This window comes from Actinomadura sp. NPDC000600 (assembly GCF_040492135.1).
Taxonomy (GTDB): Bacteria; Actinomycetota; Actinomycetes; order Streptosporangiales; family Streptosporangiaceae; genus Spirillospora.
The window spans coordinates 1-112,668 of sequence record NZ_JBEUPD010000007.1 but is presented as its reverse complement, the minus strand read 5'-3'; the positions used below and the strand labels follow the sequence as shown (position 1 = coordinate 112,668).

Annotated in this window: 108 protein-coding genes and 2 pseudogenes (1 of these 110 only partly in view); 51 read left to right on the top strand and 59 right to left on the bottom strand. The window is 71.0% G+C overall.

The genetic code is table 11. From position 1 onward, the window contains the following. Positions 1–818, bottom strand: partial view of a helix-turn-helix domain-containing protein gene (locus ABWI07_RS12885; RefSeq protein WP_353818641.1) — the 5' portion only. Its footprint begins 22 nt before the window's first position; 818 of the gene's 840 nt are visible here — the first part of the coding sequence; it begins with the start codon at positions 816–818; its stop codon lies beyond the left edge, outside the window. Positions 819–970: 152 nt separating this feature from the next. Between ABWI07_RS12885 and ABWI07_RS12880 the strand changes: the two genes are divergently transcribed. After that, a complete protein-coding gene (locus ABWI07_RS12880; RefSeq protein WP_353818640.1) occupies positions 971–1,168 on the top strand; it encodes a hypothetical protein in 198 nt (65 codons plus the stop codon). 301 nt (positions 1,169–1,469) lie between these two features. Beyond that, entirely contained in the window at positions 1,470–1,856 is a 387-nt protein-coding gene (locus ABWI07_RS12875; protein ID WP_149263393.1) for a hypothetical protein, read from the top strand. 86 nt (positions 1,857–1,942) lie between these two features. Here ABWI07_RS12875 and ABWI07_RS12870 read toward each other — a convergent pair whose 3' ends face one another. Together ABWI07_RS12870 and ABWI07_RS12865 are read right to left on the bottom strand one after the other, a co-directional pair. After that, complete coding sequence (locus ABWI07_RS12870) at positions 1,943–2,203, bottom strand: DUF6406 domain-containing protein (RefSeq protein ID WP_353818639.1); 261 nt, start codon at positions 2,201–2,203, stop codon at positions 1,943–1,945. A gap of 159 nt (positions 2,204–2,362) precedes the next feature. Next, the gene (locus ABWI07_RS12865) at positions 2,363–3,013 is read right to left on the bottom strand and encodes a TetR/AcrR family transcriptional regulator C-terminal domain-containing protein (protein WP_149263391.1); all 651 of its coding nucleotides are present in this window, start codon (positions 3,011–3,013) and stop codon (positions 2,363–2,365) included. A 73-nt stretch (positions 3,014–3,086) separates the two neighbouring features. Here ABWI07_RS12865 and ABWI07_RS12860 point away from each other — a divergent pair, with 73 nt between their 5' ends. Together ABWI07_RS12860 and ABWI07_RS12855 are read left to right on the top strand one after the other, a co-directional pair. Beyond that, a complete protein-coding gene (locus tag ABWI07_RS12860) occupies positions 3,087–4,475 on the top strand; it encodes an FAD-dependent oxidoreductase (RefSeq protein ID WP_353818638.1) in 1,389 nt (462 codons plus the stop codon). Positions 4,476–4,577: 102 nt separating this feature from the next. Continuing rightward, the gene (locus ABWI07_RS12855) at positions 4,578–5,813 is read left to right on the top strand and encodes an MFS transporter (protein WP_353818637.1); all 1,236 of its coding nucleotides are present in this window, start codon (positions 4,578–4,580) and stop codon (positions 5,811–5,813) included. Here the strand turns inward: ABWI07_RS12855 and ABWI07_RS12850 are convergent. Beyond that, positions 5,810–6,766 carry a helix-turn-helix transcriptional regulator gene (locus tag ABWI07_RS12850; RefSeq protein WP_353818636.1) on the bottom strand — a complete coding sequence of 319 codons (957 nt, stop codon included), beginning with the start codon at positions 6,764–6,766 and terminating at the stop codon, positions 5,810–5,812. The two genes, ABWI07_RS12855 and ABWI07_RS12850, sit on opposite strands and share 4 nt — an antisense overlap. 63 nt (positions 6,767–6,829) lie before the next feature. Between ABWI07_RS12850 and ABWI07_RS12845 the strand changes: the two genes are divergently transcribed. Continuing rightward, positions 6,830–7,978, top strand: coding sequence for an epoxide hydrolase family protein (locus tag ABWI07_RS12845; RefSeq protein WP_353818635.1), 1,149 nt, complete (start codon positions 6,830–6,832; stop codon positions 7,976–7,978). Between the two features lies 1 nt (position 7,979). After that, a complete protein-coding gene (locus ABWI07_RS12840; RefSeq protein WP_353818634.1) occupies positions 7,980–9,086 on the top strand; it encodes a winged helix DNA-binding domain-containing protein in 1,107 nt (368 codons plus the stop codon). A 34-nt stretch (positions 9,087–9,120) separates the two neighbouring features. On the opposite strand, the gene ABWI07_RS12835 is transcribed toward ABWI07_RS12840, so the two are convergent. After that, the gene (locus ABWI07_RS12835) at positions 9,121–9,582 is read right to left on the bottom strand and encodes a pyridoxamine 5'-phosphate oxidase family protein (RefSeq protein WP_353818633.1); all 462 of its coding nucleotides are present in this window, start codon (positions 9,580–9,582) and stop codon (positions 9,121–9,123) included. A gap of 326 nt (positions 9,583–9,908) precedes the next feature. Between ABWI07_RS12835 and ABWI07_RS12830 the strand changes: the two genes are divergently transcribed. Together ABWI07_RS12830 and ABWI07_RS12825 are read left to right on the top strand one after the other, a co-directional pair. Next, the gene (locus ABWI07_RS12830; RefSeq protein ID WP_200842297.1) at positions 9,909–11,084 is read left to right on the top strand and encodes a glycosyltransferase family 4 protein; all 1,176 of its coding nucleotides are present in this window, start codon (positions 9,909–9,911) and stop codon (positions 11,082–11,084) included. Next, the gene (locus ABWI07_RS12825) at positions 11,063–12,337 is read left to right on the top strand and encodes an MFS transporter (RefSeq protein WP_149263380.1); all 1,275 of its coding nucleotides are present in this window, start codon (positions 11,063–11,065) and stop codon (positions 12,335–12,337) included. Before ABWI07_RS12830 ends, ABWI07_RS12825 begins: the two co-directional genes overlap by 22 nt. Here ABWI07_RS12825 and ABWI07_RS12820 read toward each other — a convergent pair. Beyond that, positions 12,330–13,796, bottom strand: a complete 1,467-nt coding sequence (locus tag ABWI07_RS12820; protein WP_149263379.1) for an MFS transporter — start codon at positions 13,794–13,796, stop codon at positions 12,330–12,332. The two genes, ABWI07_RS12825 and ABWI07_RS12820, sit on opposite strands and share 8 nt — an antisense overlap. A 224-nt stretch (positions 13,797–14,020) precedes the next feature. Between ABWI07_RS12820 and sigJ the strand changes: the two genes are divergently transcribed. After that, complete coding sequence (gene sigJ / locus ABWI07_RS12815; protein WP_149263378.1) at positions 14,021–14,947, top strand: RNA polymerase sigma factor SigJ; 927 nt, start codon at positions 14,021–14,023, stop codon at positions 14,945–14,947. Between the two features lie 47 nt (positions 14,948–14,994). Here sigJ and ABWI07_RS12810 read toward each other — a convergent pair whose 3' ends face one another. After that, positions 14,995–15,486 (bottom strand): carboxymuconolactone decarboxylase family protein, encoded by a 492-nt coding sequence (locus ABWI07_RS12810; protein WP_353818632.1) that lies wholly within the window; start codon positions 15,484–15,486, stop codon positions 14,995–14,997. A 25-nt stretch (positions 15,487–15,511) separates the two neighbouring features. Next, the gene (locus tag ABWI07_RS12805) at positions 15,512–16,591 is read right to left on the bottom strand and encodes an NAD(P)H-dependent amine dehydrogenase family protein (protein WP_149263376.1); all 1,080 of its coding nucleotides are present in this window, start codon (positions 16,589–16,591) and stop codon (positions 15,512–15,514) included. Between the two features lie 131 nt (positions 16,592–16,722). On the opposite strand from ABWI07_RS12805, the gene ABWI07_RS12800 reads away from it, so the two are divergent. Further along, a complete protein-coding gene (locus ABWI07_RS12800; protein ID WP_149263375.1) occupies positions 16,723–18,342 on the top strand; it encodes a GMC oxidoreductase in 1,620 nt (539 codons plus the stop codon). A 58-nt stretch (positions 18,343–18,400) separates the two neighbouring features. Here ABWI07_RS12800 and ABWI07_RS12795 read toward each other — a convergent pair whose 3' ends face one another. The 11 genes and pseudogenes from ABWI07_RS12795 to ABWI07_RS12745 all read right to left on the bottom strand — a co-directional run bounded on the left by ABWI07_RS12795 (position 18,401) and on the right by ABWI07_RS12745 (position 28,898). After that, on the bottom strand, positions 18,401–19,744 hold the full coding sequence (locus ABWI07_RS12795; RefSeq protein WP_353818631.1) for an alpha/beta hydrolase: 1,344 nt from the start codon (positions 19,742–19,744) through the stop codon (positions 18,401–18,403). Positions 19,745–19,978: 234 nt separating this feature from the next. Continuing rightward, a complete protein-coding gene (locus ABWI07_RS12790; protein ID WP_149263373.1) occupies positions 19,979–20,482 on the bottom strand; it encodes a hypothetical protein in 504 nt (167 codons plus the stop codon). A gap of 1,283 nt (positions 20,483–21,765) precedes the next feature. Then, positions 21,766–22,392: pseudogene (locus tag ABWI07_RS12785) on the bottom strand (DEAD/DEAH box helicase family protein). A gap of 183 nt (positions 22,393–22,575) precedes the next feature. Continuing rightward, the gene (locus tag ABWI07_RS12780; protein ID WP_149263371.1) at positions 22,576–22,923 is read right to left on the bottom strand and encodes a helix-turn-helix domain-containing protein; all 348 of its coding nucleotides are present in this window, start codon (positions 22,921–22,923) and stop codon (positions 22,576–22,578) included. Between the two features lie 2 nt (positions 22,924–22,925). Then, on the bottom strand, positions 22,926–23,288 hold the full coding sequence (locus tag ABWI07_RS12775) for a type II toxin-antitoxin system RelE/ParE family toxin (RefSeq protein WP_235037266.1): 363 nt from the start codon (positions 23,286–23,288) through the stop codon (positions 22,926–22,928). Positions 23,289–23,529: 241 nt separating this feature from the next. Further along, a complete protein-coding gene (locus ABWI07_RS12770) occupies positions 23,530–24,090 on the bottom strand; it encodes a 3'-5' exonuclease (RefSeq protein ID WP_353818630.1) in 561 nt (186 codons plus the stop codon). A gap of 183 nt (positions 24,091–24,273) precedes the next feature. Beyond that, the gene (locus tag ABWI07_RS12765; protein ID WP_149263368.1) at positions 24,274–24,873 is read right to left on the bottom strand and encodes a short chain dehydrogenase; all 600 of its coding nucleotides are present in this window, start codon (positions 24,871–24,873) and stop codon (positions 24,274–24,276) included. 93 nt (positions 24,874–24,966) lie between these two features. Beyond that, positions 24,967–25,962 (bottom strand): winged helix DNA-binding domain-containing protein, encoded by a 996-nt coding sequence (locus ABWI07_RS12760; RefSeq protein WP_353818629.1) that lies wholly within the window; start codon positions 25,960–25,962, stop codon positions 24,967–24,969. 287 nt (positions 25,963–26,249) lie between these two features. Next, positions 26,250–27,509, bottom strand: a complete 1,260-nt coding sequence (locus ABWI07_RS12755; protein ID WP_353818628.1) for a sialidase family protein — start codon at positions 27,507–27,509, stop codon at positions 26,250–26,252. A gap of 385 nt (positions 27,510–27,894) precedes the next feature. After that, entirely contained in the window at positions 27,895–28,089 is a 195-nt protein-coding gene (locus ABWI07_RS12750; RefSeq protein ID WP_353818627.1) for a DUF397 domain-containing protein, read from the bottom strand. Continuing rightward, entirely contained in the window at positions 28,086–28,898 is an 813-nt protein-coding gene (locus tag ABWI07_RS12745; protein ID WP_353818626.1) for a helix-turn-helix domain-containing protein, read from the bottom strand. The genes ABWI07_RS12750 and ABWI07_RS12745 overlap by 4 nt, the downstream gene beginning before the upstream one ends. Positions 28,899–29,043: 145 nt before the next feature. Here ABWI07_RS12745 and ABWI07_RS12740 point away from each other — a divergent pair, with 145 nt between their 5' ends. Then, a complete protein-coding gene (locus ABWI07_RS12740; RefSeq protein ID WP_160161250.1) occupies positions 29,044–29,415 on the top strand; it encodes an ATP-binding protein in 372 nt (123 codons plus the stop codon). A gap of 31 nt (positions 29,416–29,446) precedes the next feature. Here the strand turns inward: ABWI07_RS12740 and ABWI07_RS12735 are convergent, their stop codons facing one another. After that, positions 29,447–29,971: a hypothetical protein gene (locus ABWI07_RS12735; RefSeq protein WP_353818625.1), complete on the bottom strand. Its 525-nt coding sequence runs from the start codon at positions 29,969–29,971 to the stop codon at positions 29,447–29,449. 311 nt (positions 29,972–30,282) lie between these two features. Between ABWI07_RS12735 and ABWI07_RS12730 the strand changes: the two are divergent. The 5 genes and pseudogenes from ABWI07_RS12730 (at position 30,283) to ABWI07_RS12710 (ending at position 37,238) form a co-directional block, all read left to right on the top strand. Next, a pseudogene (locus ABWI07_RS12730) lies at positions 30,283–31,918 on the top strand (ABC-F family ATP-binding cassette domain-containing protein). Positions 31,919–32,112: 194 nt separating this feature from the next. Further along, positions 32,113–33,522 (top strand): M20/M25/M40 family metallo-hydrolase, encoded by a 1,410-nt coding sequence (locus ABWI07_RS12725; RefSeq protein WP_353818624.1) that lies wholly within the window; start codon positions 32,113–32,115, stop codon positions 33,520–33,522. Further along, a complete protein-coding gene (locus ABWI07_RS12720) occupies positions 33,519–35,315 on the top strand; it encodes a PLP-dependent aminotransferase family protein (protein WP_353818623.1) in 1,797 nt (598 codons plus the stop codon). The genes ABWI07_RS12725 and ABWI07_RS12720 overlap by 4 nt, the downstream gene beginning before the upstream one ends. 132 nt (positions 35,316–35,447) lie before the next feature. Continuing rightward, a complete protein-coding gene (locus tag ABWI07_RS12715) occupies positions 35,448–36,059 on the top strand; it encodes a DNA-binding transcriptional response regulator (RefSeq protein WP_160160974.1) in 612 nt (203 codons plus the stop codon). A gap of 42 nt (positions 36,060–36,101) precedes the next feature. Then, on the top strand, positions 36,102–37,238 hold the full coding sequence (locus ABWI07_RS12710) for an ADP-ribosyltransferase family protein (protein ID WP_353818622.1): 1,137 nt from the start codon (positions 36,102–36,104) through the stop codon (positions 37,236–37,238). A gap of 68 nt (positions 37,239–37,306) precedes the next feature. On the opposite strand, the gene ABWI07_RS12705 is transcribed toward ABWI07_RS12710, so the two are convergent. From ABWI07_RS12705 to ABWI07_RS12690, 4 genes are all read right to left on the bottom strand, one after another. Then, positions 37,307–38,686, bottom strand: coding sequence for a WD40 repeat domain-containing protein (locus ABWI07_RS12705; protein ID WP_353818621.1), 1,380 nt, complete (start codon positions 38,684–38,686; stop codon positions 37,307–37,309). Positions 38,687–38,897: 211 nt separating this feature from the next. Further along, on the bottom strand, positions 38,898–39,374 hold the full coding sequence (locus ABWI07_RS12700; RefSeq protein WP_353818620.1) for a hypothetical protein: 477 nt from the start codon (positions 39,372–39,374) through the stop codon (positions 38,898–38,900). Continuing rightward, positions 39,371–39,880, bottom strand: coding sequence for an RNA polymerase sigma factor (locus tag ABWI07_RS12695; RefSeq protein ID WP_353818619.1), 510 nt, complete (start codon positions 39,878–39,880; stop codon positions 39,371–39,373). Before ABWI07_RS12695 ends, ABWI07_RS12700 begins: the two co-directional genes overlap by 4 nt. A 19-nt stretch (positions 39,881–39,899) precedes the next feature. Beyond that, positions 39,900–40,826, bottom strand: a complete 927-nt coding sequence (locus ABWI07_RS12690) for an alpha/beta fold hydrolase (protein WP_353818618.1) — start codon at positions 40,824–40,826, stop codon at positions 39,900–39,902. 421 nt (positions 40,827–41,247) lie between these two features. Between ABWI07_RS12690 and ABWI07_RS12685 the strand changes: the two genes are divergently transcribed. Further along, positions 41,248–42,459 carry a serine/threonine-protein kinase gene (locus tag ABWI07_RS12685; protein ID WP_353818617.1) on the top strand — a complete coding sequence of 404 codons (1,212 nt, stop codon included), beginning with the start codon at positions 41,248–41,250 and terminating at the stop codon, positions 42,457–42,459. Between the two features lie 69 nt (positions 42,460–42,528). Here ABWI07_RS12685 and ABWI07_RS12680 read toward each other — a convergent pair whose 3' ends face one another. From ABWI07_RS12680 to ABWI07_RS12665, 4 genes are all read right to left on the bottom strand, one after another. Further along, positions 42,529–44,085, bottom strand: a complete 1,557-nt coding sequence (locus tag ABWI07_RS12680) for an Ig-like domain repeat protein (protein WP_353818616.1) — start codon at positions 44,083–44,085, stop codon at positions 42,529–42,531. A 262-nt stretch (positions 44,086–44,347) separates the two neighbouring features. Continuing rightward, the gene (locus ABWI07_RS12675) at positions 44,348–45,907 is read right to left on the bottom strand and encodes an Ig-like domain repeat protein (RefSeq protein ID WP_353818615.1); all 1,560 of its coding nucleotides are present in this window, start codon (positions 45,905–45,907) and stop codon (positions 44,348–44,350) included. A 367-nt stretch (positions 45,908–46,274) separates the two neighbouring features. After that, on the bottom strand, positions 46,275–47,822 hold the full coding sequence (locus tag ABWI07_RS12670) for an Ig-like domain repeat protein (RefSeq protein ID WP_353818614.1): 1,548 nt from the start codon (positions 47,820–47,822) through the stop codon (positions 46,275–46,277). 157 nt (positions 47,823–47,979) lie between these two features. After that, positions 47,980–49,419 carry an Ig-like domain repeat protein gene (locus ABWI07_RS12665; protein WP_353818613.1) on the bottom strand — a complete coding sequence of 480 codons (1,440 nt, stop codon included), beginning with the start codon at positions 49,417–49,419 and terminating at the stop codon, positions 47,980–47,982. A 637-nt stretch (positions 49,420–50,056) separates the two neighbouring features. Here ABWI07_RS12665 and ABWI07_RS12660 point away from each other — a divergent pair. The 6 genes from ABWI07_RS12660 to ABWI07_RS12635 all read left to right on the top strand — a co-directional run bounded on the left by ABWI07_RS12660 (position 50,057) and on the right by ABWI07_RS12635 (position 55,391). After that, entirely contained in the window at positions 50,057–50,428 is a 372-nt protein-coding gene (locus ABWI07_RS12660) for a glyoxalase superfamily protein (protein ID WP_149260780.1), read from the top strand. A gap of 45 nt (positions 50,429–50,473) precedes the next feature. Next, entirely contained in the window at positions 50,474–51,478 is a 1,005-nt protein-coding gene (locus tag ABWI07_RS12655) for a metallophosphoesterase family protein (RefSeq protein WP_353818612.1), read from the top strand. A gap of 284 nt (positions 51,479–51,762) precedes the next feature. Next, positions 51,763–52,857 carry a ribosome small subunit-dependent GTPase A gene (gene rsgA, locus ABWI07_RS12650; protein WP_353818611.1) on the top strand — a complete coding sequence of 365 codons (1,095 nt, stop codon included), beginning with the start codon at positions 51,763–51,765 and terminating at the stop codon, positions 52,855–52,857. 98 nt (positions 52,858–52,955) lie between these two features. Then, positions 52,956–53,465: a GNAT family N-acetyltransferase gene (locus tag ABWI07_RS12645; RefSeq protein WP_353818756.1), complete on the top strand. Its 510-nt coding sequence runs from the start codon at positions 52,956–52,958 to the stop codon at positions 53,463–53,465. 97 nt (positions 53,466–53,562) lie between these two features. After that, positions 53,563–54,216 carry a response regulator transcription factor gene (locus ABWI07_RS12640; RefSeq protein WP_149260783.1) on the top strand — a complete coding sequence of 218 codons (654 nt, stop codon included), beginning with the start codon at positions 53,563–53,565 and terminating at the stop codon, positions 54,214–54,216. After that, the gene (locus ABWI07_RS12635) at positions 54,216–55,391 is read left to right on the top strand and encodes a sensor histidine kinase (protein ID WP_353818610.1); all 1,176 of its coding nucleotides are present in this window, start codon (positions 54,216–54,218) and stop codon (positions 55,389–55,391) included. The genes ABWI07_RS12640 and ABWI07_RS12635 overlap by 1 nt, the downstream gene beginning before the upstream one ends. A 3-nt stretch (positions 55,392–55,394) precedes the next feature. Here the strand turns inward: ABWI07_RS12635 and ABWI07_RS12630 are convergent, their stop codons facing one another. The 3 genes from ABWI07_RS12630 to ABWI07_RS12620 form a co-directional block, all read right to left on the bottom strand. Next, positions 55,395–57,683 carry an ABC transporter permease gene (locus ABWI07_RS12630; RefSeq protein ID WP_353818609.1) on the bottom strand — a complete coding sequence of 763 codons (2,289 nt, stop codon included), beginning with the start codon at positions 57,681–57,683 and terminating at the stop codon, positions 55,395–55,397. Next, positions 57,680–58,408, bottom strand: a complete 729-nt coding sequence (locus ABWI07_RS12625) for an ABC transporter ATP-binding protein (protein ID WP_149260785.1) — start codon at positions 58,406–58,408, stop codon at positions 57,680–57,682. Before ABWI07_RS12625 ends, ABWI07_RS12630 begins: the two co-directional genes overlap by 4 nt. A gap of 78 nt (positions 58,409–58,486) precedes the next feature. Then, complete coding sequence (locus tag ABWI07_RS12620; protein ID WP_149260786.1) at positions 58,487–59,629, bottom strand: acyl-CoA dehydrogenase family protein; 1,143 nt, start codon at positions 59,627–59,629, stop codon at positions 58,487–58,489. Positions 59,630–59,724: 95 nt separating this feature from the next. On the opposite strand from ABWI07_RS12620, the gene ABWI07_RS12615 reads away from it, so the two are divergent. Beyond that, positions 59,725–60,537 (top strand): MerR family transcriptional regulator, encoded by an 813-nt coding sequence (locus tag ABWI07_RS12615; RefSeq protein ID WP_353818608.1) that lies wholly within the window; start codon positions 59,725–59,727, stop codon positions 60,535–60,537. A 78-nt stretch (positions 60,538–60,615) separates the two neighbouring features. On the opposite strand, the gene ABWI07_RS12610 is transcribed toward ABWI07_RS12615, so the two are convergent. The 7 genes from ABWI07_RS12610 to fdxA all read right to left on the bottom strand — a co-directional run bounded on the left by ABWI07_RS12610 (position 60,616) and on the right by fdxA (position 66,044). Beyond that, positions 60,616–62,112 (bottom strand): polyamine aminopropyltransferase, encoded by a 1,497-nt coding sequence (locus ABWI07_RS12610; protein WP_235036967.1) that lies wholly within the window; start codon positions 62,110–62,112, stop codon positions 60,616–60,618. Between the two features lie 131 nt (positions 62,113–62,243). Then, positions 62,244–62,684: a DUF350 domain-containing protein gene (locus ABWI07_RS12605; protein ID WP_149260788.1), complete on the bottom strand. Its 441-nt coding sequence runs from the start codon at positions 62,682–62,684 to the stop codon at positions 62,244–62,246. Between the two features lie 43 nt (positions 62,685–62,727). Further along, positions 62,728–63,180 carry a DUF4247 domain-containing protein gene (locus ABWI07_RS12600; protein ID WP_353818607.1) on the bottom strand — a complete coding sequence of 151 codons (453 nt, stop codon included), beginning with the start codon at positions 63,178–63,180 and terminating at the stop codon, positions 62,728–62,730. Then, the gene (locus ABWI07_RS12595) at positions 63,170–63,682 is read right to left on the bottom strand and encodes a DUF2617 family protein (protein ID WP_149260789.1); all 513 of its coding nucleotides are present in this window, start codon (positions 63,680–63,682) and stop codon (positions 63,170–63,172) included. Before ABWI07_RS12595 ends, ABWI07_RS12600 begins: the two co-directional genes overlap by 11 nt. Positions 63,683–63,684: 2 nt before the next feature. Continuing rightward, on the bottom strand, positions 63,685–64,305 hold the full coding sequence (locus ABWI07_RS12590; protein WP_149260790.1) for a DUF4178 domain-containing protein: 621 nt from the start codon (positions 64,303–64,305) through the stop codon (positions 63,685–63,687). A 206-nt stretch (positions 64,306–64,511) separates the two neighbouring features. Beyond that, a complete protein-coding gene (gene dapC / locus ABWI07_RS12585) occupies positions 64,512–65,597 on the bottom strand; it encodes a succinyldiaminopimelate transaminase (RefSeq protein WP_353818606.1) in 1,086 nt (361 codons plus the stop codon). 120 nt (positions 65,598–65,717) lie between these two features. Beyond that, positions 65,718–66,044, bottom strand: a complete 327-nt coding sequence (gene fdxA / locus ABWI07_RS12580) for a ferredoxin (protein WP_149260792.1) — start codon at positions 66,042–66,044, stop codon at positions 65,718–65,720. 112 nt (positions 66,045–66,156) lie between these two features. Between fdxA and ABWI07_RS12575 the strand changes: the two genes are divergently transcribed. Beyond that, positions 66,157–66,423, top strand: coding sequence for a putative acetyltransferase (locus ABWI07_RS12575; protein ID WP_149260793.1), 267 nt, complete (start codon positions 66,157–66,159; stop codon positions 66,421–66,423). Here the strand turns inward: ABWI07_RS12575 and ABWI07_RS12570 are convergent. From ABWI07_RS12570 to ABWI07_RS12560, 3 genes are all read right to left on the bottom strand, one after another. Beyond that, entirely contained in the window at positions 66,420–67,328 is a 909-nt protein-coding gene (locus ABWI07_RS12570; protein WP_353818605.1) for a polysaccharide deacetylase family protein, read from the bottom strand. The two genes, ABWI07_RS12575 and ABWI07_RS12570, sit on opposite strands and share 4 nt — an antisense overlap. Positions 67,329–67,534: 206 nt before the next feature. Then, positions 67,535–68,407: a crotonase/enoyl-CoA hydratase family protein gene (locus ABWI07_RS12565; protein WP_353818604.1), complete on the bottom strand. Its 873-nt coding sequence runs from the start codon at positions 68,405–68,407 to the stop codon at positions 67,535–67,537. An 82-nt stretch (positions 68,408–68,489) separates the two neighbouring features. Beyond that, entirely contained in the window at positions 68,490–68,825 is a 336-nt protein-coding gene (locus ABWI07_RS12560; protein ID WP_149260795.1) for a hypothetical protein, read from the bottom strand. A gap of 45 nt (positions 68,826–68,870) precedes the next feature. Between ABWI07_RS12560 and ABWI07_RS12555 the strand changes: the two genes are divergently transcribed. Both ABWI07_RS12555 and ABWI07_RS12550 read left to right on the top strand, forming a co-directional pair. Further along, entirely contained in the window at positions 68,871–69,677 is an 807-nt protein-coding gene (locus ABWI07_RS12555) for a class I SAM-dependent methyltransferase (protein ID WP_235036969.1), read from the top strand. Between the two features lie 22 nt (positions 69,678–69,699). Continuing rightward, a complete protein-coding gene (locus ABWI07_RS12550) occupies positions 69,700–70,368 on the top strand; it encodes a hypothetical protein (RefSeq protein WP_353818603.1) in 669 nt (222 codons plus the stop codon). 18 nt (positions 70,369–70,386) lie between these two features. Here ABWI07_RS12550 and ABWI07_RS12545 read toward each other — a convergent pair whose 3' ends face one another. Next, positions 70,387–72,294 carry a glycohydrolase toxin TNT-related protein gene (locus tag ABWI07_RS12545; protein ID WP_353818602.1) on the bottom strand — a complete coding sequence of 636 codons (1,908 nt, stop codon included), beginning with the start codon at positions 72,292–72,294 and terminating at the stop codon, positions 70,387–70,389. A gap of 125 nt (positions 72,295–72,419) precedes the next feature. Here ABWI07_RS12545 and ABWI07_RS12540 point away from each other — a divergent pair, with 125 nt between their 5' ends. Then, the gene (locus ABWI07_RS12540; protein WP_353818601.1) at positions 72,420–73,586 is read left to right on the top strand and encodes an alpha/beta hydrolase family protein; all 1,167 of its coding nucleotides are present in this window, start codon (positions 72,420–72,422) and stop codon (positions 73,584–73,586) included. On the opposite strand, the gene ABWI07_RS12535 is transcribed toward ABWI07_RS12540, so the two are convergent. Next, positions 73,570–74,526, bottom strand: coding sequence for a zinc-binding dehydrogenase (locus tag ABWI07_RS12535; protein WP_149260799.1), 957 nt, complete (start codon positions 74,524–74,526; stop codon positions 73,570–73,572). The two genes, ABWI07_RS12540 and ABWI07_RS12535, sit on opposite strands and share 17 nt — an antisense overlap. A gap of 156 nt (positions 74,527–74,682) precedes the next feature. Between ABWI07_RS12535 and ABWI07_RS12530 the strand changes: the two genes are divergently transcribed. From ABWI07_RS12530 to ABWI07_RS12520, 3 genes are read left to right on the top strand one after another with little or no spacing between them, the layout of a single operon-like run. Next, positions 74,683–75,270 carry a hypothetical protein gene (locus tag ABWI07_RS12530; RefSeq protein ID WP_149260800.1) on the top strand — a complete coding sequence of 196 codons (588 nt, stop codon included), beginning with the start codon at positions 74,683–74,685 and terminating at the stop codon, positions 75,268–75,270. 20 nt (positions 75,271–75,290) lie between these two features. Further along, positions 75,291–76,058 carry a hypothetical protein gene (locus tag ABWI07_RS12525; RefSeq protein WP_353818600.1) on the top strand — a complete coding sequence of 256 codons (768 nt, stop codon included), beginning with the start codon at positions 75,291–75,293 and terminating at the stop codon, positions 76,056–76,058. Positions 76,059–76,080: 22 nt separating this feature from the next. Then, positions 76,081–76,257, top strand: coding sequence for a hypothetical protein (locus ABWI07_RS12520; RefSeq protein WP_353818599.1), 177 nt, complete (start codon positions 76,081–76,083; stop codon positions 76,255–76,257). Positions 76,258–76,596: 339 nt separating this feature from the next. Here the strand turns inward: ABWI07_RS12520 and ABWI07_RS12515 are convergent, their stop codons facing one another. Further along, entirely contained in the window at positions 76,597–76,977 is a 381-nt protein-coding gene (locus tag ABWI07_RS12515) for an ATP-binding protein (protein WP_149260807.1), read from the bottom strand. 138 nt (positions 76,978–77,115) lie between these two features. On the opposite strand from ABWI07_RS12515, the gene ABWI07_RS12510 reads away from it, so the two are divergent. Then, complete coding sequence (locus ABWI07_RS12510; RefSeq protein ID WP_353818598.1) at positions 77,116–77,904, top strand: helix-turn-helix domain-containing protein; 789 nt, start codon at positions 77,116–77,118, stop codon at positions 77,902–77,904. Then, the gene (locus tag ABWI07_RS12505) at positions 77,889–78,077 is read left to right on the top strand and encodes a DUF397 domain-containing protein (RefSeq protein ID WP_353818597.1); all 189 of its coding nucleotides are present in this window, start codon (positions 77,889–77,891) and stop codon (positions 78,075–78,077) included. The genes ABWI07_RS12510 and ABWI07_RS12505 overlap by 16 nt, the downstream gene beginning before the upstream one ends. Positions 78,078–78,133: 56 nt before the next feature. On the opposite strand, the gene ABWI07_RS12500 is transcribed toward ABWI07_RS12505, so the two are convergent. Beyond that, on the bottom strand, positions 78,134–78,517 hold the full coding sequence (locus tag ABWI07_RS12500) for an ACT domain-containing protein (protein WP_353818596.1): 384 nt from the start codon (positions 78,515–78,517) through the stop codon (positions 78,134–78,136). 37 nt (positions 78,518–78,554) lie between these two features. Further along, positions 78,555–78,977, bottom strand: a complete 423-nt coding sequence (locus ABWI07_RS12495) for a winged helix-turn-helix transcriptional regulator (protein WP_353818595.1) — start codon at positions 78,975–78,977, stop codon at positions 78,555–78,557. Between the two features lie 89 nt (positions 78,978–79,066). On the opposite strand from ABWI07_RS12495, the gene ABWI07_RS12490 reads away from it, so the two are divergent. Continuing rightward, positions 79,067–79,894: an NAD(P)H-binding protein gene (locus ABWI07_RS12490; RefSeq protein ID WP_353818594.1), complete on the top strand. Its 828-nt coding sequence runs from the start codon at positions 79,067–79,069 to the stop codon at positions 79,892–79,894. A gap of 236 nt (positions 79,895–80,130) precedes the next feature. Here ABWI07_RS12490 and ABWI07_RS12485 read toward each other — a convergent pair whose 3' ends face one another. The 3 genes from ABWI07_RS12485 to ABWI07_RS12475 are packed head-to-tail and all read right to left on the bottom strand — an operon-like array spanning position 80,131 to position 81,649. Then, the gene (locus ABWI07_RS12485) at positions 80,131–80,439 is read right to left on the bottom strand and encodes a PIN domain-containing protein (RefSeq protein ID WP_353818593.1); all 309 of its coding nucleotides are present in this window, start codon (positions 80,437–80,439) and stop codon (positions 80,131–80,133) included. Further along, entirely contained in the window at positions 80,408–81,298 is an 891-nt protein-coding gene (locus ABWI07_RS12480; RefSeq protein WP_353818592.1) for an ImmA/IrrE family metallo-endopeptidase, read from the bottom strand. Before ABWI07_RS12480 ends, ABWI07_RS12485 begins: the two co-directional genes overlap by 32 nt. A gap of 18 nt (positions 81,299–81,316) precedes the next feature. Beyond that, positions 81,317–81,649 carry a helix-turn-helix domain-containing protein gene (locus ABWI07_RS12475; RefSeq protein WP_353818591.1) on the bottom strand — a complete coding sequence of 111 codons (333 nt, stop codon included), beginning with the start codon at positions 81,647–81,649 and terminating at the stop codon, positions 81,317–81,319. 179 nt (positions 81,650–81,828) lie between these two features. Here ABWI07_RS12475 and ABWI07_RS12470 point away from each other — a divergent pair, with 179 nt between their 5' ends. After that, a complete protein-coding gene (locus tag ABWI07_RS12470; RefSeq protein ID WP_353818590.1) occupies positions 81,829–85,878 on the top strand; it encodes a hypothetical protein in 4,050 nt (1,349 codons plus the stop codon). A gap of 5 nt (positions 85,879–85,883) precedes the next feature. Here the strand turns inward: ABWI07_RS12470 and ABWI07_RS12465 are convergent, their stop codons facing one another. Next, on the bottom strand, positions 85,884–87,137 hold the full coding sequence (locus ABWI07_RS12465; RefSeq protein ID WP_353818589.1) for a serine hydrolase domain-containing protein: 1,254 nt from the start codon (positions 87,135–87,137) through the stop codon (positions 85,884–85,886). Between the two features lie 200 nt (positions 87,138–87,337). Here ABWI07_RS12465 and ABWI07_RS12460 point away from each other — a divergent pair, with 200 nt between their 5' ends. Further along, entirely contained in the window at positions 87,338–88,528 is a 1,191-nt protein-coding gene (locus ABWI07_RS12460) for a sensor histidine kinase (RefSeq protein ID WP_149260815.1), read from the top strand. Positions 88,529–88,554: 26 nt separating this feature from the next. Here the strand turns inward: ABWI07_RS12460 and ABWI07_RS12455 are convergent, their stop codons facing one another. Then, positions 88,555–88,755, bottom strand: coding sequence for a TetR-like C-terminal domain-containing protein (locus tag ABWI07_RS12455; protein WP_353818755.1), 201 nt, complete (start codon positions 88,753–88,755; stop codon positions 88,555–88,557). Next, a complete protein-coding gene (locus ABWI07_RS12450) occupies positions 88,724–89,014 on the bottom strand; it encodes a TetR/AcrR family transcriptional regulator (RefSeq protein WP_353818588.1) in 291 nt (96 codons plus the stop codon). The genes ABWI07_RS12455 and ABWI07_RS12450 overlap by 32 nt, the downstream gene beginning before the upstream one ends. Here ABWI07_RS12450 and ABWI07_RS12445 point away from each other — a divergent pair. Then, positions 88,991–89,149, top strand: coding sequence for an LbetaH domain-containing protein (locus tag ABWI07_RS12445; protein ID WP_353818587.1), 159 nt, complete (start codon positions 88,991–88,993; stop codon positions 89,147–89,149). The genes ABWI07_RS12450 and ABWI07_RS12445 overlap by 24 nt on opposite strands. A gap of 42 nt (positions 89,150–89,191) precedes the next feature. On the opposite strand, the gene ABWI07_RS12440 is transcribed toward ABWI07_RS12445, so the two are convergent. After that, positions 89,192–89,350, bottom strand: a complete 159-nt coding sequence (locus tag ABWI07_RS12440) for a hypothetical protein (RefSeq protein ID WP_353818586.1) — start codon at positions 89,348–89,350, stop codon at positions 89,192–89,194. 401 nt (positions 89,351–89,751) lie between these two features. On the opposite strand from ABWI07_RS12440, the gene ABWI07_RS12435 reads away from it, so the two are divergent. The 3 genes from ABWI07_RS12435 to ABWI07_RS12425 all read left to right on the top strand — a co-directional run bounded on the left by ABWI07_RS12435 (position 89,752) and on the right by ABWI07_RS12425 (position 92,636). After that, positions 89,752–90,153: a VOC family protein gene (locus ABWI07_RS12435; RefSeq protein WP_353818585.1), complete on the top strand. Its 402-nt coding sequence runs from the start codon at positions 89,752–89,754 to the stop codon at positions 90,151–90,153. A gap of 228 nt (positions 90,154–90,381) precedes the next feature. Continuing rightward, positions 90,382–91,818 (top strand): hypothetical protein, encoded by a 1,437-nt coding sequence (locus tag ABWI07_RS12430; protein WP_149260816.1) that lies wholly within the window; start codon positions 90,382–90,384, stop codon positions 91,816–91,818. An 80-nt stretch (positions 91,819–91,898) separates the two neighbouring features. Then, positions 91,899–92,636, top strand: a complete 738-nt coding sequence (locus tag ABWI07_RS12425) for a translation initiation factor IF-2 (RefSeq protein WP_149260817.1) — start codon at positions 91,899–91,901, stop codon at positions 92,634–92,636. A gap of 12 nt (positions 92,637–92,648) precedes the next feature. Here the strand turns inward: ABWI07_RS12425 and ABWI07_RS12420 are convergent, their stop codons facing one another. Then, the gene (locus ABWI07_RS12420) at positions 92,649–93,251 is read right to left on the bottom strand and encodes a hypothetical protein (protein WP_149260818.1); all 603 of its coding nucleotides are present in this window, start codon (positions 93,249–93,251) and stop codon (positions 92,649–92,651) included. A gap of 185 nt (positions 93,252–93,436) precedes the next feature. On the opposite strand from ABWI07_RS12420, the gene ABWI07_RS12415 reads away from it, so the two are divergent. Next, positions 93,437–94,261, top strand: coding sequence for an IclR family transcriptional regulator (locus ABWI07_RS12415; protein ID WP_353818584.1), 825 nt, complete (start codon positions 93,437–93,439; stop codon positions 94,259–94,261). Here ABWI07_RS12415 and ABWI07_RS12410 read toward each other — a convergent pair. Then, entirely contained in the window at positions 94,249–94,599 is a 351-nt protein-coding gene (locus ABWI07_RS12410; RefSeq protein ID WP_353818583.1) for an MmcQ/YjbR family DNA-binding protein, read from the bottom strand. The genes ABWI07_RS12415 and ABWI07_RS12410 overlap by 13 nt on opposite strands. Positions 94,600–94,683: 84 nt before the next feature. Between ABWI07_RS12410 and ABWI07_RS12405 the strand changes: the two genes are divergently transcribed. From ABWI07_RS12405 to ABWI07_RS12380, 6 genes are all read left to right on the top strand, one after another. After that, positions 94,684–95,019 carry a CU044_2847 family protein gene (locus ABWI07_RS12405; RefSeq protein WP_149260821.1) on the top strand — a complete coding sequence of 112 codons (336 nt, stop codon included), beginning with the start codon at positions 94,684–94,686 and terminating at the stop codon, positions 95,017–95,019. 7 nt (positions 95,020–95,026) lie between these two features. Beyond that, complete coding sequence (locus tag ABWI07_RS12400; protein ID WP_149260822.1) at positions 95,027–96,697, top strand: VMAP-C domain-containing protein; 1,671 nt, start codon at positions 95,027–95,029, stop codon at positions 96,695–96,697. Then, positions 96,698–97,690, top strand: coding sequence for an AAA family ATPase (locus ABWI07_RS12395; RefSeq protein ID WP_353818582.1), 993 nt, complete (start codon positions 96,698–96,700; stop codon positions 97,688–97,690). Between the two features lie 16 nt (positions 97,691–97,706). Continuing rightward, positions 97,707–102,437, top strand: coding sequence for an SAV_2336 N-terminal domain-related protein (locus ABWI07_RS12390; RefSeq protein ID WP_353818581.1), 4,731 nt, complete (start codon positions 97,707–97,709; stop codon positions 102,435–102,437). 39 nt (positions 102,438–102,476) lie between these two features. Beyond that, the gene (locus ABWI07_RS12385; protein WP_149260824.1) at positions 102,477–103,052 is read left to right on the top strand and encodes a TetR/AcrR family transcriptional regulator; all 576 of its coding nucleotides are present in this window, start codon (positions 102,477–102,479) and stop codon (positions 103,050–103,052) included. A 73-nt stretch (positions 103,053–103,125) separates the two neighbouring features. Next, positions 103,126–104,340 (top strand): Cmx/CmrA family chloramphenicol efflux MFS transporter, encoded by a 1,215-nt coding sequence (locus ABWI07_RS12380; RefSeq protein ID WP_353818580.1) that lies wholly within the window; start codon positions 103,126–103,128, stop codon positions 104,338–104,340. A gap of 49 nt (positions 104,341–104,389) precedes the next feature. Here the strand turns inward: ABWI07_RS12380 and ABWI07_RS12375 are convergent, their stop codons facing one another. The 4 genes from ABWI07_RS12375 to ABWI07_RS12360 all read right to left on the bottom strand — a co-directional run bounded on the left by ABWI07_RS12375 (position 104,390) and on the right by ABWI07_RS12360 (position 109,064). Then, complete coding sequence (locus ABWI07_RS12375) at positions 104,390–105,568, bottom strand: hypothetical protein (RefSeq protein WP_353818579.1); 1,179 nt, start codon at positions 105,566–105,568, stop codon at positions 104,390–104,392. A 210-nt stretch (positions 105,569–105,778) separates the two neighbouring features. Beyond that, positions 105,779–107,845, bottom strand: coding sequence for a M6 family metalloprotease domain-containing protein (locus tag ABWI07_RS12370; RefSeq protein ID WP_235036974.1), 2,067 nt, complete (start codon positions 107,843–107,845; stop codon positions 105,779–105,781). A 184-nt stretch (positions 107,846–108,029) separates the two neighbouring features. Next, positions 108,030–108,512, bottom strand: coding sequence for a ribonuclease E activity regulator RraA (gene rraA / locus ABWI07_RS12365; RefSeq protein ID WP_353818578.1), 483 nt, complete (start codon positions 108,510–108,512; stop codon positions 108,030–108,032). Between the two features lie 96 nt (positions 108,513–108,608). Next, entirely contained in the window at positions 108,609–109,064 is a 456-nt protein-coding gene (locus ABWI07_RS12360; protein ID WP_149260828.1) for an Lrp/AsnC family transcriptional regulator, read from the bottom strand. Positions 109,065–109,271: 207 nt separating this feature from the next. Here ABWI07_RS12360 and rocD point away from each other — a divergent pair, with 207 nt between their 5' ends. From rocD to ABWI07_RS12340, 4 genes are all read left to right on the top strand, one after another. Beyond that, the gene (gene rocD / locus ABWI07_RS12355) at positions 109,272–110,438 is read left to right on the top strand and encodes an ornithine--oxo-acid transaminase (RefSeq protein WP_200842053.1); all 1,167 of its coding nucleotides are present in this window, start codon (positions 109,272–109,274) and stop codon (positions 110,436–110,438) included. A 181-nt stretch (positions 110,439–110,619) separates the two neighbouring features. Then, positions 110,620–111,588 carry an LCP family protein gene (locus ABWI07_RS12350; RefSeq protein WP_353818577.1) on the top strand — a complete coding sequence of 323 codons (969 nt, stop codon included), beginning with the start codon at positions 110,620–110,622 and terminating at the stop codon, positions 111,586–111,588. A gap of 98 nt (positions 111,589–111,686) precedes the next feature. Beyond that, positions 111,687–112,331 (top strand): PadR family transcriptional regulator, encoded by a 645-nt coding sequence (locus ABWI07_RS12345; protein ID WP_149260831.1) that lies wholly within the window; start codon positions 111,687–111,689, stop codon positions 112,329–112,331. Continuing rightward, the coding region (locus tag ABWI07_RS12340) for an MFS transporter (protein ID WP_353818575.1) at positions 112,331–112,668 on the top strand (338 nt) is incomplete at its 3' end. The genes ABWI07_RS12345 and ABWI07_RS12340, both read left to right, overlap by 1 nt.

Below are 112,668 nucleotides of genomic sequence, written 5' to 3'. Positions count from 1 at the left end.
TGGCGCATGAACTCGATGGACTCCGCCTGGTTCAGAGCTTCACCCATCATCCTGTTGAAATATACCCCGGCCATGAAGACGTCATCTGGGTCACCGATCAGGTGACCGATGTTCCCAGATTCGATGTAGAGGAGTTCTGGCTCCTTTGCGAACGTCAGCAATATCAGACCCCCCGACAATGCTTCGGGCGTGACCTGCTCGAACGGCATCACCAGCACTTGGACGTGCATCAACCGGGACATGCTGATGAGGTGGTCGATCTGGCTGACCATCACCTCGCCTCCTCCGACCGGCCGACGGAGTACGGACTCGTCCAGGATGAATGCCGTCATCGCAGGCCTCTCCCGAGTGAAGAGTCCCTGCCGTTCTAGACGGCTCGCAACACGAGCTTCCAAGGTGTCTTGGGGTTCGCTCGGGTCCATCATGGCGCGGGCATACTCCTCCGTCTGGAGAAGGCCCGGCACGATCTGAGCCGCAAAACACCTCACGCCGATGGCCTTGGGCTCATACTCCAGGTACGCCTTGAAACCGGGACGCAGCACGCGGTGGCGGCCGGCGCGGCGGATGGCGGTGTAGAGGCGGTGGAAGTGGCCGTCGTCCTGGTCTGAACCGTCGGTCTTGAAGTAGGTGTCCAGGTCAAGGGCCGTCTGCTCGGAGACGGCCTTGTCCGCCTTCTCCATCTGGCAGATCCATTGCGGGGTGCAGCCGAGGGCGCTTGCGAGCTGGTTCTGGGACAGCTTCGCGCGCTGGCGCATCCTGCGCAACTCTTCACCGAAGTGGACGCGCAGCGCGTCGGGGTGCTGCTGGTCGCTGGCCATGGCGGGGGCCTCCGGCACTCGGTTGACGGGGGCGTCGGGGGGTGGACGTCCACTTGAAACAGCTTCGTAGCCGACAGTAATCGATCGGCTGCATTCTGTCCCACGAATCGAACGCAGACCACGAGTTCGGCCGCGAAGGGGCAGGTCAACCAATGAAAGACATGAGAACGGCCGGGATCGAACGAGACTTCCCCGCCTGGATGGTGTGGATATCCCAGCAGGGCGAGTACTGGGGCGCGGTCCGACGCGATCCGAAGCTCACCATGCCCGCAACCGTCATAGCCGACTCCGAGGACGAACTACGCGCAGCACTAGCGGCCCAACCGTCCAGCGGGGAGCTGAGCCGATGAACCCGGCAGCCGGCCTGACGACTTGGATCCCCGGCTTGCAAGTCTGGTACGGGATCTACACCCGCTCATGGTGGGCCTTCGTCCCCGGCCTCCCAGACCGACTGATCGAAGCCCCGTCCCCGGACCTCCTGGCCCAGAGCCTGACTTCACTGGCCATGCGAACCGCGAACCACCGACTCACACCAACCCGGTGAGAGCGAGGCAGTTCCCTCTGGCACCCAGCCGTAGATCGCGAGCTTGCGTGCCATCACCGCGCACAGAGACCTTCGTGCGCTCCAGGAAGGGCATTAGGTTTACGTTCATGGTCAGAGACACGCCGCCGGAAGCCGCCATGCGGTACGTGATCCTCGTCGAGGAAGTGATTCCCATCGGGAGCGACGACCACCACTGGCAGCTCGTCAAGACGATCCCCGTGGAGGGCGACCGCACCGTCGCCGACGCACGGGCACAGGCTCTGGCCATGGAACACGTCCCCGAGTCGATCTACATACCTCGCGGCGCAACCCCCGGTCGGAGCGTGTTCAGGCTCTCCGACGGGTCGTGGCTGGTGGAGGTGAGCACCCCCGCTTCTTCCAGCCCAAAACTTGCCCGGATCACCACAGCCGAGCAGGTGCACGTCCAGCAATACCTCCCACCGCCCGACGACACTCCCCCGCCCCGCAAGCGCCGCCTGCTCCGCCGCGGCTGACCGTCGAGATTTCGCAGTCAGAAACACCTGAGCGCGTCGAGCCGCCCCCGGAACGGCTGATCGCCACCGTGCGTCACCCGAAGACGCTACTCAATCCTGGAAAAAACGGCGCCCAATTTGCCCGTTCCAATCTCTTCAATGCGCTCGACCCTCCAAGTTCGCTCGCCGACGGGGAAGGTGTCGCCAAGGCGTAGGGTGAACTCTTTTTCTCCGCCATCCTTGACGAAAAGAATCACCTCTGACGGGACAACATCTCCTCCTAGATTCACGTCGACCAAGCCCATCTTCACCCCCTCATCCAAGTGAGCCTGGGTTCCTTCCTGAAGGGCAACATTCTTGCGCACCATGATTACTCCAATGTCGTATAGCGTGGCCGTGCTTCGCGTTTGAATTCTTGGCCGGGGCTGGGCTTCCGGTGCTTGCCGAGTCCCCGGGACATCGTGATCGTCCAGTGGTCGGCCGCCCGGGGCGAGAGTCAGGGCCGCCGTTAGCCGCCCGGGTGCCGGTCAGTCGATGCGGTATTGGGTGGTGATGCCTGCGATCAGTAGTTCCAGGCCCTCTGCGAAGTGGCGGTCGTAGTCCGTGAAGATCTCGGGGCCCGCGGCGGCGGAGAGGGGGAAGTCGGCCATCATTCGGGCGCGTTCCTCGACGTCGAAGCCCTCGCGGCGCTCGTCGGGGAGGGGTTCGACGCCCTGCTCCTCGATGACGAAGCCGATCGTGTACAGGTACGTCGTCAACGTCGCACGGACCGCCTGGGCGAGGGTGAAGCCGGCGGCGGTGAAGAGGCGCAGGTTGTCCTCCATCTGCTCGGCGTGCTCGATGCCCGTGAAGCGTGAGCCGCTGAAGACCTTCGCGCCGTCGCGGTAAGCGCGCAGTGCCTCGCGAAAGCCGTGGTTGGACTTGCGCAGCCGCTCCTGCCAGGTGTCGTCGGGATGGAGGGGGGTCCCGGCGACCATCCGGCGGTACATCTCGGTGGCCATTTCGTCGAGCAGGGCCTGCTTGTCTTTGAAGTGCCAGTACAGGGCGGGTGCCTGGACGCCCAGCTCGCGGCCGATGGCGCTCAGCGTCAGGCCTTCCAGGCCCACCTCGTTCAGGAGGTTCAGGGCGGCGTCCGCGACCCGCTTGCGGTCGAGGGGCGCACGCCGTCTGGTGGTCACGCTTGACAGTTTAACGCCGTTAAGGCCATCCTCGCATCCAACCGAACTTAACGACATTAAGGAGCGTGGGCACATGGCCGCACAGGTGGACGTACTGGTGGTGGGCGCGGGTCCCAGCGGGCTGGCTCTCGGCGTCGACCTCGCCCGGCGCGGGGTGGACGCGCTCGTCGTCGAGCAGGGCGACGGACTGTTCCCCGGCTCGCGCGGCAAGGGGCTCCAGCCGCGCACCATGGAGGTCTTCGACGACCTCGGCGTCCTCGACGCGATCCGCGCGGCCGGCGGCGTCCACCCGGTCGGGATGATCTGGCAGGACGGACGGCGCATGGGCGAGCACCAGATGTTCGACCCGGCGGAGCCGACCGAGGACGCGCCGTACACCGAACCCTGGATGGTGCCGCAGTGGCGCACGCAGGAGATCCTGCTCGCGCGGCTGCGGGAGCTGGGCGGACGGGCCGCCTTCCGCCGGGAGGCGGTCGGCCTCGTACAGGACGAGGAAGGCGTGACCGTGCGCTTCGCCGACGGTCCAGAACTGAGGGCCAGGTACGTGGTCGCCGCCGACGGGGGGCGCTCGGCGGTGCGCCGGGCGCTCGGCATCGGCATGACGGGCGAGACGGTCGATCCGGGCCCGATGCTGGTGGCAGACGTCCGCATCCCCGACCTGGACCGCGACAACTGGCACATGTTCCCGGGAGAGGACGGGAGCTTCATGGCGGTCTGCCCCCTCGCGGGCACGGAGGACTTCCAACTCGTGGCGCGGCTCCCGGAAGGCACCGCGGTGGACCTCTCCCTCGACGGCGTGCGCAAGGTCGTCGCCACCCGCTCGCACCTCGCCCCCGAGGACGTGACCGAGGTGCGGTGGGCCTCGGACTTCCGCCCGCGGGCTGCTCTGGCGGACCGCCTCCGCCAGGGGCGGGTCTTCCTCATCGGGGACGCGGCGCACGTCCACTCGCCGGCCGGCGGCCAGGGCCTCAACACCAGCGTGCAGGACGCCTACAACCTGGGCTGGAAGCTGGGCGCGGTGCTGCGGGGCGACGCGCCCGCCGCACTCCTCGACACCTACGAGGAGGAGCGGCGCCCGATCGCCGCCGCCATGCTCGGGCTGTCGACGAGCGTTCACCGCGGCGAGACCCGCCGAGGCGAGGCGACCCGCCAGCTCAACCTCGGCTACCGGACCTCCTCGCTCACCAAGGAGACCCGCAAGGCCCCGGGACCGGTGCGGGCGGGCGACCGCGCCCCGGACGGAACGGTGAAGGGGACACGGCTGTTCGACGCGTTCCGAGGGCCGCACTGGACCCTGCTGACGGTGGACACGGACCTCGACACGTACACGGCGCAGGTGTACGGCGCGGGCGTCTTCCTGATCCGCCCGGACGGCTACGTGGGCTGGGCGGGAGAGACCACGGATGGGCTGGCAGAGTACGCGGATCGAGTGGGGGCCAAAGACGCCTACCGGACTCTTTAGCCTTCTCCACCGTTCACGAACCCGGCCCGACCCGTCGTCGCGGGGACGTCGAGGTCCGATTCCTGCCAGCGTGGTCGTGCCCGCGCTTCCTACCGTCGGGGCGTGGAAACTGATCTTGCCGGTGCCGGTCGGCGCCGCGACCTGCCCGGTCCCGTCGTCTGGTTCATGTCGCTCGCGGCCGGGCTCGGGACGGCGACGATCTATCCGTTGCAGCCGGCGATCGCCGATGTGGCGGATTCGCTGCACGCATCGCTCGGCGCGGTCGGGGTGGCGCTCGCGTGCGGGCCGATGGGCTACCTGGTCGGGCTCGGCCTGCTCGTCCCGCTGGTCGACCGGTTCCCTCCGAGGCGGGTGCTGTCGGCGCAGGTCGGCGTCCTGGCGGCTGCCCTGTTCATGAGCGCCGTCGTCAGCGATGTGCGGGTGCTGGGCGCGTCGACCAGCGTGACCGGGGCGTGTTCGGCGGTCGGCGCCGCCCTCAGTTCGATGGTCGGACGGCTGGCGTCCCCGCATCGGCGGGCGGCGACGCTGGGAATCCTGACGGCCGGGATCTCGGCGGGTATCCTCGCCGGCCGCATCGTCGGCGGCTGGCTCGCCGAGGTGATCGGCTGGCGGGGCATGCTCATGGCGTTCGCCGCGGCCTGCGCGGCCGTCGCGGTGGGCCTGCTGCTGGTGGTCCCGACCGCCCGGGGAGGGGTCGAGCGGGGATATCTCGCCACGTTGAAGTCGATTCCGGGCCTGTTCGTCCGATACACGGCGCTGCGGTCGGCCGCGACCCGCGGTGCCCTGTGGTTCTTCGCGTTCTGCGCGGTTTGGGCCGGGCTCGCCGTGGCACTGTCGGAGCCCCCGTACTCGTACTCGGCGGAGCGCATCGGCCTGTACGCGTTCGCTGGCCTCCTCGGCATCCCCGCCACCCGGGTCGCGGGCCTGTTCACCGATCGCGTCGGCGCGCGGCGCGTCATCCTCTCGGGCCTGGCCGTCGCCGGGGCCGCGGCGGCGGTCGTCGGGGTCGCCCTCCCGAGCGCCCCGGCGACCTTGCTCTGCCTGGCGCTGTTCGACGCGGGACTGTTCGCCGCACAGGTCGCGAACCAGAGCACCGTCCTCGCGATCGATCCCGCGGCGCCCGCACGGTTCAACAGCGCCTACATGCTCGTCTACTTCGTCGGCGGAAGCCTGGGGACGGCGTTCGGCGCCACCGCCGTCGAACGGTTCGGCTGGCCTGCGACGACGGGGTTCGCGGCGGCCGCGGTCGTCATCGCCGCGGCGATCACGCTGGCGGCGCGCGGCCGCTCCGTCCCGTCCACTTCCACAGGGCGCGTTCAGGACGCTGTTGAGAGTTAGAGGTGGTCGACGGCGTTCTGGCAGCGAGTGGCTTGGGCGCGGAGGGCGGTCGCCAGTTCGGGTGGGCCCGCGGTCAGGGTGAAGTCGGCGTCCACGGAGGTGATCATCCATACGAGGGCGGACGGGGTGTCGGCGCCCACGTGGAGGAGGCAACTGCGGGAGTCGACGGCCTCGATGACGCCCATGCCCGGCCACACGCGGTCGGCGACCGCGCCGGCGGGTTCGTGCAGGGTGACCGTCGCCTGGCAGGCCCACGACCTGACCGACAGCCGACGCGCCAGGTAGGTGGCCACGTCGCCGTCCGGAGGGGCGCGGGGCGGGAAGCGGGGGCCTGCCGGGAGGCGCGGGCTCATGCGGTCCACGCGGAACGTGCGCCAGTCGTCGCGGTCGGGGTCCCAGGCCACGAGGTACCAGTGGCGTCCGAAGTTGACCACGGTGTGCGGCTCGACCTGGCGGACGGTGTCTCCGCGCGGGCCCGCGTAGCCGAACCGCAGCCGCTCGTGCCGGCGGCAGGCGTCGGCGATGGTCATCAGCGTGTCGGCGTCCACCTCGGGAGCGCGGGCGCCGACCCGGACGGTGGCCCGGGCCAGTGTCGCCACCCGGTGGCGCAGGCGGGACGGAAGCACCTGTTCGAGTTTGGCGAGCGCCCGCAGAGACGCCTCCTCGATCCCGGCGACGGATCCTCCGGCCGCCGTCCGCAGCCCGAGCGCCACCGCGACCGCCTCGTCGTCGTCCAGCAGCAGGGGCGGCAGTGACGCGCCCGCCCCCAGCCGGTACCCGGCCATGCCGCGGCTGGCGTGGACGGGGTAGCCGAGTTCCCGCAACCGGTCCACATCCCTGCGGACGGTCCGGGTGGTGACCGCCAGCCTTTCGGCGAGTTCGGCACCGGACCAGTCCCCGCCGGTCTGGAGCAGCGACAGCAGCCTGAGCAGCCGCGCGGATGTGTCCAGCATGAGTCTAAATATGCCAGTTACTTAGGAACGAACTCGCCCTAACCTGCTTCTAGCGTCGTCCGCATGAATTCCGAACAGGACATTCGTCCCTTCACCCTTGATATCCCGCAGGATCGGATCGACGACCTGAACGCGCGGCTCGCGGCCGCCCGCTGGCCGGACGAGCTTCCCGGAGTGGGCTGGGACCACGGCGTCCCCGTCTCCTACCTCAAGGACCTCGCCGAGTACTGGCGCACCGGCTACGACTGGCGCGCGCACGAGGCCGCGTTGAACGAGTACCCGCATCACGTCACCGAGATCGAGGGGCAGCGGGTGCACTTCCTGCACGTCCGGTCGCCTGAGGCGGACGCGCTGCCGCTCGTGCTCGTCCACGGCTGGCCCGCGACGTTCACCGAGTTCCTGGACGTGATCGGGCCGCTCACCGATCCGCGGGCCTTCGGGGGCGACCCGGCCGACGCGTTCCATCTGGTCGTCCCGTCGCTGCCGGGGTTCGCGTTCTCCGGCCCGACGCGCAGGCCCGGCGACGGTGACACCGCACGCTACGCCGAGGTCGTGGCCGGGCTGATGGACCGGCTCGGGTACGAGCGGTACGGCGCGCACGGCGGCGACGTCGGCTCCTTCGTCTCGCCCCAGCTCGGACGCATGGCCCCCGAGCGCGTCGTCGGAGTCCACATGAACGGCCCGATGACGTTTCCGTCCTGGGACGGCAACGACGACGGCTTCGACGAGGCCGACAAGGAGCGGCTCGCCGTCCTGACCGACCCGTCCGGTGAGCGGTTCGGGTACGCGGCGATCCAGTCGACGCGGCCGCAGACGCTGGCGTTCGGTCTGCACGACTCGCCGGTGGGGCTGCTCGCCTGGATCACCGACCAGTTCCAGCAGTGGAGCGACCCGGCCAAGCGGCTTCCGGAGGACGCGGTCGGCAGGGACGCCCTGCTCACCAACATCACGATCTACTGGCTGACCGACACGCTGGCGTCGTCCATCCGGCTGTACAAGGAGGCGTCGCAGTGGGGTGCCCCGGCTGAGAGCTCGACCGTCCCCACCGGATGTGCGATCTTCCCGGGTGACCTCACGATCCGGGCGCTCGCCGAGCGGCAGCACAGGATCGTGCACTGGGCCGAGTACGACCGCGGCGGCCACTTCGCGGCGATGGAGGCGCCGGACCTCCTGACCGGCGACATCCGCGCGTTCTTCCGGAAGGTGCGCTGACATGGGCGCTCGCGAGGCCCTGTCCGCGCGAGCGCTCAACCGCGCGCTCCTCGGACGCCAGTTGCTGCTCCGCCGAGCGGACCTCCCGGTGGTTCTCGCCGTCGAACGGCTGCTCGGCCTCAACGCGCAGGACCCGAACCTGCCGTACCTCGCGCTGTGGAACCGCCTGGAGGGCTTCACGATCGATGACCTGACGGCAGCGATCGAGAACCGCGAGCTGGTGCGCTCGACGCTGATGCGTGCGACGCAGCACCTGCTGTCGGTGCCGGACTTCCGGCTGATCCGTCCGCAGCTGGCGCCGCTGCTGCGGCGGGTGCAGCGCACCGCGTTCGGCCGCCGCGTCGCCGGCGCCGACCTCGACGCGCTCGTCACCGAGGCCCGCGACCTGCTCGCCGACGGCCGGACGCTCACCCGCCCCGAGCTCGGGCGGCTCCTCGCCCGCCGGTGGCCGGACGCCGACCCCGCCGCCCTCGGATGGTCGGTGCAGTACCTCGAACCCGTGGTGCATCCCGCGCCGAGCGGCACGTGGAACGTTCGCGGCGCGACGCCGTTCGCCCGCGCCGACTGGACGGGCGTCCACCGGGAACCGACGCTCCAGGACGCGTGCCTGCTGGTCAGGCGTTATCTGGCGGCATTCGGACCCGCGTCCGCGGCCGACGCCCGGACCTGGTCGGGTCTCGGCGGGCTCCGCGAGGTGTTCGACCGTCTGCGTCCCGAGTTGTGCGTGTTCGCCGACGCGTCCGGCAAGGAACTCTTCGACCTGCCGGACGCCCCACGCCCCGACGAGGACGTCCCGGCGCCGGTGCGCCTCCTGCCCGAGTTCGACGCGACCCTGCTCGCCCACGCCGACCGCACCAGGATCATGACCGCCGACGTCCGGCGCCGTGTCTGCGACGGCGCCGCCGTGGCCGCCACCGTCCTGGTCGACGGCACGGTCACCGGAACCTGGACGGCGAAGCGCACTCCCGACACCGTCACCCTGGCCGTACGCGCCTTCCGGCCGCTTTCGTCGGCAGGCCGCTCAGCGATCGAGGCAGAAGCCGAACGCCTGCTCGCCTTCACCCACCCAGGCACCCGTTACGACATCCAACTGACGCCTTACCAGTGACCGTTGACGCGGGGGCTCAGCCCCTGGCTCACGGTCACTCCAGCCACGTCCCGTCGCGCATGATGACTCTGCCGCGCAGTTCCGGCTCGCCGCGCCAAGCGCGCACGGTCTTCGGCACCACGCGCACATACAGAAAGGGTTCCTCCTCCGCCCGCGGGTCCCACCCGAACTTGGCGGCGAAGGCCTCCGCCGCGTCTTCGGGCACATTCCGGTCCGGAAAGCACTCGGCCTCGCCCTGGAGAAGCACGACGTCGAAGGTGTCCGGCAGCGCCAGGCGCACGCGCGGCTCCTCGCGGACGTTCCGGGCAGTCGCGGAAGCGGCCCCGGTGCACATCCACACCGCTCGCCCGTCCCACGAGAACCACAGCGGCACCTGGTGGGGGCCGTGATCAGGATGAGCCGTCGCCACCCACACATCCCGCTCGTTGACCAGCCGTTCCAGGGTGTCGCGCTTACGCTCCGCCGTCTGGCGACGAACAATGCCCGTGGGTCGCATGAGCGCCGACCCTAGCCAGCAGACCGGTAGCGCGCATGAGGCGAGGGACCTACGCCCGACGACCGATGCCCCCTCAGCCTCCGACTCGGAGGCGGGCTACCAGGGTCGCTCGGCACCGCTGATCATTCGCCAGTCGGATGATCTCTGAATTGGCAGGGAATTTACCCGATCAAGGCTTTATCGATGGCCGGATGCCGTCATGTTGAGGATGTTCCAGGCATTCAGCCCCTTCACCCCGAGTAGCACGGATGCCCGCCGCGGGCGTCATATCGATAAGTGGCCTGGTGGATTGGTTGGGGGGCGTCTCTGCGGGAAGTCGTGCACGCATGGAGATACCGCGGACGCTGGTGCTGACCGGGCACTTTCCACCGGAGCCCGGCGGCGTTCAGACGTTCACGTGGGAGCTGGTCCGGCGGCTGCCCGTGGACCGGGTGGTCGTCGTGGCGCCCGCGTGGCCGGGGTCCGCGGAGTTCGACGCGGCCCTCGCGTTCCCCGTCGTCCGGCGGCACGGGTATCTGCTGTTCCGCGGGCTGCGGCGGCTCGTCGTCCGGCACCGGGTCGAGGCCGGGTGGATCACGGCGGCGGCGCCGTTCGGGATGTACGCGCCGCTGGTGCGGGCGGCCGGGGTGCGGTGGCTGGTCGGGTCCGCCCACGGGCAGGAGCTGGGGTGGTTCCGGGCGCCGCCGACGCGGGTGGCGCTCCGGGCGGCGGCGCGGTCGTTCGACGTCCTCACCCATCTCAGCGCGACCACGCTGCCGGAGCTCCAGGCCGCGGTCGGCGACCGGACGCGGCTGGCGCGGCTCGCCGGGGCCGTCGACACCGTGCGGTTCCGTCCGGGGCTGGACGGGTCGGCGGTGCGCCGCCGGCACGGGCTCGGGAACGGGCCGGTGGTGCTGAGCGTCGCGCGGCTCGTCCGCCGCAAGGGCCACGACATGCTGATCCGCGCGTGGGCCGACGTGGTGCGGCGCCGTCCGGACGCCCGGCTGGTGATCGTCGGGGACGGTCCGATGCGGCGCAGGCTCGTCGAGCTGGCGGACCGGGAGGTGCCGGGGACGGTCACGGTGACCGGGCCCGTCTCCGCGGCGGAGCTGCCGCGCTACTACGCCGCCGCCGACGTGTTCGCGCTGCCGTGCCGCGACGACCGGGCGGGGCTCCAGACCGAGGGGCTGGGCCTGTCGGTGCTGGAGGCGTCGGCGTCGGGGCTGCCGGTGGTCGTGGGGCGGTCCGGCGGCAGCCCCGAGTCCCTGATCAACGGCCGGACGGGCGTGCTGGTCGACGCCGCCGGCCCGGACGAGATCGCCCTCGCCCTGCACCGCCTGCTCGGCTCCCCCGAGCGCGCCGCCGCGATGGGGGCCGCCGGACGGCGGTGGACGTGCGAGCGGTGGAGCTGGGACGCCGCCGCGGCCCGGCTCGCCGGCCTGCTGAAGGACTCCGCCCCCGAAGCGCCGCCGAAGCACGACACACCGGGGATGGAGCCCGCATGGGACTCAGGGAGCAGCTGAACAAGCGCGACTTCCGGCGGCTCATCGTCGGTCAGACGGTCTCCTCGTTCGGCGACTGGATGGGCACCCTGGCGCTGATGTACTTCGTGCTGCTGCTCAGCGACTCCACGACGGCGGTCGGCGGCGTGCTGGTGCTGCGGCTGCTCCCGTCCGCGCTGGGCGCGCCGGTGGCGGCGCGGGTGGTGACGCGCTGGCGGCGGCGCAGCGTCATGATGTGGGCGACCCTCGTCCAGACGGGCATGGCGCTGGCGCTGCCGATCGTGCCGTGGCTGGGGTGGGTGTACTTCTGGGCCTTCATGATCGAGGTGGCGGGGCTGATCTTCCTGCCGGCCCGGGACGCGTCGATCCCGTTCCTCATCGAGGACGAGGAGAACCGGCACGACACGGGCACGCTGGAGATCGCCAACGGCATCACGATGGCCACCTCGTACGGGATGATCCCGGTGGGCGCCGGCGCGTTCGGCCTGATCCTGCTGTTCTCGGAGAACATCGGCCTGCACGGCAACTGGCGCTACGCGGTGGTGTTCTGGCTGGACGCCCTGACGTACCTGATCTGCTACCTCGCCATCCGCTCGATCCCCGACCTCGGTCCGGGGCCCGCCGAGCGGCGGGAGATGGAGCGCACCGAGCAGGAGACGTCGTCCCGCGGCCTGCTCTCGGGCCTGCGCCTGCCCGTGGTGCGCGGCGTCCTGCCGGGGGTGGCGGTGGTGTCGCTCGGGCTGGGGGCGCTGTTCTCGCTGGGCGTGGTGTTCGTGCGGAACGTCCTGACCGCGGGCCCGGTGGGGTTCGGGACGCTCGTGGTGCTGTTCGGCGTGGGCGCGCTCGTCGGGCTGCTGATCATCCACCGCAAGGTGCGGAACCTGTCGGTGCAGATCCGGGCCGGGACGGCCGTGCAGGGTGTGGTGATCTTCCTCATGGCCCTGCTGGGGACGGTGACCTGGGCGTTCATCGGAGCCGTGCTGTTCGGCGCGGCGGCGACCAGTGCGCTGGTGGGCGGGATCACCTACCTCCAGGAGGCGCTCAGCGGGGCCAACCGGAACCTGGCCCTCACGGCCTTCCACGCCGTTCTGCGCTTCGGCCTGGCGCTGGCCGCGCTGCTGGCCGGGGCCGCGGCCGACCTCCTGAGGAAGGCCGGCGCGGCCCCGCTCGGCCTGTCGCCGTCGCAGTTCGTGCTGGCGATGTCCGGGCTGGTCGTGCTGTTCGGGGCGTCCCTGATCCGCGTCCCCGGCGGCAATGGCCTCTCAGCTAAGTGACCGGGACGGGGCCGGGCTTCTTCTCCTGTTCCATCGCGGACGCCTCGCCGCGGCTGTTGGCGGCGCGGAGGGCGACGACGGCCGCGGCGACCAGGAAGAGCGAGCTGGCCAGCAGCGCGCGGGAGAACCCGCCGGTGAGCGCCTCGGGCACGGGCCTGCGGTCGGCCAGCAGGTCGTTCGTGCGGGCGGTGGCGACCGCCGAGAAGATCGCCAGGCCGAGCGCGCCGCCGATCTGCTGGGACGCGTTGAGCAGCGCCGCCGCCAGCCCTGCCTTGTCCGGCGGGACGTTGGCGTTGGCCGCTGTGGTGACGGCCACGAACGTGAAGCCGAGCCCGAACGAGGTCACCATCAGGCCGGGCAGCAGGTCGGCGAGGTAGTGGCCGTCCACCGGGACGCGCGACAGCAGGTAGATGCCCGCGGCCGCGAGCAGCAGCCCGAAGATCATCACCGGCCGCGTCCCGGCGCGCGCGATCAGCGGGGCGGACGCGCCCGCCGCGACGCCCACGCCCGCGCAGAGCGGCAGGTAGGCCGAGCCGGTCTCCAGCGGCGAGTAGCCGAGGACGTTCACCATGTAGAGGCTCAGGAAGAAGAACATCGACAGGAACCCGGCGACCGCGACGAGCTGGGTGACGTCCGCGGCGGCCAGCCCCCGGATCCGGAAGATCGACAGCGGCAGCAGCGGGTTCCGGCCGCGCTGCTCGGTGACCAGGAAGGCCAGCAGGACCGCGGCGGAACCGGCGAGGCCGCCGATCGTGCGGCCCGCGTCCCAGCCCACCTCCGGGGCCTTGACCAGGGTGAACACCAGCAGCAGCATCCCGCCGGTGACGAGGACCGTGCCGAGCGCGTCGAAGCCCGCGAGCCGGGCGCCGCGCCGGTCGCCCTCGACCAGCAGGAACAGCCCGGCGATGACGAGGACGCAGACCGGGACGTTCACGAGCATCACCCAGCGCCAGCCGGGCCCGTCGGTGAGCAGCCCGCCGAACAGGACCCCTGCGGCGGAGGCGCCGCCGCCGACGCCGCCCCACACGCCGAGCGCCTTGGCGCGGTCGCCGCCCTCCTTGAAGGTGGTCGTCAGGATCGACAGCGTGCCGGGCAGCATCAGCGCGGCGCCGACGCCCTGCGCGAGCCGCGCGGCGACGAGCGTCCCGGGCGAGGCGGCGAGCCCGCCCGCGATCGAGGACAGCGAGAACAGCACGGTGCCCGCGACCACGATCCGGCGGCGTCCGAGCAGGTCGGCGAGCCGGCCGCCGAGGAGCATGAAGCCGCCGTAGGTCAGCAGGTAGCCGGACGGGACCCACTGCAGGTCCTGGACGGAGAAGCCCAGGTCGGCGCGGATCGCGGGCAGCGCCACGTTGACGATCGAGGCGTCGATGAAGTCCAGGAACGCGATGGCGCACAGCAGGGTCAGGGTGAGCTTGCCGCGTCCCGTCGCGAGGAGGGACGGAGGGGATTCGGTCATGCGGGCCTCCGGTCGATGGGCCCGCGCCGGTGACCTTCGGCGCGGGACGCTCGGGGGCTCGTTCGCTCCCCCGGGTCGGTTCGGTTCGCGTTCCATGAGCGGATCGGAGGGCGGGAGTGTGACGCGGCGGCCCGGGAATGTGGGTCAGGTCACAATCGGGTAGCGGATGTCACACTCGGGGGGCCGGCCGCGCTCAGAGGGGTGAGCGCAGAGGAGGTCGAGCCATGTCCGAAGGCACAGCCGCCGACATCGCGACGGAGGTGTTCGCCGGGCACCGGGAGCTGCTGTTCTCGGTGGTCTACAACATGCTCGGGAGCGTCGCCGACACCGAGGACGTCCTGCAGGACGCCTGGCTCGCGTGGGCGTCCCGCAGCGCCGCCGACGCCCCCGGGGAGATCGAGAACCCGCGCGCCTACCTGGTGCGGATCGCGGTCAACACGGCGCTGTCGCGGCAGGCCGCGATCAGGCGCCGCCGCGAGACGTACGTGGGGCCGTGGCTGCCCGAGCCGCTGGTGACCCGCGACGACGTGGACGAGTCCGCCGAGCGCACCGAGGCGGTCTCGATGGCGCTCCTGGTCGTCCTGGAGACGCTCACACCGCTGGAGCGGGCGGTGTTCGTCCTGCACGAGGTGTTCGGCTACGCGCACACCGAGATAGCGCAGATCCTGGAGCGCAGCCCATCGGCGGTCCGCCAGCTCGCGCACCGCGCCCGGGAGCACGTGCACGCCCGCCGCCCCCGCTACCAGGCCGACCCGAAGGTGCAGCGGAAGGCGACCGAGCGGTTCCTCCAGGCCGCCCTCGGCGGCGACCTCGACGCACTGATGGACATCCTCGCCCCCGACGTGACGCTGTGGACGGACGGCGGCGGCAAGTCCAGGGGCGTGGCGGCCCTGCGCCCCATCCAGGGAGCCGACCGGGTGGCGCGCGTCATCGCCGGGACGACCAGCCGCGCGCCCCTGGAGCTGGACATCTGCTACCGCACCGTCAACGGCGACCCGTCAGCGGTGCTGTTCGACAAGAACGCCCCGTTCGCCGTCATGGTCCTCGACCTGGACCCGGACGGCTACCACGTCCGCGGCGTCTACGCGGTCACCAACCCCGAAAAACTGACCCACATCGAGGAGAACGAGGAGATCGAGGACGAGGACTGAACTCGCGGCTCACGGGCGGCCCCGCGCCTCACCGTTCGGTGGTCGTCTCAGGGGGTGGCGCCGGAATGGGGCAGGACGCACATGGCGTCTAGGCCGAGGACGCGGTTGAGGCGGCCGAAGGCCAGCCAGGAGCCTATGCACATGCTCAGCTCCACGATCTCGGCCTGGGTGTAGTGGGCGGCCATGCGGGTCCAGAAGTCCTCGTCCAGGCCGTGGTGGTCGAGGATGTACCGCTCGGCGTATTCGGCGGCCAGGCGGGTGCGGTCGTCGAAGGCGTCGGTGGTGCGCCACTCGGCCACGGCGTCGGCGAACCCCTCCTCGACCTTCTGCCCGTCGCGCTCCGTCCGCCAGTCGAGGCAGAACAGGCAGCCGTTGAGCTGGGCGACGCGCAGCCGGGCGGCCTCGAACTCGCGGAGCCCGAGGGTGGTGTGCGCGTAGACGGCGAGGGAGAGGTTCGAGGCGGCGGGGCCGATGCCCGGCACCATCTCGCCCCACACGTACTGGATCGGGTCCTTGCCATCGGGGATCTCGATGTTCACGGGCCTGCCCTTCTGCTGACGCCTCTCATGGCGCCGTCCTGCCGAGTTTGCCCACGGCGGGACGGACGGGAACGTCGAGCGCGTCGTAGAGCCCCGGTTCGGCGTCCACGAGCCAGTCGATCGCGTTCACCAGGCGGCCGGCGGCGGTGGCGTTCCCGCCGGCGGCGCGGTTGCCGTGCTCGTCGGTGGCCTCGACGGTGACCTCGATGCGCGGGACGCCCTCGATGACCACGCGGTGCGCGCCGTCGCCGTCCGGAGGCACGGGCCAGTCGGGCGCGCAGGACGGGTGGATGCGCGTGACGTGCTCGACGACGATGCGGGGCTCGCCGCCCACGATGCCCTGGACCTCGAACCGCACCGCGCCCTGCGTCCCCTTCTCGAACTCGCCCATGGACACGGTGGTGATCGTGGCGTCGAGCGGGCGCCGGTCGACGGTCTCGCGGATCTCGTCCAGCTCGACGCCGAGAGCGCGGGCCATCAGCCTGACCTGGCCGCCCCACACCATGGTCGGGACGGTCGCGGCGAGCATCGGCGGCTCGTAGTCCATCGGCTGCCCCATGCCGACCAGGTACCGGACGGAGTCGGGCTGGTCGTAGGTGGAGTAGTCGAAGATCTCCTGGCAGCGGACGACGTCGATCGTGCCGCCGAGGCCGCTGACCAGCAGCGGCAGGACGTCGTTGCCCCACCCCGGGTCGACGCCGGAGGCGAACAGGGAGCCGCCGCCCTCGGCGATCGCATCCAGCACCGCCGCGCGCATCTCGGGCGGCGCGTTGCGCTGGTCGTAGAGGGCGTACAGGGCGGGTGTGACGACGACGGCCCCGGCGCGGATCGCCTTGAGGACGTCGGCGAGCGCGTCGTCCGGGCGGATGTCGCCGGACGCCGCGTACACGACGGCCTGCGGACGGTCGGCGAGCACGGCTTCGACGTCGGCGGTCGCCGCGACGCCCAGGTCGCGGCCGAGGCCGGCGAGGTCGCCCGCGTCCCGTCCGACCTTGCCGGGATCGTGGACGATCACGCCGCTCAGCCGGAGCGCCGGATTCGCCTCGACGGCCCGCACGGCCAGCCGTCCCATGTTGCCGGTACCCCAGACGACCACGGAGATCATGCGCGGAATGTACCAGGACCAAGCAAGCACTTGGTAGCCACATGTGGACACGTAAATCTTTCCCCCAGCTCGTGACGCGGCCCCTAAATCCATATAGAACACGTTCTAATCTCACGAGTGAGGGAGGTCACATGAGTGACACCACCCCGTCCCTTCGCGTGTCCCGTCGCGGTTTCATCGTTGGAACCGGTTCTATGGTCGGGCTGGGCCTGCTCGGCCGGACCGGAGCCGCGGCGGCCCCGGCCCCCGCGCCGATCGCCAACGGCGCCCGCGTACCCGTCCTCGTCATCGGCACCGGCTACGGCGGCTCGGTCGCCGCGCTGCGCCTCGCCCAGGCGGGCGTCGACGTCCACATGGTCGAGATGGGCATGACCTGGGACACCCCGGGTTCGGACGGCAAGATCTTCTCGGGCATGAAGTCGCCGGACTACCGCGCCTACTGGCTCCGGACGCGGACCCTGCAGCCCATCAGCAACTTCCTCGGCTTCCCGATCGACAAGGACGTCCCCAAGTACACCGGGATCCTGGACGCCGAGGACTTCGGCGGCATCCTCGTCTACCAGGGCCGCGGCGTCGGCGGCGGCTCCCTCGTCAACGGCGGGATGGCGGTCACGCCGAAGCGCTCGCGCTTCAGCGCCATCCTCCCCTCGGTGAACGCCGACGAGATGTACAACGTCTACTACCCGCGCGCCAACTCCGGGCTCGGCGTCAACGAGATCGACCGGGCCTGGTTCGACACGACCGACTGCTACCAGTACGCCCGGGTCGGACGGAAGCACGCCGAGCGCTCGGGGTTCGAGTTCGTCTACGTCCCGAACGTCTACGACTTCAACTACATGAAGCAGGAGGCGGCGAACGCCGTCCCGAGGTCGGCGCTGAACACCGAGATCCTCTACGGCAACAACTACGGCAAGAAGTCACTCCAGAAGACCTACCTGGCGCAGGCCAAGGCCACCGGCCGGGTCGCCATCTCGGCCCAGCACAGGGTCACGTCGGTGTCCCCCGCGTCCGGCGGCGGATACACGGTCGCCATCGAGCAGATCGACACCACCGGCAACGTCGTGGCGACCAAGACGGTGACCGCCGACCGGGTGTTCTTCGCCGCCGGCAGCGTCGGCACCAGCAAGCTGCTGGTCAAGCTCAAGGCGACCGGCGCGCTGCCCAACCTGAACGGCGAGGTCGGCAAGGGCTGGGGCGACAACGGCAACGTCATGGTCGGCCGCGCCAACCACATGTGGGACCCGACCGGCAGCCTCCAGTCGTCCATGCCCACGGGCGGCATCGACAACTGGGACGCCGGCGGCGCGTTCGCCGAGGTCGCGCCGCTGCCCACCGGCATCGAGACGTACGCCTCGTTCTACCTGTCGATCACCAACACTCCGCACCGGGCCGAGTTCTCGTGGAACGCCTCCGCCGGACGCGTCGACCTCAACTGGCAGAAGTCCTGGAAGCAGTCCAGCATCGACATGGCCAAGACGATCTTCGACAAGATCAACAGCAAGGAGGGGACGATCTACCGGACCGACCTCTTCGGCACCTACAAGATCTGGGGCGACCACCTCACCTACCACCCGCTCGGCGGCGCCGTCCTGAACAAGGCCACCGACAACTACGGCCGCCTGCACGGCCACCCCGGCCTCTACGCGATCGACGGCTCGCTCATCCCGGGCAACACCAGCGTGAACCCGTTCGTCACCATCACCGCCCTCGCCGAGCGGAACATCGAGAAGATCATCGCCACCGACCTGTGATCCACCGGGATCCGGCCACGGGCGCGTGTGGCCGGACCCCTTCCACGGGCGCACGGCTCTACGGGCAGGCGGGGAACAGCCGCCGCGTCCCCGTGCCGGCCGCGTAGGCGGCGGGATCGCTGAACCGGCAGCCGAAGTCCGGACGCGCCACCACCGACGGCCTCGTGACCACGTCCCCGGCGGGCCGCACTCCCCGGTCGATCCAGCGGACGAGATCGTCCCAGGCCGCGCCCGCCTCACCGCCTGAGAACTCGCAGTGCTGGGCCGTGCGGACGGCACGCTGGACGAGCAGCCTCGACCGGTGGTTCCGCGCGACCTCCTTCGCGTAGATCTGCTCCATGGAGAACGGGACGAACAGGTCCCCCAGCCCGTGCAGGCTCAGGACCGGGACGTCCGGACGCCCGTTGATGCGCGGAACCTGGGACAGCCGGTTCGACAGCCGCGCCGGCAGGTTCTGGACCCGCACCCGCTGGACCGTCCTGTTCACGTCGACCGGGCTGTTCGGCTCGTACCGGGTGAACAGGTTCGTCCCCAGCTGCCCCGGCTCCTCGGCCAGGGTCGCGTCCGGCTTGGGAGGCTCGGCCAGCGTGAACGGGAAGTCCTTCCAGACCGCGAACGAGTTCACAGCGCCGGGACGCTCCCCGCCCGTCCGGTTGACGACGATCGAGCGGAACTGCTTCCCGCGCTCGTTAGTGGTGTCCGGCCCGCCCGGCTGCAGCCCGGTCAGCCCGAGCGCCGCCTCGATCTTCGGGACGGTCACCGTCGCGTACTGCTCGGTGACCGGGTACTCGCGGACGCCGGACAGGGCCTGGGCGACGAGGTTGTAGTCGAGGAAGTAGTCGAACAGCTCGTCGTCGCCGAGCACCCCGCACATGGGAAGCGCGCCGTCGTAATACCCGGGGAACTGCTCCAGCGAGCGTCCGATGATGTGCCCGCCCATGGAGACCCCGGCGATGATGCGCTGCTTGGGCCGCCCCACCTTCGCGGCGAAAAGCTCGGCCACGTCGCGAGTGCTCAACACGCCCGCGCGAACGTCGTACCCGTTGTCGTAGTAGGACGACGCGGCCCACGCGTACCCCTGGTCAAGGAGCCGTTGCCGCAGGCCGAACGAGGGCGGCCCCACCGTGAGCACCTTCCCCTGCCCGGCATAGCCGTGCGCCCAGAGCGCCAGCTTGCCGTTCCACTGCGGCGGCACCTCGATGTCGTAGGCCGCATGCCGGTGGACGCCCTGGATCACCCGCGACGGCTCCCCGTGCACCTGGACGGGCGCGAGCGGCGGATTGACGATCGTGTACCCGGGGAGCGGCTGGTCGCCGGGAACCCGGTCGGCACGGGCCGCACCAGCCGGAACGAGCGCGGAGAGCACCAGCGCGGAGAGAACGGCGAGGGGACGAATGCGCATGAAGCGCATTACATACCGTCCGGTCGGTCAATGGAATGACGAGACCGCATCCGGCCCCTCGTGCTCGTCGCGCGGACGGGCGGCAGCGCCATCCGGTCTTCCGCGTAGCCCGCCGTCTAGAAGCCCAAGAGGCGCGCTCCGACGCCGGGCGACCTCCGGCGCGATCAGGCCCCCGGATTCGCATAGCGGTCGGCCGTGGCCCGTACCCGCAGGGACGGGCCACGACCGAAAGGGTCAGCGAGACGGTCCGGTGGAGGTGTCACCGGAGGCGCGCCGCTTGTTCTCCAGTTCGGTGACGTTGCCGCTCTTACGAGCCGTCCCGGAACGCGTTCTGCGTACGGTGCCACCGCGGTCGCGGGTGGCGCGCATGACGTCGACCATGGCGGTGGGCCCCCTCCATCCTCGATCCTTGGCGTAGGCACGGGCGTCCCGGCGCAGCTTGACAACCGCCTCGGAACCTCCGCGCGGTATCCACGAGCGAGTGGCGGCCCTGGTGACTCGGCGCCGTTCGCGGCCCTCGTCACGCGCGATCCGATATTCGGTGCGGTGCTGGAGCCAGGTTGGCAGGGCGGGTTGGAGCAGCGCGGCGACGGCTCCGAAGAGCGCCACAACGGCGACGCAGCCCGCGACCCACCGGGCCAATGCCGGGTCGCCGGTCGCCTCGAACACCGCCACGGCGGCGGCAGCGGGGGTGCCGGCCGCGAGTGCGACCAGGCTGCACCCCTGTTTCCAGGTCACCGCCGCCTCGCCTCCCCGCTCTGCGCCGCGGTGCGGCACGGACCGGCATCGGACATGCTCCCCAACAAAGCGGCGGAGTAGGTATCAACCTGTGCGGCTTTGCCGTACGGTGGAACCACAATGTGCTCAGGTATGGGTAGTGCCGAGTCTTTCCCGGCACCAACGCTCCTGTGATGCATTAAAACCACCCCAGGGCTCTCCTCTAGTGAAATCGGGACGGGTCTTGCGGGGTGAGGGCCGTCAACCTACCGGTGAGCTGCGCCAACAACCGGCGGTAGGGATGACGGCCCTCGGCTTATCCGGGCTTTCCGCTTTTCGCTTCCCGGACAAGATCTATAAGAAAAGGGCCACGGCCGGGTCCGTCTCCTAGTTGCCCTTACAGGAAATGCCGTGAGCCCCATCTGGACTGATCACGAAGTGCCGCTTATCGATACCTCCTGGCCCACCCGCTCCCCGAACCGCGTTCTGCCCGGACCGCGTTCGGTCAACTGGCTCCGCAGCGTCTGCTACCCCGGCGAGGACAGCGTGACAGGACCGGAAGAGTCGCGTTTCCGCACTAGGCAACGACTCTACTCCTCCACGGCCCCAAAGTTGCGCACACGTTGCCCCTTGCCGCCGATGTCGCCCATATCACTACTAAGAGTGAGCAAACGATCATGATTAGTGTTTTCGATCATGCGTGCGAATCATGCAAAACTGCTCATTACGTGGCGAGTCGGACGCTTTACATGCGACGGTCAGACGTCAAGCGATGGCTCGTCATCGAGATACCCGTGAGTACGGTCGCATTCCAGCGCGACGCCGTCGACAACTACCGGCAGTAGTAAGCACTCCGACAGGAGCGAAGAGCATCTACGTTCCTTGATAAGGCTTTACAAAGTATATTCCGTCACCGACAGTGACGATCTATGACTGCAACATCATGCTGATGCGGAGGTGTGCCGGAGGTGACGCAGCGACGTATCCATAGCGCCCGCTCTGGCTTGGGTTGCGGAGGAGGCAGCAGAGCCGCCTGCTGTTCCCAGTTGTCGGCGTATCGTGGAGGATCTCTTCGAGCCGCTCGCTCAGCATCCGGTAGCGGCCGGGATCCCGGCCCCGGTTGACCTCGATGCAGCCGGGACGGGATCGCCTCGGCCTCCGCGACCAGCCGGTCCCGGGCCTTGATCAGGGCCTCGCGGTAGCGGATCGTCGCCCCCTGCCGTTGGCGACGATTTGCGCCTTGAACCCGCCGAACAGCACCCCGGCGACGTAGTGGCGCAGCATGTGCCGGGCCTTGGCTTCGATCAGCTCCTCGGCTTCGAGGACGTCGCCCCGGGTGGCGTACCGGCGCTGGAGCGCCTCGCGCTCCTGCTCGCTCTACTCGGCGAACATCTCTCGAAGACCTCGTCGAGGTCGCGGACGGCGCCCTTGACGGTGTTGCCCTCGTAGAAGATCCGCACGACCGCGCCGTCCGCCTCAGCGTCGGCGAGCGGGTAGCGGTCGATGACCGGGCCGAAGATCTGGCTGGTCCGCTTCTTCTTGCCCATGATGATCGGCGTACCGGTGAAGCCGATTCGTGCGCAGTTGGGCAGCGCTTCGAAGAGGTTCGTGTCCAGCCGCGAGCCGTGCGACCGGTGCGCCTCGTCGTTCAGGATGACGACCGACTCGTCGGCGTTTCAGCTCGCCGAGCGAGGGCGCCGTCTCGCTCGGCCCCCGTCGGACTTCCGGGCGGCCACGTCCTGTTGCTTCAGGATCATCACGGCGACGATGCCCGGCCCGTGCTCCGAGAGGAGCCGCTTGGCCTTCTTGACGCTTGCGGCCTCCTGGATCTCCTCGCCGGTCATCAGCGTCCTGGAGAGTTGCCTTTGCAGCTGCGTCCGGTCGGTGACCAGGACGACCTTGGCGGCGGCCAGCCCCTCGATCGACCGCATCCGCGACGAAGACCTCCTGACCCTCCGTCCCAATGCGGCCTCGGCCGACTCCCGACCAGGCCAACGCGGACGGCAACGCCGCCGCCCGAACCCGCCGAGCCAAGCCCACCGCAGACCGCAAAAAGCCCCCCACCGGCACGTCCTGACCTCAAGCGCGGTTGCCGTGGTGGCTGGGGGGCAGCGTCAGGCGGCGTTGGTGGGCCGGTCGGTGACGGGAAGCCTCATGGTGTGGTCGCCGAAGTCGGCCACCAGGTCGAGGTGTCCTCCGAGTGCCTCGACGTATCGGGCGATGACCTCGATGGAGGTGACCTCACCGTGTTCGATCTGGGAGATGCGGGCGACGCTCACGCCCATGCCAGCGGCGAGGTCCTTCTGGCCGAGGCCAGCGTGCTTGCGGGCTTCGGCGAGCTGGTGTCCGCGCGTCTCGGCGAGGAGCCTGCGTGCTCCGGACTCGATCTCGGAAGGGGAGACGCCGGCGGCGTGCAGTTCTTGTTCCAGGGTTTCCCAGTCCTGCGGAGTGCGCTTGGGCACGGTCACTCCTCCTCTTGGGTGGTGTGGTCGATGTAGAGCTGTTCGGCCAGTGGGATCTTGTCGCGGTACCACCGCTCCCAGTTGCCCGCCTTGTCGCCGCCGAGCAGAAGGAGCGCTGATCGTGTCGGGTCGAATGCGAAGATTATCCTTATCTCGGATCGGCCGCGGGAACCGGGTCGTAGCTCCTTGAGGTGGTGCAGGTTGCTGCCTTTGAGGCGGTCGACCAGGGGTCTGCCCAAGGTCGGGCCCTCTTCCCGTAGTGCCGCCACGGCCTGGGCGACCTGCGTGGCAGAGCCGAGATCCTCTTTGATCAAGGTACGGAACCACGTCGCGTACTCCTCGGTCACTTTCACGGCCCAGGTCAACGACGGTCCTCCTTCGAAACTTAAGGATAGCCTTAACCTAGTCTCCTGCCTCCTCCCACGAGTGCTGACAGGCGAACTGGGCTGGGGCGGCCTCCGGCGGGTCTCAGGATCAGCAGAGAGGCCCATCGGCGCGAGGCCCGCACTGATGCCGCTAGTCGTGTTCCAGCACCACGGCGGCCAGCCGGTTCTGCTCCGTCACGCACCGACCGCGCCCGACGATCACGCCACGGTCACGTGATGGTCAACGCCGGCCGGTGGGCTGGGATACCTTCTCGTCCGAGCCGGGCCAGGCCCCGCGGGCGCTGATCTCGAGCATCAGGGCGGCGATGTTCCAGGCGTCGTCGGCACCGCTGTGGTGACGGCCCTCGAGGGGAAGGCCGACGTGCTCCAGCGCCGCACTCATCCCGGGCTTCCTGCGGAGGTTGAAGCAGTGGGTGAAGGCCTGCTTGGCGTTGGTGTGCCGCGAGCCGAACGGGTAGGAGACGCCTCCGTCCGAGCACTGGCGCTCGAACTGCCTGCGGTCGTAGTCGCCCCAACTCACCCAAGCACGGGACCGCGACCGGTGCTCCCGTTCCAGGAGGGCGCACGCCTCCCTGAATTCGAGCCCGCCCTCGACTTCGGCCGAGGTCAGCCCGGTCAACTCAGTACAGAACGCACTTACCGCCGAGCGGGCAGGGCGGACCAGAATGCGGTGCTTGGCCACCCGCTTCCGCGCCTCCACGTCCACCACGCAGAGCCCGATCTCGATGATCTCGCTGACCTCCCCGGGCGGCGGACGTCCCTCCCAACAGGTCGCTTCCACATCAATGACATTGAGAAACTGCCCAAAATTTTCCATAGCCAAGCAACGCTACCGACGAACTCCCGGCCTGGCGACTCGTTTATGGACGCCCACCTGAATTGCGAGGAGGTATGGAGACCGGAAAACGCGGATCTCCGTCCGGACGGTGAGGGAGGCGGTTCGTCGCGGGACCGGAGCGTGGGGTCACATCGTGTACACCTGGCCGGTCTGGCGGCCCTCGATCGAGCGGATGTAGGCGTCGGCGGCGACGGCGACCGGGACGGGCTGGAAACCGGCGAACAGGTCGCCGTAGACGTCCATCGACTCGGCGAAGACGGTGGGGCTCACGGCGTTGATCCGCTGGCGGTGCGGAAGTTCGATCGCGGCGGCTCGGACGAACGCCTCGACGGCGCCGTTCACCGTGGACGCCACCGAGCCGGTGACGACCGGGTCACGAGTGAGGACGCCGGTGATGAGAGTGAACGAGGCCTCCCCGCCCATGAGCATGCTGCCTTGACGGACGAGTTCGATCTGGCTGAGCGCCTTGCCGGTGAGGCCGTCTCGCATGTCCTGGGCGCTCAGCTCGGTGAAGGGCTTCCACGGAACGCTGCCCGCGGTGTTCGCCACGGCGTCGACCCGGCCCGCCCGTTCGTACATCGACCGGATGGAGTCCGGGTCGGTGATGTCGACGGAGATGTCGGAGCCCGAGCGCGAGGCGGTGACGATCTGGTGGTCACGCTTCCGCAAGGCGCTGTGGACGGCGCTTCCGAGGGTGCCGTTCGCGCCGATGAGCAGGATCTTCATGGAGGGATGATCGTTCGTCACGGTCCCGAAGTCCAGCCATAAAGGTCGTCCCAAACGGGGAGGGCATGCCGCACCGCGGGATCGGACGTACGGTCAGAGAAGCGTGACCTTGGGTTGGAGCCGCAGGTACTCGCCGTACCGTCTGGCGGCCTGGTCGAGGGCTTCGAGCTGCGGACGTGTCAGCGCCCGGTAAGGCCGCAGGTCGAACCGCACATGGTCGCGGCCGACGGTGCGTCGCATGGAGGCGGAGAGCTGGGCGTCGACCAGGGCCATCCCGATCGCGGCCTCCCGGGTGCGCGGCACGTCGCCGGCGGCGTCCAGCACCCAGCGGGAGTCCTGGTAGCCGCGGTACGTCTCGTCGAGGATCTGCAAGAGGTGGCCCCCGGGATCCTGCGGTCCGTCGGGAACGTCTCCGGGCGCGTGCCAGAAAGTGCGCCCGTCGTGCTGGAACGAGTCGAGCCGATCACGCACCTGGTGCAGGCCGGCACGCACGTCGGTGAGGGTGAGCGTCGCCCAGTAGGCGAGGTCCCGTTCGGTCGCCGGGCCATGCCCGGTGAAGTACCGCAGCGCGAGTTCGGTCAGGGCCTCGGTCCGGTCGAGGCGCCGTGGTGCCGGCACGCGCTCGGACATGAGCGCGTAGGTGTGTTCGCCCTCGACGGGTCGCCCGCTGCAGATCAGGCCGTCCAGCTCGGCGTGGGCCAGCAGGATGACCGGCATCTGCCCGCCGCCCTGGACACCGCGCTCGCGCAACTCCTCAGCCAACTGCTTGCGCGTGAGATGGCCACGGCTCGCCAACGCCTCCATGAGGGCGGCGACCGCCCGGTCGATGGCACGTTCGTCGAGGCCGTGGGTATCGCGCAGCTGCCGGCCGGTGACTTGGCGGACACGAGGACCGGTCAGGTCGAGCAGCCAGCCGACGTCCTCGGCTCGCACGAAGTGCCACGTCGGGCGCAGCACATGCGTGCGCACGATGGCGCCGTCGTCGAGGAGGGTCGCCAGATCGGCCTGGTCGGGGTTCCGTGTGCGGGAGGCCACGGCCCAAGCCGCCTGGCTGGAGTTCTCCGCCTGGACGGCCAGCAGTGATCCCACCGCCTCACCCGCCGACCCGGCGTGGGGCCAGACCAGGTGCTGAGAGCGCAACCGCCAACGAGCGATGTCGATGTCCCGCACCACGCCCCCATCTCCTGGACTCGAACCGGGAACAGCCTAGGCAGGCGCTCTGACATTCAGCCGGTCGGCGGACGTTCGTCAGCCCAAAGGCGCTCACGCCCCTTCCGCAGCGACCGTTGCGGAAGGGGCGCGGCTACGCGGTAATCCGTTGGGCACGGGGTGCGACCCGCCCGAACTTCGAGGGTCGGCGGGGCGCACCCCGGCGCTCAGTTGTAGAAGGTCGCGCTGTGGATGTCCACCGGGTTGGCGGTGTCGCCGGTGGCCACGCCGTAGACGGCCAAGAAGGCCGAGCCGGTCGAGACCAGGCCGGTGTAGTCACCGAGCATCCGACCGGAACTCGTCGACGGCACCGTCCGCGCGTCGAAGGGGCCCTCGACGTGCCGCTCGCGCCACGATCCGGACTTCGTGCATTCCTGCGCGCAGGTCACGGCCCAGAAGTCGGTGGGCAGGCCGGCGGCGGACGTGTTCTTCCGGAAGTCGTAGTACGTGACCGCCACGGTGCCGCCGGGGGATACCGCGATCGCCGGTACCACGGCCGAACCGGAGGGCGTCTTGTCCACGCGAACCGGGCTGGACCAGGTCTTCCCGCCGTCGTTGGACTCCGCGTACTGGACGTGGAAGGTGCCGTCGGCGTCCTGGCTCTGCCAGACGATGTTCGCCGTCTTGCCGCCCGGCCGGGCCGCCAGCAGCGGCAGCGAGGCGTTGCGCACGGGGTCACCCGAGTTGTCGGGGTCGGGGACCTTGGTGCCCACGGCCATCGGAGCCGCCACGTTCAGCGTCGGCGCCGACCAGGTGTCGCCGCCGTCGGTCGAGCGGATGACCTGCGTGGCGGCGGTGGTGTCGGTCTCCTGGTGCATGCCCATCAGCAGCGTCCCGTCGGCCAGCGGCACCAGCTCGGTACCGATGACGCCGCTGTTGGTCGGGAAGTCGTACACCTTCTTCGTGGTCCAGGTACGCCCGTCGTCGGTCGACTTCGCCATGTAGATCGGCTGTACCCAGCTCTGCGTCGTGTCGGTCGACCGGGTCTCGACCCGGTCCCACACCGCGTAGACCACGCCCGGGTGGTACGGATCGGCCGTGATCGCGGGGCGGTCGTTGAAGAACTGCGGATCGTCGTCGCGCTTCAGGGTCACCGGACGATCCCAGTGCATGCCGCCGTCACCGGACCGCGACACCAGGATCGCCGTCGTCTCGCCGGTACGCGACAGCGAGAACGACGCGGCCACCGCCGCACCGGACGGCGTGATCGTGACCCAGTGGTCCGTCGTGACGTCGTAGTCGCCGCCGTTGGCCGCGGTACCGCCGTCGCACCGGGAGAACGCGGGCTGCTCCGCCGACGGACGCCACGTCGCGCCATTGTCGTCGGACACGGCGGTGGCGGTTCCATTGCTCCCGTACCTGTTCCACCGGTCCTGCTGGTACACCGCGACCAGATGCGACGGCCGCTTCGGATCACGAGCCACCATGGGCTGAACCTCGGTGTTCGGGTTCAGCACATAACCGTCGCCTTCGGGCTGCCCACACCCCGAAGGCAGCGCACTTCTACCCGATATCCGCACCACACTGGCAGGGTCGGACGCGTCCGCGGAGGCGGATTGAACCGCGAAGTTCAAGGCGAACACGGTGGCCGCCATGGCCGCCATTAACGTCGAAGGTCGTTTCAACGGTGCCTTCCTCATCCTCGATCGGGGGTCTCCGCAGGACGCGGCCATGAACCGGACAACGCGCCCCAGCGGACGCCGGAACGGCACGACCGACGCTACAGTCCAAGATCGACTTCTATCCCGCGAACGAGGAAATCAAGATCATCTCCGACCTCTCCCCGACCGGTCGGCCCGCCGCGCCGGCCGCTCAGCGAGGAAGGTCGAGGGCGTCGCGCTTCACCCGGGCCAGCAGCCCGCCGAACGCCTCCCGCCCGAACACCAGCCGTTCCCCATCCGGATTCCTGGAGTCCCGCACCCACACCCGACCGCCCAGCTCCGCCAGCTCCACGCATGCATCGTCATTGCCGCCGCCGCTGTGGGAGCTCTTGCGCCAATTGCTCACTCGTACTTCCTCAGCATCCGATCCATCAGGGCTTGCGAGTCCGTTCGAGGCAGGGCAAGTGCCCCGATCTGGTCAAAACGTACTTCGAGTAGGGCTGACTCGTCACCGGCTTCGATCAACCGCCCGGCGACCTGCGCGACGGCGTAGGAAACGCCCCGACCATTGATCGTCATCACCTGGAAGTGCCCGTCGTGCCCTGGATGCCACCCCGAAGCGCGCGGGACGACGCGGACGCAGACGCGGTCGGTGTCCCCCAACTCGATGAGATGGTGCAACTGCTCCGCCATGACTTCGCAACCGCCCACGACGTTGTCGAGTACCTCTTGGTCGATGAGAATCCACAGGTAAGGCGGCTCCTTCCGCAGCAAAATCTCCTGGCGCTTCATCCGGGCCTGAGCTTCAGCCTCGGCTTCATCGGCACGACCCGCGGCTTTGAGGAGAGCCTGCGCATATGCCTTGGTCTGCGCCAAGGCCGGGACGGTCTTGCCGTGGTACATCTTGATGACGTCGGCCGCCTCCTCGTACTGGAGGTACTGCTTGAACCAGTCGGGGTCGTGCCCACCGCACGCGAACATGTGCAGCCGCTCGAAGTGACCGCCCGTGTTCCACGCCTGGTCAAGACGCTTCATGTATGTATCGCGCGGTCGCAGGCGTCCCGCTTCCCAGTTGGATACGGTCGCGCGGGTCACGTGAACGATCATGGCGGTCTGGGCGAGTGAGAGACCACGCTGCGTACGGTAAAACCACAGGTCAAAGGCCAACCAGGCCCACAGCGAAGACGCGGGGTCGATCGACTCTCGAACGCTCATCGCTCCCCCATAGGTGTATCGCGCCATTCCGCAATCACTTCACGTTAAGACGGAACCACCCAGAGTGAGAGCACAATCCGCCGACTCGGGATGGCTCTCAATGGACGATCTTCAAATCACCAGCTCGGCGCATGGTGTGCCGGAGGTGCGACTGACCCTGCTCGCCGTGCCGTCGAGCGTCGTGCTGGCCCGGGAGCTCGTCCGGTACACGTTGACGAACTGGGGATTCGGCCGCGACCTGATCAACGACTCGGCGCTCGTCATGAGCGAGATCGTCACCAATGCCGTGGACGCGGCCTGCGGGCGGCAGATCCGCCTCCGCTGCGCCTTGCAGGACGGAACGCCGCTTCTGGAGTGTTGGGACCCCTCCCCCGAGCTCCCGTCCCCGCGCCCGCTGTCCCTCACGGCCGAGAACGGGCGCGGGCTGGCCATCGTCTCCGCCTACGTGAAAGAGACCGGCACCCGCCCCTCCGCCACCGGCGAAGGAAAGGTCGTCTGGGCCCTCATGCCGACCTGACCCCTCGCCCGTACCTCGGCCTCCGCCCGGGTCATCGGCGGATCGCGCCGTAGAGCGAGCCTGCGAGCAGCGTGATGCCCGACAGGACGCCGCTGACGAAAGGGATCCATTCCACGGACGACACCGCGGCCATGATCATGCCCGCTGCCCCGAGACCGGTCAGCACGACCCCCGGCACCGCGATGGAGCCCCTCTTCCACACCCGCGCCAGCACGACGAAATGCAGGCCGACGATCAACGCGATCCAGGCGACGTTGATCTCCTGGGGCGCGTCCAGCGCCCGTAGCGCGGCGATCCCGCCGAAGATCAGCGCGAACTCCGCGGCCACCACGAGCCCGAACCGCGGCCCGAACCACCCTGGCCGCGCGTCGCCGCGTCCCGTCCCCCCGCGCCGGTCGCCACGGAAGCCGGTCACCACCACCGCGAGCAGGCACAGCACCGCCAGGATCCGCACCGCGATTCCGGCGGGCTCCGGGAGGGGGTCTCCTGCGTTGGCGAGCACGAAAGCCGTTCCGAAGCCGGAACCGATCAACAAACCGAGCAGTTGTGGTGACACGCGGATGATCTTATGGCCGACGGCCTGGTCCGCCGCGCCGGCCGGAAGGCCACGGCGCCTCCCCGCAGCATGCGGGGAGAGCGGGGCGGTTTTTATTCGATGGAGGCGGCAGGGGTGTGCCGCGTAGCGTGAGCGGCATGGCACGAGGCATCTGGTCGCAGAAGGTCCGCAGCGCCCGCTGACGGCGGCGCCTTCCCCCTTTCTGAATCCGCGCTCGCCGTTCCGGATCCCGCCGGGCGGCGGTCTGCTGCTGCCCGGCTCCATCGCGAGCTGCGGAGCACCCTTTGAGCCTCATTCCGATTCCCGAGAACATGTCCCTGCCCGTTCCGGCGGGCGAAAGCGCACACATACGCGCCGAGAACGTCGCGGTCACACGCGGGTCGCGGCGCATCCTCCACGACGTGTCGGTCACCGTGTCGGCCAGGTCCCGGATCGCCGTCGTCGGGGAGAACGGCCGCGGCAAGACGACGCTGCTGCACGTTCTTGCCGGGTTGATCCAGCCCGACGAGGGCACCGTGCACCGCGCGGGCACGATCGGCCTGGCCCGCCAGGAGCTCGCGGCGCGCGACGGTGAGACCGTCGGAAACCCTGACGTCCGCTGCGGTGGCCGCCCCGCTCGCGGCCCTCGCCGCGCTGGACGAGGCGACCACGGCCGTGACCGCCGGTGATCCGTCCGCCGACGACCGCTATGCCGCGGCTCTGGAGGCCGCCACCCGGCTCGACGCGTGGGACGCCGAACGCCGTGTCGACGTCGCCCTCGACGCCCTCGGCGCGTGCACGGACCGCGACCGCCGCTTGGCGACGCTGTCGGTCGGGCAGCGCTACCGGGTGCGGCTGGCATGCCTGCTCGCCGCCCGGCACGACGTGCTGCTGCTCGACGAGCCGACCAACCACCTCGACGCCGGCGGGCTGGACTTCCTGACCCGCCGCCTACGCGAGCACGAGGGCGGCCTCGCCGTCGTCAGCCACGACCGGGCGCTGCTGCGCGACGTCGCCGACCGGTTCCTCGACCTCGACCCCAGCCGCGACGGCAAGCCGCGCCTCTACGCCGGCGGCTATGACGCGTGGCAGGACGCCCGGCGGAGCGAGCGTGAGCGCTGGGAGCAGGACTACGAGCAGCAGCAGGCCGAGCACCGGCGGCTGCAGGACGCGGTGTCCAAGGCTCGCGACCGGCTGTCCACCGGTTGGCGGCCGGACAAGGGCACTGGCAAGCACCAGCGCCAGTCCCGTGCGCCCGGCGTCGTCCAGGCTCTGAACCGGCGGCAGGACGCCCTTGAGACGCACCTCATCGACGTGCCGGAGCCGCCGCCGACCCTGCGGTGGCCCGACCTGGGGATCCGGTCGCGAGCACCGCAGTTGCGGGCGCACAGCGTCACCGTCGAGGGACGGTTGGCCGGTCCGGTCGACCTCACCCTGGACGGCGGCGACCGGCTGCTCGTCACCGGCCCCAACGGCGCCGGGAAGTCCACGCTGCTCGCGGTGCTGGCCGGTTCTCTCCCGCCCACCCGCGGACGCCTCTGGACGGCGAACGGCACCCGTGTCGTCCTGATCACGCAGGAGACCGTCGAGCACGTCCCGGAGCTCACCGCCCGGGAGGTGTACGACCAGCACGTGGGGCGGCTGGTGGCCCGACGGGCGCTGCGCGACGCCGACATCGTCCCGCTCGGGTCGCTCGGGCTCCTGGACTCGGCCGCGATGCGCACGCCGACCGCGCGGATGTCGCAGGGCCAGCAGCGGCGCCTCGACCTGGCGCTCGCGCTGGCCGGGCGGCCCGGCCTGGTCCTTCTCGACGAGCCGACCAACCACCTGTCGTCGGCGCTGGTCGACGAGCTGACCGGCGCGATCCGCGCCACCGGCGCCACCGTCGTCGTCGCCACCCACGACCGGCAACTGCTGAGGGACCTCGCCGACTGGCCTCGTCTGGAGATCGGACGGTCGGAAGGCTGATGAGGACGGGGCCCGGCCGGGCCCCGTCCTCACCGAGCATCACCTGCGGGAACTCTCCGGTAAATGCGCACCGCGATGGGTCAATGCGTCGGAGATTGTGCGATTCGGGGCCTTCAATGACGCTGGGGAAGGGCTGGCAGGACGCGGAGACGGCGGGCAAGCCTGACGTAACGACCAGCCGACGAGAGGCAGTCATGACGACCGAGGTGTCGGACCTGACGCGTGGCGTGCGCGCGCTGGTCGACGACAACATGGAACGGCTCTGGCAGGACCTGGCGTGCCTCGTCGAGATACCCAGCTACGCCGCGAACCCGGAGGGCGTCCAGAACGCCCGCCATGAGGTCGTCCGCCTCTTCCAGCAGGCGGGGATCGCCCATGTGGAGGAGGTGGCGGTCTCCCACGAGGGCAGGACGGCGACGCCCCTCGTCTACGGCGAGCATCCTGCGCCGCCCGTGGCCGGGGCGCCGACGGTGCTGCTCTACGCGCACTACGACGTCCAGCCGCCGGGCGACGGCTGGGACACCCGTCCGTTCATAGCGACGGAGAACGAGATCGCCGGGGTCCGCCGGCTGTACGGCCGGGGCACCGCCGACGACAAGTCCGGGATCTGCATGCACCTGGCCATGCTGCGGATGTTCGGCAAGGACATGCCCGTCAATCTGAAGCTCGTCATCGAGGGCGAGGAGGAGACCGGGACCGGCATCCTCGAGGACTATCTCGCCTCCGAGACGGGTCGCGCGGACCACCGCTTCACCGCCGACCTGATCGTGATGGCCGACACCGGGAACGTCCAGCGCGGGCAGCCCACCATCACGACGAGCCTGCGCGGCCTGGTCGCCGTAGACGTCACGGTGAGCACGCTCCACAGCCCGGTGCACAGCGGCGTGTACGGCGGGCCGGCGCCGGACGCGTTCATGGCCCTCGTCCGCATGCTGGCCGCGCTCCAGGACGACCAGGGCGACGTCCTGCTCCGGCTGGACAAGGAGGACCTCGGGTGGCCGAACGTGCCGGACGACCGGTTCCGCCACGACGCCGGCCTGCTGGAGGACGTGCAGCTGATCGGCACGGGCCCGCTCGCCGAGCGCCTGTACGGCAAGCCGTCCGTGAACGTCGTCGGCCTGGACGGCGTCCCGCCCATGGCCGGTGCCACCAACGCGCTGCGGCCGTCCGTCACCGCGCAGATCAGCGTCCGGCTGGCCCCGCATCAGAACCTCAAACAGGCCCGCGAGGGGCTCACCGCACGGCTCAGGGAGGTGGCCCCCTGGGGCGCACGTGTGGAAGTGACCCCGGCCAATGAGGGCGCGGGGTTCGCAGCCGACCCCAACACGCCCCGTATGAAGGACGCCCACGTCGCCTTGGAGCAGGCGTACGACGGCAAGCCCGTCGCGCACGCCGGGCAGGGCGGGGCGATTCCACTGGCCAGCGCGTTCCGCGCCGCCAACCCGCAGGCGGACATCCTGCTGTGGGGCTGCGAGGAGCCCACGTGCGCCATCCACGCTCCGAACGAGAGCGTCAGCTATTCCGAGCTCCAGTCCATGACGGAGGCGGAGGCCCTGCTGCTGAAGGCGAGCGGCATGCACGCCCGGAAGGGAGATCCACGATGACGCACCCCATCGGCCGTCCCACCACCGAATGCACCGAGCGCGACTGGCAGAACGGGGCTAGGCCCAGCCAACAGGTCTTTGGACCGAGGCCACCGTTCGCCCCCGACCCGCAGGACTTCTTCCTGGACGGCAGTGGGGTGCCGCCCAATAGGCGCAGCACAGTACTGCGCCGCCTGGCCGCCTACCTGTCGGACTGGCGCGACCACATGCTCGGCTACCAGATCAACGAGGACATGGGCGCCTATCAGCAGGACATCGGGCAGTTCCTCACCAGCCACATCAACAACATCGGCGACCCGTTCCAGGAGAGCGGCTACAAGGTCAACTCCAAGGTCGTCGAGCAGGCGGTGCTGTCGTACCTCGCGCGACTCTGGCACGGAACCCCCTACGACCCGAAGGACAAGGAGTCGTGCTGGGGATACGTCCTGAGCATGGGGGCCACCGAGGGCAACATGTACGCGCTGTGGAACGCCCGCGACTACCTCTCCGGCAAGCGGCTGCTCGGCGAGGAGGAGAATGCCCATAAGGACACGCCGATGCGCTACACCTTCCCGAGAGTGCCGCTAAAGAACCCCAACGCCTACTCACCCGTGGTCTTCTACTCGGAGGACACGCACTACTCGTTCACCAAGGCGGTCCAGGTGCTGAACCTGCCGACGTTCAGCGAACTGGGGCGCGCCATGTACCCCGACGACTGCCCGCTCGGCGGCCCCTGGCCGGACGAGGTGCCGTCCGAGCTTCCCTCCGACGGCCCGCCCGACGAGCAGTACTCCACGTTCGGCCCCGGGTCCATCGACGTAACCAAGCTGGCGACGCTGGTCGAGTTCTTCGCCGCCAAGGGCCACCCGATCATCGTCAGCCTGAACTTCGGCAGCACGTTCAAGGGCGCCTACGACAACGTCCGGAGCGTATGCAACCACCTGCTGCCGATCTTCGCCGACCACGGGTTGGTGCAGCGCAGGGTGGAGTACGGCAAGGAGCAGCACGATATCCGGCGCGGGTTCTGGATCCACGTGGACGGGGCACTCGGCGCCGCCTACGTCCCGTTCCTGAGCAGGGCGGCCCGCGACCCCCGCTACGAGTACATGCCCGAGGTGTCCGTCCCCGAGTTCGATTTCGGGCTGACCTCCGGGCTCTTCGGCGACAAACCGCTGATGGGATCGGTGGACATGGTGTCGTCCATCGTGGTCAGCGGGCACAAGTGGATGGGCGCCCCGTGGCCATGTGGGGCCTTCATGACCAAGATCAAGTATCAAATGCAGCCACCGGACAAACCCGAGTACATCGGCTCGCTGGACACCACGTTCGCCGGCTCCCGCAACGGCCTGTCGCCCATAGTCATGTGGGACCACATCGCCCAGAACCCCGACGCCCGCCAGATCGCTCTCAGCACGCACTGCCAGCGAATGGCCGCCTACCTGGTGCGCCAGCTCACCCGCCTGGAACACCGGCTCGCGAAGTTCGGGCCCGGCGGCCTGTGGATCGCCCACACTCCGCTGAGCCTCACCGTCCGGTTCCGGCGTCCGAACCCGGCACTGGTGGCCAAGTGGTCACTGTCGACGGTCACGATGCGCATGCGGCCGGACGACCCGAAGCCGCGCGACATGGCCCACGTCTTCCTGATGGCCTCGGTGACGGAAGAGGAGATCGACGCTTTCGTGGCCGACCTCCACGCATCCGACGCCTTCGACCCACAGGCCACGATCCCCGCCGAACTGTCCACCCCCACCCAGACCTTCGACGGCGAAATCCTCACCGGCGAATCCCCCTACGCCGACCGCGGCTTCACCTGACCCGCCGAGTCCGCGAACTCGCTGATCAACGGGTGACCTCATGCGGTCATAACCGAAATGAACAGGAGAAACGCGTGCGCGTTTCCCCGGGTGATTGAATGAGGCCTCAAGCCATCGCCGATGGGAGGCGACTTGAACGGGCTTCAACAATTCATCCTTGGATGCCTCTTGGTCGTCGTTATCGCGGGCACCGTGGCGTTCATCATAAGGAGAGGGCTCGGCGGGCGAGTGAGCCTGAGCCTCGCCAGCATCTTCGACATCGAGATAGAAATCGAGCCCGCCGACGCCGACGCGGCCCGCGCCGCCGCACGGTCCGCGACGGAAGCCCGCGGCGACATACCTGCCGAAAAGGTCGGTCAGGAGATCGAGAACCTGACCAATGTGCGGCTCGCCCGAGTGCTCTGGGTGGACGACGATCCCGACGGAAACCTGTACGAGACCATTGCCCTCGAAGAACTGGGGCTGTTCGTCACGAAAGCCACCTCGACCGCCGCCGGAGCGGTCTACCTGGGCAGCACGCTGCACTACTCCCTGATCATCAGCGACATCACCCGGCAGGACGACCCGGACGCCGGCGCCGAACTCCTGGCTTTGGCGCGGGACGAGGCCAGCGGCGTTCCGGTCATCTTCTACACATTCGGCAACGAGTCGAAGCACGCGGAACTTCTCGCCGCCGGAGCGAGCGCGGTGGTGCAGACACCCGATGATCTCATTCGAGCGGTGCTGGCCCACCGACCCGGGTGATGCCTCGAATCTCCACGTCCACATCGTTTGAGGACGGCACTGATGCAAACCAGGGATCGCGCGCACCGCTTCGGCGACTGGGCGGACCTGCGCGAGTTATGCCAGAGCGGCAGGGGCGTCGAGGAGCGCTCCTTCTACGCCGGCACGCACGTCGGCAGCAGGATGGAGCAGGTGCGTCGGGCGATCAGTGCCATCCGCATGGGCTGGGAGCGATACGCGCAGTTCAGGGACGAGCTCCACGAATACCTGGGCGTTGACCCAGGACTCGTCGACCCGGAAGAACAAGAGATCCACGAACTGGGGATGGCGGCCCTGTTCTCCCGCCGCCTGGAGTGGTCGGACCTGCGCACCTCCGAGGACGGCGATGACGGCGCGCTGGTCAGGTACTACACCTCAGAGGTCGGATACCGCAGCGTCTTCGGCCTCATCAACCGGGCCTTTCGCGCCGATGACATCACCGCCGACGCGTCCGCCCTGCGCAGCGCCGCCTTCCTCATCGAACTCCTCAGCATCGATCTGTTCAACTATCGCGCCGCCAACGCCCGCGCCGACGACTTCCACGGCACGGTCTACCGGGGGATGTGCGTTTCGCCGGACGTCTTCGCGCGACTGCGTCGTGCTGCGCAGGGGCCCGTAGAGGAGCGGTACCTCTCCGTCCCGCTCGCCATGGTGTCCACCAGCCTGGAGCCCGATCGGGCCATGGAGTTCGCGCTCCGGGAGGCCGCCATGCGACCCGGCTGGAAGCCGGTCCTCTGGCGGATCGAGGTGACCGGACTCCCCTCCGCGCTGCTCGACATCTACCGCGCGGAGTTTCCAAGCAGCGTGGTGACCTCCCTGTGCGCGGTTCCCATACAGGACCTGTCCTACTACTCGCATGAACGGGAGGTACTGCTCCGCGGGCCGTTCTTCCAGATCCTGCGGGTCAGAACGGAACGACTGCGGGACCGCGAGCGCATCAACGTCGTGGACGCCTGCATGCTCAACAGCAATCGGGACCACGTCACGACCATCGCGTCGAACGAAGGTGAGGACCGCCGAGCCAGGGACCTGTTCCGGCGGCTCGTCACCCTTCACCGTTCGGGCCTGTGCGCCGACCGCGCGGCCGCCTACGGCGCCACGGCGGACGCCGAGAGATACCGCGAGATCACCGAAGAGCACCGCCACCACCTGAACCTGTGACCCCACGCTTGATGCCGGACGTGGCGGCCGCCTTCGGAGTCGCCGCGCCCCGTTCACCCTGCTGATCCTCAGCCCGGGACGCGGAACACGTAGGTCTGGACGGGGTCGCTTGGGTGGAGGGGGCCGTCCGTGTTGGCGGCCAGCCATCGGCCGTTAGGGGACCATGCCAGGGCTCCGATGTTCAGGCCGAGTCTGCAGTGCAGGAGCGGACGGCCGTCGGCTACGCGCCAGATCGACGGTTCGTCCCCGGCCTCCCGTCCTTCGGCCTCGGGGCGGGCCGGCCACGGCGCCATGCCGGGCCAGGTGTGCGGTGCGGTGGCGATGTAGGCGCCGTCCGGGCTGGCCGCCACCGATCCGAGACGTCGCACCCCGGCGGTGATGGTGTCCAGGGCGCGGCCGGTCGCGGGGTCCAGGACGTAGACGTTGGGGCCCTGGCAGACGAACATCCGGCTCTCGGCCGCGTCGAAGGCGACGGCATCGGCGGACAGCAGCGAGTCGTCGTCAGGGCCGACCGGCACCGTGCGGTCCGGCGTCCGGGGAGCGGTGACGAAGGCGACCGTGCCGTCCTCGCCGAACTCGACCCGGTAGCGGCCGGTGCGCGACCGCACGTGACCGGCCTGCTGCGGTGCCGGGACCTCCGCGCCAGCGTCCATGTCGTATGCCCACGGTTCCGCGTCGTGGATCCCATAGGCATCGGTGAGCACGATGACGTGCTCTCCCGGTACCCACATGGCGTTGTCCAGGCCGTCGCGCCCGGGGTGGACGCGGGCGCGCTCCGTCCAGCCGTCGGTCTCGTACACCACCAGGCCGCCGTCTTCGCTGGTGACGGCCAGGTACCGCGAATCGTCGGAGAACACCAACCGGTCGAGGACAGGTTCTTCCAGCTCGTCGTACTCGTCGGGTTCCTCCGGGAACGGGGTGAGCGTCGCGACGGGAGAGCGCAGGTCCGGCAGGTGCGGGACGTCCTCGGGACGCAGGTGCTCGGTCGCCGCGTCCCGCGAGGCGCTCCCCAGCACCAGGCCCGGCTCCAGATGGTGCAGCCAGCGAGGGTCGGGGACCCGGATGTCGAAGTCGCCCTGAGCGAAGCGGAACTCGCCCGACCAGCCGTCGCCCCGCTGGTAGTGGTAGTCGCCGTCGAGAAGACCGTAGTCGCCGCCGTCCAGCTGCTCCTTGTGCCCGTCGCGCCCTTCGACGCGCTCCACGAACCATTGGCTGTTCTGTTCGAGCCAGGCGTCGTCCCGGATCCGGGCCGCGGAGATCTCCTCGCGGATCGGGTCGCCGTCCGCCGCCGTCTCCCAGAGCAACCGCACGAAGAAGGCGGCCTCCGAAGGCACCGGCGGGTGGCTGCGCCGCTCGATGTCGTAGCGGACGACGAACACCCGCGCCCGGACGCGGCGCTCGGCGCGATCGAGGTCGAGCACGCGGATCCCGTAGTCGTCTGTCAGCATCGCATCCCCTCCAGGCGTTGAAGCCGAACATGATCACTCATTTCGGGTGCCGGGTTGATCGGAACTGGGAGAGTGGCGCGGATGGGGCCGCATGTGGGAGGAGTGCCGGGCGGTGATCGAGCGGTGGCAGGGCATGGCCGAGGACGGTCGCGGGCGAGGTCTGGGCGGCGGGCACGTCCTTACCGGTCGGGATCGCATTACGGCCTCCTGGCTAGTCGGTTGCTCGGGCTTGCAGGCGGGCCTCCAGGCGGTGAAGGACGCGGTTGCCCAAGCGCAGCCTGCGGACGATCGGATCGGCCAGGCGCACGCCGGGGATGCGGAGCGCCCCGAGAAAGGCGACGCGGGTGCCGTCGCCCTCGGGCGCGGCGGCCATCCCCCCGTGCAGAAATCTGCTTTGCATCCAGCACCATCCCGGGCGGAGAACGACATCGAACCGGGCGCGCTGCCCCAACCTGCCGACGGCGATCGCTTCCAGGTGCTCGCCGTCGGCGTGAGCGATGGACATCGCGCGGACGTCGCCGAGCAGCATGGGGAACTCGGTCTCCAGGTCACCGGCGACCGCCCAGACCTCGTTCACGGAACGGGCGAGCACCAGCTCCGCGTAGGCGGCGCCGGGGATGGACGCGGCCATGATGCGCAGGTGCCGTACCGGGTCGAGATCGGCCACGGGCCAACGGGGCTCGGTCATCCTCGCCATGCCTTCCGGAAGCTCTTGCGTGCTCGGTGGAGACGCGATTTCACCGTTCCCGTGGAGATCTGGAGCAGCTTGCCCACGGTCCGTTCGTCCAGGCCTTCGACATCGCGCAGGACCAGAACGGCGCGGTGCTCGGGTGAGAGCCGATCGAGGAGGTCGCGGACGTCGGCGGCCTCTTGCAGATCTCCCGTTTGGGGCACGGCGTCAAGGTCGATTGGCTCCGCGGGCGGCCCGGACCGGCGCGCGGTCCGGACGGCTTCACGGATCGCGATGGCCCGTACCCAGCCGAACAGAGCGGCGGGCTCGCGCAGGCGGGAGATCCCGCGGAACACGGCGATCAACGTCTCCTGCGCCGCATCCGGGCCGTCCTCCAGGGCGATGGGCCCGCAGAGCCTGCCGACGTAGGGCGCCAGCAGATCGAGCAGTGCCTGCATGGCCATGCTGTCGCCGCGCTGCGCACCCCGGACCAGCGCGGCGACGTACTCGGGATCAGCCGTCACGCAGCGTGCTCCAGCCTGGTCATATGCGCGCCCGGGCTGGAGCCGGCGCCCGGTCGGCCCGGCTCCGCGCGAGTGGCCTGTTCTGAACGGTGGTCTCTGTCGCGGGGAAGAGCTCCCGGATGGTCGCGGCGACCAGTTCGGGGCGTTCGTCAGCAAGGTAGTGCCCACCGGGGACGATTCTGGAGTCCAGTTCATCAGCGTGATCGGCCCCGCCCTCCAGCATTTCCGGAACGAACGCGAAGTCGCCCGCGCCGAGCAGGACCGTCGCGGGAACGGCGAGGCGTTCGCGGCGGAAACGGCCGGTGGCGAGGGCGGGTATGTCATGCAGCACGTACTGCCAATGCAGGGCGCGTCCCGCATGGGCGTGAGCCCGCGAACGCACCGACGCCACGAACTCCTCCAGCTCGCCGGCGCGCCAGCAGGCAGGGTCGACGACGCCCCGGCGCAGGTGGTAGCGGGTGAACCCCGGCCAGTGCCGCAAGATCGCGCCGCCCAGCAGGGGGTACTCCCACAGGGCGGTGTACCACATGCGCCAGGCATTCCGGCGGGTGGCGCGCTGGTCGGGCCAGGGATGGACGATGTTGAGCGCGAGGAACCGGGTGAACCGGTCGGGCGCGTCCAGACACGCCCTGAAGCCGGCCCAGGCGCCCCACTCATGCCCGACCAGGCCGACCCGGTCGAGCCCGAGGGCGTCCATGACCGCGAGCATGTCGGCGGCCCGGTCGCGAGTGCCGTACCCCCGGTAGGGCGCGTCCGACCAGCCTGCCCCGCGCATGTCGGGCATCACCAGGCGGTAGCGGTCGGCGAGCCGAGGAATCAAATGTCGCCACGCGTACCAGTGCTGCGGGAAGCCGTGCAGGAACAGCAAGGGCGGCCCTTCCCCCGCTCCGGCGACATGGAAGCGCATTGCGCGCGCTTCCACGAAGCGGTGCTCGACGCCGTCCACCCAGGGCATTTGCCGAGATGAGCGCATGCATGCCTCCCCTTGAACTCTGTCTGTCAGAGGTAAGGAGGCGCCTGAGACGCCGAACGTTCCACACGAGTGCCGACTTTCTCGCTCGGAGTCGCACCGCCGACACCTCAGGACGGTCGCCCGCCGGTCCATCCGACCGCGCCGCCCGCACCGAACTCGACCCGGTAGCGACCGGTGCGCGACCGCACGTGACCTGCCTCCTGTGCTGCCGGGACCTCCGCGCCGGCGTCCCGTCGTATGCCCGCGGTTCCGCATCGTGGATCCCGAAAGCCTCGGTGAGGACGAGCGACGGCGGGTGGCTGCGCCTCGTCGTGAGCCTTCTTGCTCTGCCACGGGGTGATCTTGTGGGACATAATCGGCTTCTTCGAGGCGACGCCGGATACCGGAGGGGCGCGTGACCCGGGAGGCACACCTGGATCGGATCGGCGGGCGCTACCGGTTGATGGAAGTGCTCGGATCGGGCGGGTTCGGGCGGGTATGGAAGGCCCACGACGAGACCCTCGGCGTGGACGTCGCGGTCAAGGAGGTGCGGCTGCCGCCGACCGCGTCTGACGCGGAACGCGACGAGTTCCTGATCCGGGCGAAGCGCGAGGCCCGCAACGCTGCCCGGCTGCGGGACCATCCCGGCATCGTCCCCGTGCACGACGTGGTGATCGAGGACGGCGTCCCGTGGATCGTCATGCGCCTCGTCGACGGCAGTTCCCTGGCGGATCGGCTCAAGGAGCGGCGGAGCATCACCGCCGAGGAGACCGCGAAGATCGCCGAGGCGCTATTGAAGGCGCTGGACGCGGCGCACATGGCCGGGGTCGTCCACCGCGACGTCAAACCGGCGAACGTGATGCTCACCGAGGCCGGGGAGGTGCTGCTCGCCGACTTCGGCATCGCGGTCCACCAGACGGACACGGCGATGACGGCGTCCGGTGCGGTCATCGGCTCGATGGAGTACCTCGCGCCCGAGCGGCTGCGCGGCAAGAACAACGGCACGGCCGGGGACCTGTTCTCCCTGGGTGTCACCCTCTACCGGTGCGTGGAAGGCGTGTCGCCGTTCCGACGCGACACCCCGGCCGAGACCGTCACGGCGCTGCTGCGCGACGATCCCCCGCCGCCGACGCAGGCCGGGAGGCTCACGCGGCTGATCGTCCGGCTGCTCGACAAGGACCCCGCGACCCGTCCCAGCGCCGCCGAGGCCCTGGACCTCATGGACACTCCGCAGGACCCGGACGAGCGGCCCACCGAACGCGCCTCCTCCCAGAACCGGCACCTGGAGGAGATCGCGAGCCGCTGGTCACGGCCCCGCATCAACCGGAAGATGCTCGCGATCGGGATCTGCGCGACGATCCCCGCGGCTTTCCTGGTCGCGATGTCGGCGTACGCCCAGCCCGCCGAGCGCGCCGAGCCGGACGACTGCGTCCACGCCAAGAGCTCGGAGACCGGCAAGCGGGGAACCTGGCGGAAGCACCCCTGCTGGCTGAGCATGCCGTGGGCGGAGAACTACCGGGTCGTCTACCACTACGACGAGGAGACGTCCTGCTCCAGCTTCACGAAGACGCTGGTGCTGCCCGCGAAGAAGGGGCCGGTCACCCTGTGCCTGGTCCCCGACGAGTGAGCCTGTTCAACGGCGGGGCGCCCGGTCAGTCCGAGTGGATCGAATGCCAGGCGCCCGCGGTCGGTGGGCTCAGAGGACGAGGACGGTGACAGGGGGCGACGTGGAGGCCTCGCAATGGCGGTCGCCGCTGTAGACGGCGGTGATGGTGTGGCGGCCGGTGGTGCGGAAGCCGGTGACCAGGAAGGCCACGCCTGCGAGCACGGGGACGGTTCCCAGGCTGGTGGCGCCATCACGGAACTCGATCGTGCCCGTGGGGAGGCCCTCGTCGCAGAGGACACGGGCGAGGAGGGTTGTCCGTAGGTAGCGCAGCGTCACCCGGGGCAATGCGGATGCCACGGTGGTCGAGGGGCCCTTGTTGACGGTGAGGGTAATCGGGCCGGACTCCGCAGGCGGGCAGCCGTCGTCCCCGCCGTAGACGGCGGTGATGGTGTGGGTACCGGCCTCGAACCTCCAGCCGAGGGTGGCGGTGCCTTCGTCCAGGTCGGCGGAGCCCAGGACGGTGGCGCCGTCGCGGAACTCGACCGTGCCTGTGGGCGTGCCTCCGCTGCAGGTGACCGTGGCGGTCAGGGTGACCAGGTGATGGACCTGGGTCGGGTTGGGATCGGCGGTGACCGTGACCGCCGAGGTGGCGCCCTCGCTGATCGCGATGCCGTACGGGTAGGGGCCGACGCCGGGGATGGTGAGGGTCACGGTGTAGGTCGCGGTGTCGATCACCGACACCGTGTCCTCGTAGTGGTTGGTGACGTAGGCGGTGCGTCCGTCCGGGGTGACCGCCACGCCGACCGGGGCGTTCCCGACGGTGATGGTGGTGGTGACGGTGTTGGAGGCGGTGTCGATCACCGACACCGTGTCGTCGTTGCGGTTGGTGACATAGGCGACGCCTCCCTCGGGAGAGACGGCCACGCCGTACGGGTAGTTTCCAACGGGAATGGTAGAGGTCACGATGTTCGTGGCGGTGTCGAGCACCGAGACTGTGGCGTCCTCGCCGTTGGTGACATAGGCGGTGCCGCCATCCGGAGTGACCGCGATCCCGTACGGTGCGCCGCCGACGGGAACGGTGGCGGTCACAGTGTTCGTCGCGGTATCGATCACCGACACCGTGCCGTCCGCGTTGTTGACGACGTAGACGCCGCCACCGTCCGGGGAGACCGCCACACCGAGCGGACCGCCGCCCACGGTGATTCTGGCCGTCACGGTGTTCGCGGCCGCGTCGATCACCGACACGGTGTTGTCCCCGTTGTTGACGATGTAGACGCTGCCACCGTCCGGGGTGACCACCACCCCGTAAGGGGCGCTGCCGACGGGAACGGCGGTGGCCACGGTGTTCGTCGCGGTATCGATCACCGACACCGTGTCGTCCCCGGCGTTGGTGACGTATACGCCGCCGCCGTTCGGGGTCACCGCCACCCCGTACGGGTGGCTGCCGACGCCGATCGTGGCGGCCACCGCGTTGGTGACGGTGTCGATCACCGACACCGCGTCACCCTCCAGATCAGCGACGTAGGCCACCGTCATGGTGAGGGCGTCGGCGGACAGGGCGGCCCGGAAGGACGAGTCGCGAGCTGCACGGCTGGATATCCGCGCGCGTCTGCGGAAGAGGTCGGCCGGGGAGATATCGACGGGCATGGGGATTGCTCCGAGTTCGGAAAGAGAGATCGTCGAGCGACGAGCGAATGTCGCGTCTACTCTGCGACAGCTCACCTTGAGAAATCGACTCACTACTTAGAGTGTCCGCCATTCTTGATCCCCAAACAGCCATCTCCAGCGAAATGCGCAGAACGGCTGCCGGCACATTCATTGATCAGAACACGACCGCCCGGACACGGCGTTCCGGGGCGGGCCCTCTGCCGGGCGCCCGCGGAGTGTCGCCGACCCGCTGGCGGTGGGGTCAGCGGACGGTGACGGTGACGGGGGGCGAGGTGGAGGCCTCGCAGTGCTGGTCTCCGCTGTAGAGGGCGGTGATGCTGTGGGCGCCGGTGGTGGTGAAGCTGGTGATCAGGCGGGCGAAGCCTGTGGTCAGGGGGATGGTTCCCAGGCTGGTGGTGCCGTCGAAGAACTCGACCGTTCCGGTGGGGAGGATTCCTCCGCAGAGCACCCGGGCGAGGAGGGTGACCTGCCGGTTCCGCAACGTCACGCGTGGTAGTGCCGAGGCCACGGTGGTGGAGGCGCCCTTGTTGACGGTGAGGGTGATCGGGCTGGACTCCGCGGCCGGGCAGCCGTCGCCCCCACCGTAGACGGCGGTGATGGTGTGGGCGCCCGCCTCGAATTGCCGGACGAGCGTGGCGGTGCCGTTGCGCAGGCGGGCGGAGCCCAGGACGGTGGCGCCGTCTCGGAACTCGACCGCGCCGGCCGGGGTGCCCTCGCTGCAGGTGACCGTGGCGGTCAGGGTGACCAGGCGATGGACCTGTGCCGGGTTGGGCTCGGCGATGACCGTGACCGCCGAGGAGGTGGCGCTCGCGCCGATCGCGATGGCGGACGGGTAGGGGCCGACGCCGGGGATGGTGAGGGTCACGGTGTCGGTGGCGGCATCGATCACCGACACCGTGTTCGCGCCGGAGTTGGTGACGTAGACGCTGCCGCCGTCCGGAGCGACCGCCACCCCGTACGGGCCGCTGCCGACCGGGATGGTGGTGCTCACGGTATTGGCGGCGGCATCGATCACCGACACCGCGTCGATCCCGATGTCGGCGACATAGACGCGGCTCCCGTCCGGCGTGACCGCCACGCCGTAGGGATAGCTGTAGTCGCCGAGGGGGATGGTGGCGGTCACGGCATTGGCGGCAGTGTCGATCAACGAAACCGTGAAATCCGCGACGTCGGTGACATAGACGCCGGCCCCGTCCGGCGTGACCGCCACCTGGTATGGGGCACTGCCTACGGAGATGGTGGCGCTCACGGTATCGGCGGCAGTGTCGATTACCGAAACCGTGCCATCCCCGTTGTCGGCGACATAGACGCGGCCCCCATCCGGGGTGACCGCCACCCCGGACGGAGTGCTGCCTACGGGAATGGTGGCGGTCACGGTATCGGTGGCAGTGTCGATCACCGAGACCGTGCCATCGCTGCCGTTGCTGACGTAGACGCGGCCGCCGTCCGGCGTGATCGCTACCCCGTACGGGTAGTTGCCGACGAGGATGGTGGCGGTCACGGTGTTCGTGGCGGCGTCGATCACCGAGAGCGTGCCGTCCACGGTGTTGGTGACGTAGACGGTGCCGCCGTCCGGGGCGACCGCCACGCCCTCCGGAAAGTTGCCGACAGGGATCGTGGCGGCCACCACGTTGGTGACGGTGTCGATCACCGACACCGCGCCGCCCTCCATATCGGTGACATACGCCGTCGTAGCCGCCTCGGTGGGCAGGGCGGACCGGAGGGACGAAGCGGGTGTGGTACGACCGGATATCCGCACGTGTGGCAGTCGGAGGTCGGCCGGGGAGATATCGGCAGGCATGGGGGCTGCTCCAAGTTGTGGAAGGTGATCGCCGAACGGCGGGCGCATATTGCCTCTCACCTGCGGCATTTCACCATGAGGATTCGACTCACTACTTAGAGTGTCCGGCATTCTTGATCCTCAAACAGCCGTCTCCAGGAAACACGCAGAACGATCGGCGGGCACATTTATCGATCAGGTCAGCCGTCCGACCTGGGACTCCGGGATGGCACCCACGTGCCGGCGCGCCATTCCTCGGGCATCGGACGCGGCTTCCGGGCCGGCCTGCATCGAGTGGCGCAGGCACTTTCAACAATGGGCGCCTGGGCGGCCCGGGTGTCTCGTCTGCCAGGCGCCCACGAGCTGTCGTCGGCCCGTCGCGGCGCGATCAGCGGACGATGACGGTGACGGGGGGCGACGTGGAGGACTCGCAGTTCTGGTCGCCGCTGTAGAGGGCGGTGACGGTGTGGTTGCCGGTGGTGGTGAAGGTGGTGACCAGGGAGGCGAAGCCCGCGGTCAGGGGGATCGTTCCCAGGGTGGTGGCGCCGTCGCGGAACTCGACTGTGCCCGAGGGGAAGGTTCCGCCGCACGCGACGCGGGCGAGGAGGGTGACCCGCCGGTTCACCAGCGTCACGCGCGGCAGCGCCGAGGCCACGGTGACCGAGGCGCTCTTGTTGACGGTCAGGGTGATCGGACTGGACTCCGCGGCCGGGCAGGTGCCGTCCCCGCTGTAGACGGCGGTGATGGCGCGGGCGCCGCCATCGAACTGTCGGACGAGGGAGGCGGTGCCGTTGCGCAAGCGGACAGAACCCAGGCTGGTGCCGCCGTCGCGGAACTCGACCGTGCCGGTGGGGGTGCCCTCAAGGCAGGTGACCGTGGCGGTCAGAGTGACCGGTTGACGGACCCGGGCCGGGTTGGGCGACGCCTTGACGGTGACGGCGGACCTGGCACCCGGGGTGATCGCGATGCCGTAGGGGCCCGGGCCGACACCGGTGATGGTGGTGGTCACCTCGCGGGTGGCAGTGTCGATCACTTGCACCAAGCCGCTGCGGTAGAGGGTGACGTATAGGGCGGTGCCATCAGGGGTGATCGCGACCCCGCTGGCGCCGACGCCCCCGACGGGGATGGTGCCGGTCACCGTGTTGGCGGCCGTGTCGATCACCGACACCGAGTCGTAGAAGCTGGCGACGTAGAGGGTGGAGCCGTCCGAGGTGACCGCCATGCCGACCGGCCCGACGCCGACGGCGATGGTGGCGGTCACCGCACGGGCGGCGGTATCGACCACGACCACCTTGCCGGCTGCGAAATCGGTGGCGTAGAGGGTACCGCCGTCCGGGCTGACCGCCAGCTCGGCCGGTGCGCCGCCGGTGGAGATGCCGGCGGCCACGGTGTTGGTCGCCGTGTCGATCACCGACACCGTGCCGCTGGTCAGGTTGCCGACGTAGACGGCGGTGCCGTCCGGGCCGACCGCCACGCCGCCGGGAAAGCCGCCGACGTTGATGGTGGTGGACACGGTGTCGGTGGCGGTGTCGATCACTGCCACCCGGCCCTCGCCGGAGGCGGCGACGTAGACGGCGCCGCCGTCAGGCGTGACGGACAGCCCGTAGGGGCCGACGCCGACGGTGATGGTGGCGGTCACCGTATTGGTGGCGGCGTCGATCACCGACACCGAATTGCCGTTGCGGTTGGTGACGTAGACGGTTGCGCCGTCGGGGGTGATCGCCGCCCACGCCGGGCCGGAGCCGACGGGGATACCGGCGGCCACCACGTTGGTGGTCGTGTCGATCACCGACACCGTATTGCCATCGAGGTTGGCGACATAGGCCAATGTCGCGGTCACCGCTGCCACGGGCAGATCGAGCAAGGCCGAAGTGGCGGTGCGGGCGGGCTTCAGAGTGCGCGAATGCGGCAAATGCGCTGGGATTCCGGTGGACATGGGGCTGCTCCGGGTTTTGAGACGATGAGCGGCAGCGGGCGCCTCGGGGCCGACCACCTGCGACATATCCCCTAAGGGTTCGATTCACTACTGAGAGTGTCCGTCGTTCTTGATTCCCACCCGCCACCTCGTTGTCGTCGGTCCGTTGCTGATGGGGTCAGCGGACGGTGACGGTGACGGGGGGCGAGGTGGAGGGCTCGCAGTGCTGGTCGCCGCTGTAGAGGGCGGTGACGGTGTGGGTGCCGGTGGTGGTGAAGGTGGTGACCAGGGAGGCGAAGCCTGCGGTCAGAGGGATGGTTCCCAAGGTCGTGGTGTCGTCGCGGAACTCGATGGTGCCGGTGGGGAGGATTCCGTCGCACAGGACGCGGGCGAGGAGGGCCACGCGTCGGTTCGGCGGTGTCACTCGGGGCTGTGCCGAGGCCACGGTGGTCGAGGCGCCCTTGTTGACGGTGAGGGTGATCGGAGGGGACTCGGCGGCCGGGCAGTTGTCGTCGCCGCTGTAGAGGGCGGTGATGGTGTGCGGGCCGGCCTCGAAGCTACGGAGGAGGGTGGCGGCGCCCTGGATCAGGTGGGCCGAGCCCACAACGGCGGCACCGTCGCGGAACTCGACCGTGCCGGTCGCAGTGCCCTCGGGGCAGGTGACCGTGGCCTTCAGGGTGACGGGACGCTCGACCTGGGCCGGATTGGGCTCGGCAGTGACCGCGACCGCCGACGTGGGCCCCGCGCCGATCGCGATGCCCCCTGGACCGTGGCCGCCAGCGGGGATGGTGAGCGTCACGGTGTTGGTGGCAGTGTCGATCACCGACACCGTGTCATACCCGGCGTTGGTGACGTAGACGCTGCCGCCGTCCGGCGAGACCGCGACCCCGCGCGGCGAGGTGCCGACGGGGATGGCCGTGGTCACGGCATCGGCGGCAGTGTCGATCACCGACACCGTGTCATCCCCGGCGTTGACGACGTAGACGCTGCCGCCGTCCGGCGTGACCGCCACATCCAACGCGTAGTTCCCGACGGGGATGGTGGTGGTCACGGTGTTCGTCGCGGCATCGATCACCGACACCGTGCCGGGATCCAGGTTGGCGACGTAGACGCTGCCGCCGTCCGGCGTGACCGCCACACCGAACGGGTTGCCACCGACGGGGACGGTGGCGGACACGGTGTTCGTCGCGGCATCGATCACCGAGACCGTGTCGTCCCCGGCGTTGGTGACGTAGACGTTGCCGCCGTCCGGAGTGACCGCGACCCCGCGCGGCGAGGTGCCGACGGGGATGGTCGTGGTCACGGCATCGGCGGCAGTGTCGATCACTGACACCGTCGCCTGGTGGCCGTTGGTGACATAGGCACTGCCGCCGTCCGGCGTGACCGCCACACGGTACGGGTAGACGCCGACGGGGATGGTGGTCGTCACGGTATTCGTCGCGGTGTCGATCACCGAGACCGTGTCGTCCCCGGCGTTGGTGACGCAGACGCCGCCGCCGTCCGGCGAGACCGCCACACCGTACGGGTAGACGCCGACGCCGATGGTGGCGGCCACCACGTTGGTGACGGTGTCGATCACCACCACCGTGCCGTCGCTGTGGATGGCGACATATGCCATCGCCGCAATGGGGGCGTCGGCGAACAGGGCGGGCCGGAGGGCTCGGGCGGGCGCAGTGCTAGTGAGGGGCAGACGCCCCGAGAGCGGAAGACGCATGGGGGTACTTTTGGCGGGCATGGGGCCCCTTTCAAATGAGGACGGCGCCCGCGGGGCGGCGACATTCAACCGCCGCTCGCCTGCGACAGATCACCGAGGAGATTCATCTCACTACCAAGAGTGTCCACAACCCTTGATCCCCAAACTGCCTTCCTGACCTCAGAGTTGTGATTTAGTAAAAGCACATTTTCTGATCAGATCCAGCCGCATCGATATCAGGGGATCGGCGTTATCCCCGCCCTGCACATTTTCTGCATGGAGACGCCGTCATGGGCGAGAGCGACCGGATGAACCTTCTCTGGGCTCTGATCGTCGGATGGGCTGACACCCCGCGATAGACGATCTCTGGTGGTGTGTAGTCGAGGTCGAGCAGCCATGGGTGTGGCCGGTCGCCGTCGGCGGGTTGCTGCTTGCCGTGGGCGTGGCAGCGGTAGCGAAGCCGCTTCGCTGGGCACGAGGGCCGGGTTTGGTGGGTGGACGCGGGGCTCGGCATGCCGGCTCTACACGGGTGAATGTCTGAGGGGCGCGGTAGGAAGGCGGTATGGACTTCAAGCTTGAGCTGGTCGCGGTGCCCGTCTCGGACGTCGACCGCGCCAAGGCGTTCTATACCGAGAAGGCCGGGTTCAACCTGGACCACGACCACCGGGTCAGCGATGAGATCCGGTTCGTTCAGCTGACGCCGCCGGGGTCGGCGTGTTCGATCGCCATCGGCAAGGGGATCGTCGAGACGGCGCCGGGCTCGGTGCAGGGGCTGCAACTGGTCGTCAAGGACGCCGACGCCGCCCATGCGGAGCTTGCCGGGCGGGGTGTCGAGGTGAGCAAGGTGCAGGAGTTCCCCTGGGGCCGGTTCGTCTACTTCCAGGACCCGGACGGCAACGGCTGGGCCGTCCAGGAGATCGTGCCACAAGGCTAGATATTGCTTTGCGCGTGAAATGTGCGCCTGCCTAGGCTCCGCCGGGTGGGACGCACGGTCATCGTCGGCGACGTTCACGGCTGCTTCGACGAGCTTCTCGAACTGCTGGAGAAGGTCGGCCTGCGCCCGGACGACCTCCTCGTCAGCGTGGGCGATCTGGTCGACCGGGGGCCGGCTCCCGGGAAGGTCGTCCGGTTCTTCCGCGAGCGTCCGAACTCGGTCGTGGTCATGGGCAACCACGAGCGCAAGCACGTGCGCGGCGTCTTCTCCTATGCGCAGGAGATCACCCGCCTGCAGCTGGGCGACGAGTACGCCGAGACGGTCGAGTGGATGCGGACGCTTCCGTACTTCTTCGAGAGCGAGGACGTGCGGGTCGTGCATGCGGCGCTCGTCCCCGGTATCCCACTGGTTCATCAGAAGGACGAGATCCTCTGCGGTACGACCAGCGGCGAACGGGAACTCGCCGCGCTGTTCCCGGACGGACACTGGCACGACCGCTACACCGACGCCAAGCCGGTCGTGTTCGGTCACCACGTCACCGGCCGGGAGCCGCTGGTCCGCGACGGGAGGGTCTTCGGGCTCGACACCGGCGCCTGCCACGGCTGGAACCTGACCGCGCTGTGCGTCCCGGGCTTCACGGTCCACTCGGTGGCGGCGCGCGCCGACCACTGGTCGATCGCCAAGCGCGCATGGCAGTTGCCCGTCCTGAAGACCAGGCCGTGGCGCGACTTCACCTGGGCGGAGCTGGACGAGAAGGTCGCGCGGTTCTCCGGCACGTCCGATACTGCGTCGCAGGAATGGCTCCGGGCGGTGGAGGAGTGGGCGGCGGGGCTGCGGGCGCTGGTCCCCGTTCTGGTCGATGCCGCGCATCGGGTCTCCAGGGAGTTGGCCGCGGACGAGATGCGTCGGCATCCGGCCGCGCCGGTGCTGTTCCAGGCCCACAGCGGACGGCTCGACCAGACCGCACTGGCCAAGCGTTGCGCGACCCCGCGCAGGACGCTGGACGTGGCGGCCGCCCTGGGAGTCCTCGCGCCCGCTCCGCCCGGCTGAAGCGTCGCTTCTCAACGCGCGGGTCTCGTCCGGCCGGGGAAACGAAGATCGACACGCCCGGCCGTGTGGTAGCGTCACGCTTGCAGAGACAACCGGTCGGCTACGGAAACGGGAGGTGAGTTGATGAGCGCCGCGAAGGCCGCTGCCATGTGCAGCGCCCGCTGGACCATCCTCACGTCCCGGGCCCTGGTCTGACCTGACGTTCAAGATCCCCTCGAAGCCGTGCCGGCTTCCGGGAGGCTGCACTCCGTGCTGATCGGGGCCCTTGTTCAAGGGTCTTCACGTTGTCTCAACATTCTTCCTTCTCCACCCGGCCACGCCCTCTGGCGCGCTACGGCTGGGACGATGCCTACGAGCACGCCTTCGCACCCCATCACGCCGCCGGGCTGATCCCGGCGCGGATCGTGCGGGCCGAACGCGGCCTGTGCGAGACGGTCACCGATACGGGGGCCGTCCGTGCGGAGATCCCTGCCGCCCAGCAGAGCGATCCGCTCGCGGCACCCTGCACCGGTGACTGGGCGGCGCTGCGTCCGCCGACCGACGACCATGCGGCGGTGCTGCACGAGGTTCTGGAGCGCCGTACCGCCCTGGTGCGGTCCACCGCCTCGCGGACCTCGCACGGACAGGTCCTGGCCGCCAACGTCGACACGGTCGTGGTGACCGTGTCCTTGGCCGCCCCGCTCAACCACGACCGCACCGAGCGCATGCTCGCGCTGGCCTGGGAGAGCGGGGCGCAGCCCGTCATCGTGCTCACCAAGGCCGACGAGCGCGCCGACGCGGCCTCGACCCAAGCCGAGGTGTCAGAGGTGGCGCCCGGCGTAGACGTGCTGGTCACCAGCGCCGTGACCGGGGAGGGCCTGGACGTCCTCACTGCCGTCCTGACCGGCACGGTCGTGCTGCTCGGCCCGTCGGGGGCGGGCAAGTCCACGCTGGGCAACGCCCTGCTGGGCGAGACCCTGCTGGCCACCGGCGCCGTGCGCGCCGGGGACGGCAAGGGCCGGCACACCACCGCCTGGAGGGAGCTGCTGCCGCTGCCCGGCGGCGGCGTCCTGCTGGATACTCCGGGGCTGCGCTCGATCGGCCTGCACGATGCCCAGAGCGGGCTGGAGCAGACGTTCGCCGACATCCAGGAACTGGCGCTGGACTGCCGGTTCAGCGACTGCGCCCACGAGAGCGAGCCGGGCTGCGCCGTCCTGGCCGCCGTCGAGGCCGGCACGTTGCCGGAGCGCCGCCTGGAGAGCTTTCACCGGCTGCTGCGGGAGAACGCCTACGCCGCCTCCCGCACCGACGCGCGGCTGCGGGCCGACCGCGAGGCCGTCAAGAAGAACATCACGGCGCACCTGCGCGCCACCTACCGCTTCAGGGAGCGCCAGCAGTGAGCCCCACCGACACGCCCGCACACGGCCCCGGCGCCCCGGTACGCGCCGACCTCCTTCACCTTCACGACGACGCTTCCACCGACGAGAACAGGACCGCCATGTCCACCTGGAACACCCGCCCCGAGACCGCCGAAGACGTGCCCGCCATCCGCGACATCGTCCTGGCCGCCTTCCCCACCGCCGAAGAGGCCGGCATCGTCGACGCCCTGCGCGCCGACGCGGAGGCGTGGATCGACGGCCTGTCCGTGGTCAGCACGACCCCCGACGGCACCCCGGTCGGGTACGCACTGATCACTCGCTGCCACGTCGACGGCGAGTCGGCGCTCGCCCTGGCGCCGTGCGCCGTGCTGCCGTCGTTCCAGCGGACCGGCGCCGGCTCGGCCGCCATCCGCGCCGTCCTGGACGCCGCCCGGGCCATGGGCGAGAACCTCGTCCTGGTCCTCGGCCACGCCGACTACTACCCGCGGTTCGGCTTCGTCCCCGCCTCCCGCTTCGGGATCCGCCCGCCCTTCGAGGTCCCGGACGAGGCCATGATGGCGATGGCGCTGGACGAGACCCGCCCGGTCCCCACCGGCACCATCCAGTACCCCGCCGCGTTCGGCGTCTGATGACACCTGTGGTGCCCTGAGCCTCCCTCGGGGCACCACAGCCCATTTCCTGGGGGTGTTAACCATCGCCTTATCGCGGTTCTGGGGGAATGGTGGGATGCGGATACTCGTGGCCGAGGACGAGCGCTTCCTGGCCGATCTGGTGGCTGAGGGGCTGCGGAAGCGGGCGATGGCGGTGGACGTCGCCTACGACGGGGCGGGGGCGCTGGAGCGGCTCGCGGTCAACGAGTACGACGTCCTCGTGCTGGACCGCGACCTCCCGCTGGTGCACGGCGACGACGTCTGCCGGGAGCTGGCGCAGCGCGAGGCGGGGGTGCGCATCCTGATGCTGACCGCGTCGGGTGCGGTGCACGAGCGGGTGGACGGGCTGAACCTCGGCGCCGACGACTACCTGGCCAAGCCGTTCGCGTTCGACGAGCTGGTGGCGCGGATCCGCGCGCTGGCGCGGCGGAACGTCCCGCCGCTGCCCCCGGTGCTGGTGCGGAGCGGGCTCACGCTGGACGCGGCGCGGCGCGAGGCGGCCCGGGACGGCCGCCGCCTGGCGCTGTCCCCCAAGGAGTACGCCGTGCTGGAGGTGCTGATGCAGGCGCGGGGCGGCGTGGTCAGCGCCGAGGAGCTGCTCGAACGGGCGTGGGACGAGAACACCGACCCGTTCACCACCGTGGTCAAGGTGACCGTGAGCAAGCTGCGGGCCAAGCTCGGCGACCCGCCCGTCATCGTCACCGTTCCGGGAAGCGGGTACCGGCTGTGATGCCCGCGACGGTGCGGGCCCGGATGACGCTGCTGTACGGCGGCCTGTTCGCCGTGATCACGCTGGGCGTGCTCAGCGCCGTCCTGTGGATGCAGAAGAGGATCGTCAACGACCGCGTGCAGGACGTCCCCGCGCACCCGAACCCCGTCGCATGCGACGGGGTTCCCGAGGACATGCCGTGCCCGCCGGCGGCGCCGGTCGCGCCGACGCCGCGGTTCGAGTTCGTGGAGCCCGGCGCGGGGCAGGGCCCGAAGAAGGTCGTCGGGCCGGAGCAGTTCCAGGACAGCCTGGTCGGGTCGCAGCGGCTCGTCATCCTGGTCGCGATCGTGGTGATCACGGTGCTGGCGTTCGCGGTGTGCTGGTGGCTGACCGGGCGGCTGCTGCGTCCGCTGCACAGCATCACGGCGACCGCGCGCCGGCTGTCGCTGTCCACCCTGCACGAGCGCATCGCGCTGGACGGGCCGCAGAACGAGCTGAAGGAGCTGGCCGACACCTTCGACGCCATGATCGACCGGTTGGAGAAGGCGGTCGACAGCCAGCGCCGCTTCGTCGCCAACGCGTCCCACGAGCTGCGCACTCCCCTGGCCATCCAGCGGACCGCCGTGGAGGTCGGGCTCGCGGACCCCTCGCCGGAGCGGCTCGCCGAGGTCCGGGCCGAGATGCTGCGCAACACCCTGCGGTCCGAGCGGCTGATCGAGGGGCTGCTCGTCCTCGCGCAGGGGGAACGGGGGCTCGACGCCCGCGCGCCGGTGGACCTCGAAGCGGTCGTCCGGCAGGTCGTGGAGGACAACGCCGCCGCCGCCGAACGCGACGGGATCGCCGTCGCCGCCGAGACGCGTCCGGTGACCGTCGCCGGGGACGAGGTGCTGCTCACAAGGATGGCCGCGAACCTGGTGCAGAACGCGATCCGGCACAACCGGCCCGGCGGGGACGTCCGCGTGGAGTTGTCGGAGGAGGCGCTGGTCGTCCGCAACACCGGACCGATCGTCCCGCCCGAGAAGGTGGACGAGCTGTTCGAGCCGTTCCGGAGGCTGCACGCCGACCGGACCGGGTCGGCGGAGGGCGCGGGGCTCGGGCTGTCGATCGTCGCCGCCATCGCCCGCGCCCACGGCGGCGACGTGAGGGCCACGGCGAACCCGGACGGCGGGCTGTCGGTCACCGTGGCCCTCACGTGACCCTCACTCGCTGCGCAGCACGGCGGCGGTGCGGGTGGCGGCGGCCCGGAGGGCGGGCGGCCAGGCGCCGAGGACGGCCGCGGCCAGCCCGGCGCAGGCCGGCGGCACCAGCACGGTCCACGAGTACACGTGGATCCAGGACGACGCCATCCCGCTGCCGAGCATGTCGCCGGTGAGCACCACGACGCCATGGTGGACGAGCACCCCGAGCGGCGCCCCGAGCGCGCCGCCGACGATCCCGAGGGCCGCCATCGACGTCACCATCATGGCGACGACCTGCCGCGGGGTCGTCCCGACCGCCTTGAGCACGCCGAGGTCCCGGCCGCGCTCCCGGGCGCTCAGCAGCACACTGTTGAGGACGCCGAGCCCCGCCGCCGCGCAGATGATCAGTGAGAACAGCAGGAACAGCCCGCCGAAGACCGCGCCCTCGCCGAGGTCGGGCCGCACGGGCTCGGCGAACAGCCCGCCGGGCGGGGCGGCGGCGGTGAGCCGGCGGACGTAGTCGGACGGGTCGGTCCCCTTGGTGAGGATCACCGAGAAGGGGCTGGGCTGGTCCTTGGTCGCCGCGGCGGGCAGGCTGGCGGTGTCGAGCATCAGGCGGTCGGTGTCGGGATGGGCGAACGCGCCCACGATCCGCACCTTGACCGGCTCGCCCGCCGTCTGGAGCGTGAGGGTGTCGCCCACGTCCAGGTCGTGGAGGCGCATGAACGCCTCGCTCGGCACGACCTCGCCGGGGCCCGAGAACCAGCGTCCGCGGACGAGGCTGTCGCCGAGGAAGGGGCGGTAGTCGCCGCTGTAGGCCTCGGCCGACAGGCTCGACGGCACCCCGAGGATCCGCACGTTCGCGGGCGCGAACGACATGATGTGGGCGGTCCCCGGCTGGGCTCGCAGCAGCGCCTCCAGCTTGTCGTCGGTCATGCCGCCGGAGGCTCTCGGGGCGACGCCCGCGACGACGGAGGTGTGCCCCTCGGTGTCCGCCGTCGTGATCTTCATGACCGTCTGCTGGAGCCCGAACCCCATGGTCACCGCGGTCACGCCGAGGCACAGCCCCGCGAGGGTGAGCGCCGTCCTGGCGGGGCGGGCGGCGGGCAGCCCGAGGCCCAGCCCGGCCGGGACGGGCAGCCGGGTGCGCAGCAGCCACCGCTGGAGGCGCCGCCCGCGGCCCCGGCGCGACACGGTCCCGGCGCTGATCGCCTGCACCGCCGGGAGCCGTCCGGCCCGCAGCGCCGGGAGGACGGCGGCCAGCACCACCAGGGCGAGGACCCCGGCGCCGCCGGCGAGGTCGAGCACGGGCGCCGCTCCCCCGGCCGACGGCAGTTCGAAGCCCGCCGCCACGCTCGCCGCGATCCGCAGGGCGAGCAGGTGGCCCGCGAGCAGGCCGACCGCGCAGCCGAGCAGCGCCGGGACGGCGACCATGACGACGTAGACGGCGGTCACCTGCGCCGGGGTGAAGCCGAGCGCCTTCATGACGCCGATGTGCCGGAACCCGGAGACCACCGCGCCGCTGACCACGTTCGCGACGATGAACACCGACACGGCCATGGCGAGCACGCCGAAGACCGTGACGAACGGGATCAGCTGGTTGAACCTCTTCTCGAAGGAGCGCTCGGCGGTGACGTAGGAGTCGTAGCCGCGCATCGGCAGTCCGGCGGTCGCGGCCGTCAGGCTCTGCCGGACCTCGGACGCGCCCTTCGCGCGGTCGAACCGGTAGAGCATCTGGAGCCCGTCCGGCCGGAAGGCTGCGACCTGGGCAGTGGTCACCCAGCCCATGAAGCCGTCCGTCACGGAGTCGGCGAACCCGACGATCGTGAGCTCGGGCAGGCCCGGGGGCGTCAGCTTGCCGCCCAGCCTGAAGGGGCCGCCGGGCTTGACGCGGAGCACGACCTCGCCCGGTCCGCGGACCCACCGGCCCTGGGTGAGGGTGAGCCTGTCGACGGGGCCGCCGGGGTCGTCCCGTCCGACCACCAGGAGGCCGTCGCCGCCGGGTCCCATGGGGCCCTTGTCCCGGGGCAGGACGGCCGTGCGGAACGGGCCCGCGGCGGCGGTGACGCCGGGCGCGCGGGCGGTGGCGGCGAGCCGGTCGGCGCTCACCCGCGCGGCGTCGAAGGAGGCCGTCGCGTGCGCGCCGCGCGCCTGCGCGAAGGCGTCGTCGAAGAGGGACCGCGACGCGGCCAGCAGGCCGAGCCCGAACACGAGCGTCGCCGTGGACAGCGCCACGACGACGGCGATGCTGGCCGACTGGACCCTGCGCCGCCGCACCCCGGCCCGCGACGCCGCCCACACCGCGCTCATCGGACGGACCGCGTCTCGGCCGTCTCCCGCGCGCCGCCGCCCGTTGCCGACTCCCGGACGATCCGGCCGTCCCTGAACTCGACCAGGCGGGACGCGCACCGGTCGGCCAGGCCCTGGTCGTGGGTGACCAGCAGCAGCGTCTGGCCCTTCCGGTTGAGGTCGAGCAGCAGCCCGGCGACCTGCTCGCCGGTCGCGCTGTCGAGGGCGCCGGTCGGCTCGTCCGCCAGCAGCAGCGCCGGCCGGTTCACCAGCGCCCGCGCCACCCCGACGCGCTGCCGCTCGCCGCCGCTGAGCACCGCCGGGTAGGCGTCGCGGCGGTCGGCGACGCCGAGTTCGTCCAGCAGTTCCAGCGCCCGGGCCCGCGCCTTGCGCGCCGGGACGCCGGCCAGCCGGGCGGCCAGCGCGACGTTCTCCAGCGCGGGCAGGTCGTCCAGCAGGTTGAAGAACTGGAAGACCATCCCGATCCGGCGGCGGCGGAAGCGGGCCAAAGCCGCCTCGCCCATCCCGGTGAGGTCGTCGCCGTCCACCGCCACCGAGCCCGCCGTCGGGCGGTCCAGTCCCGCGACCATGTTGAGCAGCGTCGACTTCCCGCTGCCGGACGGCCCCATCACCGCGACGGACTCGCCGCGCCGGATGTCGAGGCTCACCCCGTCCAGCGCGGCGACGTCGCCGAATGTCCTGCGTACGGAACCGAGCCGTACGACCGTTTCCTCGCGTGTGTTCACGCGCCCAACGTGGCAGCCGGGAGGTTTCGGCGCGGTGAGCGCGGCGGCGGCCCGGGCGATGGGCGCGCGGGGCGCGGGCTAGACGCCGAGGCCGCGGCCGATGATCTCCTTCATGATCTCGGTGGTGCCGCCGAAGATGGTCTGGATGCGGACGTCCTGGTAGGCCTTGGCGATCGGGTACTCGGTCATGTAGCCGTAGCCGCCGTGGAGCTGGACGCAGCGGTCCACGACCCGCTTGAGCAGCTCGGTGTTCCACCACTTGAGCATCGCGGCCTCGTCGGGGGTCAGCTCCCCCCTGCTCTCCTTGACGATGCACTCGTCGGTGAAGGAGCGCGAGACGGTCAGCTCCGTCTTCATCTCGGCGAGCGTGAACCGGTTGTGCTGGAACTTGCCGATCGGGCGGCCGAACGCCTCGCGGGTCTTGCAGTACTCCAGCGTCTGCTCGAAGGCGGTCTCGGCGGCGGCCTGCGCGGTGGCGCCGATGGACAGCCGCTCGCGGGCGAGGTTCTGCATGAGGTAGATGAAGCCCATGCCCTCCTCGCCGAGGAGGTTCTCCTTGGGGACGCGGACGTTGTCGAAGAACAGCTCGGCGGTGTCCTGGGCGTGCATGCCGACCTTGTCGAGGTTGCGGCCGCGCTCGAAGCCCTCCATGCCGCGCTCGACGGCGAGGAGGCTGACGCCCTTGGCCCCGGCGGACGGGTCGGTCTTGGCGACGACGATGACCAGGTCCGCGAGGATGCCGTTGGAGATGAACGTCTTCGAGCCGTTCAGGACGTAGTGGTCGCCGTCCTTCACCGCGGTGGTCTTGATGCCCTGGAGGTCGGACCCGGCGGCGGGCTCGGTCATCGCGATCGCGGTGACGATCTCCCCGGAGCAGTAGCCGGGGAACCAGCGCCGCTGCTGCTCGGGGGTGCACAGCTGCCGCAGGTACCCGCCGTTGATGTCGTTGTGGACGGCGAAGCCGGGCCCGTGCACGCCGGCCTTCGCCAGCTCCTCGTTGAAGATCACGTAGTAGCGGTAGTCGGGGTCGCCGCCGCCCCCGAACTCCTCCGGCATGTCGATGCCGAGCAGGCCCGCGCGCCCCGCGGCCAGCCACACGTCGCGCGAGACGATCCCGTCCTTCTCCCACTGCTCGTGGTGGGGCGCGATCTCCTTGGCGATGAAGGAGCGCACCATGTCGCGGAAGGCCTCGTGCTCCTCGGTGTAGATGTCGCGTCCCATCCGCGGTCTCCCTACTTGGTACGTGCTGACAGGTGTGGCGCCGACCGGTGCGCGCTCAGGTAAGTGCGCGCTGATACACGATTAATGTAACACTGGTGCTGTCACATAGCGGCGGGCGGCCCGGGAGCGGCGGCATGGAGGCAGGCGGCGGTGAGGGCGGCATGGAACTGACCGTCGACGAGCTGGCCGCACGCGCCGGGGTCACCGTCCGCACCGTGCGGTTCTACGCCGGGCGCGGGCTGCTGCCTCCGCCGAGGCTGCGCGGCCGGACGGGCCTCTACGGCGCCGACCACCTCGCGCGGCTCGAACTCGTCCGGGAGCTCCAGTCGCTCGGGCTCACGCTCGCCTCGATCGAGAAGCACCTGAAGCGCATCCCGCTGGACGCGCCGGCCGAGGACCTCGCCCTCCAGCGCGCCCTGCTGTCCCCCTGGGCGCCGGAGCGTCCGGAGGACCTCGACCGGCACGAACTGGACCGCCGCGCCGGACGCCACCTCGACGACGAGACGATCAAGCGGCTGGAGGCCCTCGGCGTCGTCGAGCAGATCTCCGACGACCCGGCGGGCCAGGTGCGGGTCGTCAGCCCCGCGCTGCTCGGCGTCAGCGCCGAACTGGCCGCGCTGCCGCTTCCCCTGGACACGCTGATCGCCTCCTACCAAGCGGTGGACCGGCACACGACCGCGCTGGCCGCCGAACTCCAGCAGGTCTTCCAGGACACCGTCGTCCGCCCCTACCGGGCGGGCGGGCGCGCCCCCCAGGAGCGAGAGCGGCTGATGGAGATGGCCGGGAAGCTCAAGCCGCTGATGATCCAGTCACTGGTCACCTCGTTCCAGCGGGCCGTCGACAAGGCGCTCCGGCAGTCCGTCCCCGGCGGCAGGGATCCGAGCACCCACGAAAGGACATCCGGATGAACGGCCGTTCCCGCATCATGATCGTGGTGCTGAGCACGGTCACGGCGGCCACCGCCGCTCGAAAGCTGACCGGCCCGGCTAGGAGTTCTTCCACTCCTGGCCCTCGTACTCGACCAGGCGCGGGTGGACGAGGGTGTTGACGTCCACGTCCCGCGCGCGGCGGTCCTTGGGGAAGACGGCCGCCGCCTGGAGCACCGGCCCGTCGAGGAAGCGCAGGCCCGAGACGCCGGGCGCCAGGCCCAGCGCGGGCGGCCGCTTCCCGGGGGCCGCGAGGACGTACCCCCAGTCGCCGAAGCTCGGCACGTCCACGTGGTACGGGGTGGTCGCGAGCCCTGCGGCGGCGATGGACTTCTGGATGCTCCAGAACGACTTGGGCGCGAAGTACGGCGACCCGGACTGGACGACGATCCGCCCGCCCGGGGCCAGCGCCCGCTTCACCATCCCGTAGAACTCGACCGAGTACAGCTTGGCGGTGGACACGTCGTCGGGGTCGGGCATGTCCACGATGACCGCGTCGAACCGCCGGTCGAGGCGGCGCAGCCAGGAGAACGCGTCGGCGTTGACGGTCTCGGCGCGCGGGTCCTCGAACGCGTGCCGGTTGAGGGACTCCAGCGGCCCGTACGTCCGGGCCAGGTGGATCATCTCGGGGTCCAGTTCGACCAGGGTCGCGCTCCGCACGTCCTTGTAGCGCAGCACCTCGCGCAGCGCCAGGCCGTCCCCGCCGCCGAGGATCAGCACCCGCCCGTGCGGCCCCGACATCAGCGGGTGGACGAGCGACTCGTGGTAGCGGTACTCGTCGGCCGAGGAGAACTGGAGGTCGCCGTTGAGGAACAGCCGCAGGTCCGAGGGGCCGAGCCCGGCCCGCCGGGTGATGACGATCTCCTGGTACTTCGTGCGCTTCGCCACCGCGATCGGGGCGTCGTAGAGCGCCTGCCGCGCCGACACCTCGAAGCCGTCCGCGAGCACGTACGTCCCGCCGAGGACGCCGAGGACGGCGACCATGCCGAGGGCGAGCGCGATCCGGGCGACGCGCCCGACCTCCCGCCGGAACAGCCACAGCACGACCGCCATGCCGGCGACGGCGTTCACGACGCCGACGAGCAGCGCGCCCTTGATGTGCCCGAACGTGGGCAGCAGCAGGAACGGGAACGCCAGGCCGCCGATCAGCGCGCCCACGTAGTCGGCGGCGAACAGGTCGGCCACCGCGGACCCCGCGTCCTGCTTGCGGATCCGCTGGAGCAGCGTCATCAGCAGCGGGATCTCCGCGCCGATCAGCGCCCCGACCGCGAACGACACCACCACCAGCGCCGGGACGTAGAGGTCGAGCCACGCGAACGCCGCGTACAGCGCGAGGACCGACACGCCGCCGATGAGCGCGAGCGCGCCCTCGATGACGGCGAACGCCACGACGGCGCGGCCCTGCAACGGCTTGGCGGCCAGCGAGCCGACGCCCATCGCGAACACCATCACCGACAGGACGATGGACGCCTGCGTGACGGAGTTCCCGACGAGGTAGCTGCCGAGCGCCACCAGGGCCAGCTCGTACACCAGCCCGCACGCCGCGCACGCGAACACTGCCGCGAGGACGAGCGCGCGCGCCGCCCGCGCCGTGACACGCGACCTCCCCGGGCCGCCCCCCTCGGGAGTGGACGGCTCCGGGGAGGCCGTGCCGGACGGCAGGGCCGCCTGGTCCAGGTCCCGGGACGTCAGGAGACCGCCCCGGCCACGATCGCGGCGACCCCGAGGTCGGCGGCGGCGACGACCCAGCCCGCCGGGTGGATCGCGCCGCCCGTCCCGCCCGCGTCCACGAGCGTGGCGCCGAGCTTGCCGGGCGTGAGCACGTCCAGCAGGAAGAACGCCGCGACCATCAGCACGATGCCGATCCCGCCGAACACGGCGGTGTCCACCAGCCCGTCGGTCAGGTCGCTGTCGCTGGTCACGATCGCGGTGGTGACGATCACGGAGGTGCCGAAGAGCTTGGCGGCCAGCAGGAGCGCGGCGCCTCGGTTGCCCTCGGTCCAGATCTGCTTGCCGAGCTTGCCGGGCGTCGTCACCTCCACGACCAGGTAGCCGATCGCCATCAGGGCGATGCCGACCGCGCCGTAGGCGAAGGTCGCCCCGATCTCGTGAAGGATGTCGTCGTTCATGTGTCGCTCCTCGTCTGCCCGACGCCCTGGTCTGCCCGATGCCTCATTTGCCGGAGCCCGGTCCGCCGCCGCGGAACGACGCTGCGCCCCTGCTGGTCCATCCATTGCTGCCCGGGCTGCTCCAGCGCCCGGCCACATGGGTGTAGTGGCGGCTGTAGCCGCTGCGCGGGTTGTCGACCGTGATGCGGCTGCCCGTCCCGTTCGGCAGGACGCCGACGACGAGTTTCGGGTAGCGCATGAAGATGCCCCCGTTGGGGCCCCTGGTGGCCATGTCGTCCACCCGGTCGATGGGCTTGAACTTGCGGCCGATCTCCGACGCCACCGTCCGCGGGGGCTTCGGCGACCGGTAGGCGCCCACTCCGTCCCTGCTGTACTTGTCGGCGATCCAGGACGACTGCGACTGCCCGCAGCCGCTGAGCGCCGTTGCCGTCAGGGTCGCGGCGACCACGGCGCCCGCCACCCGGTACCTGTTGTTCACCTGGTTCCTACCGTTCACGAGGTCTCACCAGCCGGCTCCGCGTCATCACGATCTCCCGGGTCTGCGGGTAGGCGTGCCAGGTGCGCCAGCCGAACCCGGCCTCCTGTTCCGCCGTGTCCTCCAAGGCAAGGGCGGTGACGGCGTGCGGGGAACCGGGGAACGACCCGGTCAGCGCGTCACCGCGGTCCGCGAGCCGCGCGCACACCGCCTCGACGGCACGGGCGAACGCCGTCCCGTCGCTGTGCGCCGCGGTGGTCGCGGCGAAGTCGTAGGCCCAGCCGGGCACGCTCGTCACCGCGCGTCCCGGCAGCGGCTCGGCGCGGCCGGGCAGGCACGCCACCGTCTCGCTCAGCGGCCCGGCGATGACCTGGTGGGACGCGCCGAGCAGGCGCAGCTCCACGGTCAGGCCCGCGCGCTCCACCGGCAGGACGGCGAGGGCGTCCAGCGGCGGCAGGCCGAGCGCGAACGAGAGCCCGTCGGCGCGGGCGTCCGCGTAGGGGGTGTCGAGGACGGCCCGCAAGGTCAGCTACCGCCGCCCGGGTAGATCGTCATCGATCCCGCCGGGACGCGCTCGCCGAGCCCCGCCTCCCACTGGCCGCCGCCGTACTGCTCGAACGACAGGTACCTGCCGCCCGGGCCCTCGTAGTCGACGTACTCGACCCGGCCCTGGACGCCGACGCCCGTCGTGCCCTCGCTGGTGTAGTCGGCGGTGCCGTGCTCGTCGCGGCGGTACTCCACGCCGTCCACGACGATGGTCTTCTCCCCGGGCCGCAGGTCGCCGATGTCGTGCTCGGTCCACCAGACGACCTCGAGGTCGGGGTCCTCCTCGACGGAGACCCACACCTTGGTGCCCTCGATCGTGTCGGCGTCGAGGAGGTGCTCGCTCCAGGTGAAGCCGCCCTCCTTCAGCCGCAGCGAGCCGCGGACGAAGTAGCGGGTGCCGAGGTACTCCACCATGTCTCCGGCCTTGAGGGCGCGCGGGTCGCCGGCCACCTGGTCCTCCGCGGCGAACGGGTCGCGCGGTGCGGCCGGGGCGGGCGCCGGCGCCGGGGCGCCCGAACGGCGCCGCAGCAGGACGGCGATGAGCACGACCAAGGCGACCAGGATCAGTGCCAGCAGGATCACTATCGCCGCTTTGCCCACGGCACCTCCATCGTTTCGTCCGTTTTCGGGGGCCAGACCTGCGGATCCTACCGACTGTGGCCTATCAAGCCCATACCGCGATCAGACGTATCAAATGAAGATGCGGTTTCGTCCGGAAACACCGTATTTCCTGGGCGGCAACCCGACCGGAACCGGCCGCCGACCTGGTACGGCCACCCGCTCACCGGCGAGGGGCCGGGACGGGGTCAGAGGCGTTCGGCGGCCGCGGCGACGCGTTCGTCGGTCGCGGTGAAGGCGATGCGGACGTGCCGGGCGCCGCCCGGGCCGTAGAACTCGCCGGGGCCGACCAGGACGCCGAGGGACGCCAGGTGGGCGACGGTCTCCCAGCACGGCTCGTCCCGCGTGGCCCACAGGTACAGGGACGCCTCGGAGTCGTCGATCCGGAAGCCGTGCCTCTCGAACGCGGCGCGCAGGGTGGCGCGGCGGCGCGCGTACCGGGCCCGCTGCTCGTCCACGTGCGCGTCGTCGCCGTAGGCCACGGTCATCGCGGCCTGCACCGGCGCCGGGACGATCATTCCGGCGTGCTTGCGGACCTCCAGCAGCCGCTTCACGAGCGCGAGGTCGCCGGTGACGAACCCGGCGCGGTAGCCCGCCATGTTGGAGCGCTTGGACAGCGAGTTCAGCGCGAGCAGGCCCTCGTGGGAGCCGTCGCAGACGTCGGGGTGCAGGATCGAGATCGGCGGGTTCGCCTCGTCCCAGCCGAACTCCAGGTAGCACTCGTCGCTGACCACGACCGCGCCGCGGCCGCGCGCCCACGCGACGACCTTGCGCAGGTGCTCGGCGGGCAGCACCTTGCCGGTCGGGTTGGACGGCGAGTTCACCCACACGATCTTCGGGTTGACGGGGCCGAGGGAGAGCAGGCCGTCCGTCGCGACGGGGTCGGCGCCGGCGAGCCGGGCGCCCACGTCGTAGGTCGGGTAGGCGAGCGCGGGGAAGACGACCTTGTCGCCGGGTCCGGCGCCGAGCAGCGTCGGCAGCCAGGCGACGAGTTCCTTGGTGCCGATGACGGGGAGCACGGCGTCCGGGTCGGCGCCGGACACCCCGGCGCGGCGGCGCAGCCATCCCGCGACGGCCTCGCGCAGCGCCGGCGTCCCGTAGGTCTGCGGGTAGCCGGGCGCGTCGGACGCGGCGGCGAGGGCCTCCCTGATCGGCTCGGGCGTCGGGTCCACGGGCGTTCCGACCGAAAGGTCGACGATGCCGTCCGCGTGCGCCAGCGCCCGCTCCTTGTACGGCGCGAGCCGATCCCACGGAAAGTCCGGCAACGTGAACAACGCCCTTACCTCCTCTGAGAAAACCCACCGGGCCGCAGTCGTTCCCGACCACGGCCCGGTATCCGACGCAGGCGGCCCCTGGAACGCGCCTGCAAGGAGCGCTCCAGACCCCGCACGCGATCAGTCGTCGTGGCTCTGCGGGGGCAGCGCGGCGACGATCGGGTGGTCCTTGTCGATCTTCCCGACCTTGGACGCGCCGCCGGGCGAGCCGAGGTCGTCGAAGAACTCCACGTTCACCTTGTAGAAGTCCTTCCACTGCTCGGGGACGTCGTCCTCGTAGTAGATGGCTTCAACCGGGCAAACCGGCTCGCACGCACCGCAGTCGACGCACTCGTCCGGGTGGATGTAGAGCTGACGCTTCCCCTCGTAGATGCAGTCGACCGGGCACTCCTCGATGCATGCCTTGTCGAGCAGGTCCACGCAGGGCTGCGCAATGACGTAGGTCACGTCAGTGACTCCTCTCGGATTTCCGGCCCCGCCGCACGTCACGGCTCACCGCAAGCTCGCTGTGAATAGTATGGCCACCCCGCCGCCGACGATTCGACATGGGGGTCCCTACATGTCCGGCCGCTTCGCCGCACGCCTGGTGGTGGCCATCAGTAGCGCGGACGTGGGTCAGCGGATCTCGCTGCGCCGCCGTCTGCCAACGGGAGAGTACAGCGACGTGGTGGGCGTCCTCGAATCATGGTCCGGCGGCACGCTCGCGGTGCGGCGCCGCAACGGCGAACTCGTCGAGGTGCCCGAGCGGACCATGGTCGCCGCGAAGGTCGTCCCGCCCCAGCCCCCACCGAAACGACGCCCCCGCCGAGACCCCGAAGACGACTAGCGGGGAGCGTCCAGCCCGGGGAGCGCGGGGGCGGGCACTGGGCCGCTTCGCATAGAGCCCGTGGAGCCTGCGGTAGGCGGGGCGGCGGGCGCGGAGGAGCCGGTCGGCGGCGGACTCGCCGTGACCGGGGTCGGCGGCGGGGTCCGCTCGCTGTAGGACGCGCCGGGCAGGAGCCGGCGCCCCGCGAGCAGCTCCGAGACGGTCACGAACGTGAACCCGCGTTTGCGCAGGCCCTCCACCACCTTCGGGATGGAGTCGACGCTCGGCTTGTGGATGTCGTGGAACAGGACGATGCCGCCGCTCTTGGGCTCCTTGACCCCCACGCGCGTGTCGCGGGCGACGTCGCGGTACCGCCAGTCGAGCGTGTCGACGCTCCAGAGGATCAGCGGCATCCCCACGGCCCGTTCGACGCGCTTGTTCACGGACCCGTAGGGCGGCCTGACCAGCGTGGGCAGGACGCCGGAGGCGTCCTTCACGACCTTCTGCGTGCGCTGGATCTGGGACCGCACCTCCGCCGGCGACAGGGTGGTGAGATCCGGATGCGACCAGGTGTGGTTGGCGACCTCCTGGCCCTCCAGTGCCATCCGGCGCACGACGTCGCGGTGGGCGCCGACGTTCTCGCCGAGCATGAAGAACGTGGCGCGCACGCCGTTCTTCTTGAGCGTGTCGAGCAGCCGCGCCGTGTACGGGCCGGGCCCGTCGTCGAACGTCAGCGCGACGCACTTCACCCGGTCGCAGTCGATCTTCCTTGGCGGAGGCGGCGTCTGGGCGGGCGGCCTCGTGGCCGGGGCCTTGCCCTTGAGTCTGCCGTGCTCACCTGCGGTCCGCGCCTGCCGGTCGGCGTGGCTGCAACCGGCCGCGAGCAGGAGTCCGACACCGATGACGGCACAATTCCTGATCCGCACCAGGCACCCCCGTAACGTGTGGCCTCGGGCGGCTTAATACCCTCCGTAACCGATGGAACACGCTTCCCGATGGTCCGGAAAATCAAGATCGTCCTTGGGACGCCCCGGGGATTCCCCTCCATCATGCGACGCCCCGCTCGCCCGCCTTCCACCGGGGTCGCCATGCCGTCCGGGCCGCCGCGAGACGCCGGCCCGGACGGCGCGGCTCAGCGGACGGGCCAGTCGGGGACCTCGGGCGGGAGGTCCTTGCTGACGCGCAGCGGGAAGGCGGCGTCGCGCTTCTCCAGGAAGGACGAGACGCCCTCGACGGCGTCGGCGGCCCCGCCCAGGGAGGCCATGAGGCGGGAGTCGGCGATGTGGGAGTCCCACGGGGACGGCGCGGACAGGCCCGACCACATGAGGCGGCGGATCGCGGCGACGGAGACGGCCGAGGTGTTGTCGGCGATCTCCCGCGCGAGCGCGTACGCGGCCGGGAGGAGCTCGTCGGGCGCGTACACGCGGGAGACGAGACGGCCCGCGAGCGCCTCCTGCGCGTCGAAGATCCGGCCCGTGGCGGCCCACTCCATGGCCTGCGCGATGCCGACGAGGCGCGGCAGGAACCAGCTGGAGGCGGCCTCGGTGACGATCCCGCGCCGCGCGAACACGAAGCCGAACTTCGCCTTCTCGCTGGCGAGCCGGACGTCCATCGGCAGGGTCATGGTCACGCCGACGCCGACCGCCGCGCCGTTGAACGCGCCGATGACGGGCTTGAGGCAGCGGGCGATGCGGAGCGCGACCGTCCCGCCGCCGTCGCGCGGGGTGCCGTCCTCCAGGACGTCGTCCTCCCCCGCGAACATGTCCTTGGACTTGTCCTTGTCGAAGGTGTCGCCGCCGCCGCTCAGGTCGGCGCCCGCGCAGAACGCGCGCCCCGCGCCGGTCACCACGACCGCGCGGACCTCGTCGTCGGCGTCGATCCGGTCGAAGACGTCGAGCATCTCGTTGCGCATGACGAACGTGTAGGCGTTCATCTTCTGCGGCCGGTTCAGCGTGACGGTGGCGATCCCGTCCCGGACCTCGTACTCGATCTCTGCGTACGGCACCTCGCGCACCCTTCTCCAGCCGGTTGTCAGAATCCGATTCTAGGAACCGGCCCCTCGCGGGCGGGCGGCCAGGTCCGGGCTGTCAGCTCCGGGCTTCGGGGAAGAGCCGGATCAGCACGTCGCGGCGCCATTCGCCGAGGTCGCGTCCCTGCGGCGGGACGGGCTCCAGGGTGCCGTCCTCCGCCGGCACGAGGCGGATCCCGACGCCGGGCGCGAGTTCGTCCGGGACCTCGCCGGTGGCGGCGAGCCGCTGCGCGAGTGCGGCGAGGACGCGTGCCCAGCCCTGCCCCAGATAGGGCGGCAGCCCGTCGGCGCGCAACTCCGGCAGGCCCCTGGCGGACAGGCCGGAGGTGCGCAGGGAGAGGCCTTCGGGGCCCTCAGCACCCACGACGCGGATCTCCGACGTGACGTCCGCCACGGCAACCCCACCTCACCATCGGGCGATGTCCGATAAATTATGACAGTGAACTGGGCCGTGACGACGTACGACTCCGCCTTCGGGTATGTGTCCGCGCACGGTGCGCCCCTTGTCGATCTGCTCGATCCGCAGCCCGGCGAGAGGATCATCGATCTCGGATGCGGCACCGGCTCGTTCAGCGCGGAGATCGCCGAACGGGGCGCCGAGGTGCTGGGCATCGACGGCAGCCCGGAGATGGTCGCGCAGGCGACCGCCATGAACCCGGGGCTGTCGTTCATCGTCGGCGACGCCCATGACTTCACCGTAGGCGAGTCCTTCGACGCGGTCGCGTCGAACGCGGCGCTGCACTGGATGACCCGCGACCCCGACGCGGTGATCGGGCGCGTGCACGCGGCGCTGCGCCCCGGCGGCCGGTTCGTCGGCGAGCTCGGCGGCGCCGGGAACTGCGCGGAGCTGATCGTCGCGATGCAGACGGCGTGGCGGGTGTTCGGCCTCGGCGAGCCCGAGCTGCCCTGGTACTTCCCGTCGCCCGCCGAGTACGCGGCCAAGCTGGAGGAGGCCGGGTTCACGCTGCGGCTGCTGGAGCACGCCGACCGCCCGACCCGGATGACCGAGGGGCCGAACGGCGCCGCCGACTGGGTGCGCGCCTACGCGTCCCGCGCACTGGCCGACGTCCCGCCGGAGCTGGTGGACCCGCTGCTCGAGCGGGTGAACGACCTCGCCGCGCCCGCGCTGCGCCGCGAGTCGGGATGGGTCGCCGACTACGTGCGGCTGCGGTTCGCGGCCGTCCGCCGGTCGGATGGCGCCGCGCCGGCGCCCTTCGGGCCACTGGCCGCCGACCACCCGCTGTGAACCCCGCCCTAGGGTGGGAGGCATGCTGCGGTTGTACGACCATCGAACGGGGCGGGCGGAGGCGCTGCCCGCAGGGCGCGGGCTGCGCGTCCAGGTGGTGGACTCCTCGGACGGGCCGGACGGCGGGTACCGCCGCGCGGTCGTCGCCGACCTGCTGCGGCGGGTCGCCGAGCGGGCCGGGCGCCGCGTCCGGGTCGTGAGCACCCCCAGTACCGCGAGCGGGTTGGACGACTACAACGTCCAGCCGTTCGAGGTGCTGGAGGACGTGCTCCCGGACGCCGACGTCTACGTGACCGGCAGGGCCGACATGGACGCGTTGTGCCTGGTCGTGCCGCAGGAGACCGAGTCCGCTCCAGACCCGTTGACCGCGCGCCTGGCGATGCTGGAAGTCCCCTACAAGGAGCCCCTGGAGCTGTCCGGGGAGAGGGTGGCGGCGTCCACCGAGCGGCTGGACGCCTGGCGCGGCAAGGTCGCCGAGTGGGCGACGTCCCCGGGGCGTCCGATGAGCCGCGAGTACGCGGACGAGGCCATGGCCGCGCTCGCCGACGACCTCGACGGCCCCGCCGCGCTGGCCGTCCTCGACCGGCTCGCCGCCGACCGGGACGTCCCGCCGGGCGCGAAGCTGGAGACGTTCATCCACCTCGACCTGGTGTTGGCGCTCGGGCTGGTCTCCGCGATCGGCCAGGCCTGACCCTGGCCCCGGTCCCGCTCAGCCGTTCGGGACCTCGATCATGCTGCCGTCGGCGAGCAGGTCGGCGACCGATCTCCTGAACACGTGCGCCGTCCCGCCGCCCGGCTGGCCGAACCACGGGATCGCCGTCCCGGTCAGGGCCTCCATGGGGCGCTGCAACCGGTAGACGCGGTACGGGCGGTCGCGCCACTCGGGCGGCAGCGACCGCTGCGGATACGGCGTGCGGGCCGCGTACGTCACGTTCCCGTCCGAGCCGCCGTAGCGGTCCACTTCCGTCCCGGCGGCCAGTTCCATGACGTGGCGGTCGCGCAGGAGCGACAGCGGCGGCTCGCCCTTGAGCGGCTCGAACGGCCCGTCCTTGACGGTGTGGCGCGGGTCGAGCAGGAGCCGTCCGAGCAGGTGCGCGGACGCCTGCTCGGCGTCGTCGAAGACGGCCTCCTTGCGGCGCTCGCCGTCCCGCATCTGGAACACCGACCAGCGGCCCGGCTCCGACGTCAGGCACCAGACGCCCTCGGCCGTGTCGTCGACGCGGTAGGCGGCGCGGTCGACGCGGAGCTGGTCGAGCCGGTGCTGGAGCCTCTCCGCCCAGCCGGGGCCCGCCTCGGTCCGGACGCGTTCGGGCGCGGCGCGTCCGGTGACGGAGGCGTTCGCGGCGTCCATGGTGTCGTCGTCCACCGCCGGGACGCGGAAGCCGTTGGCCCTGATGTGCGCGACGAGATCGGGCTCCGGCGGGACGCCGTGCTCGCTCAGGTAGTAGGCCACCGCGCCCGACCACACCCACGTCCCGTCGGTGTGGAAGGTCAGCGGCACCACCGTGCCGCGCGACGGTTCGAGCCGGTCGGGGGCGTTGGAGCGGGCGGCCATGACGGTCGGGGCCTGCCGCAGGTACTCGGCGACGCGGCCGGCCTCGTCCGGCGGGACGGGCGGGCGCGACACGGCGGGACGGCTCCCGTCCGGTCCCGCGTGGTCGAAGATCCTGGCCCTGCGCAGCCCGGAGCGCGGCCGGGGCGGCGGCGTGTCGGCCACGGTCACGGGCTGGGGGCGCGGCCCGAGCCGCCGCGTCATCCATTCCGGGACGTCCTCGCGCGGGAACCGCTCCAGCTCGCGCCGGACGTCGTCGGCGGACGGCTCCTTCTCCCAGCGCGGCTCGTCGTCATGGGCGAAGCTCGCGCGGCAGCGCACGCCCCCGTCCTCGTACAGGACCTCGAAGTCGATCCGGAACCAGGTGGAGCCCTGGAACGTGTGCGTCCCGGCGCGGAGCCGGTCGAGGAGGGCGGCGGCAGCGGCGGGCGGCGTCCAGGAGGTCCGGGCGCCGTCGCCCAGGTGGACGGTGGCGGAGGGCAGCTCCGCGTGCCCGCCGACCGCCTGGTAGTGCCCGGAGACCCGCTCCCACAGCGCCGGCGCGCGGTCGGCGACCAGGACGGCGAACTGGTTCGACAGCAGCTCCATCTGCTCGACCGGGTTCAGCGGGCCGGGATCGGGCGCGGGGCGGTCGGCGGGCTCGCGGCCCTCCAGGCGGTCGCGCAGCCAGCCCGGCATGTTGGCGCCGTCCCTCGGCATCACGATCTGGTCGCGGCGCCAGCACTCCACCGGGATCGGCGGGTCCCACAGCGGGTCGAAGTCGTGGTTGTAGAGCGGACGCGCCGCGCCGGGTTCGATGATCATGGTCATCGAGAACCAGGTGCCCTGCTCGGACAGGTAGTGCGCGCGGCGCAGGTCCATCAGCAGGCCGGTCAGCTCCTCCGGGACGCCCTCGGCCGTCACGATCCTGCCCTCGCCCGTCAGCACCGTCAGCGCGACGTCGCTCACCGCGACAGTCGCGACGCAGTGCAGGTCGAGCCGCCGCCAGCCGGGCGGAGCCAGCCGCCGCGCGAAATCCGCGATCCGGCCCTCGTACTCCGCGACGCGGTCGTTCTGGCCCGTCACCCCGCGTCCCTCCGTCCGGATGGCTCCTCCTTTGGCACCTGATCGGCAGGTTAACCGCACTAATCAATGTATTGCGCTCTAACCCGGGCATTCGCGACGCTCGGGGGAGGCTACTTTCGTATGTCGTGTCCACCGCTGCACCCGCGTCGTCCGTCCCGGCGTCCCCCGGCCCGCCGCCCCGGCGGCGCCGCCCTACCCGCCCGCTGATGTCGGCGGTCGTCACGATCACCGCGCTGCTGTGCGCGCTCGTCGGCGGCATCGGCTGGTACTTCGCCGGCGTCGCCATCGAGGTCGACCACTCCGCCGAGTACCCGCTGACCATCGAGGACGCGGGGAACGGCACCGTCACGCTCCCCCGCGAACCGGGGACGGAGCGCCCCGGCACGTGGTCCCTCGTCTGGAGGGGCGGCCGCGCCCTGCTCGGGCCCGTCGTCGGCGGGAACGACGAGCACGTGGTCCGTAAGGTGACGCCGGTCGAGGGCGCCCTGGTGAAGGACGCCCCCGCGATGATCGACCACTGGATGTACGACGGCGACCCGAAGACGGCGCTCGGGCTGCCGTTCCAGGACGTCACGTATCCGTCCGAGGTCGGGCCCATGCCGGCGTGGCTCGTCCCGGGGACGTCCTCCAAGGGCACCTGGGTCATCGGCGTCCACGGACGCAACGCCGACAAGGCGGAGACGCTCCGCGTCATGCGGACCGTCCACGCGCTGGGCATGCCGATGCTGTCCATCGCCTACCGCAACGACATCGGCGCACCGCCCTCCAAGGACCGCCACAACCATCTGGGCGACAAGGAGTGGCACGACGTCGTCTCCGCCATGGGCTACGCACGCGCCCACGGCGCGACCGGCGTCGTCCTGTACGGGTGGTCGATGGGCGGCGCGATGGTCATGACGACGTTGCAGCGGGACCCGACGTTCGTCCGCGGGGTCGTGCTCGACTCCCCCGTCCTGGACTGGAACGCCACCCTGGACAAGCAGGCCGACGCCCGCCACCTGCCCGGCTTCATCACGGACATCGCCAAGCGCGTCCTGCAGTGGCGCATCGGCATCGACCTCACCGACTTCGACATGCGGCGGTTCGCACCCCATCTGCGGACGCCGGTCCTCATGTTCACCACCGAGGACGACGAGACCGTCGCCAACGCCCCCGCCTTCGCGTTCGCCCGCAAGGCGCCGCCGGGCACGGTCACGCACATCCCCACGCCCGGCGACCACACCGAGTCCTGGAACGTCGACCCGGCCGCCTACGAACGTTCGCTCGTCGCGTTCCTCAAGCGGGTCGGCTGACCTCCAGCAGGGTCTTGCCGACGGTGCCGCGCGACTCGATCGCCGCGTGCGCCCCGGCCGCGTCGTCGAGCGGGAAGCGCTGCCCGATCACAGGCTTGAGCCGTCCGGCCGCCGCCTCGCGCAGCGCGCTCAGCGTGAACTCCCGCATCTCCTCAGGCGAGGCCCCGGGCCGGACGAGCGTCACGCCGCGCTCCTTGGCGTCCTCCTCGGGGATGCTCGCCCACTCCCCGCTGGCGAGCCCGAAGCTGACCATCCGACCGCCCTTCCCGAGCAGGCCGAACGCCTCGCGGGCCACGTCCCCGCCCACCCCGTCGAAGACGACGTCCACCGGGCCGGCCTTCTCCGCCCAGCCCGGCTCGCCGTAGTCGACGGCCTCGTCCGCGCCCAGCCGCAACGCCAGCTCGGTCTTCCTGGGGCCTCGGGCAGCCGCGACGACCGTCGCGCCCTGCGCCTTCGCGAGCTGGACGAGGAGCGTCCCGACCCCGCCTGCCGCCGCCTCCACAAGGACACGCTCCCCCTCGCGCGGCTGGGCCGCACGCGTCATCATCGTCGCCGTCCGCCCGTCGGCGAGCAGGGCCACCGCGTCGTCGAGGGCCAAGCCGTCCGGCACCTCGAACAGGCCCTGGGCGTCCACGACGGTCTTCTCGGCGTAGCCGCCCGTGCCGCCGGTGCTGCTGACGACCCGCCGTCCGACGAGCGCCTTGTCAACGCCCTCACCGACCGCCGTGACCACGCCGCCGACCCCGTTGCCCGGGATGACCGGCGGTTCCCACCGCACCGGCATCGGACCGGACCCCGACCGCGTCTGCGTCTCCACGAACGTGATGTTTGCGAACTCGACCTCCACCAGCGCCTGCCCCCCGCCCGGCACCGGATCGGGCGCGTCCCCCGGGACCAGCACCTCGGGCCCGCCGAACTCCCTCAACCACACAGCACGCATATCCGACTCCTTCCCATCAGCGCTTTCAGGAGGAGCCTGCTACCTCAAGCAAGGTCGAGGTCAAGCGGACGCAACGAATCCCTTTTCTCGCCACACGCACCTCTGTAAGCTTTCGCGCGTATTCGGCCCGTCGTTTGCTGCCGCTCAGGGATGGCGATGCGCACCCGGTTGGTACGTTCCTCCCCGCTGGGGTCCCGCCGCGCCGCCTGCCTGTCGGCCGTCCTCGCCGTGTGCACGGCCGCGGGATGCGGCTCGTCCGGCTCGTCCTCCAACGGCGAACTCTCCCCCAACGGCCGGTTCGACACCGGCGGCGCCACCCCCGCCGCGCAGGCGCCCACCGCGGTCCCGACCGAGCAGCTCTTCAAGACGGTGCTCGACCGCTACCGCGCCTACCAGGCCGCCTACAAGAAGGCCTACGAGACCAACGACCCCGCCGGCCTCTCCGACGTCGCCATGGACCCCCTCCTCACCGAGGTCACCGACGACATCGAGGCCACCAGGGCCAAGGGCCAGATCTGGCGCTTCACGAAGACCGTGAACCCCCGCGTCTACGCCCGCTCCAAGGACGGCACGAAGATCTATCTGATCGACTGCGTCAACACCCTCGCCGGCTACCGCTTCTCCGCCAAGACTGGCAAGCGGACCGGCGGCGGGAAGGGCGGTGCCTACGTGTACCGCTACACCGTCCAGTACGACGGCGGCGCCTGGAAGGTCGCCGCCTCCGTCCGGGACGGCACATGCTGACATCCCCCCGAGGACACGCGATGTCTCACACCCCCACCCGGCGCCGCACGGCGTCCCGCGTCACCGTGGCAACGGCCCTGCTCTCCTCCGCACTCGCGTTCCCGGCCCAGGCCCTCGCCGACGGATGCGGCGGCGCGAACAAGGGCCTCGACTGCAACCTGTCCGGCGTCACCGGCGGAGGCTCCGGCGGAGGCGGCGGGACGGGCGGAGGCTCGGGCGGCGGAGGCGGCCCGGTGGGCCCACCGCCTCCCCTGGGCCTGATCGACAACCAGGACGTGGAGAGCATCGCCGGCCCAGGCGCCGCCGCACCGCCCGCGGCCGCGCCGCCCAACACCTGGACCCTGGTGCAGCAGGCCAGAGACTCGGCCCAGCTTCCCGTGCCGACCGTCCACACGGCCCCCAAGGACAAGACCTTCGTGCGGCTGCGGACGTCCCTGTGGGTGGACGGCTTCACCGTCGTCCAGACCAAGCCGATCACGGTGGGCGCCCAGACCATCCAGGCGACGGCGACCCCCTCGTCCGTCACCTGGAACCTCGGCGAAGGCCAGCTCGTCTGCAACGACGCGGGCACCAAGAACGGGAAGACCTGCAACTACACCTACAAGCGCTCCTCGGCGGGCCAGCCGGGCGGCGCCTGGAAGATCACCGCCACCATCACCTGGAAGATCACCTGGAAGTGCGAGGGCGCGGACTGCGACTCCCCCGGCGGCACCCTCGAAGACCAGACCATGACCTCCCAGCCCACCCCCCTGACCGTCAGCGAAATCCAAACCAACACCGGCAACTGACCGAGCAACCAAGGAAGGAGTCATGCCGACCACCGACCAGGAAGGCCGCGAGCCACTGGAGACCCGCTGTGAACGCGCAGCCCGAGAGGCGGATCGAGAGGCCGGGCTCATCCGGGCTTACCTGGAGGCAGGCCAGATCCCGCCCGGTTACGAGGTCTACACCCGCGAGCAGATCACCTCGGGGGAATGGCTTTCCTGACGACCGCCACCTCCGGCCGTACTGCTGCCACCCCTACTTGGACTGCGCGTACCACTCGCAGAGCGCCGCGCCACCGGCGGGGGCGGCCTGGCGCGGGCGATCCGCATGGCGCCTCCGGCCGCGGCCTGGGGAGGGTTGGCGCTCCATTCGCTCGTACTCGGACTCGTTCTTTGGCCAGGCGGGACGGGAATGGGGGTTCGCCGTTCATCGCCGCTTCCAGAAGACGCGGTGACGACGAGCGGATGAAGAGGCGCCCCTCGGCCTGCCACATGCCCCGGTCCAGCGAGATTTCCCAGAACGGGTAGCGCTCGCGTAGTGAGAGCAGTGCATCGGCCTCGTTCATGACGTGCTTTCGGGGAGCAGCGCCCACACGGCCTTTCCTCCGCCTCCTAGCGGCTGCGTGCCCCATTCCTTGACGAGGGCGCCCAGCATCGCCAGCCCGCGCCCGTCCTCGCTCAGCAGGTCCGCAGAGCCCGGTACCGGCAGGACGTCGGAGGAATCGAAGACCTCCACGACCGTCCCCTTGTCCGCTTGGACGACCCGCACGGTCGCCATCGCGCTATTCGTATGCCTCAAGACGTTCGTCACCAGTTCCGACACCACGACCTTCGCCACATAGGCGTCCTGGCCCCACCTCCCCAGAACGGCCTCGACCCAGTCCCGAGCTTCCTTGACCGACTCGGCCCGAACCGGCACCACGATCTCCGCGGGGCACTCCATGAACGATCACCTCCGACTTCCGGTAACTCCCCGCACAGAATCCACTCCAAGAAGTAACGTGAGCATGCAAGCCCCGAGACGCACATCGAGGACTCAAAATCACTTAATTCCACTTCAGAGCCACTGGAGATCACTGCCATGGCCAAACGCAAGCCGTCCCCGGCCCTGAAGGCCTTCGGCGCAGAGGTCAGACGCCTGCGCGAAGACGCCGGCATCACCCGAACAGAGCTGGCCCACCGTGTAGCGGTGACGCCCTCCTATATCTCCCAGGTCGAAAGCGGCAACACCCGGTGCCGCAAGGACTTCGCCCAGCGACTGGATCATGCGCTGGAAACGGGCGACCAACTCACGGCGTCCTGGGCCAGGCACCTTCGCGCCGCGAGCTACCCGAAGTTCTTCGCCGACTACTCCGAGGCCGAGTCATCAGCCGACCTACTCCGCGCCTACGAAGCGACGTTCATCTACGGGCTGTTTCAAACCGAGTCGTACATTCGATCCCTGCTGCTGACCGACGATGCAGTGGAAGCCCGAATGCGGCGTCAAGAAGCCGTCCTGCAAGTAAGAACGCCTCCTACCATCGGGGTGGTGCTCAGCGAGAGCGTCCTACGCCGTTGCGTGGGGAGCCCCACCGTGATGCGGGAGCAACTCGAATACCTACTTGAGGCGTCACACCGAGACAGCGTCAGTCTCCAGGTGGCTCCCACGGGCTACTATCGCGGGGTAAGCGGGTCGTTCAACATCGCTACACAGGCGACTGGCGACGAGTTGCTCTACATGGAAACCGCTACAGGCGGTATCACGTCAAGCGAGTCGGAGGACATTCTCTTCGTCGTTAGCTCGTTCACCATGTTGCAGGCCAAGGCACTCTGCGTAGACGATTCGCGCACGCACATCAGAAAGGTGATGGACGAGTGGAGCCGAGAGTGAGCCCGACCTGGCGTAAGTCTCGTCGCAGTGATGACAAGGGCGGCGCGTGCGTGGAACTGGCCGCCCTCCCGAAGAGCGTGGGCGTCCGGGACTCCAAAGACCCGGATGGGCCGAAGCTTCTGCTCGCCCCCGCCGCGTTCCGGGCGCTGCTCGCGGACCTCAAGCAGCAGTAGCGGCAGGCGGAATCTCTAGGGCTCCGGCCGCTCTCCTGGAACTCCGGCGTGTTCAGTCATACGGCCACCTGGTGGCCGGCTCGGCGAAGTATGCCGACGGCCTCCTCAAGCCGGCCGGCCGGGACGAGCACAAGGTCGCCGTCGTAGCTCGCCGCGGTCCAGACGGGGAGCTCGCCGGCGGCAAGCGGCGCGACGATGGCGCTGAGCATTCCCGTCGCCTCCGGGTCGTGCGCGTCATCGCCGTTCCACAGCGCCGCCCATCCGTCCTCGGCCGTGTCGTCGCGCCGCATCGCCGCGCCTCCGTCCGGACCGAGCACGAGCGCGAGCAGGTCGGATCCGAGGGCGACCGTGCGGACGTCGGACACCCGCTCGAGAACGAAGCGGCCCTCCAGCACGCGCAGGTTCTGAGTTCGGGCGGCCGGCGTCGAGCTGCGATTCACAGAGTCCTCCAATTGCGTCACAGCGAAAGGGGCAGTGTTACCGGATGTCGTGGTCGGGGTTGGTCTGGTCGTATCGGTGCCGGGCCTCGGCGATGACGTCGCGATGGGCGAGAGACCAGTCGGCGAGTGCCTTCACCAGGTGGGTGAGGCTGTCGCCGGTCTCGGTCAGGCGGTAGTCGACCTGGGCGGGGACAGTCGGATACACGGTGCGGAGGACGAGTCCGTCGCGCTCCAGCCTGCGCACCGTGAGGGTGAGCATGCGCTGGGAGATGCCGTCGATCGCGCGTTGCAGTTCCCGGAAGCGCCGCGGCCCGCCGGCGAGTTCGACGATCACGAGTACCGACCACTTGTCCCCGATGCGGTCCAGGACGTCGCGGATCCCGCAGTCCGGATGGTCCGCGCGTCCACAGGGATCGAGCGCCGCGGGCTCGGGGGTTACCCCGGTGTGCGTGGGTGACATGGAACTGCCTCCTTGTGGCCGGCGGCGCGGGCGAATCAGGATCAAAGCGTAGTTACCGAAGAGAACCACAACGGAAGTCTGTGACGCACATGATCTTGGTTACCGGAGCGAACGGAAGCCTCGGCTCGGCGACCCTCGCGGCGCTGCACGCCCGCGGCGCGAGCGCGACAGGCGGCAGCCGCACACCGAAGGACGGGATGCGGCACCTCGATTTCGACGACCCCGCCGGCATCGACCTCGCCGGGGTGTCGACCCTGGTGCTGGTCTCCGCCGGTTACGCCGAGGACGACCAGGTCGTCCGGCGGCACGGAGCCGTCCTGGACGCCGCGGTCCGTGACGGCGTCCGCCATGTCATCTACACGAGCCTGACCGGCGCGGGCGACCACCTCGGCTTCGCACTGGCCCACCGCGCGACCGAACGGCTCGTGCGCGCCTGCGGCATGCAGTGGACGATCCTGCGCAACGGCCTGTACGCCGAGCTGTTCGGAGGTCTGCTGATGTGGACCGGCGACGGCGTGGAGTCCGCGTTCGGCGACGGCGCCCTGGCCGCGGTCGCCCGTGCGGACCTCGCCGAGGCCGCGGCGGCCGTCGCGGCGGATCCGGCACGGCACGGCGGGCGCACCTACGAGCTGACCGGCACGCCGATCACGGCGGCGCAGGTGGCCGAACAACTCGAAGTCCCCTGCCACACGATCGACCTGGGCGAGTACCGCCGCAGGCTCCTGAGCGTGCCGGAACTTCTGCCGTTCCAGCCGCCCATGCTCATCTCGATCGCGACGAGCGTCCGGCACGGCTTCCTCGACGGCAGCGGCCCCGACCTCGCCGACATCCTCGGCCGCCCCATCCGAGACCCGCTGGCCACGGCCGTCGCAGCCGCCTCCGCCGCGCGACCCCCGGCCCGGGCTGTCGACCGCTGACCCGCCGTCGACGGCGGTGAGGATGCTTCGGTGGCCGGTGTCGGTCATCGTGCGTACGCTGGCGCGTCAAGATCGAGATGGGGGCTGCGGCGCGTATGGGGCCGGGCCAGGTCCGGCGCGGAGGGCGTCCACCACGCTTCCGTCGAGCCCGCTCGCCGCCGACAGGGTGAGCAGTGGCGGACAGGTCGTCGCCGTGCGCGACGAGAGCGGTAGTGAGCCCGCCAGCGAGGTTGCTGTCAGGGCCAGACGGCGGCGGACAGAAGCTTGGTGGTTTCGAGGGGCGGCAGTCCGTCATCGAGTTGACGGAGGCGGACGTAGAGGCTGCGCATTGCGCCGCGGTCCGGAATGTGCTCCCCGCCTGCGGCCTTCTCCAGGACGGTGAGCGTGTTGACCAGGCGTAAGGCTCCGACCGGGGTGCCGCCGATGCGAAGGAGCCGGAGACGGTTGGCCTCAGTCTTGGCGATCCGTGCGCCAGGGCCGTCATCGATCAGCACGATCACCTCGTCGCCGGCTTCAGCGGCGACGACCGCATGCGCGATCACCATCGTCTCTCCGAGGTCCTTGGAGTCTCGCAGTCGCTCCCGGCTTGTCGTCATGTGGTGTGTCGTCGTCCAAGCCGGACAGATCAACGTTCACATCAGGAAGATCAGAGGCATTGGCCCAGGTGACGGCGGAGTCGGTGGGATAGACACCCGCCTCGCGCAGGTCGGCTTCGGCCTCTTCGAGGGTGACGCCGCACAAGGTGGCTATGGCCTGAGCGGACAGCACTCCGAGGGCGTAGCCGTTGATCGCGCGGGCGAGCAGCTGCTGCGGTGTCCGCCGCTTGTCGGACTCGGCCTGCAGCGCGCGGTACTGGTCGATCCACCCGAATCGGGCAGCCAACTGGGGGGTATAGAACTCCGCCCACTGCTCGCTGGTCGGACGGTCGATGTATCCGGCCTGCTCAAAGGCGATCGCGGCGATCGCGGGGGATACCAGAAAGCGCTGCACCACGGCCGACAACGATGCCAGAGTCACCTGCCGGTCGCCCAAGAACTCGCGCAGACCTTCGAGAGGCACGAGGAGGTGCCGGGCGAAGGCCCGGCACCTGTCCTCCCTCGGAGACGGTTCGCTCCACCCTTCGGTGACGGTCCAGTCTTCGAAGAGAACATGGGCGAGTTCGTGAGCGAGCGTGCTGCGCTGCCGCATTGGATGCTTGGTGCGCGCGACCCCGATGAACACGACATCTCGGTCTGGGTCCCGCATCGCCAGACCGTGCTCGTCAGGGCCTACGCCGAGCACCGCCACGTCGATCCCCGTGGTCTGCTCGATGACCGTCACGAGGTCCCCCAGCGGCTGCTGCCCGAGGTGATGCTCGCGGCGGAACCGCTGCGCAGCGGCCCGACCTTCGGCTTCGGCGTCCACCGGGATCCGGCCTCCAGGTCAGACCGTCGCGGGGACGGCCTGATCGTCCAGGTAGTCGTTCAGTTCAAGGAAGCCGAGCAGCGCGTCGCGCATCTCCTCCATGTTGGAGCCGTTCGTCGCCCGCGCCGCGTACTGCACGCGGTCCGCCACGGTCCCGGTTCCGGTCAGTTGCGGAATGGTGTGCCCGGTCGCCTGAGCGATCAGCACGATCTCCGGCATCTTCGCCACCCGGCCGCCGGAGATGATCCGCGACAGGGTGGACTGCGAGATGCCGGTTGCGTCCGAGAGCCTTCGCTGGCTGAGTCCAGCCGCCACGCGGGCACGTTCGATCAGCGCGCCGACAGCCGCCATGACCACTCCTGAATCAATAGGTCGCTCTGTGATTCAGTGTAGGTTCCGCCGGAACTGGTCAACCGTGGGGACCACTGCCCTGCTGCACCTCGCCCGCTTCCTTGTTCGGTGTCGGTGGCCGGTGTCGGTCATCGTGCGTACGCTGGCGCGTCAAGATCGAGATGGGGGCTGCGGCGCGTATGGGGTGGCGGATCGAGGCCGGCGGGTACACGGCGGAGTTCACGGACGATCTGGAGATCGTCTATCGCAACCCCCGGGGGCGGGCGCTCAAGGAGGTTCCCGCGCAGCTGGGGGGCGCGCCCGGCCTCGTCGCGATGTTCACGGTTCGGCGGTACCTGAAGCGCCACGAGGAGCAGTGCGGCGAGGCGGCGCGTTCGTGGGCGGCCGACGGTGTGAGCGTCCCCCGCGCGCTGGCGGACGCCGACCCGTTCTGGGCGGAGGCGCTCGACGAAGCGGGCGTCACGCTCACCACGGAGCCGGTCGAAGGCGGGCTGTGCGCTCGGACCTACGTCGGCCCTGACGACCGCAGGCTCACGCAGGTGCTCCGCGAGCCCGCCGTCCGCTATCGCGACATGCTGATGGCGTTGGACGGGTGGGAGCCGGAGGGTCTGTTCGAGACCGGCCTGAACGACCCACACTGCGGCGTCGTCCCCTTCCCCGAGCGCATCATCGCGGAGCACCCCGACGTGGAGCGGCTCGCGGCGGAGAAGGTCCACACCCTGGAGGTCCGGACCGGTCGCTGGCGCTCTTTCTACAAGCCGGCCGTAGAGGAGGTTTTGGCGGGCCTGGAGGAGTCCGCACCCGCGCTCCTGATCTCCCTCCTGGACGCGGTGGCCGATGCCGCCCACGCCCACGACGAGCCGGAGTCGGCCGCCGCCTGGTTCGGCCGCGCACGCAAGCTCGAACGGACGCTGGCGCACCGTCCCGACCCGGAGTGGCTGGCCGAGCGCTACGAGGAGCACGCGGACGTGGTGTCCGCGACGGTCCTGCGGGCATGGGCGCGCGACCTGGCCGCCAAGGGCGCGGCGACGGCGGAGGGCCTTGCCCGCTTCCGCGAGGTCATGGTGTGGCGGGTCGAAGCCGGCGGCGACGTCTATCCGCAGCTCGCCGCCGACCTCCGGAAGATCGCCAAGGCCGCCGGGCTGGACCCCGAGGAGGAACTCGCGGAGTTCCTGCGATCGGTCTTCGCGGCGGGCGAGGTGTCGTTGAGCGACGACGGGTTCTGGGCCGCCGCGCTGAAGGGCCGCGCCATGGACCTGGTGGCCGGGCCGGAGGCGGCGCGGCGGGTGCTGGAACTGCGTCCGGGATATCCGAGCCAGGGGCCGCTGTGGCTGAAGCTGCTCGAACGCAGCGGCGCCCTGGCGATGCTGGCCGGCGACGCCCCCGGCCTCCAGCGCGGGGACGCCGCCGCCTGGCTGGTCTCCTGCGTGCAGGGACCTCAGTGGAGGGACCCGCTCGGCGAGCTGTACGAGCTGGCCGAGCGGATCGCCCCGCGGCTCGCGTCCGACGGGGTGCCGGTGGCGTTCCGCTTCTGGCGGCTCGACGAGACCGGCCGCCGCAGGACGCCCCTGGACATGATCGACATACTGCTGGAGCACGGCGTCCCCGTCGCCGACCCGCCGGAGCGCCTCGGCCCCGCTTTCTTGCCCGACCTGGTCTGCGGCCGCCGTCCCGAACTGCGGCACGTGCTGGCGGACGAGCGGTTCGCGCGGGAACTGCGCGCCCGGGCGCGGGGCGACCTCGACATGACCGTCGGGGACAGCGCGTCCAACACCTGGTACGAGCCGCACGAGACCAAGGGCTGGGAAAGGCTCCCGGTGCTGTTCGACAACCCGGTCGGGCACGAGGAGGTGCGCGCGTGGTGCGCCCGCGAGCGCGCCCTGCTCCGCGCGGGCCTCGACCTGTACGGGCTGCGGATGCTGCTCGGCCGGTTCGTGCACGCGGGCGAGGCGGTGGACCTGCTGCTCAAGGACGCCGAAGCGGCGCGCGAGTTCGCGGCGGTGGACGTCATGGCCCTGCTCATGGCCGACCTGCCGGACGAGTTCACCCGCGCGCGGGTCGAGGAGCTGCTGAAGCTCCTGGAGCCCCAGTACATCAACCGCGCGGTGTCGGGGCCGAACTTCATCGCCCTCTCCAAGGCGCTGCCGGAGCTGAAGGAGCAGGACAGGGACACTTTCGGCAGGGTCGCGTTCTCGCTGGTCACGGCGGTCAACTGCCGGGTGGGGCTGGAACGCCTCATCCGTCGCTTCACTCCCGGAGAGGAGCCGAAGGAGGCGCCCCCGGCGGAGAACGCCGACCCGGTCGTGCGGCAGTGCGGCTGGCTCATGGACCTGGCGGGCTCCGGCACGCCCGCCTGGGACGGTGACCTGAGCACGCCGAGCGCCAAGTTCGACGGCAACGTGGTCGGCCTGGAATTTCAGAACCACGCCAACACCGCCGCGTACACCGGCGTCCCCTCAAGGTCGAGGGCGCGTTCGTACCAGAGGCCGGCGGCCTACGGCACCTACCCCTTCGTGTCGGGGGAGCCGGGCCGCTGGCGGGTGGTGCGCTGCGGACTGCCCGAGGGCACGAAGGGCGGCGTGGCCTCCCCCGGGACGGCGTTCCGCACGGCCACGTCCGTCGCCATGGTGGTGGGCTTCCACTATCCGGTGCCCCCGGATCGTGTGCTCCTGGAGTACGCCCCCGAGGGGGAGTTCGCCGAGGAGGGCCCGCTGGCGGCGGCCGGTGCGCGCCTGCTCGACGCCCGCGTCCTGGAGCCGGTGCGCTCCGGGGCGTGGTTCGCGCGCTTCAGTGAGCTCTGGCGCGAACGGGACCGCCCTCCGGTGACTCCTGAGATGGCGGCCGTGTTCGCGGAGAGGACGGGCCTGTCGAAGGCCGAGGCGTCCGTCGTGCTCCAGGGGGCGCTCCTGTCCGCGCCGTACCAGTTGGGCGGGGACGACCCCGTCCGGTTGGTCCACTTCGGCCCGGGACCGTCCGGCGTGACGCGGTGGATCCCGGAGGCAGACCAGGTGAAGGAGGGTCTCAGGGCCCTGCGACCGGCCGAGTTCTACACCGGGCTCTACGAACGGCTCCTGCCGGACGACCCGGAAGAGCTGTGGACGTCGGGCCCGTCGGTCGACCGCGCGGCCGCGTGGTGCTCGGAGCGGTCGGGTGCCCGCTTCCCCGTGCCCGCCGGACTCCTGCCCCGCGCGCTCAAGGAGATCACACAGCCCAAGGGCGAGACTCCGCTGCCACGCGCGGGCATGAAGGCCCCGTGGCCGTGGCGGAGTGGCCGGCCGCTCCTGCGGCCGTGGGCGCTCCTCGGCCGCGTCGCCGCAGGCGCGGACTGCCTCGCGGACACCTGGGCCTTCTCCGGCGAGCCGGACCCGCTCGCCCTGCCGCGCGTCGCCGCCTGGCTCGCCTACCGGACCCCGGCCGGCGATCCGCTGCGCCCCGCGATCGGAGCCGCGATCTCCCGGCTGCGCGAGGCCGCCGCCGGTCCGCGCACCCTGTTCTCGCTGCAGAGCAACCACCTGATGGGCGACCCGCCGCCCACCGGCGCGCTCACCGGCCATCCGGCGGTGACGCTCGTCGAGGACGACGTCTTCGAACTGAGCCACCTGCGGGTGGATCCGGCCGCGGTGAAGGGGCCGGACGACCCGCTGCTCGACCTCCTCGACGACTACTACGATGCGACCCTGCCGTCCCAGGTGGTGCCCAGCGGCTCCGGGCTTCCCGCACTGGCGGACCTGCGTCTGCTGCTCAGCGACGACTTCGCCGCGCTCGGCGCGCACCTGGCCGCCGACGCGGACCTGGCGCCGGGCTGGGAGCAGCACCCGGCACGCTCGGTGCCGCACCTGGTGGAGGAATGCGCGGAGACCCACCGGCTGGGCGAGGACGCGGCGGCCCTCTACCTGATGCTGCTCGCCCTGCCCGACCCGTCCGACCGCAACGTGAAGGAGTGGACCGGCTGGAAGCCCGCCCGGTTCAAGGCGGCGGCGGCCGAACTCGGCGACTCGGGGCTCGTGCTGAACGCCGCTCGGGCGCGTGCGGGGCGCTCGCTGTTCGTGCCCGGCGCATGGCGGGAGTACAAGGCGCCGCGCCTCCCCATCGAAGTGCCGAAGATCCGCCTGATGCCGCTGGCGGACGAGCGCCGCTCCTTGGCGAGCACGGCCGTCGTCCCGTCCGGCCCCGTCCCCGTCCTCTTCGAACGCGCCTGGATGAACGCCCAGCCCCACGGACTCCGGTAAGCCGGTCAGCCACCTGAGCCGTCGCCGGGTTCGGCGCCGGTGATGGCCTTCATCTCCTGGCCCATGATGTCCACCAGCGATCCGCCGTCGGAGTCGCGGTTGGTGAGGATGACGCCGACCCAGCCGGTGTAGGGGTAGATGCTCCAGTTGGCGCCGACGCCGGGGTTGCCGCCGGCGCGCTGGTACATCCACTGGCCGTTCACGATGCTGATCGGGATCCCGTACGCGCCGAACGACGCCGGTCCGTGGGGGATCTTGGGCGCGGTGAGCACGTCGGCCCAGGGGCGGTCCAGCACCGTGCCGTCGCCCAGGGCGTGTGCGAACCGGGCCAGGTCCGGCGCGGTGGCGAAGCCGCCGTCCCCGGGGGCGTCGATGAAGGCGCGGCCCGGGTTCTTGCCGAGCACGTACGGGTTCGGGCTGCCCTTGTCCAGGTTGCGGAGGGCGTCCACCACGCTGCCGTCGGCCACCTTCATGTACGGGTGCGCGAGGTGCCCGTCCGCCAGCCACTGCGGCCTGGTGTAGAAGCCCGAGCCGGTCATGCCGCAGCGGTCGAAGATGTTCTCCTGGACGTAGTCCCAGTAAGGCATGCCCGCGACGGCCTCCACGATCAGCGCGGAGATGGTGACCTCCGGTTCCGCGTGGGCGGTGTTCGGAGTGCCCGGGACGCCCACCAGTTTCGCCTTGCGGGCTCGCTGCTCGTAGTACTCGTGCACCTCGTCGCGGCTCTGGAAGACGCGTTCCACGTCTTCGTCCGGAGCGTCCAGCCCGGACGTGCCGGAGAGCAGGTGGTGGATGTTCACTCGATCGGCGATGTCTTCGGCGAAGCCGGTCAGGTGGGTGCCCACCGTGTCCGTCAGGCGCAGCTTGCCCTGCTGGGCCAGCTGCAACATGGCCACCGCGAAGAACGGCTTGCCCGCCGAACTGAGGGTGAACGCCGTGCCCTCCTGGTTGCGGATCCCCTTCTGCTGGTCGGCCATGCCGTAGCTGCGGGACAGCACCGTCCGGCCCCGATGGGAGAGCAGCACCCGACCTGAGAACTTGCCCTCGGCGGCCAGTTTCGCCACGTAGCGGTCGTAGGCCCCGCCGGGCAGGGTGTCCGGCGGGATCTCCCCGCGCCGGGACGGGCCGGTCGGCGGCGAGGCGGCGCGGGCGGTCCCGGCGCTCGCCAGCGGCAGCCCGGCCGCCGCGCCGGCGGCTGCCAGCCCGCCCCATGCGACCAGTCGCCGCCGGCCGATGCCACGTGCCGAATTCAAGTCCATGCTCACGGTCCCATCTCGGTCGAAAAACCTGGCGCTGACAGTGATGCGCCGCAGGGGCCGCCAGGGGGCGAGGCCGTCCCCGCCGCCTCCTGGACCGGGTCCGACGCGATCACCTCGCCAGTCAAGGCAGCGCGGTGTTGTCTGGGCGTATGGGGTTTTCCATACGTCGGCGATATGGAGCGGCTCGTAGCATCGCGGGCATGCGCGTGTCGATCGTCGAGACGAACACCGCGGTCGCGGGCAGGCGCCCGGGGCTCAGCGCCCGGTTGAAGCTCACCCTCAGCTACGCCGGATTCCTCCTGCTGGGGGGCGGTCTACTGCTGGCCGTGTTCTGGGTGTTCGTGCTGCGGTGGATGCGCGATGTCGATCCCTCAGCAATCCAGCGGAGATTCGGCGTCGTGATCGTGCTCGGGCCCGACCGCTCCGACCTCCTGCGCGGCTTCTATCCGGCCGCGGCCGCGGCGATGGGCTTCATCCTGGTGTTCGGCCTCGTGGGCGGCTGGATCCTCGCCGGACGGATGCTCGCACCGCTCACCCGGATCTCGGACGCGGCACGGATGGCCTCCGGCGGGTCGCTGTCCCACCGGATCCGGCTGCGGGGGCGCAAGGACGAGTTCCGCGAACTCGCCGACGTGTTCGACGCCATGCTCGAACAGCTCGAATCCCACGTCGCCGAACAGCAGAGGTTCGCCGCGAACGCCTCCCACGAGCTGCGCACCCCGCTGGCCATCTCCCAGACCCTGCTGGAGGCCGCCCGCAACGATCCCGCGCGGGATCACGGCGAACTCCTCGAACGCCTCCACACCGTCAACGCGCGGGCGATCGACCTCACCGAGGCGCTCCTGCTGCTCAGCCGCGGCGAGCGCGGGAGCTTCGCCCGCGAGCGCGTCGACCTGTCCCTCATCGCCGAGGAGGCCGCCGAAGCACTGCTCCCCCTCGCCGAACGGCGCGGGATCACGCTCGACGTCACCGGCGAGAAGGCCCACGCCCTCGGCTCCGCGGAGCTCATCCTGCGGCTGGTGACCAACCTCGTCCAGAACGCCATCGTCCACAACCTCCCGGACGGCGGCACCGTGACGGTCCACACCGAATCGCAGCAGGACGCGAGCGTGGTCCGGGTCGAGAACACCGGGCGGCCGGTGCCACCGGAACTGGTGCCGACCCTCACCGAACCCTTCCAGCGCGGCACGCGGCGCACCCGAACCGGCGAGCACGCCGGCGTCGGCCTCGGGCTGGCGATCGTGCACAGCATCGTCCGAGCCCACGACGGGACCCTCGCCCTCACCCCCCGCCCCACCGGCGGCCTCCTCGTCACGATCCGACTCCCCGCTGAGCAGGCCGGGGCGGCCCGGCAGGCGCCGTCCCCGGGCAGCGCTAGCAAGATCCTTTGACGGGCGGCCCGTGCGCGGCGAAGTCCTTACTCCGTCGTGGAAGCGAAAGCGCCGGCGGTCGCGGCCAGGGCGGCGGTTCTCGCCGCGTGGGCGGGCAGGGCCGGGTCGGATGGCGTGCGGAGGAGCACCAGGTGGTGGTACAGCGGCGCGGTGGCGGCGATGAGGAGGCGCCGGGCGTCGATGCCTGGTGGTAGCTCACCGCGTCGGACGGCTCGGGTGACGACGATCTCGCAGCGGGCGTAGCGGTCCTCCCAGAGCCGCGGCGCGGTGCACGCCGGCGCGGGCGGCGACGGCCTCCATGGTGAGCCCGTCGTAGCCGTGCTCGCCGAGCTCCGCGAGGACCGCGTCGAGCACCTGCGCGCGGGTGCGGGCGGTCCGGCCGCCGGGACGGCGCCGGGGCGGCGGCACATGAACGGCGCCGACCACCGCATGGACGGGCCCTCGACCTTCCCCTTCCCGATCATGGGCGCCTCCTGGGCCGAGCATTTCGACCTCGTCACCGGCCTGCCCGGGCGGGGCGACACCGTGGTCGGCCACGACGTCTGGTTCGGCTACCGGGCCACGGTGGTGCCCGGCGTCCGCATCGGCCATGGAGCGATCATCGCGCGGCGCCCCGTGTGAAGTGAAACCGACCGCCCTGTCCATGCTCGGTCGCCTAGGGCGTCAGCACTGCTCCAGGGCGGTGTCCATGGCCCGGTCCCTTCCGCGGGCCAGCCTGATCCACTGGCCGGGGGCGGGCAGCTCGACTCCGTGGTCGGCCAGGCAGGCCAGGAATCGGTCCCCCTTGGTCACCGGGACGCTGACCACCTGCCCCGGATCCATGAGAGAGGCACATTTCTCGATTCCCCGTTTCATCCGCCGCTCGTCCCCGCCGGGCCGTTCGTCTTCGGGCAGCCGGACCCCGTGCGCGCGCAGGCAGGCGAAGAAATTGGATTCCAAGGTCGCCGAAGGAGTACTCGGCGCCGAAGGCGAAGGCGTACTCGGCGCCGAGGGAGTAACGGCCACGGGGGGAACCGAGGATTCGCCGTCGTCGCCGTCGCACCCTCCCAGGGAGATGAGCAGCACCATGATGCCTACGACCGGGAAAGCACCCCGCATACCCGTTCCTTCCTGGAAGAGCGACAGGCGCCGCCCATACGAGACATTAATCCGCCAGTAGACGGTGGCACAATTACGGCGCCGTCACGGTTGACGGACGCCTCGTCCGGGGCAGAGGGATGACCATGGACATCAACTGCGTGATCGTCGACTCGGCCGACCCCGATCGCTTGGCGGCCTTCTGGAGCGAACTCCTCGACCGTCCGGTCGTCTCCCGTATTGGGCCGTATGTCTGGCTGGAACGCAGGAACGGGCTGGGCGTGGGCTTCCAGCGCACCGACGGCTCCAAGACCGCGAAGAACCGGCTGCACCTGGATCTGGACTCGGACGATCCAGCGGCCGAGCAGGCCAGGGTCGAGCGGTTGGGCGGACGGCGGCTGGCCGAATACGACCCTGGAGGCTTCCTTGTCATGGCCGATCCCGAGGGGAACGAGTTCTGCATCATCCCGAAAGGATCGGTCGAACTCGACGACGAGGGCCGGGCGCACTACCTGCCGGCGGACGGGGAGGCGACCGTGTCCACATGAACCGCGTCGAAGGACCCGAAACCCCCCGTGGGCTGGGGGGATGGTCGCAGTGGGCTGAGGGGGACAGGGGTGCGCTGGTAGGATCTCGGCCGATGCGTGGGCGGTCGTGAGTGACGTAGCCAGGTGGCTGTGAGAGGCGCAGCCAGGTGGCCCGCCCCGGCGTGACGCCGCCGGTCCCGGATCGGCGCAGGATTCTGTCCGCCCGCAGGTCCCACAGTTAGGTTCCCGGTGTCGTTCTCCCCTTCGGCCGTTCGCCGCAACTGGCTGCTCTGCGCGGTGCTGCTCGCGGGCGTCGTGCTGCGCGTGCTCGCCATGGTGGGTTTCCGGGGCGTGCTGTGGTTCAACGACAGCTACGACTATGTCCGGATCGCGGACGACCCGTTCCCGCATCCGCTCAGGCCGTCCGGCTACGGGCTCTTCCTCTGGGCGCTGAAGCCGTTCCACAGCCTGGCGCTGGTGACGGCGTTGCAGCACGCGGCGGTGCTCGGGCTGGCGGTGCTCGGGTACCGGATGCTCGTCCGCGACTTCGACGTGCGGCGGACGTGGGCGGCGCTGGCCGTCACGCCGGTCCTGCTCGACTCCTACCAGCTCACGCTTGAGCACCTCCTGCTGTCCGACACCCTGTTCACCGTTCTGGTGTTCGGGGCGATGCTGCTGCTGGCGAAGCCGGGGGCCGCCGGGTGGCGGCGGGCCGCGCTGGTGGGCGCGCTGCTCGGCGTGGCGGCCGTCACGCGGACCGTGGGGGTGCCACTGTTCCTGATCGCCCTCCTCTACCTGCTGGTCAGGCGGACGCGGTGGCCGGTGTACGTGGCGCTCGCCGTGACGTTCGCGCTGCCCGTCGGGGCGTACGCGACGTGGTTCCAGCGGGAGCACGGCCGGTTCCAGATGACCGGTGTGGACGGCATCTTCCTGTGGGGACGGACCGCCGCGTTCGCCGACTGCGACGCGTTCGCCCCGCCCCCGGATCTGGCGAGCCTGTGCCCGTACGGCGCGAAGGGCGACCGGTCCGCCTCGTCCCACCAGATCTGGGAGGACAACTCGCCGACCGGCTGGTCCAACGGGAAGGCGTTCGACGCGGAGACGAACGCGCGGGCGCAGCGGTTCGCGCTGTGGGCGATCAAGAACCAGCCGCTCGACTACCTGCGCGTCGCCTCCTACGACTTCTTCGTCCGGACGTTCTCGTGGCACCGGTCGCGGTACCCGACCGTCGGGACCGAGGCCAGGTACCACTTCCCCACGCGCCCCACGGCGCGCAAGCCCGGGCTGCCCGTCTACGGCGGCGGTGACCGGCGGTCGGTCGTGTACGAGTACTCCCACGGAACGGGCCGCACGCACGTCGTCGAGCCGTACGCCGGAGTGCTGCGCGGCTACCAGAAGCATGTGAGCGTGCCGGGGACGGTGCTCGGCGCGATCCTGCTCGCGGGCGCGGCGGGGATCGTGTGGCGGCGGTCGCGCGCCCGGACGGCCCTGTTCTGGACGTCCGGTGTCGCCCTCCTGGCGATCCCCCCGATCACGGTCGACTTCGACTACCGCTACATGCTGCCCGCCCTGCCGTTCGCGTGTTTCGCCGCCGCGCTGGCATGGGGCCGCCGCCGTCCCGCCCCGGCCGCGCCGGAGCCCGAGCCGATCGAGGCGCCCCCCGAGGTCCAGCCCGCAGACGCCTGACCTCGGGGCCCGGACGTCGCGGCAGGAATGAGTACGAGAGCGGATGCCGGCGGGGCGCGGCGGTCGGGAGGATCGGGGGCATGCGCCGCTTTGTGATTCCGCTGGTCGTCCTGCTCGCCGCCGGGTGCGGGCAGCTGGGGAGCAGTCCCGAGGACGTGGCCGCCGACGCCGCGCGGAAGGCCGCCGAGCGGGCCGGGGACAGGATCTACGACGCCCGGGTGCGGCCCGCGCAGGACATGGCGCACCGCGCCGCGGACCTCGACGGCGTGGAGGTCATGCGGGTGACCGGCGCCTCGACCGCGGGAGACGGCGTGCGGCTCGTGCTCCGCACGTCCGGGACGGCCCCGGACGGCGGCTGGTTCCCGACCTCGACGGTCACCGTGCAGCGGTGCTTCGAGCTGCGGTTCTCCACCACCACCGAATGGCAGCACTACGGAACCCGCGATGTGGCGTGCCCGGCCAACGGCCCGCTGACGTTCAAACCGTGGCCGAAGACACCGCAGATCCCGTCCGAGCGGCTGCGGAAGGCGCTGCCCCGCGTCCCGGAAGGGGGCAGGGCGGACGAGGCGAAGGTCCGCGCGGCGGTCGCGTCGCTGCGGCTCGACCCGGCGGTCCGGCGCGAGTTCCGGACCGAGGGCGACGTGGTCGGCGTGGCCCTCGTCGCGAAGCCCTACGGGTCGGACCTGTTCGACTGCGTCCTGGCCCGCGTCGCGCCGGGCCGCAACAGCGTGTGGACGCCGCCCCGCATGCAGCGGATGGCCGGCGAGGGCGGCTGCGGAGCGGGCAACGCCGTCCACCCGATGCCGCCGCCCCACTGACCGGCGCGCGGGTCAGCGGATGAAGGGCCGCGGAGGAGGAGGCGGCGGCGGTGGAGGCGGGGGCGGCGGGGGCCCGGGGCGGTTCACCTCGATCTCGGCGCTCATCAGCGGGCGCTCCTTCGCCATCCGCATGCCGGGCACGCCCAGGAGGAGGCCCGGGACGGACAGCGCCGCGCACACGAACAGCCCCCTGAAGATGATCTTCTCCCCCTCCGCGGGGTCGCCGGCGTCCAGCGCGGACACCACGAAGCGGGTGAAGACCACCATCGCGGCGCCGACGATGAGGTACCCGACGATGATCAGAAGTCGGCCGATCCGGTCGCGGGCGCCGCGGCGGCGGGCGCCCCGCCACAGGTAGCGGCCGATCGTCAGCACGATGGTCCCGACGAGGGCGACGGTGACGCCGTTGACCGACGGTTCCAGCTCCCGGCCGGCGTCGCCCGGCCCGAAGGAACCGAGTTCGGAGCGCAGGTCGGGGCCGGCGCCGAGCAGCGCCTGGACCGCGTAGAGGAACCCGAGGACCATCGCCGCGACGCCGACGACGATCAGGATCAGGCCGAACAGTAAAAATAGGACGTTGGGGCGGTGGGCCGCCGGGCGGTAGGGCTGGGTCATGTGATGGTTCCCCCGGTGCGGTCGGGACTCCGGTGCGGCGGTGGCAGCGCGGCTCGGACCCCGGCCCCCGTGGCGCGGGCCCCGCCGGCGTGGTGCCGCCGCCGTCACGGTCGCCGAGTCCGTTTCCGGACGCCATAGCAACGTGTCACTGAGTGACCCGCCAGTGGCTTTCAGTCCGACCGGGTATGACCATGGAAGGCATGGAGGGCGAGGAGAACAGGGACGACCGCACGGTGACCGGGCGCGTCGTCGCCGTGCTCGACGCGGTCGCCGCTCGCGGCGAGCCGGTGGGGCTGGCCGACCTGACGCGCGAGGTCGGCATCCCCAAGCCCACCGTGCGCCGCATCGCCGCGGACCTGGTGGCGCGGCGGATGCTGGAGCGGGGTCCCGACGGGCGCTACCGGCTCGGGCCGCATCTGCTGGACCTCGGGAGCCGCGCGGCCCTCCAGCAGGGCCTGCTCACCGCCGCCACCCCGCACGTGCAGGACCTGTTCGCCCGCACCGGGGAGATCGCGTGGGTCTGCCGGATCAGCGACGGCTCGATCTCGTTCATGGCCATGGCCTTCGGCGCCAACCGGGCTCCCGACGTCCGGCGGGGTGAATGGCCGAACGATCCCCGCAGCCCCGCGCTGCAGGGGTCCGCGCTGGGACGCGTGCTGCTCGCCGAGCGGCCCGACCTGCTGGACGGCCTGCACGGCCGGCCGCCGGCGCCGCAGACCCCGCGCGGCACCACGTCCTGGCCGCGGTTCCTGGACGAGCTCAAGGAGGTGCGCGACACCGCGGTCGCGGTCGAGCACGAGCAGATCCATCTCGGCTTCAGCTGCGTCGCCACGGGGGTGCGCGACCCCGGCGGCGCGCTGATCGGCTGTCTCGGCGTGACCGGGCGCACCGGCAGGCTGTCCACCCGGAGCATGGCGCGGCTCCTGCGGGTCGCGGCGGAGGACATCACCCGCGGCGCCGAGACGCTGCTCGAACCGCCCCGGCCGCCGGAGGGGCGTCAGCCGTCCTGAAGGCCGAGACGGGCGGCGGCGACCTTCTTCGGGACGACCATCCGCCACGCGTCGATGACCAGTTCCTCCATCTCGGCCTCGTCGAGCGCGGCCGTCCACGCGTGGACCCAGTTGAAACGCATGTCGGACTCGCTCGGAAGGTGAAACTTGTCCAGCTCGGATTCGACGAGCGCGAGCCGCTCCTCCTTGGGGAACGCGAAGCCCATGACGGTCTCGTCCCGCGAGAAGGCGATATAGACGATGGAGCCGACCCGGAACTTCACCCGGTCCCTGATCAGGTGCTCGGACGTGCGGGGCAGCGTCATCGCCAGCGCCCGCACCTGCTCGACGGTGATCATCCTGTCCTCCTGTGGCCGCGGCGCTCGGGGCGCGGTCCTCCCAGCAAAGCACCCCACAAGGCATGATCTTGTTAGATTTGCCGGGTGAACGAACTGGTGCGCTGGCAGACCGAGAACGGGACCATCGTCGTGGAGACCGACGACCGGGAGCCGGGGTTCCAGTCGGTGTCCCGCACCGGCGACCTGATCCACGACGCGGCGGGCAAGTTCGAGGACGCGTTCCAGCACGTCCGCGAGGCGGCGCAGGCGGCGCTCGCGTCGCTGCGCGGAGGCGACCTGAACCCCGACGGGGTCGAGTTGGAGTTCGGCGTCAAGCTCAACGCGGCGGCCGGGGCCGTCATCGCGAAGACGACCGTCGAGGGCCACCTGAAGGTCAAGATGACGTGGGGGCAGCAGCCGCGCGCCGCGGAGGAGGCGTAGCCGCATCGTGGACGACTGGCAGTGGCGCGCCTGGGTCGGCCCCCCGTCCGGCGGCAAGCTGGGCGCGGCGTTCCTCGTCACCTCGACCCGGCTGCTGACCTGCGCCCACACCGTCCACGGCCTGGAGGAGGCCCGCGTCGGATTCCCCGGCCTGCTGGAGGACCTGCCCGCCGAGGTCGTGCGGCGCGGCGACTGGCGCCGGGCGGGCGACCCCGGCGACGTCGCCGTCCTCGAACTGCGCGAGCCCGTCGCGCTGACCCCGGCGACGCTGGCCGCCCCGGACGCCCTGCACGACACGGGCCTCGGCGGCCGGACGTTCGGGGTGTGCGGCTTCCCGCGCCGCCGCGACCAGAACGAGCGCCACGCGTCCGTGACCACGTTCCCGCATCGCGGGATGCGGCGCGAGTGGTGGGAGCTGAAGACCGGGCCGGGCGACTGGCTGGAGGAGGGCTACAGCGGGTCCGCCGTGTACGACCCCGTGTCGGGCGAGGTCATCGGCATGGTGACGAACGCCGAACTGCGGGACGGCGACCGGGCCGACCTCGGCTGGATGCTGCCCGTCTCGCACATCCGTACCTACTGGGAAGAGCTGGACGACCTGCTGCCGCTGCGGTGGCTCACCCCCGACGCCCGCCGCGAGCTGCGGGAACTCCTGGACGGCGTGCGCTACACCGACCCGCTCGCCGCCGACCTCGAAAGGATCACCGGTCGGCGGGCGCTCGGCGGCTTCCGGTCGGCGTGGGGCTCGGTGCGCTACGTGGCCGAGGGCTGGGCGGAGGACCGGCTCGTCCGGTACGTCGCGTCGCTCGGACCGCACCTGCCCGAGTCCGCCCGGCAGCGGCTCGCCGCGTGGTCCGCGCGGCACCTGCCCGGCGCCGCGCCCGCCGCGCCCCGCTCGGGCCCCGCGTCGGTGATCGTCCGGCTGGAGCGGGCCACCTTCGACAACGCCTTCGACGTGACCGTGCACACCTGGATCGACGGCGCCGAGGGGCCGGGACGGCCGACCGAGCGCGTGCCGGAGAAGCGGGTGCGGCCGGTGGTGGAGGCGGGGGTGGCCGCGCTCGCGCCCGCGCTGTTCGGCCGCGAATGGATGATCGAGTTCGCGGTGCCGGAGGGCTGGCTCGGCAAGCCGTTCGAGCAGTGGTACGTCGACCCGCGCAACAGGATCCCCATGCGGGTGTACCCGGTGGTGGTGCGGGACGTGGAGCGGCTCCAGCCCGGGTCGTTCCGCCGCGACCAGGCGCACCACCGCTGGCGGCTGCTGAACCAGCGCGGCCGCAGCGATCCGCGCCCGATCGCGTGCGACGCGCCGCGCAAGGGCAGCGACTTCCAGAACTGGCTGGAGGCGAACATCGACTTCTGCGTCCTCGTGTACGGGTCGCGCCCGGTGAAGGGCTGGCTGACGGCCGCGCTGAACAACGGCATCCCCGTCATGCTGTGGACGCGCACCCGGTGCGACGCGCCGACCCATGAGGACTGCCCGGGCCACCGCGTCCTCGACGAACTGACCACGGCGGTCGGCGAGAAGCATCCGGGCGACCTGCCGCAACTGGCCCTCGCGCTGCGCAAGGCCGCGCTCGTCGCCCCCAAGGGCATCCCGCACTGCGGGCGCGACCTGACACTGCTGTGGGACGATCCGTCCCGGCTTCCCGACCCCCCGCTCGCGATGGAGGTATAGGTGCCCGACTGGCTGCTCTACACCGGGAGCCGACGCACGCACGACGGCATCGACCGGCTGCCTCCGCCGCCGCCGTGGCGCGCGTTCGACGGAGCGCCCGTCCTGGAGCCCCCTCCCGGCGGGTCCGGGAACGAGCACCACGCGACGACGTACCGTCCGTCCGGTGATGCCGTGCAGCAGGTCAACGCCGCCCTGTACCTGCGCCGCCCGCTGCTGGTGACCGGGCCGCCCGGCACCGGAAAGTCGACGCTGGCCTACGCCGTCGCCCACGAACTGGGGCTCGGGCCCGTCCTGCACTGGCCCATCACCAGCCGGACCACCCTCCGCGACGGCCTCTACCAGTACGACCCCCTCACCCGCCTGTACGCGGCGGGACGGCAGGGCGAGGGCGGACGGCACGGCGCGCCGGACGAGGAGGACATCGGCCGCTTCATCCGCCTCGGCCCGCTGGGCACCGCGCTGCTCCCCTACCGGCGGCCCCGCGTCCTGCTGGTCGACGAGATCGACAAGAGCGACATCGACCTGCCCAACGACCTGCTCACCATCTTCGAGAAGGGCGAGTACGAGCTGCCCGAGCTGACCCGCCGGGCCGAGCCGGACGCCGAGGTCATGACCGCCGACGGGCCGGGCGCCCGGGTCACCGTCACCGCCGGGACCGTCCGCTGCCGCGCGTTCCCGCTGGTCGTGATGACCAGCAACGGCGAGCGCGAGTTCCCGCCCGCCTTCCTGCGGCGCTGCGTGACCGTGAAGCTGCGGCAGCCGGCGGACAAGGGCGAGCTGGCGGCGATCGTCCAGGAGCACCTCGGGTCGCTCGCCGCCGAGAGCGACGACCTCGTCCGCCGCTTCTTCCAGCGCTCGGCGTCGGGCACGCTGGCGACCGACCAGCTCCTCAACGCCGTCTACCTGTGCCGCCACGCCGACGCCGAGGACCGCCTCGCCCTGGCCGACCGCATCATGCCCTACCTGACCGGGCCCGGCGATGACGACGAGTAGCCGGGACCGGTAGCCGATGACGATCAACCGGCTCCGCGACGTCCTGTCGGCGATCGGGCCGCCGCCGGACGCCCGCGAACTGAGCGAGATGCTGTGGCTCGCCTGCCACATCTCCCCCACCGAGGAGCAAGGCCCTGCCGTCTCTCCGGCCACCCCGCCGGTCGCGGACGGGCCCGTGGACGCCCCCTCTCCGCCCAAGCCGCCCGAGCCCGCGCCGCCTCGCCCGTCCGAGCCGCTGACCGGGCTCCACCCGCGCCCCGCCGCCGAAGCGGAACCGGTGGGGCGGGCGTCGGAGGTGCTCGTCCCGACCGCGCCGATGCTGGCCGATCCGCTCGGCGTCCAGCGGGCGCTGCGCCCGTTGAAGCGGCGCGTCCCGTCCCGGCACCGCGTCGAACTGGACGAGGAGGCGACCGCCGCGCGCGTCGCCGACACCCGCCTGTGGACGCCCGTCCTCGTCCCGTCGCCCGAGCGCTGGCTCGGCCTCGACCTCGTCATCGACACCGGTCCCACCATGCGGCTCTGGCGCCCCCTCGCTCGCGAGCTGGCCGAGACCCTGCTCCGCCAGGGCGCGTTCCAGGACGTCCACCTCAGCCACCTCGACGGGACGGGCCGCGTCTCCTCCACCCCCGAGGCGCCGCCGCAGGACCCGAGGACGCTCCTGGACGCCTCCGGACGGCGCGCCGTGCTCGTCCTCAGCGACTGCTCGGGCCCGCACTGGTGGAACGGACGCGCCGTCCAGGCCGTGCGGCGCTGGGCGCAGGCCGGGCCGACCGCGATCGTCCAGCCGCTCGCCGAACGCCTCTGGCGCCGCACCGCCGCCCCGCCCTCCCCCGGCCTGGCGGCCCTTCCCCGTCCCGGCGCCCCGAACACCGGCCTGCGCTTCACCCCCTACGACGGCGCCGCCGGGGCGGGCGTCCCGGTCCCCGTCCTGGAGATCGCGCCCCGCTGGTTCGGCACGTGGGCCCGGCTGGTCTCCGGCGCCGACCCGCAGCCGGCCGCCGTCGCGATGCTGCCGGCCCGGCCGTCCGGCACGGCCCCGGTGCGGCGCGAGCAGGAACTGCCGATCGCCGAGCGCGTCCGCCGCTTCCTCGCCACCGCCTCACCGGACGCCGCCGAACTGGCGGCCCACGTCGCCGTCTCCGTCCCGTCCCTGCCGGTGATGCGCCTGATCCAGCACCGGATCCTCGGCGGCTCGGGCCCCGGCCGGCTCGCCGAGGTGCTGCTGAGCGGCCTGCTCCGCCCGGCCGGCGGGGTGCGCTACGAGTTCGTCCCCGGCGCCCGCGAGGCCCTCCTCGACACCCTCCCGCGCCCGGAGGCCCTGCACACCCGGCACGTCCTCGAAGCCGTCTCCGCCGAGATCGAGCGCCGCGCCGGAACGTCCGCCGAGACGTTCCGCGCCCTCCTGCCGGAGGACGGCGGCCCGGTCGTCCTCACCGCCGACACCGACCACTTCGCCCTCGTCACCCCGGAAGCCCGCTCCCACCTCACCCCCGGGCCGCCGCCACCCGAGGTGCCCCAGGCCCTGGACCTGCTGGACCTCTTCGACACCCCGGCCGAGGAGCTTCTCGACGAGTGGGGCGAGGCCCCCCGCGAGATACCCATCGGGGAGGACAGCGGCGGCCCGGTGACGCTGGACGTCCTCCGCACCAATCCGGAACTCCCGCACGGCTTGATCATCGCCCCGCCGCACGACCGCGCCGAGCTGGTGCGGACGACCCTGTTCAGCCTGGCCCTCACCCACTCCCCGGACATCGTCAACCTCGTCTTCGTGGGCTTCCACGGAAGCGGGGGCTTCACCGGTCTGGCCGGCCTTCCTCACGTCGCCTACTACGCCTTCGCCCATACCCACGATTCCCCGCTGATCAGCATGCAGGTGCCCGCACTCGAAGACGAGAGGATCCGCCGCACCCGGGCACTGGAGAACGCCGGATTCTCCACGTGGGACGAGTACCAGACGGCGATCGCCGAGGGCGCCGACCATGCGCCCCTCCCCGCCCTGGTCGTCGTCATCGACGACACCGGCCCGTTGCTGGATGCGCGCCCGGACCTGATCGAGCCGCTCGCCTGGCTCTGTGAGACGGGAGCACCGCTGGGGATGAGGTTCGTCTTCTGCACATCGAAAGACGCGCCCCTGCCGAGCCCCCTCCGCGACCACCTCGGCTGGAACATCGGGGTCCCCGGCGAAGGAGTCGCCTTCCTCCACGTCTTCGCGGACCGGACCCACCCAGCGTTCCAGCCCGCGCACATCTACAGCGACGCCGCCCACCGGCTCATAGAGAAGATGGATCGCCAAGGACGACGCGCCCGCGAACTCCCCTGGCCGGAGGAACCACGGCCGGCGCAACTGGAACTGGACCTGGGGGAACCGGAGCCGTCGTCCGATGGGGACGTCTTCCTGCCCGAAGTGCCCGCTGATGCCGTTCCCCCTGGGATGCTTTCCCGCGAGTTCGACGTGCTGAGCCTCAACGGCGGCGGATCGGACGGGATTCTGCGGGAGACATGGGCGATGTCCGCCGACACGCCCCGCAGCCCGGCGATCGGCTACCGGCCGAGCGGCCATCTCCTCAGCCTCTATCCGCTCGACCGTTCGTCGGGCATCCCGCACGGCCTGATCGTCGGCAGTCCCGCGGCCCGCCAGAGGATCGTCCGCGCCATCACCCTCGCCCTCGCCTCAGGACACTCTCCGGCGGACCTGCAGTTCGTCTTCGCAGGGCTGGGTGAGCATCCGCTCGGCGAGCCCATCGACCTACCGCACGTCCGCTACTCCGAGGAAGAGCTGCTGGGCTCTCCGAACAGACTCCGGCGGTTCTTCGACTTCCTGTCCGGCGAACTCGAAGCGCGGTCCGCGCCACCGCCGCAGAACGTGCCGCGGGACTCGATTCGCGCCACCGACCCGTGGTCGGTGGACGAACTGTACGAGCGGTTCCGCCAGGACCCTCATTCGGTCGACCGGGTCTGGTGGAACTTCTTCGAGGACTACCAGCCGGGCGAGCGGCCCGCCGTCCCGCCGCCCGAGGCGCCGCCCGAAGCACGGCCGCGCCTGGTGGTGGTCGCCGACGTGTCGCTCACGTTCCCGCTCAGCAGGCCCGAGATCGGTGAGACACTCCTCTCGCTGGCGCAACGCGGCAGAGCGCTCGACGTCCAGCTGCTGCTCACCTCGTCCACCGTCGAGAACACCACGATCTGGGGCCGCTTCCTGCCCCTCCTCGGCTGGCGCATCGCCGCGAACCGCCTGCCGCCCGACCAGCTCCAGTACGTCCTCGGGCAGGCGAGCCTGGAGTTCCCGGCCGACGAGCCGACGGCCTACCTCCTCGCCGGCGGCGGCGCCCCGCAGCGCTTCACCCTGGCGCCGGAGCCTCCCCGGGACGTCATCGACGACTTCGTCCGCCGAACGCGCGAAGTGCCGCGGGGTTCTTCGACGGGCACCGCGCCGGAGGGCATCGGCCTGGAGGAGATCGACCGCCTGCTCGCCGGCCTGGACGAGGAACTCGAGAACGGCCGAAGGAGCGGAGGCGAACCCGTCGACGCCACCACGGTGAAGTCGGCGCTGCGGGAGATCCTCTCGGCCGTTACCGAGTCCACGCGTTCCGGCGATCCCCGCCCGATCCGACACCTGATATTCCCCGGCCCGTTCAGGCCGGAGATGAACCTGACAGCGAGCCTGTACGGAGAGGTGCTGGCCGACCTCGGGCTGCTGCCGCGCGGGGACTCCAGCCTTCTCACGGTTTCCTACACCCGGCCACACCCTGACGCTGACCCGGCCGCCGATGTCACGCGTCTCCTCCGGTCGGTGCGGAGCACCGTGTTCCTCGTCTGGGACGCGCCGGATCAGGATCCCGAGACCGGCTACCTGAGTCCGGACATGATCCACAGCCTGATCTCAATGATGCGGCAAGAGCGTGACGGCCCCCTGGTCGCCCTTTGTGGCGAGCCGGAGCGGTTCGAGGAGTATCTCCAGACCATCCCCGAGTTCGCCGAACGCTTCCGGTGGGTCCACGCCTTCGACGCGCGGGCCGCGTCAGAACGCGCGTCCACGGCGCGTGCTCAGCCCCCGGCCTCCTCACCGCCGTCCGCGTCGGCCACGGGGAGTCGGAGCGTGCGGCTCGGGAGGGATCCGGAGACGGGCGAACCGGTGCTCCTGGACTTCGGCGCCGACCGTCACCTGCTCATCAGCGGTCCGAGCGACACCGGGAAGTCGCCCCTGGTGCACAGGATGGCCGAGGATCTCGCGTCGATCGGCACCGAGGACGAGCGGCTCGTCTACGTCCTGGACACGTACATGAGCCCGAGCGACTTGGCGGACGCGGAGGCGCGGGGGCGGGCGGGCGTGCGGTACACCGCGTCGCTGGATAAGTTCGGCGTCTGGGTGAGCGAGGCCGTGGGCACCGCCAAGACTCCCTTGACCGGCAGGGGTCCCCAGGTCTACATGCTCGTGGCGCACCGTCCGCGCCCGGGCGGGAAAGACCCGATCGCGACGGCCCTCCGAGACCTGAGCGGGATGGGCGAGCACCGCGTCCACTTCGTCCTGGCGCGGCATGACGTCAGCCCCGAGGAGCCGCTCGACCCCGTGGTCGCCCTCCTCCGGGAACTCGGCTCTCCCGTCCTGCTGACCAGTTTCACCGGCGGCCACGAGGCGAGGCTCTGGGACGTGCCCTCCTCGCTGCGGGGAGCCATGCGGATGGGCGACGGGCTCCTGGCGCATCCCGGGCGGCAGCGCCTCCTCCGGCTCGACAACCCCGTACGATGATATTGGATCGAGCTGTCCATAACGTGTTACGGTGGCGTTATGGCGCGGCCGAGGAAGTTCGATGAGGGGCGGGCCGTGGAGTCGGCCATGCGGGCCTTCTGGGCGGCCGGGTACGAGGCGACGTCGACGCAGGAGCTGTGCGCGGCGACCGGGCTCGGGCGCAGCAGCATCTACAACACGTTCGCCAGCAAGCGCGACCTGTTCGTCAAGGCCCTGACCCACTACATGGAGGTGCGCACCACCCGGCTCGTCGAGCATCTGCGGGACGGCGAGGGGACGGTGCGCGAGCGCCTCCGGACCGTCCTGGACTGGGCCGCCCTCCCGGACGACGACGACCCGTCCGGATGCCTGGTGGTGAACGCGACGGTGGAGCTCGGCCCGCACGATCCCGACATCGCCGGGCGGCTCGAACGGGACCGGCGGCTGCGGTTCGCCACCCTGAAGGCGGCGATCGAGGAGGGCATGCGCACCGGCGAGATCGACGCCGCCAAGGACGCGGGCGCGCTCGCGCACTTCATGATCTCCACCATCAGCGGCATCCAGGTGGCGGCGCGCGGCGGCGCCGACCGCGCAACCCTGAAGTCGATCGCGGACACCGCGATGCTCTCCCTCTGACCCGGGCGGCCGGTGCGCCGCCCTTTTTCACGCCCTTGTTTTGTACTGATCTATCCAATACAGGAGGACACCGATGCCACTGGCCGTCTACGTGCTGGGGCTGGCGATCTTCGCGCAGGGGACCTCAGAGCTCATGCTCGCGGGCCTGCTGCCCGGCATGGCGCACGACCTCGGCGTGTCCGTGCCGGCCGCCGGGCTGCTGATCTCGGCGTTCGCGATCGGGATGCTGGCGGGTGCGCCGGTGCTCGCCCTCCTGACGCTGCGCTGGCCGCGCCGCCGGGCGATGCTGGCGTTCCTCGCGGTGTTCGCGCTGACGCACGCGGTCAGCGCGCTCACGCCCGGCTACTGGACGCTGTTCGCGATGCGGCTCGTCGGCGCGTTCGTCTACGCGGGGTTCTGGGCGGTGGCGGCGGCGACCGCCGTGGACCTCGTGCCGCGGGACGCGCGCGGGAAGGCGATGGGCGTCGTCGCCGGCGGCCTCACGGTCGCGGCGATCGTGGGACTGCCCGCCGGGACGGTGGTCGGGCAGCATCTCGGCTGGCGGGCGGCGTTCTGGGCGGTCGCGGCGATGTCGGCGGCCGCGATGGCGGGGGTGGCCGCGACGATCCCCGCCGCGCGGGCGGACGCCGCACCGCCGCGGGTGCGGGACGAGGTGCGCGCGATGGCCGTGCCCCGCCTCTGGCTGCTGTACGGGACGACGGCCCTGGCCACGAGCGGGCTCCTCGCCACCTTCGGCTACCTCGGCGCGTTCCTGACGGAGACGACGGGGATCGCGGAGGCGTGGGTGCCGGGCGTGCTCGCGCTCTACGGCGTCGGCGCGCTCATCGGGATCACGGTCGGCGGGCGGACGGCCGACAGGTGGGGCGTCCAGACGCTGTACGCGGGGTTCGCCGGGCTGACCGTCGTGTCCGTGCTGCTCGCCCTCGCGGCGCGGTCGCCCCTGCCCGTGGTGTTCCTGGTGTTCCTCCTGGGCTTCGTCGGGTTCGGGACGAACCCGACGCTCAACTCCCGGGCGTTCGGGCTGGTGGACGGGGCGTCGACGCTGGTCGCGGCGGGGAACGTCATCGCGTTCAACATCGGCATCACGGCGGGCCCCTGGCTCGGCGGGCTCGCGATCGACGCGGGGAAGGGCTACACGTCCACGGCCTGGATCGGGGCGGCGCTGGGCACAGCGGCGATCGGCTCCGTGGCGCTCGGCTCGTTGATCAACGCGGTGGGCGGCGCACGGGCCCTCGGGCGGAAGCCCCCAGCGGAAGCCGAACCGGCCGAGGCGCGGGTCGGCGCGTGAGAAGTGGGGCGGTGCGAACGCTCCCGCCCCGCCCCCTCCCGCACCGCGGTCAGGAGCAGGCGGCCGCGTGGAAGGCCCACAGGGCGCGGCGGCCCGGGTGCTCGGCGAGCGTGAAGACGCGGTGGCGGCCCCGGTAGCAGGACAGGTCCTCCGGGCCCGGGGAGATCGTCCGGGCCCGGACCGGGGCCCAGCCCCCGTCGGTGTAGCGGGTCGAGAAGAGCCGGCCCGGCTTCTCGCCGTGGCTCTGGGTGAACCACCACTGCCCGTGCGCCCTGACCGCGCCCTGGACGCGGTCGACCGGAAGGCTCGCGCCGCCCTCGGGGCGCACGGTCCCCCTGCCGGCCAGCGCCCGCAGCGGCCAGGTCACCACCCGTCCCTGCGCCCAGGCGGGACGGCAGTACTCGCCGGCGATGAGGACGTGCGGCGAGGTGGTGCGGTCGATCGCGGCCCACGACATGCGCAGCGGGCCAGACCCCCTGCAGGTGGCGCCGACCTTGCCTCGGGCGAACTCCCAGCTGCCCGTCTGCGCCATCACGTACCGGAACCCGTGGGCGTAGTACTTGCCGCCGTACAGCCCGATCCGGTCGGCATGGTCGGTCGACCCCGCGCCGTTCCCGGCCAGGTCGAAGATCTGCCGCATGTCGAACACGCGCAGCCCGTGCCGGGTGTCGGCGACGTACAGGTTGTCGCCGTACCAGGCGATGCCGCCCGCGTGGATGCCGACGTCGGTGTAGGTGGGCCGCCCTTCCTCCATCACGGGCTCGACGAGCAGGGCGTGCCGGTACGCGCGCCGTTCGGGGTCCACGAACGTGACCCTGACCCGGCCGCCGTTGTGCCAGGACACCAGGATCGGCCTGACGCCGCCCGCCCACCGCTCGCCCGCCGTCGCGTCAGAGACGGACGTGACGCCCTGCGGGACCCAACTGCGCGTGTTGCTGTCCGCCTTGTCGAAGCAGTAGACGAGGGATCCGGCCGGGACCCCGGCCGCCTCGCCGCAGCCGCTTCCCAGCCTGTCGTGGCCGGACGAGCGGAGCAGCGCGCTGACGCCGGCCCTGCGGAGCCTGCCGCCGAGCGCCCGGACCGGCCCGCTCAGGTCGTCGCCGGAACGCAGGTCGAAGTCGCGCGGATTCATGGGGGCGGCCAGGGCCCTGGCGTCCGCCGCGTGCCCGACGCCCGGAGCGGCGGCCGGAGCGCCGGCCGCGAGGACGCCCGCCCCGAGGACCGCCACTCCGGGCCATCGGACTGCTGTCACAAAGCGTCGCGAGATCATCACATTCGGTCGCCTACCCTGTCGATCGCGGCGGACGACCCATAGATGATCTAGGGAAGGGCAAGTCTGGTTACGCTGTCCGTTACTCCGGCCGCTTCATCCCGGACATCCCGGACATCCCGGACGGGACGGCCTCCACCTCGGGAGACCGTCCCGTCCGGGTTCGGGTCAGTGCAGGGCGCACGTCCCCGAGTCGGACTTCGACGGGTCGCTCTCCGAGGTCCCCGTCAGCCGGAGCAGCGCGTGGCGGTCGGCGCCCGGCTCGGGCTTCGCCCAGACCTCCACCTTCGTGCGGCCCTGCGCCGGGGCGGTGGCGAGCGCGTTCGGCAGCGCCGTCGTCCAGCCGTCACCGGACACGGCGGCCTTCAGGCGGAACACGTCGGAGCCGTGGCGCCCGTCGCCGCCCCGGCCCGTGTTGGTGAGGGTCATCGTGCACTTCGTCCAGCCCGCGGCGGTCCGCTGACCGGGGCCGGAGTCGACCCGCACGCCGCGCCGCTGCGGCCCGGCGCCGTCCAGCGAACTGACCGCGACCGTGTAGGACAGGACGCCCCTGCGGTCGCGCCTGAGGTTCAGGACGTAGAAGTGCAGCCGGTTCGCCTGGTCGACGTACTCGTACTCGCTGCCCGAGTCCGTCCCCGCGTGGTAGAGCGCGTCGGAGAGCTGCCGGTAGTCGCCGATCGTCATCTTCTTCGGCGTGCCGTCCGGCAGGACGAAGTCCACCTTGTCGATGTCCTGCGGGTTGGCGTCCTCGACCCAGATGAAGGGGGCGCGGTCCTGGTCCTTCGTCTTCGCCAGCAGGACGCCGGAGTCGGGCGTGAAGGAGTCCGTGCCCATCCGGTCGACGACTTCGAGGGTGTAGTTGTCGTAACCGCCGCCGTCGCACAGCGGGTCGGTCCCGGTGTCGCACTTCGGGCTCTTGTCGCCGCCCGCGCCGAGCTTGACGTTGATGCCGGTGAGGCCGCCCTTGCCCGGGTCGACCGTCCGAGCGGTCACATTGGCCACGACCATGCCGGACGCGGCGAGCTCGTCCCGGCCGAGCTGGAGCACGTTGTCGGAGTTCACCATGCCGAGCTTCAGCTTGTTGCGGAGCATGTGCTGCGCGCCCATGGACCCGCCGCCCGTCGCGGGGATCGTCCACCGGCTGTGCGGGCCGCCCGGCCCGTTGAACGTGCCGCGGCTGAGCATGTCCCACGGGCCGCTGTAGGAGCGGCGCGGCGGCTCGCCGTAGGGGTTGTTGTAGTTGTCGCCGATGCCGAGGATGTGGCTGAACTCGTGCGCGTACACCGACATGCCGGAGCTCTCGGCCTGCGTCGAGGAGACGCCCGGGATGGCGTTCGGCCAGATCGTCGAGCCGGCCTGCCAGGACGTCCAGGGGATGTAACGGGTCTTCACCCAGTTCGGCAGGCTCGGGTCGCCCGGCCCCCACTCGTTCGGCACCTGCTCCTTGGTGCCGAACTTCATCTCGCCGAACTCCTGCCACGTGGACGACTCGTCCTGCCCGGCGCTGAGGAAGAAGACGAAGTCGAACTTGTTCGCCGCCTCCTCGCCGATGTCGGCGACCCACGCGTCCCGCGCGTCCTTGCGCAGGTCGCGTCCGCAGGTGTCGCCGGTCGGACATCCCGTCCCGCCCTGCATGCCGTCCACGCCGTACTCGTGGTCCTTGGCGGGCATCTTGTAGGCGCCGAAGCCGGTGAGGTTCACCCCGAACCGGCCGCCGGAGTCCTCCATCCAGTACTCGTGGAGGGTGTGGCCGTGGTTCAGATCCTGCGGCTTGTTGAGGAAGTCCTGGTAGAACTTCGCGACCTGCTCGCGCGGGACGTCGCCGACCTTCACCGGGTTGCCGAACACCGACGAGTTCTTCGGCTGGGTGACCTCGAACGGCTGGTTCGGGTAGTCGGTGAGGACGATCGCGACGTTGAAGTTCTTCACCGACCCCTTGCGGGCCGGGTCCGACCACGACGTGCCGGGGATCGAGGTGTAGTCGTCCCAGGTCATCGTGTCGGGAAGCTCGTAGTTCTGGGGGTCGATCGGGCGCGGGGCGCCCGCCGCGAACGTCCGGGCGGACGGCTCGGCCCGCTGCCATGGCTGCGTCTGCGGCCAGTGCCGCATCTGCCAGGGGTTCGCGGTCGGTTTCGGGATCGAGGGTCCCGGCTGCGCGGCGGCCGGCACGGCCGCGAGTCCCACGACGAGCCCCATCGCCGCCACGGGCACCAGCAGTGTCTTCTTGGCGCGCATGTCTCCCCTACCTCGGGTGGGTTGCGGAGAGACGGTAAGGACGGACGCCCGCGCCGGGCTAGGGCCGACTTGCACGATCTTGCGCCGAAACCCTGGCAGCTCACGCCATGCCGCCAGGTCGCATGAGGGGTTCGGGCTTCTCGGAGCGCGGGTCGGGGCCTCTCGGGGCGCGGGCCGGGACTCCTCAGAACGGGAGTTCGCGCTCCGCGACGACGATGCCGTCCTCGTCGCTGTAGAGCCAGTCGCCCGGACGGAACTCGACGCCGCCGAACGTCACCGGGACCTCCGTCTCGCCCGCGCCGTCCTTGGCGCTCTTGCGCGGGTTCGATCCGAGGGCCTTCGCGCCGAGGTCCAGCTCGCGCAGCGCCGCCACGTCCCGCACCGCGCCGTTGATCACGACCCCGGCCCAGCCGTTCGCCACCGCCGCCGCGGCGATCATGTCCCCCATCAGCGCGGACGCCAGCGAGCCCGCGCCGTCCACGACCAGGACCCGGCCCTCGCCCGGGGTGTTGAGCAGCCTCTTCACCAGGCCGTTGTCGCGGTGGCAGCGCACGGTCGCGACCGGGCCGGCGAACGCCCGCCGCCTGCCGTACTGCCGGAACTGCGTCTCGCAGCTGCGCAGCTCTTCCCCGAAGTCGTCGATGAGGTCAGCGGTCGCGAAGTCCATGGCGGCAGCCTACTGGCTGGTAACAGCCTCCGGCCGCGACGGCCCGGCGGTGACGGCGGTGACGGCTCAGGCGGCGCCGGCTCAGGCGGCGCCGGCTCAGGCCGAAGGCGCGTCGGTCGGGCGGCCGATCAGCCGGGACAGCACGATCGACGTCTTGGTGGCGGTGATGTTGTCCTCCCGGCGCAGCCGTTCGAGGGCCTGCTCCAGGTGCTGGATGTCGCGGGCCCGCACGTGCACGAGCGCGCTGGCGTCGCCGCTGATCGTGTACGCCGCGACGACCTCCGGATGGCCGCGGACGCTGGAGTAGATCTCCTCCGGGGACGTCGCCCCGGTGCAGAAGATCTCGATGAACGCCTCGGTCGTCCAGCCGAGCGCGGCCGGGTCGACCACCGCGGCGAAGCCGTTGATCACTCCGTCCGCGCGGAGCCGGTCGACGCGGCGCTTCACCGCGGGCGCCGACAGCCCGACCCTGTCGCCGATCTGCGCGTACGAGGCCCGCCCGTCCTCCAGCAACCGCGCAACGATTCGCCGGTCCAGCTCGTCAAGACGCAACAAATAACACCCCCTAAGTCGGTTTTCGTCATTGGTCGGAATTCATTTCCGAACATACGCTGGGTACGGACCGGCGGCCACCTGATCCGCCCGGCCTCCTCCCCCTCGGCACCGGCATCGTGCCCGGTGTCCCAGCCATGCCCCGGCCCGACCGGCCGGGCCGAGCCGCGAAGGAGCGTCGTGACGCCGACCGACCAGCTGCGAGCGATGTCCGAGGACCACAGCGCGCACAACTACCACCCCCTTCCCATCGTGGTCTCCGAGGCCGACGGCGTCTGGCTGACCGACGTCGAGGGCCGCCGCTACCTCGACATGCTCGCCGCCTACTCGGCCGTCAACTTCGGGCACCGCAACCCGCGGCTGACCGAGGCCGCGCGGCGGCAGCTCGACCGCGTCACGCTGGTGAGCCGCGCGTTCGACCACGACCAGTTCGGCCCGTTCGCCGCCGAGCTCGCCGAGCTGTGCGGCAAGGACATGGTCCTGCCGATGAACAGCGGCGCCGAGGCCGTCGAGACCGCGCTGAAGACGGCCCGCAAGTGGGGCTACGAGGTCAAGGGCGTCCCGGCCGGGCAGGCGAACATCATCGCCTTCGAGGGCAACTTCCACGGCCGCACGACCACGATCATCAGCTTCTCGACCGACCCCGACGCCCACGACTCCTACGGCCCCTACACGCCGGGCTTCCGGACCGTGCCGTACGGGGACGTCGAGGCGCTCAAGGCCGCGATGGACGGCGACACGGTCGGCGTGCTGATCGAGCCGATCCAGGGCGAGGCCGGCGTGAACGTCCCGCCGAGCGGGTTCCTGCGCGCGGTGCGCGAGCTGTGCACGGCGAACGGCACGCTGATGATCGCCGACGAGATCCAGTCGGGCCTCGGCCGCACCGGCGCCACGTTCGCGGTCGAGCACGAGGACGTCGTGCCCGACGTCTACATCCTCGGCAAGGCCCTCGGCGGCGGCATCATGCCGGTGTCGGCGGTCGTCGCCGACCGGGACGTCCTCGGCGTGTTCAAGCCGGGCCAGCACGGCTCGACGTTCGGCGGCAACCCGCTCGCCTGCGCGATCGGCCGCGAGGTCATCGCGATGCTGAGGACCGGCGAGTACCAGGAGCGCTCGCGGACGCTGGGCGCCCACATGCACGACCGGCTCGGGCGGCTGCCCGGCGACCTCGTCCGCGAGGTGCGGGGCCGCGGCCTGTGGGCGGGCGTGGAGCTGAACGGCAGGGCCCGCCCGGTCAGCGAGCGGCTGATGGAGCTCGGCGTCCTGGCCAAGGAGACCCACGAGACCACACTGCGCCTCGCCCCGCCGCTGGTCATCGAGCGCGACGAGCTCGACTGGGCCCTCGACCAGCTGGAGATCGCCCTCAAGGGCTGACCGAACGGCCGGCGCGCGGCCGGCGACAGGTCTGGAACGCCGCCGGTCAACGGCGCCCGGCGGCGTTCCTTGCTCACTTCCGGCGACTTTTCGTCAACGCAAACCCGGGTCTCCGCCAAGGCTCGGGCAGCGCCCGCCCGGCGCGACCGCCTCCGCCGCGTTCCGCGGCGAGGGTGGGGGGATGCTGCGGAACAGGAGTCGACGCCGGGTGATCATGGGGTGCGGGGGGCTGGCGGCGGGCCTCCTGCTGCTGCTCGCGGGCGGCCTGTACTTCCTGCAGCGCTTCTACGACGGCGAGATCAAGCGGGTCTCGGGCGCGCTGCCGACCGCCGGGGGCCGCCCGTCCCCGTCCGGGCGCGGCGAGAACTGGCTGCTGATCGGGTCCGACCGGCGCGCGGACATCCCCTCGATGGGCGCCCGCGCCGACACGATCATGCTGGTGCACCTGTCCGGGCGCGGCGACCGGGTGTCGCTGATCTCGATCCCCCGGGACGCCTGGGTGCCCGTCCCCGGGCACGGCCTCACCAAGATCAACGCGGCGTTCGCCCACGGCGGGCCCTCGCTGCTGATCCGGACGGTGGAGCAGCTCACCCGGGTCCGCGTCGACCACTACGCCGCGCTGGACTTCGGCGGGTTCGTGAAGATGACCGACGCCCTCGGCGGCGTGGACGTCACCGTCACCAAGACGACCCACGACCCCATGCACGACCGGACCTGGCAGGCGGGGCGGCACCACCTGAACGGCGCCGAGGCGCTCGACTTCGTCCGGCAGCGGTGGAACCTGCCCGCCGGCGACCTCGACCGGATCAAGCGGCAGCAGGCGTTCCTGCACGCGCTCGCCGCCAGGGCCCTGGACACCCGCAACCCGATCAGGATCGACCGGTTCGTGCGGGCCGCGACCCGCTCGGTGACCGTGGACGACTCCGTCACCTCCGGCACGCTGCGCGGGCTGGCGCACCGGCTGCTGAAGACCTCGCTCGTGGAGTATCTGACGGCCCCGGTCGCGCAGATGGCCGAGCGGGACCGGCAGAGTGTCGTACTGCTGGACGAGGATGGCGTCGGCAAGCTGTTCACCGCCGTCCGGGAGGACCGGGTCGGCGACTACGTGTCCCGCAACGGCGTCGCCAACACCGTGGACGCCGTGCGCTGACCTGGCCGGATATGCCGGATTCAAAAGGAAGATGACGAAAGTCGTCTGACTGGATTAGTCTATGTGGACTAATCGAGATCGACCATAAGGCTGCCGGCATGTCACGACCCCTCACGCCGCTCGCGCTCACCGTGCTGCGCATGCTGTGCGACGGGCCCATGCACCCGTACGAGATGCAGCAGCGCATCCGCGACCACGCCTACGACCAGGCCGTCAAGATCACGCACGGGTCGCTCTACCACTCGGTGGAGCGGCTCGCGGCGGCCGGGCTGATCGAGCCGCTGGAGACCAGCCGGGAGGGCCGCCGCCCCGAGCGCACCGTCTACGCGGTGACCAGCGCGGGGCGGGACGCCGCGCAGTTCCGGCTGGCCGAGCTGCTCGTCCGTCCGGCCGAGGAGTTCCCGCTCTTCGGCACCGCGCTGGCGTTCATCAACCTGCTGCCCGAGGGCGAGGTCGCCCGGCTCCTGGGCAAGCGGACCGTCCTCCTGGAGGCGGCGCTGGCGGGGCACCAGGCCGCGCACGAGTCGCTCCTCAAGCGGGGCATCGAGCGCTACAAGCTGATCGACCAGGAATGGCAGATCGCGCGCGTGCGCTGCGAGCTCGACTACGTGCGCGGGCTCGTCGACGACCTGGAGACCGGACGGCTCACCTTCGACGACACCGAGCCGCGGGCCATCTGCCACCCGCGGCCCCGACCACGACGCGCCGACGAACCAAGGCGCACCGACGAAATGGGGGCCTGATGAAGAGATGGAGCGGCAATCCCTGGGCGATCCTGCTCACGCTCTCCCTCGGATTCTTCATGACACTGCTCGACCTGACGATCGTGAACATCGCGATCCCGAGCATGATCGACAAGCTCGACGCCTCGCTGGACCAGGTGCTGTGGGTGGTCAACGCCTACATCCTGGTGCTGGCGGTGCTGCTCATCACCGCCGGCCGCCTCGGCGACCTGTGGGGCAAGAAGAACCTGTTCATCGCCGGCGTCGCGCTGTTCACGCTGTCCAGCCTGGCGTGCGGGATCTCCCAGGACCCGGCGCAGCTGATCGCGGCCCGCGCCGTGCAGGGGCTCGGCGCCGC

Bases quoted from the DNA above. Each gene is read 5' to 3' on its own strand.
- ABWI07_RS12880 (WP_353818640.1), top strand. From the start codon at position 971: ATGAAAGACATGAGAACGGCCGGGATCGAACGAGACTTCCCCGCCTGG.
- ABWI07_RS12875 (WP_149263393.1), top strand. From the start codon at position 1,470: ATGGTCAGAGACACGCCGCCGGAAGCCGCCATGCGGTACGTGATCCTC.
- ABWI07_RS12870 (WP_353818639.1), bottom strand. From the start codon at position 2,203: ATGGTGCGCAAGAATGTTGCCCTTCAGGAAGGAACCCAGGCTCACTTG.
- ABWI07_RS12860 (WP_353818638.1), top strand. From the start codon at position 3,087: ATGGCCGCACAGGTGGACGTACTGGTGGTGGGCGCGGGTCCCAGCGGG.
- ABWI07_RS12850 (WP_353818636.1), bottom strand. From the start codon at position 6,766: ATGCTGGACACATCCGCGCGGCTGCTCAGGCTGCTGTCGCTGCTCCAG.
- ABWI07_RS12845 (WP_353818635.1), top strand. From the start codon at position 6,830: ATGAATTCCGAACAGGACATTCGTCCCTTCACCCTTGATATCCCGCAG.
- ABWI07_RS12840 (WP_353818634.1), top strand. From the start codon at position 7,980: ATGGGCGCTCGCGAGGCCCTGTCCGCGCGAGCGCTCAACCGCGCGCTC.
- ABWI07_RS12835 (WP_353818633.1), bottom strand. From the start codon at position 9,582: ATGCGACCCACGGGCATTGTTCGTCGCCAGACGGCGGAGCGTAAGCGC.
- ABWI07_RS12830 (WP_200842297.1), top strand. From the start codon at position 9,909: ATGGAGATACCGCGGACGCTGGTGCTGACCGGGCACTTTCCACCGGAG.
- ABWI07_RS12825 (WP_149263380.1), top strand. From the start codon at position 11,063: ATGGGACTCAGGGAGCAGCTGAACAAGCGCGACTTCCGGCGGCTCATC.
- ABWI07_RS12820 (WP_149263379.1), bottom strand. From the start codon at position 13,796: ATGACCGAATCCCCTCCGTCCCTCCTCGCGACGGGACGCGGCAAGCTC.
- sigJ (WP_149263378.1), top strand. From the start codon at position 14,021: ATGTCCGAAGGCACAGCCGCCGACATCGCGACGGAGGTGTTCGCCGGG.
- ABWI07_RS12805 (WP_149263376.1), bottom strand. From the start codon at position 16,591: ATGATCTCCGTGGTCGTCTGGGGTACCGGCAACATGGGACGGCTGGCC.
- ABWI07_RS12800 (WP_149263375.1), top strand. From the start codon at position 16,723: ATGAGTGACACCACCCCGTCCCTTCGCGTGTCCCGTCGCGGTTTCATC.
- ABWI07_RS12795 (WP_353818631.1), bottom strand. From the start codon at position 19,744: ATGCGCATTCGTCCCCTCGCCGTTCTCTCCGCGCTGGTGCTCTCCGCG.
- ABWI07_RS12765 (WP_149263368.1), bottom strand. From the start codon at position 24,873: ATGAAGATCCTGCTCATCGGCGCGAACGGCACCCTCGGAAGCGCCGTC.
- ABWI07_RS12755 (WP_353818628.1), bottom strand. From the start codon at position 27,509: ATGGTGGCTCGTGATCCGAAGCGGCCGTCGCATCTGGTCGCGGTGTAC.
- ABWI07_RS12745 (WP_353818626.1), bottom strand. From the start codon at position 28,898: ATGAGCGTTCGAGAGTCGATCGACCCCGCGTCTTCGCTGTGGGCCTGG.
- ABWI07_RS12725 (WP_353818624.1), top strand. From the start codon at position 32,113: ATGACGACCGAGGTGTCGGACCTGACGCGTGGCGTGCGCGCGCTGGTC.
- ABWI07_RS12720 (WP_353818623.1), top strand. From the start codon at position 33,519: ATGACGCACCCCATCGGCCGTCCCACCACCGAATGCACCGAGCGCGAC.
- ABWI07_RS12710 (WP_353818622.1), top strand. From the start codon at position 36,102: ATGCAAACCAGGGATCGCGCGCACCGCTTCGGCGACTGGGCGGACCTG.
- ABWI07_RS12705 (WP_353818621.1), bottom strand. From the start codon at position 38,686: ATGCTGACAGACGACTACGGGATCCGCGTGCTCGACCTCGATCGCGCC.
- ABWI07_RS12700 (WP_353818620.1), bottom strand. From the start codon at position 39,374: ATGACCGAGCCCCGTTGGCCCGTGGCCGATCTCGACCCGGTACGGCAC.
- ABWI07_RS12680 (WP_353818616.1), bottom strand. From the start codon at position 44,085: ATGCCCGTCGATATCTCCCCGGCCGACCTCTTCCGCAGACGCGCGCGG.
- ABWI07_RS12675 (WP_353818615.1), bottom strand. From the start codon at position 45,907: ATGCCTGCCGATATCTCCCCGGCCGACCTCCGACTGCCACACGTGCGG.
- ABWI07_RS12670 (WP_353818614.1), bottom strand. From the start codon at position 47,822: ATGTCCACCGGAATCCCAGCGCATTTGCCGCATTCGCGCACTCTGAAG.
- ABWI07_RS12665 (WP_353818613.1), bottom strand. From the start codon at position 49,419: ATGGCATATGTCGCCATCCACAGCGACGGCACGGTGGTGGTGATCGAC.
- ABWI07_RS12660 (WP_149260780.1), top strand. From the start codon at position 50,057: ATGGACTTCAAGCTTGAGCTGGTCGCGGTGCCCGTCTCGGACGTCGAC.
- ABWI07_RS12645 (WP_353818756.1), top strand. From the start codon at position 52,956: ATGTCCACCTGGAACACCCGCCCCGAGACCGCCGAAGACGTGCCCGCC.
- ABWI07_RS12640 (WP_149260783.1), top strand. From the start codon at position 53,563: ATGCGGATACTCGTGGCCGAGGACGAGCGCTTCCTGGCCGATCTGGTG.
- ABWI07_RS12635 (WP_353818610.1), top strand. From the start codon at position 54,216: ATGCCCGCGACGGTGCGGGCCCGGATGACGCTGCTGTACGGCGGCCTG.
- ABWI07_RS12630 (WP_353818609.1), bottom strand. From the start codon at position 57,683: ATGAGCGCGGTGTGGGCGGCGTCGCGGGCCGGGGTGCGGCGGCGCAGG.
- ABWI07_RS12620 (WP_149260786.1), bottom strand. From the start codon at position 59,629: ATGGGACGCGACATCTACACCGAGGAGCACGAGGCCTTCCGCGACATG.
- ABWI07_RS12605 (WP_149260788.1), bottom strand. From the start codon at position 62,684: ATGAACGACGACATCCTTCACGAGATCGGGGCGACCTTCGCCTACGGC.
- ABWI07_RS12575 (WP_149260793.1), top strand. From the start codon at position 66,157: ATGTCCGGCCGCTTCGCCGCACGCCTGGTGGTGGCCATCAGTAGCGCG.
- ABWI07_RS12550 (WP_353818603.1), top strand. From the start codon at position 69,700: ATGCTGCGGTTGTACGACCATCGAACGGGGCGGGCGGAGGCGCTGCCC.
- ABWI07_RS12535 (WP_149260799.1), bottom strand. From the start codon at position 74,526: ATGCGTGCTGTGTGGTTGAGGGAGTTCGGCGGGCCCGAGGTGCTGGTC.
- ABWI07_RS12530 (WP_149260800.1), top strand. From the start codon at position 74,683: ATGCGCACCCGGTTGGTACGTTCCTCCCCGCTGGGGTCCCGCCGCGCC.
- ABWI07_RS12525 (WP_353818600.1), top strand. From the start codon at position 75,291: ATGTCTCACACCCCCACCCGGCGCCGCACGGCGTCCCGCGTCACCGTG.
- ABWI07_RS12520 (WP_353818599.1), top strand. From the start codon at position 76,081: ATGCCGACCACCGACCAGGAAGGCCGCGAGCCACTGGAGACCCGCTGT.
- ABWI07_RS12515 (WP_149260807.1), bottom strand. From the start codon at position 76,977: ATGGAGTGCCCCGCGGAGATCGTGGTGCCGGTTCGGGCCGAGTCGGTC.
- ABWI07_RS12510 (WP_353818598.1), top strand. From the start codon at position 77,116: ATGGCCAAACGCAAGCCGTCCCCGGCCCTGAAGGCCTTCGGCGCAGAG.
- ABWI07_RS12495 (WP_353818595.1), bottom strand. From the start codon at position 78,977: ATGTCACCCACGCACACCGGGGTAACCCCCGAGCCCGCGGCGCTCGAT.
- ABWI07_RS12490 (WP_353818594.1), top strand. From the start codon at position 79,067: ATGATCTTGGTTACCGGAGCGAACGGAAGCCTCGGCTCGGCGACCCTC.
- ABWI07_RS12485 (WP_353818593.1), bottom strand. From the start codon at position 80,439: ATGGTGATCGCGCATGCGGTCGTCGCCGCTGAAGCCGGCGACGAGGTG.
- ABWI07_RS12475 (WP_353818591.1), bottom strand. From the start codon at position 81,649: ATGGCGGCTGTCGGCGCGCTGATCGAACGTGCCCGCGTGGCGGCTGGA.
- ABWI07_RS12470 (WP_353818590.1), top strand. From the start codon at position 81,829: ATGGGGTGGCGGATCGAGGCCGGCGGGTACACGGCGGAGTTCACGGAC.
- ABWI07_RS12465 (WP_353818589.1), bottom strand. From the start codon at position 87,137: ATGGACTTGAATTCGGCACGTGGCATCGGCCGGCGGCGACTGGTCGCA.
- ABWI07_RS12460 (WP_149260815.1), top strand. From the start codon at position 87,338: ATGCGCGTGTCGATCGTCGAGACGAACACCGCGGTCGCGGGCAGGCGC.
- ABWI07_RS12445 (WP_353818587.1), top strand. From the start codon at position 88,991: ATGGGCGCCTCCTGGGCCGAGCATTTCGACCTCGTCACCGGCCTGCCC.
- ABWI07_RS12450 (WP_353818588.1), bottom strand. From the start codon at position 89,014: ATGCTCGGCCCAGGAGGCGCCCATGATCGGGAAGGGGAAGGTCGAGGG.
- ABWI07_RS12440 (WP_353818586.1), bottom strand. From the start codon at position 89,350: ATGGATCCGGGGCAGGTGGTCAGCGTCCCGGTGACCAAGGGGGACCGA.
- ABWI07_RS12435 (WP_353818585.1), top strand. From the start codon at position 89,752: ATGGACATCAACTGCGTGATCGTCGACTCGGCCGACCCCGATCGCTTG.
- ABWI07_RS12425 (WP_149260817.1), top strand. From the start codon at position 91,899: ATGCGCCGCTTTGTGATTCCGCTGGTCGTCCTGCTCGCCGCCGGGTGC.
- ABWI07_RS12420 (WP_149260818.1), bottom strand. From the start codon at position 93,251: ATGACCCAGCCCTACCGCCCGGCGGCCCACCGCCCCAACGTCCTATTT.
- ABWI07_RS12415 (WP_353818584.1), top strand. From the start codon at position 93,437: ATGACCATGGAAGGCATGGAGGGCGAGGAGAACAGGGACGACCGCACG.
- ABWI07_RS12410 (WP_353818583.1), bottom strand. From the start codon at position 94,599: ATGATCACCGTCGAGCAGGTGCGGGCGCTGGCGATGACGCTGCCCCGC.
- ABWI07_RS12390 (WP_353818581.1), top strand. From the start codon at position 97,707: ATGACGATCAACCGGCTCCGCGACGTCCTGTCGGCGATCGGGCCGCCG.
- ABWI07_RS12385 (WP_149260824.1), top strand. From the start codon at position 102,477: ATGGCGCGGCCGAGGAAGTTCGATGAGGGGCGGGCCGTGGAGTCGGCC.
- ABWI07_RS12380 (WP_353818580.1), top strand. From the start codon at position 103,126: ATGCCACTGGCCGTCTACGTGCTGGGGCTGGCGATCTTCGCGCAGGGG.
- ABWI07_RS12370 (WP_235036974.1), bottom strand. From the start codon at position 107,845: ATGCGCGCCAAGAAGACACTGCTGGTGCCCGTGGCGGCGATGGGGCTC.
- rraA (WP_353818578.1), bottom strand. From the start codon at position 108,512: ATGGACTTCGCGACCGCTGACCTCATCGACGACTTCGGGGAAGAGCTG.
- rocD (WP_200842053.1), top strand. From the start codon at position 109,272: ATGTCCGAGGACCACAGCGCGCACAACTACCACCCCCTTCCCATCGTG.
- ABWI07_RS12350 (WP_353818577.1), top strand. From the start codon at position 110,620: ATGCTGCGGAACAGGAGTCGACGCCGGGTGATCATGGGGTGCGGGGGG.
- ABWI07_RS12345 (WP_149260831.1), top strand. From the start codon at position 111,687: ATGTCACGACCCCTCACGCCGCTCGCGCTCACCGTGCTGCGCATGCTG.